This is a genomic window from Lysinibacillus sp. NPDC093216, from assembly GCF_050280325.1.
Lineage (GTDB): Bacteria > Bacillota > Bacilli > Bacillales_A > Planococcaceae > Lysinibacillus.
Map to the genome: position 1 here is coordinate 1 of NZ_JBNNVB010000009.1, position 115,343 is coordinate 115,343.

At 35.1% G+C, this 115,343-nt stretch carries 125 protein-coding genes, 8 pseudogenes and 3 riboswitches; of the genes and pseudogenes, 36 read left to right on the forward strand and 97 right to left on the reverse strand.

Annotation, left to right across the window (positions count from 1 at the left end):
* Positions 1-390: 390 nt before the first annotated feature.
* Complete coding sequence (locus ACQKOG_RS11940; protein WP_402873773.1) at positions 391-924, forward strand: hypothetical protein; 534 nt, start codon at positions 391-393, stop codon at positions 922-924.
* A gap of 520 nt (positions 925-1,444) precedes the next feature.
* Here the strand turns inward: ACQKOG_RS11940 and ACQKOG_RS11945 are convergent.
* Positions 1,445-2,227, reverse strand: coding sequence for a hypothetical protein (locus ACQKOG_RS11945; protein WP_402873776.1), 783 nt, complete (start codon positions 2,225-2,227; stop codon positions 1,445-1,447).
* Between the two features lie 393 nt (positions 2,228-2,620).
* Between ACQKOG_RS11945 and ACQKOG_RS11950 the strand changes: the two genes are divergently transcribed.
* Positions 2,621-3,799, forward strand: coding sequence for a hypothetical protein (locus ACQKOG_RS11950; RefSeq protein ID WP_402873779.1), 1,179 nt, complete (start codon positions 2,621-2,623; stop codon positions 3,797-3,799).
* Between the two features lie 63 nt (positions 3,800-3,862).
* Here ACQKOG_RS11950 and ACQKOG_RS11955 read toward each other — a convergent pair whose 3' ends face one another.
* Positions 3,863-4,003: a hypothetical protein gene (locus tag ACQKOG_RS11955; protein WP_370078829.1), complete on the reverse strand. Its 141-nt coding sequence runs from the start codon at positions 4,001-4,003 to the stop codon at positions 3,863-3,865.
* A 427-nt stretch (positions 4,004-4,430) separates the two neighbouring features.
* Between ACQKOG_RS11955 and ACQKOG_RS11960 the strand changes: the two genes are divergently transcribed.
* Positions 4,431-4,880: an NUDIX hydrolase gene (locus ACQKOG_RS11960; protein ID WP_370078831.1), complete on the forward strand. Its 450-nt coding sequence runs from the start codon at positions 4,431-4,433 to the stop codon at positions 4,878-4,880.
* A gap of 290 nt (positions 4,881-5,170) precedes the next feature.
* Here ACQKOG_RS11960 and deoD read toward each other — a convergent pair whose 3' ends face one another.
* Both deoD and ACQKOG_RS11970 read right to left on the reverse strand, forming a co-directional pair.
* Positions 5,171-5,878, reverse strand: a complete 708-nt coding sequence (deoD, locus tag ACQKOG_RS11965) for a purine-nucleoside phosphorylase (protein WP_370078833.1) — start codon at positions 5,876-5,878, stop codon at positions 5,171-5,173.
* A 113-nt stretch (positions 5,879-5,991) separates the two neighbouring features.
* Complete coding sequence (locus tag ACQKOG_RS11970; protein WP_370078835.1) at positions 5,992-6,210, reverse strand: YozE family protein; 219 nt, start codon at positions 6,208-6,210, stop codon at positions 5,992-5,994.
* 259 nt (positions 6,211-6,469) lie between these two features.
* On the opposite strand from ACQKOG_RS11970, the gene ACQKOG_RS11975 reads away from it, so the two are divergent.
* From ACQKOG_RS11975 to ACQKOG_RS11985, 3 genes and pseudogenes are all read left to right on the forward strand, one after another.
* Positions 6,470-8,308: a methyl-accepting chemotaxis protein gene (locus ACQKOG_RS11975; RefSeq protein WP_427446609.1), complete on the forward strand. Its 1,839-nt coding sequence runs from the start codon at positions 6,470-6,472 to the stop codon at positions 8,306-8,308.
* A gap of 144 nt (positions 8,309-8,452) precedes the next feature.
* Complete coding sequence (locus ACQKOG_RS11980) at positions 8,453-8,671, forward strand: hypothetical protein (protein WP_370078839.1); 219 nt, start codon at positions 8,453-8,455, stop codon at positions 8,669-8,671.
* Positions 8,653-8,790 (forward strand): annotated as a pseudogene (locus tag ACQKOG_RS11985) (formylglycine-generating enzyme family protein); the annotation flags it as partial. The gene ACQKOG_RS11980 and the pseudogene ACQKOG_RS11985, both read left to right, overlap by 19 nt.
* 355 nt (positions 8,791-9,145) lie before the next feature.
* On the opposite strand, the gene msrB reads toward ACQKOG_RS11985, so the two are convergent.
* The 5 genes from msrB to ACQKOG_RS12010 all read right to left on the reverse strand — a co-directional run bounded on the left by msrB (position 9,146) and on the right by ACQKOG_RS12010 (position 12,647).
* On the reverse strand, positions 9,146-9,574 hold the full coding sequence (gene msrB / locus ACQKOG_RS11990) for a peptide-methionine (R)-S-oxide reductase MsrB (protein WP_427446611.1): 429 nt from the start codon (positions 9,572-9,574) through the stop codon (positions 9,146-9,148).
* Positions 9,567-10,100, reverse strand: a complete 534-nt coding sequence (gene msrA / locus ACQKOG_RS11995; protein WP_427446613.1) for a peptide-methionine (S)-S-oxide reductase MsrA — start codon at positions 10,098-10,100, stop codon at positions 9,567-9,569. The genes msrB and msrA overlap by 8 nt, the downstream gene beginning before the upstream one ends.
* Before the next feature lie 12 nt (positions 10,101-10,112).
* Complete coding sequence (locus ACQKOG_RS12000; RefSeq protein ID WP_427446615.1) at positions 10,113-10,688, reverse strand: YpmS family protein; 576 nt, start codon at positions 10,686-10,688, stop codon at positions 10,113-10,115.
* A 4-nt stretch (positions 10,689-10,692) separates the two neighbouring features.
* Positions 10,693-11,625 carry a GDSL-type esterase/lipase family protein gene (locus ACQKOG_RS12005; RefSeq protein ID WP_427446617.1) on the reverse strand — a complete coding sequence of 311 codons (933 nt, stop codon included), beginning with the start codon at positions 11,623-11,625 and terminating at the stop codon, positions 10,693-10,695.
* 179 nt (positions 11,626-11,804) lie between these two features.
* Positions 11,805-12,647, reverse strand: coding sequence for a DegV family protein (locus ACQKOG_RS12010; RefSeq protein ID WP_370078851.1), 843 nt, complete (start codon positions 12,645-12,647; stop codon positions 11,805-11,807).
* A 274-nt stretch (positions 12,648-12,921) separates the two neighbouring features.
* Here ACQKOG_RS12010 and trhA point away from each other — a divergent pair, with 274 nt between their 5' ends.
* Positions 12,922-13,557 (forward strand): PAQR family membrane homeostasis protein TrhA, encoded by a 636-nt coding sequence (trhA, locus tag ACQKOG_RS12015; protein WP_370078853.1) that lies wholly within the window; start codon positions 12,922-12,924, stop codon positions 13,555-13,557.
* A gap of 43 nt (positions 13,558-13,600) precedes the next feature.
* Here trhA and ACQKOG_RS12020 read toward each other — a convergent pair whose 3' ends face one another.
* The 3 genes from ACQKOG_RS12020 to ACQKOG_RS12030 all read right to left on the reverse strand — a co-directional run bounded on the left by ACQKOG_RS12020 (position 13,601) and on the right by ACQKOG_RS12030 (position 15,626).
* Positions 13,601-14,095: an HIT family protein gene (locus tag ACQKOG_RS12020; protein WP_370078855.1), complete on the reverse strand. Its 495-nt coding sequence runs from the start codon at positions 14,093-14,095 to the stop codon at positions 13,601-13,603.
* A 48-nt stretch (positions 14,096-14,143) separates the two neighbouring features.
* On the reverse strand, positions 14,144-14,977 hold the full coding sequence (locus tag ACQKOG_RS12025; RefSeq protein WP_427446620.1) for an alpha/beta fold hydrolase: 834 nt from the start codon (positions 14,975-14,977) through the stop codon (positions 14,144-14,146).
* Positions 14,978-15,146: 169 nt separating this feature from the next.
* Positions 15,147-15,626, reverse strand: coding sequence for a dihydrofolate reductase (locus tag ACQKOG_RS12030; protein ID WP_370078859.1), 480 nt, complete (start codon positions 15,624-15,626; stop codon positions 15,147-15,149).
* Positions 15,627-15,803: 177 nt separating this feature from the next.
* Here ACQKOG_RS12030 and ACQKOG_RS12035 point away from each other — a divergent pair, with 177 nt between their 5' ends.
* The 3 genes from ACQKOG_RS12035 to ACQKOG_RS12045 all read left to right on the forward strand — a co-directional run bounded on the left by ACQKOG_RS12035 (position 15,804) and on the right by ACQKOG_RS12045 (position 18,934).
* Positions 15,804-16,721, forward strand: coding sequence for an alpha/beta hydrolase (locus ACQKOG_RS12035; RefSeq protein ID WP_370078861.1), 918 nt, complete (start codon positions 15,804-15,806; stop codon positions 16,719-16,721).
* A gap of 63 nt (positions 16,722-16,784) precedes the next feature.
* On the forward strand, positions 16,785-17,981 hold the full coding sequence (locus ACQKOG_RS12040) for a class I SAM-dependent rRNA methyltransferase (protein ID WP_402873800.1): 1,197 nt from the start codon (positions 16,785-16,787) through the stop codon (positions 17,979-17,981).
* Between the two features lie 410 nt (positions 17,982-18,391).
* Entirely contained in the window at positions 18,392-18,934 is a 543-nt protein-coding gene (locus tag ACQKOG_RS12045; protein ID WP_370078865.1) for a GNAT family N-acetyltransferase, read from the forward strand.
* A gap of 172 nt (positions 18,935-19,106) precedes the next feature.
* Here the strand turns inward: ACQKOG_RS12045 and ACQKOG_RS12050 are convergent, their stop codons facing one another.
* The 10 genes from ACQKOG_RS12050 to ACQKOG_RS12095 all read right to left on the reverse strand — a co-directional run bounded on the left by ACQKOG_RS12050 (position 19,107) and on the right by ACQKOG_RS12095 (position 28,935).
* Positions 19,107-19,535: a DUF3888 domain-containing protein gene (locus tag ACQKOG_RS12050; protein WP_370078867.1), complete on the reverse strand. Its 429-nt coding sequence runs from the start codon at positions 19,533-19,535 to the stop codon at positions 19,107-19,109.
* A gap of 167 nt (positions 19,536-19,702) precedes the next feature.
* Complete coding sequence (locus ACQKOG_RS12055; protein WP_370078869.1) at positions 19,703-20,491, reverse strand: hypothetical protein; 789 nt, start codon at positions 20,489-20,491, stop codon at positions 19,703-19,705.
* 275 nt (positions 20,492-20,766) lie between these two features.
* Positions 20,767-22,755, reverse strand: a complete 1,989-nt coding sequence (locus tag ACQKOG_RS12060; protein ID WP_427446624.1) for a S9 family peptidase — start codon at positions 22,753-22,755, stop codon at positions 20,767-20,769.
* 180 nt (positions 22,756-22,935) lie between these two features.
* Positions 22,936-23,823, reverse strand: coding sequence for a ribokinase (gene rbsK / locus ACQKOG_RS12065; RefSeq protein ID WP_370078873.1), 888 nt, complete (start codon positions 23,821-23,823; stop codon positions 22,936-22,938).
* A gap of 18 nt (positions 23,824-23,841) precedes the next feature.
* On the reverse strand, positions 23,842-24,651 hold the full coding sequence (locus ACQKOG_RS12070) for an energy-coupling factor ABC transporter ATP-binding protein (RefSeq protein ID WP_402873807.1): 810 nt from the start codon (positions 24,649-24,651) through the stop codon (positions 23,842-23,844).
* Entirely contained in the window at positions 24,644-25,510 is an 867-nt protein-coding gene (locus ACQKOG_RS12075; protein WP_370078877.1) for an energy-coupling factor ABC transporter ATP-binding protein, read from the reverse strand. The genes ACQKOG_RS12070 and ACQKOG_RS12075 overlap by 8 nt, the downstream gene beginning before the upstream one ends.
* Positions 25,507-26,250 (reverse strand): energy-coupling factor transporter transmembrane component T family protein, encoded by a 744-nt coding sequence (locus tag ACQKOG_RS12080; RefSeq protein ID WP_370078879.1) that lies wholly within the window; start codon positions 26,248-26,250, stop codon positions 25,507-25,509. Before ACQKOG_RS12080 ends, ACQKOG_RS12075 begins: the two co-directional genes overlap by 4 nt.
* A 59-nt stretch (positions 26,251-26,309) precedes the next feature.
* Positions 26,310-26,909, reverse strand: coding sequence for an ECF transporter S component (locus ACQKOG_RS12085; protein WP_370078881.1), 600 nt, complete (start codon positions 26,907-26,909; stop codon positions 26,310-26,312).
* A 22-nt stretch (positions 26,910-26,931) separates the two neighbouring features.
* On the reverse strand, positions 26,932-27,894 hold the full coding sequence (locus ACQKOG_RS12090; protein WP_370078883.1) for a nucleoside hydrolase: 963 nt from the start codon (positions 27,892-27,894) through the stop codon (positions 26,932-26,934).
* A gap of 39 nt (positions 27,895-27,933) precedes the next feature.
* Entirely contained in the window at positions 27,934-28,935 is a 1,002-nt protein-coding gene (locus ACQKOG_RS12095) for a LacI family DNA-binding transcriptional regulator (protein WP_370078885.1), read from the reverse strand.
* Positions 28,936-29,253: 318 nt separating this feature from the next.
* Between ACQKOG_RS12095 and ACQKOG_RS12100 the strand changes: the two genes are divergently transcribed.
* On the forward strand, positions 29,254-31,194 hold the full coding sequence (locus ACQKOG_RS12100) for a GTP-binding protein (RefSeq protein WP_427446628.1): 1,941 nt from the start codon (positions 29,254-29,256) through the stop codon (positions 31,192-31,194).
* A 214-nt stretch (positions 31,195-31,408) separates the two neighbouring features.
* On the opposite strand, the gene ACQKOG_RS12105 is transcribed toward ACQKOG_RS12100, so the two are convergent.
* The gene (locus ACQKOG_RS12105) at positions 31,409-32,173 is read right to left on the reverse strand and encodes a hypothetical protein (protein ID WP_402873816.1); all 765 of its coding nucleotides are present in this window, start codon (positions 32,171-32,173) and stop codon (positions 31,409-31,411) included.
* An 87-nt stretch (positions 32,174-32,260) separates the two neighbouring features.
* Positions 32,261-32,386 (reverse strand): hypothetical protein, encoded by a 126-nt coding sequence (locus ACQKOG_RS12110; protein WP_370078891.1) that lies wholly within the window; start codon positions 32,384-32,386, stop codon positions 32,261-32,263.
* 30 nt (positions 32,387-32,416) lie between these two features.
* A riboswitch (cobalamin riboswitch) is annotated at positions 32,417-32,600 on the reverse strand.
* A gap of 500 nt (positions 32,601-33,100) precedes the next feature.
* Between ACQKOG_RS12110 and ACQKOG_RS12115 the strand changes: the two genes are divergently transcribed.
* The gene (locus ACQKOG_RS12115; RefSeq protein WP_370078893.1) at positions 33,101-33,490 is read left to right on the forward strand and encodes a spore coat protein; all 390 of its coding nucleotides are present in this window, start codon (positions 33,101-33,103) and stop codon (positions 33,488-33,490) included.
* A gap of 240 nt (positions 33,491-33,730) precedes the next feature.
* On the opposite strand, the gene ACQKOG_RS12120 is transcribed toward ACQKOG_RS12115, so the two are convergent.
* The 10 genes from ACQKOG_RS12120 to ACQKOG_RS12165 all read right to left on the reverse strand — a co-directional run bounded on the left by ACQKOG_RS12120 (position 33,731) and on the right by ACQKOG_RS12165 (position 41,782).
* Positions 33,731-33,997, reverse strand: a complete 267-nt coding sequence (locus tag ACQKOG_RS12120; protein WP_427446771.1) for a hypothetical protein — start codon at positions 33,995-33,997, stop codon at positions 33,731-33,733.
* Positions 33,998-34,953: 956 nt separating this feature from the next.
* Positions 34,954-35,628, reverse strand: a complete 675-nt coding sequence (locus ACQKOG_RS12125) for a hypothetical protein (RefSeq protein WP_370078897.1) — start codon at positions 35,626-35,628, stop codon at positions 34,954-34,956.
* A 263-nt stretch (positions 35,629-35,891) separates the two neighbouring features.
* Complete coding sequence (locus tag ACQKOG_RS12130) at positions 35,892-36,767, reverse strand: SU10 major capsid protein (RefSeq protein WP_370078899.1); 876 nt, start codon at positions 36,765-36,767, stop codon at positions 35,892-35,894.
* Between the two features lie 62 nt (positions 36,768-36,829).
* Positions 36,830-37,270: a hypothetical protein gene (locus tag ACQKOG_RS12135; RefSeq protein ID WP_370078901.1), complete on the reverse strand. Its 441-nt coding sequence runs from the start codon at positions 37,268-37,270 to the stop codon at positions 36,830-36,832.
* Between the two features lie 24 nt (positions 37,271-37,294).
* Complete coding sequence (locus ACQKOG_RS12140; RefSeq protein ID WP_427446632.1) at positions 37,295-37,573, reverse strand: hypothetical protein; 279 nt, start codon at positions 37,571-37,573, stop codon at positions 37,295-37,297.
* Between the two features lie 12 nt (positions 37,574-37,585).
* Positions 37,586-38,155: a hypothetical protein gene (locus tag ACQKOG_RS12145; protein ID WP_427446634.1), complete on the reverse strand. Its 570-nt coding sequence runs from the start codon at positions 38,153-38,155 to the stop codon at positions 37,586-37,588.
* 95 nt (positions 38,156-38,250) lie between these two features.
* Positions 38,251-38,808: a hypothetical protein gene (locus tag ACQKOG_RS12150; protein ID WP_427446636.1), complete on the reverse strand. Its 558-nt coding sequence runs from the start codon at positions 38,806-38,808 to the stop codon at positions 38,251-38,253.
* A gap of 11 nt (positions 38,809-38,819) precedes the next feature.
* The gene (locus tag ACQKOG_RS12155; protein WP_427446638.1) at positions 38,820-39,146 is read right to left on the reverse strand and encodes a hypothetical protein; all 327 of its coding nucleotides are present in this window, start codon (positions 39,144-39,146) and stop codon (positions 38,820-38,822) included.
* A gap of 800 nt (positions 39,147-39,946) precedes the next feature.
* Positions 39,947-40,858 carry a tyrosine-type recombinase/integrase gene (locus ACQKOG_RS12160; protein ID WP_427446640.1) on the reverse strand — a complete coding sequence of 304 codons (912 nt, stop codon included), beginning with the start codon at positions 40,856-40,858 and terminating at the stop codon, positions 39,947-39,949.
* Between the two features lie 112 nt (positions 40,859-40,970).
* Positions 40,971-41,154: riboswitch (cobalamin riboswitch) on the reverse strand.
* 184 nt (positions 41,155-41,338) lie between these two features.
* Positions 41,339-41,782 carry a hypothetical protein gene (locus ACQKOG_RS12165; RefSeq protein WP_427446642.1) on the reverse strand — a complete coding sequence of 148 codons (444 nt, stop codon included), beginning with the start codon at positions 41,780-41,782 and terminating at the stop codon, positions 41,339-41,341.
* Positions 41,783-41,888: 106 nt separating this feature from the next.
* Here ACQKOG_RS12165 and ACQKOG_RS12170 point away from each other — a divergent pair, with 106 nt between their 5' ends.
* Positions 41,889-42,008, forward strand: a complete 120-nt coding sequence (locus ACQKOG_RS12170) for a YjcZ family sporulation protein (protein WP_370078913.1) — start codon at positions 41,889-41,891, stop codon at positions 42,006-42,008.
* A gap of 419 nt (positions 42,009-42,427) precedes the next feature.
* On the opposite strand, the gene ACQKOG_RS12175 is transcribed toward ACQKOG_RS12170, so the two are convergent.
* From ACQKOG_RS12175 to ACQKOG_RS12185, 3 genes are all read right to left on the reverse strand, one after another.
* Positions 42,428-42,553, reverse strand: a complete 126-nt coding sequence (locus ACQKOG_RS12175) for a hypothetical protein (RefSeq protein ID WP_415732213.1) — start codon at positions 42,551-42,553, stop codon at positions 42,428-42,430.
* An 81-nt stretch (positions 42,554-42,634) separates the two neighbouring features.
* The gene (locus ACQKOG_RS12180; protein ID WP_370078916.1) at positions 42,635-43,513 is read right to left on the reverse strand and encodes a hypothetical protein; all 879 of its coding nucleotides are present in this window, start codon (positions 43,511-43,513) and stop codon (positions 42,635-42,637) included.
* A gap of 76 nt (positions 43,514-43,589) precedes the next feature.
* Positions 43,590-43,804: riboswitch (cobalamin riboswitch) on the reverse strand.
* A gap of 94 nt (positions 43,805-43,898) precedes the next feature.
* Complete coding sequence (locus ACQKOG_RS12185) at positions 43,899-45,371, reverse strand: amidase family protein (RefSeq protein ID WP_402873840.1); 1,473 nt, start codon at positions 45,369-45,371, stop codon at positions 43,899-43,901.
* Between the two features lie 201 nt (positions 45,372-45,572).
* Between ACQKOG_RS12185 and ACQKOG_RS12190 the strand changes: the two genes are divergently transcribed.
* A complete protein-coding gene (locus ACQKOG_RS12190; RefSeq protein ID WP_370078920.1) occupies positions 45,573-46,250 on the forward strand; it encodes a hypothetical protein in 678 nt (225 codons plus the stop codon).
* A 45-nt stretch (positions 46,251-46,295) separates the two neighbouring features.
* A complete protein-coding gene (locus ACQKOG_RS12195) occupies positions 46,296-46,721 on the forward strand; it encodes a DUF4181 domain-containing protein (protein WP_370078922.1) in 426 nt (141 codons plus the stop codon).
* Positions 46,722-46,839: 118 nt separating this feature from the next.
* Here the strand turns inward: ACQKOG_RS12195 and ACQKOG_RS12200 are convergent, their stop codons facing one another.
* The 8 genes from ACQKOG_RS12200 to ACQKOG_RS12235 all read right to left on the reverse strand — a co-directional run bounded on the left by ACQKOG_RS12200 (position 46,840) and on the right by ACQKOG_RS12235 (position 55,468).
* The gene (locus ACQKOG_RS12200; protein WP_370078924.1) at positions 46,840-48,090 is read right to left on the reverse strand and encodes a methyl-accepting chemotaxis protein; all 1,251 of its coding nucleotides are present in this window, start codon (positions 48,088-48,090) and stop codon (positions 46,840-46,842) included.
* Positions 48,091-48,288: 198 nt separating this feature from the next.
* Entirely contained in the window at positions 48,289-49,707 is a 1,419-nt protein-coding gene (gene aspA / locus ACQKOG_RS12205; RefSeq protein WP_370078926.1) for an aspartate ammonia-lyase, read from the reverse strand.
* Positions 49,708-50,155: 448 nt separating this feature from the next.
* Positions 50,156-50,785 (reverse strand): NAD(P)-dependent oxidoreductase, encoded by a 630-nt coding sequence (locus tag ACQKOG_RS12210; protein WP_427446648.1) that lies wholly within the window; start codon positions 50,783-50,785, stop codon positions 50,156-50,158.
* A 76-nt stretch (positions 50,786-50,861) separates the two neighbouring features.
* The gene (locus ACQKOG_RS12215; RefSeq protein ID WP_370078930.1) at positions 50,862-51,272 is read right to left on the reverse strand and encodes an Rrf2 family transcriptional regulator; all 411 of its coding nucleotides are present in this window, start codon (positions 51,270-51,272) and stop codon (positions 50,862-50,864) included.
* 113 nt (positions 51,273-51,385) lie between these two features.
* Positions 51,386-51,592 carry a thymidylate synthase gene (locus ACQKOG_RS12220; protein WP_370078932.1) on the reverse strand — a complete coding sequence of 69 codons (207 nt, stop codon included), beginning with the start codon at positions 51,590-51,592 and terminating at the stop codon, positions 51,386-51,388.
* Between the two features lie 45 nt (positions 51,593-51,637).
* Positions 51,638-51,850: a hypothetical protein gene (locus tag ACQKOG_RS12225; RefSeq protein ID WP_370078934.1), complete on the reverse strand. Its 213-nt coding sequence runs from the start codon at positions 51,848-51,850 to the stop codon at positions 51,638-51,640.
* 1,646 nt (positions 51,851-53,496) lie between these two features.
* Positions 53,497-54,474, reverse strand: a complete 978-nt coding sequence (locus tag ACQKOG_RS12230) for a thymidylate synthase (RefSeq protein ID WP_370078943.1) — start codon at positions 54,472-54,474, stop codon at positions 53,497-53,499.
* A 73-nt stretch (positions 54,475-54,547) separates the two neighbouring features.
* The gene (locus ACQKOG_RS12235) at positions 54,548-55,468 is read right to left on the reverse strand and encodes a hypothetical protein (protein ID WP_370078945.1); all 921 of its coding nucleotides are present in this window, start codon (positions 55,466-55,468) and stop codon (positions 54,548-54,550) included.
* Between the two features lie 208 nt (positions 55,469-55,676).
* On the opposite strand from ACQKOG_RS12235, the gene ACQKOG_RS12240 reads away from it, so the two are divergent.
* From ACQKOG_RS12240 to ACQKOG_RS12250, 3 genes are all read left to right on the forward strand, one after another.
* The gene (locus ACQKOG_RS12240; RefSeq protein WP_370078947.1) at positions 55,677-57,869 is read left to right on the forward strand and encodes an ATP-binding protein; all 2,193 of its coding nucleotides are present in this window, start codon (positions 55,677-55,679) and stop codon (positions 57,867-57,869) included.
* Positions 57,862-58,488, forward strand: coding sequence for a response regulator (locus tag ACQKOG_RS12245; protein WP_370078949.1), 627 nt, complete (start codon positions 57,862-57,864; stop codon positions 58,486-58,488). Before ACQKOG_RS12240 ends, ACQKOG_RS12245 begins: the two co-directional genes overlap by 8 nt.
* Before the next feature lie 218 nt (positions 58,489-58,706).
* On the forward strand, positions 58,707-58,907 hold the full coding sequence (locus ACQKOG_RS12250; protein ID WP_053592785.1) for a cold-shock protein: 201 nt from the start codon (positions 58,707-58,709) through the stop codon (positions 58,905-58,907).
* Between the two features lie 88 nt (positions 58,908-58,995).
* Here ACQKOG_RS12250 and ccsB read toward each other — a convergent pair whose 3' ends face one another.
* The gene (gene ccsB / locus ACQKOG_RS12255; protein ID WP_402873860.1) at positions 58,996-60,165 is read right to left on the reverse strand and encodes a c-type cytochrome biogenesis protein CcsB; all 1,170 of its coding nucleotides are present in this window, start codon (positions 60,163-60,165) and stop codon (positions 58,996-58,998) included.
* 322 nt (positions 60,166-60,487) lie between these two features.
* Here ccsB and ACQKOG_RS12260 point away from each other — a divergent pair, with 322 nt between their 5' ends.
* Positions 60,488-61,225 (forward strand): class I SAM-dependent methyltransferase, encoded by a 738-nt coding sequence (locus tag ACQKOG_RS12260; RefSeq protein WP_370078953.1) that lies wholly within the window; start codon positions 60,488-60,490, stop codon positions 61,223-61,225.
* 53 nt (positions 61,226-61,278) lie between these two features.
* Here the strand turns inward: ACQKOG_RS12260 and ACQKOG_RS12265 are convergent, their stop codons facing one another.
* Complete coding sequence (locus ACQKOG_RS12265) at positions 61,279-61,677, reverse strand: GNAT family N-acetyltransferase (RefSeq protein WP_370078955.1); 399 nt, start codon at positions 61,675-61,677, stop codon at positions 61,279-61,281.
* A gap of 85 nt (positions 61,678-61,762) precedes the next feature.
* Complete coding sequence (locus ACQKOG_RS12270) at positions 61,763-62,257, reverse strand: GNAT family N-acetyltransferase (protein WP_370078957.1); 495 nt, start codon at positions 62,255-62,257, stop codon at positions 61,763-61,765.
* Between the two features lie 146 nt (positions 62,258-62,403).
* Between ACQKOG_RS12270 and ACQKOG_RS12275 the strand changes: the two genes are divergently transcribed.
* Positions 62,404-62,994 carry a hypothetical protein gene (locus ACQKOG_RS12275; protein WP_370078959.1) on the forward strand — a complete coding sequence of 197 codons (591 nt, stop codon included), beginning with the start codon at positions 62,404-62,406 and terminating at the stop codon, positions 62,992-62,994.
* Between the two features lie 417 nt (positions 62,995-63,411).
* Positions 63,412-63,966: a GNAT family N-acetyltransferase gene (locus tag ACQKOG_RS12280; RefSeq protein WP_370078961.1), complete on the forward strand. Its 555-nt coding sequence runs from the start codon at positions 63,412-63,414 to the stop codon at positions 63,964-63,966.
* Positions 63,967-64,047: 81 nt separating this feature from the next.
* Here ACQKOG_RS12280 and ACQKOG_RS12285 read toward each other — a convergent pair whose 3' ends face one another.
* The gene (locus tag ACQKOG_RS12285) at positions 64,048-64,602 is read right to left on the reverse strand and encodes a histidine phosphatase family protein (protein WP_427446654.1); all 555 of its coding nucleotides are present in this window, start codon (positions 64,600-64,602) and stop codon (positions 64,048-64,050) included.
* An 11-nt stretch (positions 64,603-64,613) separates the two neighbouring features.
* The gene (locus tag ACQKOG_RS12290; RefSeq protein WP_370078965.1) at positions 64,614-65,246 is read right to left on the reverse strand and encodes a hypothetical protein; all 633 of its coding nucleotides are present in this window, start codon (positions 65,244-65,246) and stop codon (positions 64,614-64,616) included.
* Positions 65,247-65,798: 552 nt separating this feature from the next.
* On the opposite strand from ACQKOG_RS12290, the gene ACQKOG_RS12295 reads away from it, so the two are divergent.
* Both ACQKOG_RS12295 and ACQKOG_RS12300 read left to right on the forward strand, forming a co-directional pair.
* On the forward strand, positions 65,799-65,939 hold the full coding sequence (locus ACQKOG_RS12295) for an aspartyl-phosphate phosphatase Spo0E family protein (protein ID WP_198516187.1): 141 nt from the start codon (positions 65,799-65,801) through the stop codon (positions 65,937-65,939).
* Between the two features lie 147 nt (positions 65,940-66,086).
* Entirely contained in the window at positions 66,087-66,551 is a 465-nt protein-coding gene (locus ACQKOG_RS12300; RefSeq protein WP_427446656.1) for a hypothetical protein, read from the forward strand.
* A 208-nt stretch (positions 66,552-66,759) separates the two neighbouring features.
* Here the strand turns inward: ACQKOG_RS12300 and thrS are convergent, their stop codons facing one another.
* The 7 genes and pseudogenes from thrS to ACQKOG_RS12335 all read right to left on the reverse strand — a co-directional run bounded on the left by thrS (position 66,760) and on the right by ACQKOG_RS12335 (position 72,945).
* The gene (gene thrS / locus ACQKOG_RS12305) at positions 66,760-68,676 is read right to left on the reverse strand and encodes a threonine--tRNA ligase (protein ID WP_427446658.1); all 1,917 of its coding nucleotides are present in this window, start codon (positions 68,674-68,676) and stop codon (positions 66,760-66,762) included.
* A gap of 456 nt (positions 68,677-69,132) precedes the next feature.
* Positions 69,133-69,492 (reverse strand): hypothetical protein, encoded by a 360-nt coding sequence (locus ACQKOG_RS12310; RefSeq protein ID WP_402873875.1) that lies wholly within the window; start codon positions 69,490-69,492, stop codon positions 69,133-69,135.
* Positions 69,493-69,613: 121 nt separating this feature from the next.
* On the reverse strand, positions 69,614-70,399 hold the full coding sequence (locus ACQKOG_RS12315) for a lipid II flippase Amj family protein (RefSeq protein WP_370079138.1): 786 nt from the start codon (positions 70,397-70,399) through the stop codon (positions 69,614-69,616).
* Between the two features lie 62 nt (positions 70,400-70,461).
* A complete protein-coding gene (locus ACQKOG_RS12320; protein WP_427446660.1) occupies positions 70,462-71,082 on the reverse strand; it encodes a hypothetical protein in 621 nt (206 codons plus the stop codon).
* A 252-nt stretch (positions 71,083-71,334) separates the two neighbouring features.
* Positions 71,335-71,913, reverse strand: a complete 579-nt coding sequence (locus tag ACQKOG_RS12325; RefSeq protein WP_370078975.1) for a group-specific protein — start codon at positions 71,911-71,913, stop codon at positions 71,335-71,337.
* A 264-nt stretch (positions 71,914-72,177) separates the two neighbouring features.
* Positions 72,178-72,424: pseudogene (locus tag ACQKOG_RS12330) on the reverse strand (hypothetical protein); the annotation flags it as partial.
* Positions 72,425-72,447: 23 nt separating this feature from the next.
* Positions 72,448-72,945 carry a hypothetical protein gene (locus ACQKOG_RS12335; RefSeq protein ID WP_402873882.1) on the reverse strand — a complete coding sequence of 166 codons (498 nt, stop codon included), beginning with the start codon at positions 72,943-72,945 and terminating at the stop codon, positions 72,448-72,450.
* Between the two features lie 339 nt (positions 72,946-73,284).
* Here ACQKOG_RS12335 and ACQKOG_RS12340 point away from each other — a divergent pair, with 339 nt between their 5' ends.
* On the forward strand, positions 73,285-73,632 hold the full coding sequence (locus ACQKOG_RS12340; RefSeq protein ID WP_402873885.1) for a hypothetical protein: 348 nt from the start codon (positions 73,285-73,287) through the stop codon (positions 73,630-73,632).
* 145 nt (positions 73,633-73,777) lie between these two features.
* On the opposite strand, the gene ACQKOG_RS12345 is transcribed toward ACQKOG_RS12340, so the two are convergent.
* The 8 genes and pseudogenes from ACQKOG_RS12345 to ACQKOG_RS12380 form a co-directional block, all read right to left on the reverse strand.
* Positions 73,778-74,242 (reverse strand): hypothetical protein, encoded by a 465-nt coding sequence (locus ACQKOG_RS12345; protein ID WP_370078981.1) that lies wholly within the window; start codon positions 74,240-74,242, stop codon positions 73,778-73,780.
* A 300-nt stretch (positions 74,243-74,542) separates the two neighbouring features.
* On the reverse strand, positions 74,543-75,025 hold the full coding sequence (locus ACQKOG_RS12350) for a GNAT family N-acetyltransferase (protein WP_370078983.1): 483 nt from the start codon (positions 75,023-75,025) through the stop codon (positions 74,543-74,545).
* Positions 75,026-75,036: 11 nt separating this feature from the next.
* Positions 75,037-75,384, reverse strand: a complete 348-nt coding sequence (locus tag ACQKOG_RS12355; RefSeq protein ID WP_323657388.1) for a DUF3147 family protein — start codon at positions 75,382-75,384, stop codon at positions 75,037-75,039.
* The gene (locus ACQKOG_RS12360) at positions 75,384-75,782 is read right to left on the reverse strand and encodes a MarR family winged helix-turn-helix transcriptional regulator (protein WP_370078985.1); all 399 of its coding nucleotides are present in this window, start codon (positions 75,780-75,782) and stop codon (positions 75,384-75,386) included. The genes ACQKOG_RS12355 and ACQKOG_RS12360 overlap by 1 nt, the downstream gene beginning before the upstream one ends.
* 725 nt (positions 75,783-76,507) lie before the next feature.
* Positions 76,508-76,636: pseudogene (locus ACQKOG_RS12365) on the reverse strand (IS1595 family transposase); the annotation flags it as partial.
* Positions 76,637-76,848: 212 nt separating this feature from the next.
* A complete protein-coding gene (locus ACQKOG_RS12370; protein ID WP_370078987.1) occupies positions 76,849-77,820 on the reverse strand; it encodes an HD domain-containing protein in 972 nt (323 codons plus the stop codon).
* Positions 77,821-77,832: 12 nt separating this feature from the next.
* On the reverse strand, positions 77,833-78,468 hold the full coding sequence (locus ACQKOG_RS12375; RefSeq protein ID WP_427446665.1) for a class I SAM-dependent methyltransferase: 636 nt from the start codon (positions 78,466-78,468) through the stop codon (positions 77,833-77,835).
* A 62-nt stretch (positions 78,469-78,530) separates the two neighbouring features.
* Positions 78,531-80,324 carry a S9 family peptidase gene (locus ACQKOG_RS12380; protein ID WP_402873615.1) on the reverse strand — a complete coding sequence of 598 codons (1,794 nt, stop codon included), beginning with the start codon at positions 80,322-80,324 and terminating at the stop codon, positions 78,531-78,533.
* Between the two features lie 463 nt (positions 80,325-80,787).
* Here ACQKOG_RS12380 and ACQKOG_RS12385 point away from each other — a divergent pair, with 463 nt between their 5' ends.
* Complete coding sequence (locus tag ACQKOG_RS12385; RefSeq protein ID WP_370078993.1) at positions 80,788-81,438, forward strand: FusB/FusC family EF-G-binding protein; 651 nt, start codon at positions 80,788-80,790, stop codon at positions 81,436-81,438.
* Between the two features lie 141 nt (positions 81,439-81,579).
* Here ACQKOG_RS12385 and ACQKOG_RS12390 read toward each other — a convergent pair whose 3' ends face one another.
* From ACQKOG_RS12390 to ACQKOG_RS12410, 5 genes are all read right to left on the reverse strand, one after another.
* A complete protein-coding gene (locus tag ACQKOG_RS12390) occupies positions 81,580-82,851 on the reverse strand; it encodes an oligosaccharide repeat unit polymerase (protein ID WP_427446667.1) in 1,272 nt (423 codons plus the stop codon).
* 276 nt (positions 82,852-83,127) lie between these two features.
* On the reverse strand, positions 83,128-83,628 hold the full coding sequence (locus tag ACQKOG_RS12395) for a hypothetical protein (RefSeq protein ID WP_370078997.1): 501 nt from the start codon (positions 83,626-83,628) through the stop codon (positions 83,128-83,130).
* Positions 83,629-84,187: 559 nt separating this feature from the next.
* Positions 84,188-84,979, reverse strand: coding sequence for a helix-turn-helix domain-containing protein (locus ACQKOG_RS12400; RefSeq protein WP_427446669.1), 792 nt, complete (start codon positions 84,977-84,979; stop codon positions 84,188-84,190).
* A 258-nt stretch (positions 84,980-85,237) separates the two neighbouring features.
* On the reverse strand, positions 85,238-85,498 hold the full coding sequence (locus tag ACQKOG_RS12405; protein ID WP_370079001.1) for a YfzA family protein: 261 nt from the start codon (positions 85,496-85,498) through the stop codon (positions 85,238-85,240).
* A gap of 62 nt (positions 85,499-85,560) precedes the next feature.
* The gene (locus tag ACQKOG_RS12410) at positions 85,561-86,055 is read right to left on the reverse strand and encodes a small multi-drug export protein (protein WP_370079003.1); all 495 of its coding nucleotides are present in this window, start codon (positions 86,053-86,055) and stop codon (positions 85,561-85,563) included.
* 834 nt (positions 86,056-86,889) lie between these two features.
* On the opposite strand from ACQKOG_RS12410, the pseudogene ACQKOG_RS12415 reads away from it, so the two are divergent.
* Positions 86,890-86,992, forward strand: a pseudogene (locus ACQKOG_RS12415) (ATP-binding protein); the annotation flags it as partial.
* A 181-nt stretch (positions 86,993-87,173) separates the two neighbouring features.
* Here the strand turns inward: ACQKOG_RS12415 and ACQKOG_RS12420 are convergent.
* The 7 genes and pseudogenes from ACQKOG_RS12420 to ACQKOG_RS12450 form a co-directional block, all read right to left on the reverse strand.
* Positions 87,174-87,770 (reverse strand): YpjP family protein, encoded by a 597-nt coding sequence (locus tag ACQKOG_RS12420; protein ID WP_370079005.1) that lies wholly within the window; start codon positions 87,768-87,770, stop codon positions 87,174-87,176.
* A gap of 520 nt (positions 87,771-88,290) precedes the next feature.
* Entirely contained in the window at positions 88,291-88,950 is a 660-nt protein-coding gene (locus tag ACQKOG_RS12425) for an AroM family protein (RefSeq protein ID WP_370079007.1), read from the reverse strand.
* 932 nt (positions 88,951-89,882) lie between these two features.
* On the reverse strand, positions 89,883-90,644 hold the full coding sequence (locus ACQKOG_RS12430) for an ANT(4')-I family aminoglycoside nucleotidyltransferase (protein WP_427446672.1): 762 nt from the start codon (positions 90,642-90,644) through the stop codon (positions 89,883-89,885).
* A gap of 153 nt (positions 90,645-90,797) precedes the next feature.
* Complete coding sequence (locus tag ACQKOG_RS12435; RefSeq protein ID WP_427446674.1) at positions 90,798-91,085, reverse strand: hypothetical protein; 288 nt, start codon at positions 91,083-91,085, stop codon at positions 90,798-90,800.
* An 83-nt stretch (positions 91,086-91,168) separates the two neighbouring features.
* Positions 91,169-91,992, reverse strand: a pseudogene (locus tag ACQKOG_RS12440) (TIGR02452 family protein).
* A 191-nt stretch (positions 91,993-92,183) separates the two neighbouring features.
* Positions 92,184-92,975 carry a class I SAM-dependent methyltransferase gene (locus ACQKOG_RS12445; RefSeq protein ID WP_427446676.1) on the reverse strand — a complete coding sequence of 264 codons (792 nt, stop codon included), beginning with the start codon at positions 92,973-92,975 and terminating at the stop codon, positions 92,184-92,186.
* The gene (locus tag ACQKOG_RS12450; RefSeq protein ID WP_427446678.1) at positions 92,963-93,394 is read right to left on the reverse strand and encodes a BrxA/BrxB family bacilliredoxin; all 432 of its coding nucleotides are present in this window, start codon (positions 93,392-93,394) and stop codon (positions 92,963-92,965) included. The genes ACQKOG_RS12445 and ACQKOG_RS12450 overlap by 13 nt, the downstream gene beginning before the upstream one ends.
* A gap of 312 nt (positions 93,395-93,706) precedes the next feature.
* Between ACQKOG_RS12450 and ACQKOG_RS12455 the strand changes: the two genes are divergently transcribed.
* Positions 93,707-94,453, forward strand: a complete 747-nt coding sequence (locus ACQKOG_RS12455) for a 3'-5' exonuclease (RefSeq protein WP_427446679.1) — start codon at positions 93,707-93,709, stop codon at positions 94,451-94,453.
* A gap of 252 nt (positions 94,454-94,705) precedes the next feature.
* Here the strand turns inward: ACQKOG_RS12455 and ACQKOG_RS12460 are convergent, their stop codons facing one another.
* From ACQKOG_RS12460 to ACQKOG_RS12490, 7 genes are all read right to left on the reverse strand, one after another.
* Positions 94,706-94,885, reverse strand: a complete 180-nt coding sequence (locus ACQKOG_RS12460) for a hypothetical protein (RefSeq protein ID WP_427446681.1) — start codon at positions 94,883-94,885, stop codon at positions 94,706-94,708.
* Positions 94,886-94,898: 13 nt separating this feature from the next.
* Entirely contained in the window at positions 94,899-95,198 is a 300-nt protein-coding gene (locus ACQKOG_RS12465; RefSeq protein WP_427446683.1) for a hypothetical protein, read from the reverse strand.
* A 79-nt stretch (positions 95,199-95,277) separates the two neighbouring features.
* Complete coding sequence (locus tag ACQKOG_RS12470; protein ID WP_427446685.1) at positions 95,278-95,496, reverse strand: CD1375 family protein; 219 nt, start codon at positions 95,494-95,496, stop codon at positions 95,278-95,280.
* Between the two features lie 246 nt (positions 95,497-95,742).
* On the reverse strand, positions 95,743-95,898 hold the full coding sequence (locus tag ACQKOG_RS12475) for a hypothetical protein (RefSeq protein ID WP_427446687.1): 156 nt from the start codon (positions 95,896-95,898) through the stop codon (positions 95,743-95,745).
* 147 nt (positions 95,899-96,045) lie between these two features.
* Complete coding sequence (locus ACQKOG_RS12480; protein ID WP_427446689.1) at positions 96,046-96,744, reverse strand: hypothetical protein; 699 nt, start codon at positions 96,742-96,744, stop codon at positions 96,046-96,048.
* A gap of 233 nt (positions 96,745-96,977) precedes the next feature.
* On the reverse strand, positions 96,978-97,361 hold the full coding sequence (locus ACQKOG_RS12485) for a hypothetical protein (RefSeq protein ID WP_427446691.1): 384 nt from the start codon (positions 97,359-97,361) through the stop codon (positions 96,978-96,980).
* Positions 97,358-97,450, reverse strand: a complete 93-nt coding sequence (locus ACQKOG_RS12490) for an XtrA/YqaO family protein (protein ID WP_427446774.1) — start codon at positions 97,448-97,450, stop codon at positions 97,358-97,360. The genes ACQKOG_RS12485 and ACQKOG_RS12490 overlap by 4 nt, the downstream gene beginning before the upstream one ends.
* A 519-nt stretch (positions 97,451-97,969) precedes the next feature.
* On the opposite strand from ACQKOG_RS12490, the pseudogene ACQKOG_RS12495 reads away from it, so the two are divergent.
* A pseudogene (locus tag ACQKOG_RS12495) lies at positions 97,970-98,792 on the forward strand (IS110 family transposase); the annotation flags it as partial.
* A 123-nt stretch (positions 98,793-98,915) separates the two neighbouring features.
* Here ACQKOG_RS12495 and ACQKOG_RS12500 read toward each other — a convergent pair.
* A complete protein-coding gene (locus tag ACQKOG_RS12500) occupies positions 98,916-99,047 on the reverse strand; it encodes a hypothetical protein (RefSeq protein WP_427446692.1) in 132 nt (43 codons plus the stop codon).
* Positions 99,048-99,124: 77 nt separating this feature from the next.
* Here ACQKOG_RS12500 and ACQKOG_RS12505 point away from each other — a divergent pair, with 77 nt between their 5' ends.
* Positions 99,125-99,655, forward strand: a complete 531-nt coding sequence (locus ACQKOG_RS12505; protein WP_427446694.1) for a hypothetical protein — start codon at positions 99,125-99,127, stop codon at positions 99,653-99,655.
* 158 nt (positions 99,656-99,813) lie between these two features.
* Here the strand turns inward: ACQKOG_RS12505 and ACQKOG_RS12510 are convergent, their stop codons facing one another.
* Entirely contained in the window at positions 99,814-100,083 is a 270-nt protein-coding gene (locus tag ACQKOG_RS12510) for a helix-turn-helix domain-containing protein (protein ID WP_427446696.1), read from the reverse strand.
* Positions 100,084-100,159: 76 nt separating this feature from the next.
* On the opposite strand from ACQKOG_RS12510, the gene ACQKOG_RS12515 reads away from it, so the two are divergent.
* Positions 100,160-100,465, forward strand: coding sequence for a helix-turn-helix domain-containing protein (locus tag ACQKOG_RS12515; protein WP_427446698.1), 306 nt, complete (start codon positions 100,160-100,162; stop codon positions 100,463-100,465).
* 56 nt (positions 100,466-100,521) lie between these two features.
* Here ACQKOG_RS12515 and ACQKOG_RS12520 read toward each other — a convergent pair whose 3' ends face one another.
* Genes ACQKOG_RS12520 through ACQKOG_RS12530 form a run of 3 tightly spaced genes read right to left on the reverse strand, consistent with a single transcriptional unit; the run spans position 100,522 to position 103,464 of the window.
* A complete protein-coding gene (locus ACQKOG_RS12520; protein ID WP_427446700.1) occupies positions 100,522-102,258 on the reverse strand; it encodes a DUF2326 domain-containing protein in 1,737 nt (578 codons plus the stop codon).
* A complete protein-coding gene (locus ACQKOG_RS12525; RefSeq protein WP_427446702.1) occupies positions 102,249-102,479 on the reverse strand; it encodes an ABC-three component system middle component 6 in 231 nt (76 codons plus the stop codon). Before ACQKOG_RS12525 ends, ACQKOG_RS12520 begins: the two co-directional genes overlap by 10 nt.
* A complete protein-coding gene (locus ACQKOG_RS12530) occupies positions 102,466-103,464 on the reverse strand; it encodes an ABC-three component system protein (RefSeq protein ID WP_427446704.1) in 999 nt (332 codons plus the stop codon). The genes ACQKOG_RS12525 and ACQKOG_RS12530 overlap by 14 nt, the downstream gene beginning before the upstream one ends.
* A gap of 150 nt (positions 103,465-103,614) precedes the next feature.
* On the opposite strand from ACQKOG_RS12530, the gene ACQKOG_RS12535 reads away from it, so the two are divergent.
* The 4 genes from ACQKOG_RS12535 to ACQKOG_RS12550 all read left to right on the forward strand — a co-directional run bounded on the left by ACQKOG_RS12535 (position 103,615) and on the right by ACQKOG_RS12550 (position 105,702).
* Positions 103,615-104,085 carry an ImmA/IrrE family metallo-endopeptidase gene (locus tag ACQKOG_RS12535; RefSeq protein WP_427446706.1) on the forward strand — a complete coding sequence of 157 codons (471 nt, stop codon included), beginning with the start codon at positions 103,615-103,617 and terminating at the stop codon, positions 104,083-104,085.
* A 98-nt stretch (positions 104,086-104,183) separates the two neighbouring features.
* The gene (locus ACQKOG_RS12540; RefSeq protein WP_427446708.1) at positions 104,184-104,555 is read left to right on the forward strand and encodes a helix-turn-helix domain-containing protein; all 372 of its coding nucleotides are present in this window, start codon (positions 104,184-104,186) and stop codon (positions 104,553-104,555) included.
* On the forward strand, positions 104,555-105,361 hold the full coding sequence (locus ACQKOG_RS12545; RefSeq protein WP_427446710.1) for a hypothetical protein: 807 nt from the start codon (positions 104,555-104,557) through the stop codon (positions 105,359-105,361). Before ACQKOG_RS12540 ends, ACQKOG_RS12545 begins: the two co-directional genes overlap by 1 nt.
* A complete protein-coding gene (locus ACQKOG_RS12550; RefSeq protein ID WP_427446712.1) occupies positions 105,328-105,702 on the forward strand; it encodes a tyrosine-type recombinase/integrase in 375 nt (124 codons plus the stop codon). The genes ACQKOG_RS12545 and ACQKOG_RS12550 overlap by 34 nt, the downstream gene beginning before the upstream one ends.
* A 62-nt stretch (positions 105,703-105,764) precedes the next feature.
* Here the strand turns inward: ACQKOG_RS12550 and ACQKOG_RS12555 are convergent, their stop codons facing one another.
* From ACQKOG_RS12555 to ACQKOG_RS12590, 8 genes and pseudogenes are all read right to left on the reverse strand, one after another.
* On the reverse strand, positions 105,765-106,715 hold the full coding sequence (locus ACQKOG_RS12555) for a hypothetical protein (RefSeq protein WP_427446714.1): 951 nt from the start codon (positions 106,713-106,715) through the stop codon (positions 105,765-105,767).
* Positions 106,716-107,142: 427 nt separating this feature from the next.
* A pseudogene (locus tag ACQKOG_RS12560) lies at positions 107,143-107,918 on the reverse strand (transposase); the annotation flags it as partial.
* A gap of 163 nt (positions 107,919-108,081) precedes the next feature.
* Entirely contained in the window at positions 108,082-108,264 is a 183-nt protein-coding gene (locus ACQKOG_RS12565) for a hypothetical protein (RefSeq protein ID WP_427446716.1), read from the reverse strand.
* Positions 108,265-108,440: 176 nt separating this feature from the next.
* Entirely contained in the window at positions 108,441-109,187 is a 747-nt protein-coding gene (locus ACQKOG_RS12570; RefSeq protein WP_427446718.1) for a hypothetical protein, read from the reverse strand.
* Positions 109,188-109,763: 576 nt separating this feature from the next.
* The gene (locus tag ACQKOG_RS12575) at positions 109,764-111,266 is read right to left on the reverse strand and encodes a competence protein CoiA (protein ID WP_427446720.1); all 1,503 of its coding nucleotides are present in this window, start codon (positions 111,264-111,266) and stop codon (positions 109,764-109,766) included.
* Positions 111,267-111,384: 118 nt separating this feature from the next.
* Complete coding sequence (locus ACQKOG_RS12580; protein WP_427446722.1) at positions 111,385-111,780, reverse strand: hypothetical protein; 396 nt, start codon at positions 111,778-111,780, stop codon at positions 111,385-111,387.
* Positions 111,781-111,893: 113 nt separating this feature from the next.
* Positions 111,894-112,172: a hypothetical protein gene (locus ACQKOG_RS12585; RefSeq protein ID WP_427446724.1), complete on the reverse strand. Its 279-nt coding sequence runs from the start codon at positions 112,170-112,172 to the stop codon at positions 111,894-111,896.
* Between the two features lie 967 nt (positions 112,173-113,139).
* On the reverse strand, positions 113,140-113,313 hold the full coding sequence (locus ACQKOG_RS12590; RefSeq protein ID WP_427446726.1) for a hypothetical protein: 174 nt from the start codon (positions 113,311-113,313) through the stop codon (positions 113,140-113,142).
* A 612-nt stretch (positions 113,314-113,925) separates the two neighbouring features.
* Here ACQKOG_RS12590 and ACQKOG_RS12595 point away from each other — a divergent pair.
* Together ACQKOG_RS12595 and ACQKOG_RS12600 are read left to right on the forward strand one after the other, a co-directional pair.
* A complete protein-coding gene (locus ACQKOG_RS12595; RefSeq protein WP_427446728.1) occupies positions 113,926-114,162 on the forward strand; it encodes a hypothetical protein in 237 nt (78 codons plus the stop codon).
* A 147-nt stretch (positions 114,163-114,309) separates the two neighbouring features.
* Positions 114,310-114,777: pseudogene (locus tag ACQKOG_RS12600) on the forward strand (stress protein); the annotation flags it as partial.
* Positions 114,778-115,343 lie beyond the last annotated feature (566 nt).

Sequence of the window (115,343 nt, forward strand, 5' to 3'; positions counted from 1 at the left end):
GTACACAGGACATGGCAACACCATCTGTGGAGAGCTTTGTAACGCTTCTCTTAAGTACATAAGAACCCCACTGCTTTAGCTGTGGGAGTAGTCAGAAACCCTTGATACCTTTATTGAATTGTTGCCTCATATCGTTGAATTATCCGAACTAACATAGAAAATCACTGGTAGACAAAAGCTTGATATATCAGTATTTAATTGTCTACAAACTTTTAGCCAGTTAAATTGGTCGTTTGTTTAGCAATAAAGATCCCTCCATCTTAGAGCGGTCTTTTTCACTAATTCTAAGTAACTTTAAACATACTTTTTTGTTTGTTACCCTCCTATTTACACCTGTAACTATCTACAAATGCTCGGCATATAATAAAAAAACTATTTGGAGGTATTTTAATGTATTATGGATTAAGCGGTTATCATCCAAATTTATATCAAATTTTAGAGGGCTGGACTGGAGAACCAAAAAATACTGTTTATTTGTTAATAAATAAATATGGTTTACCAAATGAAGCAAGTTCTAGAAGAATCATCTGGTATAACAATGGTCCTTGGAAACGTACGATTGTTCATCTTGATATAGTACCTCATAACACTCCTACTCCCCATCTTGATTATTTGGAACAAACAATAGATTATAAAGTGCCTGTTCATTTTTTTGATAATTTAGCACGGTTTGATGGTAGCTTATATCCGGACCGAACGGCTGGTGAAGCTACGGCAAAATGCGATCAAGAAGCAGCGAATTTTATGGCTTTAAACTTAATGAACGACATCGTTACCGGAAAGCGGTCCGTAGAAGACGCTCGTCATGCTGCAACCGAAATCGAAAAAGCTTTCCGATTAAAAGGTCAATTTTCACCATATACCACAGGATTTCTATTCTCCAAACAATTTAATACCGCTGATCCCGATGTAAGCTCTTTTTAAGCAAGCCTAACAGCCGGGTGTTTACGTTATTACATTCCTATTGTTTACCTAGACTACCACTTCAATTCAGATTATTTTTATCTTTAAGCACAGCACATTATAGATTTTTTAGAAGCATCTTCAGAATTTTATATAATTCCGCTTTATTTTAAATAATTAAGACCACCCAGGTAGTGACCCCTTAAAGTTATAGTTTATTTAGGTAAGCTCAAGACATCGACAAACAACCGTATAATAAGCCCCCTTATCAAATAAATAAGAGGGCTTTATATAATGCATAGTCCTTCACCTATCTCCAACAGACTTTAATAAATTTACTGGAAAATAGCTAACTTTCGAATCCGATTCATTCTTTACATAAAGATCAGTTCCTAACGATGAAAAAGCACTTTCCTTTGAATACATTCTGTTATCATCAGCTAGAACGTATCCTTCTATTAGACTAAGTTACACTCGTGTATCCTCTGTTAGCTCAGAACGCAAGTACAATTTCTCTTTTTAAGGTTTGATTCCTAGTTCCTTACTTGCCATTCACTGGTTTCAGTAGATTTGCTGGAATGTAATTGAAATAATATTTATCGAGACCCACCTCTACAAAACCATCGATCTCAATCCCTGATAACTGGAAGATAGTTCCCTTCACCATTTTTGTATGACTAGGAGCCCCCTTCATCGGAGCACTTAAAAGTTCTGTATCTTCTGTTAATACATAAGAACCTTTATTTATCTTTTCGAAAATACGAACATCAGTACCATCAATAATGGCTGTTTTAATTACAGGCCCTCCTTCAATATCTCCAGCACAATAATGGTAATTTAATTTGCCTTTCTCCATAGAAACTAAACTTGATTTTGGACCAGTACAAACCTCATCTCGTTTTCCGACTATTAAAGGTTGACCATATGCGATGTCTTGATATTGGTAAGGAATTTTCACACCCTGATGATTAATCATGACGTAGACTGGATTGTTATAGAAAGATGTACGAATATCGATTGGTACTTCGTTGAACACTACCAAATCAGTCGCTTGTACGCGATATTGCCCCATCTGGTAGAATGTTTTGCCATCATACTTTTCAATATCATACGTTCTAAGGAAGTTATTTCGCTTAACCACTAGCGAATCAAACGTACCATCTGGATTTTTCTTATATACCTTGATGTCTTTTTTAAAGGTCATTTTTCCTGTTTGCCCTTTTACAACTTCTGCTCCATCATACATCACTTTCGCTTCTGATTTTGTTGGATATGTTACTGCTAATACTAATGTGGCTAGTAACATAATAAAAAGCTTTTTCACTATTCTCCCCCTACTCAGCTTTATTTTAGAAAACATAATTTCTTAGTATTATATACTAATAATCCATTATTCTGCTAATAAAAATATAATGATGTAAAATATCCAACAAAAGTAGAGTGTTTTTCTATTAAAAATTTCACCCATCTACCATTCTACTCAATACTCTAAATTTTATGGTCTACTACTTATTGGTTGTGGAAGGCCATCATGCTCATTTAACCAATTATAGAAAGGCACAGGACGTTCACTATATTATCTAACAAAAAACACCCGCCAAGGAGTGATCTTTTCACCCATTCTCCATTTTATTTTTTAAAACAACGAACTTTTTTATATGGTAAATCGTCCAATTATTAGTAAAAACTAATTTTAAAAATACAAGGAGAAATACAAATGAAAAATACGATTAAAAAAACTTGGATGATTGCTTCAGCACTTACAATAGGAATGGCTGTTCTGACACCACTTCAAGCAGGAGCTGCATCTGTAGAAACAACAGATAATAGTAGTATTAATGTTCAACTTGAACAAAAAATTACAGGAACTATTAAAAACATCTACGATAATGGAATGAAACTCAAAGGAAAAGATGGTAAAAATTATTTTATCAGTTTCCACAAATTTTCTGATGAACAAATAGAAAAAATGAAATTAGTAGAAGGACAAGAGGTCTCTATAGAAGGTTATACTGCTGAGAGTTTTTCCGACTTCTTCACGTTTGAAGTATTTAAAAAAGGCATACCTGAAGAGATAACAAAAGAAGATCTAACAAAATTAGAAAAATTGTTTAATGAAATGAAACACGTACAAAATGAAATTAAAAAAGGAGTGGAAAAACTAACAGATGAAGAGATAGAAAAGAAACGTGAGGAACTACAAAAAATTCACGAAGAAATGCATCAAATCACAAAGCCGTATATATTAGCTAATTGGCAACCTCAGTCATTTGAAGAATATATGGAAGACTACGGATTTAATAGGAAAAATATTATTATTAAAGAAAACGATAACGTACAGCTCAAAGCTATTTATGAAGAATGGATAAAGCTTAAAAAAAGTGGTGATGAGGAAAAAGCTAACAAAAAATATGAAGAGTTTTATAAAATCCTTGAACCTTATTTTGATGCGCTAAATGCACCAGAAACATTTGAAGAATTTATGGATAGCTTAAAGAAAGTCACGGAATTTTTTGATATCCCCGCTGAAACTTTAGCCAAACTAAAAACTCTTCATGGGGATTTACAAAAAGCATTAGAAGAAAAAAATGATGAGTTGTATGATAAGTTACACGAAGAATTCAATGAACTCCTTAATCAGTTCGAAAAGCCTCAAACATTTGAAGAATTCATGGCTAACTTTGAATTCAAAGTTAGTGAAGCAGATAGCAAGAAATTAAAACAACTTTATGAAGAATACGAAGCACTTGATAAAAAGAGAGAACAAGAAAAAAGCGAAGAAACATGGGAAGCTTTTTACAATATTTTAGCCCCATATATTAAAGCAAATGAAGAAATTCTTATCTCTGCTTCTAAAATAACGATAAACGGCCAAGACTATCTTTCACAACATTAACCAGTAAAAATTCGGGGTTATCCTAAAAATTATTAAACAATGTTTTAGGGATTAACCCCTTTCTTATCTCCGGACAATATACCCTATTACACGAGGCACTATTACGGCGTTCTTCTTATCAACAGTTTTATTAACATCTTTGGAAGGTGTTTTAATTGGTTGTTTTATAAAATCATACATATTCATTTGTTTTTGTTCTTCCATATCTTATATTCCCCTCTCTACTATTCCAGTCAATTTTCTAAGTTTGGTCTGCTATTTATTTGTGTACGATCATCACGTTTATTAAGCCAGTTATAAAACGGTACTGGTAGTTCTCTACTCACTGTTTCTTCTCTTCTATATATGATGATTTATTCGATTTATTACTCAAACGCTCTACAGCTTTACTATATGCCCATACAAATACAGCTCTTAATGTGCTTGTAACTGTTAGTACACCATCTTTTATATCAATTGTGATTTTGAATAGTCAGTTTAGAGAAAATAACTTTTGAACAATTTACTGAACGTTGGATGAACATGTATGTTACCATTTCTCTTCCAACTATAACTTTGCTATGTTATGATACTTTACAGATAAAATTTTCCATTTAAAAGAACAGAAATATGGTTAAATGTAGGTGGAAACATGAATTATATAAAATCTTTACGCCAATATGTTGGAACAAGTCCTATTATTGCACCAGGATCAGCAATCATTGTTTTAAACGGAAAGAATGAAATACTATTGCAATTACGTTCAGATACAGATGATTGGGGGCTTCCAGGCGGCGGAATGGAAATAGGAGATAGTTTTGAAGAAACTGCACAAAAGGAGTTGTATGAGGAAACAGGATTAATTGCACAAGAATTGAAATTGGTTGGATTAGCTTCAGGGAAAGAGTTATATTACAAATTTCCACATGGGGATGAAATTTATAACGCGACGGCAATTTTTAAAGCAACTGCGGTTAAAGGCATTATTAAGCAAAATGAGGAGAGTAAAGATTTAAAATATTTCCCTTTAGAAAAGCTTCCAAATTTAAATTATACAACATTAAAATTACTAGAAAAGGTTGGTTATATTTCAACTGATTAGATACGGCGGGCAACATTTCGTTATCCAAAACAAAAAGCTAACCATCAATCTGTGCTTGTGCATAAAATTACACACAAGCCCTTTTGTTATGCTTCCTCAACCACTTTTAAGCCCTCCTTCATCACTTTGATGACCAACAGATTCAAGTAAGTGTACTTTTAGAAGATTCTGTATTAAATTAAAAAGCCCATTAGGCTCTGAGTTATTCAGTCACCTAACAGGCAATTTATTTATAACTTTAAATGTTAGTCCCTTTGAAATTTATTCTAAACTTCAAAACCTAGATCAGACTATTCTTGAATTGCTGCTTCTAAAGCTACAACGATCATATCGTTGAATGTAGTTTGACGTTCTTCTGATGTTGTTACTTCACCAGTTAGAATGTGGTCACTTACTGTTAAGATAGAAAGTGCTTTACGGCCGTGTTTTGCAGCTAATGTGTAAAGTGCTGCTGATTCCATTTCTACAGCAAGGACGCCATATTGAGCTAATTTTTCGTTTTGATTTTCATCAGAATAGAACATATCCGCTGTAAAGATATTACCCACTTGTAAGTTTAAACCAGCTTCTTTACCTGCATTGTATGCTTTTAATAGTAAATCAAAGTCTGAAATCGGTGCGAAGTCGATAGCTCCGTTCCAAATGATTTGGTTCATACGTGTATCAGATGTTGCTGCTTGCGCTAAAATTACGTCACGAACTTTTACATCTTTTTGAATTGCACCACAAGTACCTACGCGGATTAATTTTTGTACATCATATTCTTGCATTAATTCTGTAGCGTAAATCGAGATTGAAGGCACACCCATACCAGTACCTTGTACAGAAATACGTTTACCTTTATACGTACCTGTATAACCAAACATATTACGAACTTCGTTATAACAAGTAACATCTTCTAAAAACGTTTCAGCAATATACTTTGCACGTAATGGATCTCCTGGAAGTAAAATTGTGTCAGCGATTTCGCCTTTTTTTGCATTAATATGAATACTCATACTGCAATCCCTCTTTTCTGTCAGTTATCACTATAAATAATACTGTGTTTCTCATATTTTCGCAACGCTAGACGTCTAGCAACTTAAATTAAATTATATTATTTTAACTTATATTATGCATGATCTACGTATAATGCCCACAACTCGTCAAATACTTCTGTTTTTAAGTTGTCAGTGGCGTAGGATTCAATGTACGAAGAAAGCTCATCAAATTCTGAGCTCTGCTTCGGAAAATTATGCTCATTAAACACTTCCTCTGCAAATCGCACCTTCGGATCTGACCAATCTCCACCTCTAAATGTCAGTACATATAAATAAAAGCTCTTTTTCATACTAGAAATCCCCTCTTTACTCTTCTGCTTTCCGCTAGTTTATCAAAAAATATCTTCTTCGTCACAAAAATATCTATTAAGCATTTTCTCCTATTCACACTAACAGTACTATTCTCTCAAAATCTTTGGACTTTCGTCACAGAAAAATAATATGTATTTTTTATCTGAAAAATGAAAATTTTTAGAAAAAAGGATAGAAATACCTAGTAAAATAAGGTAAAATTTAAACCAAATATTCAAAAATAGGAAGGTGATGGCGATGAAAAACTCTCATAAATCCTGGATTTCCGTACAGAAACGCCCGTCTCTCTTTAAAACTAGCTTTTTAAAAAAGAAAGTAAGTAATTTGGAAGAAGATAGTCGTAATCTCCCTCCCACTAAAGAAAAACGACAACGTTTTTACCATTTAATACGAGGCAAAGTCCTTATTATTTTTTCTCTCCTTATTGTTATAAATGGCACAATGGGTTTATTATCGTATATCAATATTCAGAATCTGCAAAGACAAATGAAGGACTTTACTGAGAAGAACGTCCAGGAACAATTAACTGTCAACCAACTTGCTTATGAAATTTCGAGGCTCACCAATTTAGAACAAGCTTATTTAATTACCGGGGACGGGAATTATGCTACTTCTTATAAAATGAAAATTGATACGATCGATAAAAAAATGAAAGCCTTAGAAGAGCAGTTTACAGCAAGAGAGTTAGAGTTAAGTCATATACAGGCGATCAATCAATATTATGAAAATTACCTTGAATATTCTAAAAAGGTCATGACAATGCGTGATGAACTTGGTCTTGAACAAGCTCGTAAACTTATGATGGGCGGTACTGGAGAAACGATGAAGAATTATATTGATAAAAATATCGAATCCATTAATGCGGTTATGGATGATGCTAATAAAGCAAAATTAGATAAGCTTAATAAGCAAGTTACACTATCTATTACTTCTTTCTTCTTCATTTCACTACTTGGGTTTATTGCAATTATTATTTTTGGTTATATGTTATTTAAATCATTAAGAAACAATACACAGGCCATTAACCATTCCATTCTCGATATTGCACAGGCTGGTGGCGATTTAACAAGGCGTGTTAAAGTTCGTAATCATGACGAATTCTCAACTATTGCTGCTTCAACCAATACTCTTATTGAATCGATATCTAATTTGATTAAACGTGTCAGTAATCTGGCGGACCATGTTTCAAGCAGTAGCCAAGAGCTAATGTCTTTAGCCGATGAAAATGCCCGCACTATACAGAATATTGCTGATGCTACAGCTGATATCGCAAGTGATAGTGAGAATACCATTTTTAGTATGACTAGCGCACAACAAAAAATGAGTGATCTTGAGCATTCTGTGCACCATTTAAATGAGCAAGCAAATGCTGTTCAGCGTGCATCCTTAGCTATGCAGCAAGCCGCTGATGAAGGTAGTCGCTCCGTTCAACAATCTTCATTAGTCATGCAAGCTATAGAAGAAACGATGGCCACAACGACTACCACAGTCGAAGCACTCGGTCGAAAATCCGCCGACATAACATCAATTATCGGGACGATTACTGCTATTTCTGAGCAAACGAATTTACTCGCCTTAAATGCAGCGATTGAGGCAGCACGCGCCGGTGAGCACGGACGAGGCTTTGCGGTTGTCGCTGATGAAGTTCGAAAGCTAGCCGTGCAATCACAAAATGCCGCAAAAGAAGTAACATCCATTGTAACGTCCATTCAAGACGAAGTAACATCCATCATCTCTCAAAACCACGAGGGTGTATCTTCCGTTATTCGCGGCGTTGAAGTAACGAATGAAACAAATCAATCTTTAGCCAATATTTTGACGCACACTCAAGAAACGACGACAATTATCGCGACTATGGTAGAGAAAATTGCCTTAACACTTGATTATAGCAATGCTGTAGCGAATGATTTTGTCCATGTGAATGCCTATGCAGAACAATCAGCTGCCAACACAGTCACTTCTGCCGCTGCAGCCACTCAAGGATCTGCTTCCATGCAGGAAATCAATGCCTCTGCCACAGAGCTTGCTCAACAAGCAGATAGTCTGCGTAATCTTGTTAGTGAATTTAAAGTTTAAAATATCTCAGAATCGCTATTATTATAGTTTTAAAAAATCGTTTGAAAGATGTTCATTTTTAATGAAGCAGATACATGATCTAGCGCCGAATATTAATGGAGATCGTAGTGTCTAAAAACAGTAGGTTAAAATTTGGAGAGGACAATGTTAACGAATTTAAATCCTTACTTAAAAGAATTAATGGTGTATATTCCTGAAGGAGAAATTCGCCTACGAGATTTTCGAAACGAACAAAAATGGATTAGTTCAAACTATAAATTTGGAATGCCGGGGAAAAGGAAAAATTTAAAGGAAGTTAATTGGAACGTTGAGATACAGCCATTAACATATACGTTGAAGAGACATTTGGCCATTACAGAATAATCCGAGGCGGTAGTTGGGCTGAAGAAGAACGTGGTTGTGGAGCTACCTGTCGCCGTAAGAGTATACCTGATTTCTTTTTTGATGATATCGGATTTAGAATTGCTCGTTCCATCATTTAATAGCTCTAAACAATTATGACGTTCTATCCGGCGATTCGACGGGCTCTCCGTCGCTTTGTCGGTTCTAACGGCGATTCGATGTCTTTTTCCGTCACTTCGAAGGGGCTTCCCGTCACTTGATTGGTCTTCCGTCGTTTCGATGGCTCTTTCCGTCGCTTGATTGCTCTTCCGTCGTTCCGATGACTCTTTCCGTCGCTTGATTAGTCTTCCGTCGTTCCGATGACTCCTTCCGTCGCTTCGATGGCTCTTTCCGTCTCTTCGACGTTTCTTTCTGTCTCTTCGATGGTTCTTTCCGTCGCTACATTTTAAAACCATAAAAAACTCCTAGCACGATCTATCCTGCTAGGAGTTGCTGTTATTTAAATAATGAAAGATACTCTGCGTAGCCTTCTTTTTCTAAATCTTCTTTTGGTACAAAGCGGAGTGCTGCGGAGTTAATACAATAGCGTAAGCCTCCAAGTTCACTTGGTCCATCTGGGAAGACATGTCCTAAGTGGGAATCAACTTCTTTGCTACGAACCTCTACGCGACGCATCCCATGAGATGTATCGAAATGCTCTGCTACTTCTTCCTTTTCAATTGGCTTTGCAAATGCTGGCCAACCACAGCCTGAATCGAATTTATCTAATGAGCTAAATAACGGCTTCCCTGAAACGATATCTACATAAATACCCTCTTCAAAGTGCTTATCAAATTCATTGCGGAACGGTGGCTCTGTTCCATTTTCCTGTGTCACATAATATTGCATGTCCGTTAACTCTTTTAAACGTTGTTCTTTATTCATTTTTCAGCCCCCAGTTTGTCTCCTGAAATGCTTTACGACCAGACCCGACAGCATAGCGCTCGTAGTGCATTGGATTTTTCTTATAATAATATTGATGATAGTCTTCAGCTGGATAAAACGAACTTGCCGGTAAAATTTTCACTGCAATTGGCTTATCGAATTTACCAGATGCCTGTAAATCTGCCTTAGCACGTTCAGCTAAATCACGCTGCTCATCATTGTGGTAAAAAATCGCCGTTGTGTAGGACTCCCCACGATCATAAAATTGTCCTCCAGCATCTGTTGGATCAATTAGTGTCCAAAATGTCGCGAGTAATTGCTCGTAAGAATATAACTCATCAACAAACGTTATTTGAACCGCTTCAACATGCCCTGTCGTTTCAGAGCATACTTGTTCATATGTTGGATTGACAACATGTCCACCCGTATAGCCGGAAATTACCGATTCAATGCCAGGTGTTTCGTCAAAGGGCTTGACCATACACCAAAAACAACCACCTGCAAACGTTGCAAATCGCTTTGCCATTTATCTCACTCCTTATTCACCAGGTACAATAATTTCCAGTAGAATCTTATCCTTTGGTAAGTCTAATTCCTTTGCTTTAATACGAGATCCAGAAGCAATGTTAATGCGCGATAAATCAATATAGATTTCTGCCTTATTAGGATCGATTGAAATCCAAGAAGGGAATTCCACCGTGTCTCGCATCATTTTCATCGTTGTCTCAGGTGGAATATTTAACAGCCCCACATTCATTCCTGTCTGTTTTAAAATGATATTCCCTTTCTCATCCACTATCGGATCAAAGTTCATTGAAATAGGAATTTCAGTGTAGAACACCTTTAATGTACTTTTTAATTGAATATCCTCACCAATCGTAAAGTCCAACGGTAATGGTGACCCCGCATCTTTTAAATACTTCTTCGATATAGATTCTAATTCCTTCGTTGTTGTTTGGACAACGAGTACATTTCCTTTTACTTCACTTTCACCTTTTGAACTCTCTGCTAAATTTACTCCGTCTACTGGTCTAGTTGCTAAAAAAACGACGAGGAGGATTGCAAAAAGCACTGTGCCCGCTAAAGCAAAAAATGCGAATTTCCATTTATTCATTTCGTCACTCCTCGAAGCCTATTTCCTTGTTAATCTTTTGTTCCATGTTACATTTCTCCATTGCTTTTTTAATTCGCTCTGTCATTTTGTCATAGCCTTTTGCATTTGGGTGGAAGAAATCCGTATGATACACGAGCTCTTTATTTGAATCAAACAAGTCCTCCACTGATATATAGCACGCATTAGTATCTTTCTTTGCTATGTCTTCAATGACTTTATTCCACTCTGTAATAATCGTATCAAATTCATTCGCTTCATTTGTGACGATTGAGAATGGATTATAAGAACCGATAAGTAATAAAGGCACTGTTGGATTTTTTTCTCGTATGCCTTCAACAATTTTACTATAACGTTTCTTATATGCCTTCAATTCCTTATCAAAAGCATCTCGTTTCAAATTAAACAGATCTTGCCTGACAATCTTCATGACATCATTTCCACCCATTGTAATTGAAATGAGCTGTGCTTTTTGCAACTCTTCATCATAATGCCCTTTTTCCACTAATTTTAATAGCTGATCACTACGTCTTCCTCTTTTTCCTCGATTATCGACTTCAACATCAGAAATCGAAGGCCAAGCTACCAATGAATCTGCTAATCTTCCAACAAAACCGTCTTTATTATACTCATCACCAACACCGGCCGTTAAAGAATCGCCGAGTGCTAGGTACTGTAGTTGCTTTGCGCTTTTATCATCAATTTTCCGTAAATCCTCTGGTGATGGTTCAAAAAAATGTTCAAAAATTTGCGTCAATACATTCTTTGAGGTTTTTTCCTCATTTTCTGTTTGTTGCTCATCCTGTTTCATATCTTGCTCCGTCCCTGCGTGCTCCCCTTCTGGTTCTGCTTGCGGATTCGGTTCATCTATTGATATTGCACAACCACTTAGTACTAAGACGGTCAAACATGACAAAACTATCATTCGCCAAATGCTCATTTGACCACCTTCCATCATTTGCTTACTTCTATTATAGAATAGTTCATGCTGCAATGAAAAGTGACTATACCTAGGTATTGAGTAAAAAAGTGTGTTTACAACGGTTTTTCGTATAAATGGCATGACACTTTTCAACAATAAAAAGCCACTACAATTATTTATGTAGTAGCCCTCTTAAATTATTCTGCAAAATAAATAAAACCGATGGCACCTGGGCCAGTGTGTGTCGAGATGATTGGTGAAGTAAAGTTAATTTCTACTTCATTAAAACCTGTGCCCTCGATTAATTCTTTTAAAGGTCCACCCATTGTTGTCATACCCTCAGCGTGAGAAATCCCAACTGTTTTTACTGTTTTACCAGCAGTGTCAGCTTGGAATTGTTTAAATAAGTAGTTCACAACCTGTTTATGGCTACGTACTTTGGATACGGGATTATATGCGCCACCTTCTAAGTTTGCAATTACTTTTATGTTCAGCAAAGAACCGATAAAACCAGTTCCTTTCCCAATTCGTCCGCCTTTAATTAAATTTTCAAGTGTATCGACAATAACATATAAATACGTATTTTCGCGCACTTTCTCAAGACGTTTAATAATTTCCTCGACAGTAGCACCTGCATCGCGCATTTTAATAGCCTCTCGAATTTGAATAGCTAGACCTGTGGTAATAAAACGTGAATCGATCACAGTTACATCGGAGTCTGACATTTGCGCTGCCTGACGAGCTGATTCCACTGTTCCGCTCATACTACCTGTCATATGAATGGAAATAATTTGATCTCCGTCTTTACCAAGCTCATCGTATAATTCTTTAAATTTTCCCGGCGCAGGCTGAGAGCTTTTCGGTAAGTTTTTAGCATTTTTCATTAAACTTAAAAAAGGTTGTGGCTCTAAATCAATACCATCTATATAAGTTTTATCATCAATTTGAATCGTTAAAGGCACAATATGTATACCGTGCTGCGCTATTTCTTCTTTTGTTAAATCACAAGTTGAGTCCGTTACTATATGAATTCGTCCCACTTCGACACATCCTTTTACTTCATTAAAATTTATTATATAGACTAATGAATCATTATGTAAACATGACATTTGTCATTAGGTTTCATTCATTTCAGTCCATTTTTAAACCGATACCTTGGATACTATAGCGCTTTGTTGCATCCTTGTCTAACAAAGTCCCTCTAGCACAGAAACATTTATATGACACTTTTGATGTCGAAAACATGACAAATGTAAATACCAGGATGAAAATTATCGGGGTATAGTAAATGTATACACGAAAGGAGTGTTCGAAATGATTGATTCTTTTGACTATAAAACATGGAAGGAAGAATTGTGGAATGCCATTACACATGGCATTGGATTTATCGCAAGTATTCCAGCACTAGTTGTTCTTATTTTAGCAGCTGTACAAACCGGTAGTGCACTCCAAATTACAACGTTTGCTATTTTTGGTGTCTCTGTGATCGTTTTATTTTTAATGTCAACACTGCTACATAGTATGCCAGAAAAATACAAGCACTTTTTCGCTATTCTTGACCATTCTTCTATTTATATTTTAATTGCAGGAACGTATACACCTTTCCTTTTAATTTCAATTGGTGGCACGCTAGGTATTACTTTATTATGTATAATTTGGTCACTGGCCATACTAGGCGTTATTTTTAAATGTTTTTTTATTAATCGATTTGAGAAGCTTTCTTTAATTTTTTACATCGCTATGGGCTGGTTAATTATTTTTGCCATCAAGCCTATTTATCTTTTCTTAGGTTTTCATGGTTTTGCTTTACTGTTAGCAGGTGGGCTTTTCTATACGATTGGTGCTATCTTTTACGCCTGGCGTTCACTTCCATATAACCATACGATTTGGCATCTATTTGTGTTAGCTGGTTGTGCCTCGATGTATGCTTGTGTTTATTTTTACTTATAAATATAAAAAATCGCTCTCTTATGCAAAGGAGCGATTTTTTTGTTTATAGGGTACTAACTTTTAATTGCCTCGTTAATGCGTTTATTGCATGCATCACTTCTAGTTTATTTACTTCATTATTCATTTTATTTCTCGCATGAAGTAGAACCGGTCTAATCGATTCTACGGAACGTCCAAATTCGTTCATCCATTCATAGCGAGGCACCATCCACGTATGAAAATGATGTGTCGTATCTTCATTATAAAAATAATAAACGTACTCTATACCTAATACATCCCTTTGAGCCTTTCTGATTTTTGATAAGAGGTTTATATAATCTATTTTTTCCTCATCGTTTAGCTCATCAAAGCATTTTATATGGCGCTTGGAAGCTAAAATGATTAGTCCCTTTATCGGATAAGCAACATCTTGATGGGCATGAAAATAGTCTGTTTCAATGACCACACCTCCATCAGGTTTAATGAGCCCACTCGTTATTGCACAGCTCAAACATTCAACTTCTACTGTTTCTCCATTTGATAAGGTTATTTTTCTCATAGATGTTCCCCTTTTGTTTGATTCTAATTTTGGAATTAACAACTCCCATTATAAGGTTAATTGGACAAATTCTTCAAAAGCTTCCTCTTCCTCGATAAACGGGTTATGATTAGATTGTTCAAAAATCGTTAATGTTGCATTAGGAATTAAATCGGCAATTTCAATACCGAATTCAATAGGGCATTGTGCGTCATGTCTACCTGCAAACACATAGGTTGGTATATGTATTGATTTCAATTGTTCTCGAATATCAAAGCTTTTTACTTCTACTTTTCTAAAATAATCAAGATTTTTTCCTATTGTGCGACCACTATTTGGACGAGTTATTGCTACTTTTAATTTTTCCTCAGAATGATATGACATTAAAGCCCATTCATAGCTTAACTTCTGACGCTCTTCTCGAACTGTATCCGGATTATTCAGTAAATCCATTATTTCAATTATGCGATTGAAATGTTTATTTTCAGCGCAATAGATACTATTTGGGTGACTTCCGTATTCTTTGCTTGCTGCTGTACATCCAGCTACTATTTTTGTTAAAGAGTGTGGTGAATCTATTGCATATTGAAGTGCAAGCATTCCACCTGTTGAATGACCTGCAAAAGCCCATTCTTTAAGCTTTAATGCTTCTCGAATCGCCTCTAAATCTTTTACAATTTCTGTGAAGCTTAATTGCTCATCAACCTCTATATCTGCTGAATTCCCAGCACCTCTAACATTGATTAAGTACACTTTGTATTGTTCGGTAAAAGGATTCGCAAATAAATGACCTCGTTCATCAAAGCCCATGTAAAGATGTGTAATACCTAATGGTTCACCTTCTCCACGTACAAAGTATTCAAATCGTCCTCTGCTTGTTTCGATAAAGTATTGTTTCCACATTGTCAATGACTCCTCTCAAAAAAAATAATAATGTCTGCACTCATCAGGCCTTAAGATGGATATAGTATTTATTAATTCTACAAATATTCCCAAATACCTTTAACAATGTTTTTAATAACGCCAAATAAGCACAGTCATTCATCACCGTGCTTATTAGTTGCTATTTTATTTAGTTCTTACGTTCAAAAATCTCATATTGGAATGTGTAACCCTCTGGTGCTGTTTCTGGCTCCACTGAGGATACTTGTACAAAATCCTGCTCATAATTCGGGAAGTATGTATCCCCATTAAACGAATGATTGATTTTTGTAATGTACAAGCGATCTGCGATATCCATGGATAAGCGGAAAATTTGCTCGCCGCCAATAATCATAATTTCCGGGACATCCCCAGCAAGGGCGAGGGCATCCTCTAAGCTTGTCACCACTTCAATCCCATCCGCTTGATAGTTTTCATCACGCGTAATTACAATATTACGTCGACCAGGAAGCGGTCTACCGATGGATTCGAATGTTTTACGCCCCATAATCATTGGCTTCCCCATCGTTTTCTCCTTAAAATATTTTAAATCCCCAGGCAAATGCCATGGCATGCCATTTTCATAGCCAATCACATAATTAGTATCATGTGCCACAATTAAAGAAATCATATTGTCACGTACCTCCAAATACTTTCGTCCATTATATTATAAACATAATTTTACTTTACAATCAGATTATTTCTGCTTAGAAAGTAAATTATTTTCTATTCCGATATTAAATCCTAGTAATTTTATATGAATAGTTTATAATGAGATGTACAAAAGAAATTTAAAGGATTGATGAAGATGACAAAATTAAGAGACGAAGCAGTCCGTTATATAAAAGTAAGTGATTCTTCTAAACAATATTATGATTTAACACCACATGAAGCGAGAGCCGTTCGAATAGTGCCAAAATGGACATCACCTCATAGCCCACAGCTTGCGGCTATCGAAAATAAAAAAATATCAGTTCGAGATGGCGCACAAATTAATGTGCGCATTTATAGACCTGTTTTAAACAAAAAACTTCCAGTCATTGTTTATTATCATGGAGGCGGTTGGGTATTTGGAAATTGTGACTCTACGGATGCAGGCTGTCAACTATTAGCAGCAAAAGCGCAAGCAATCGTTGTATCGGTTGATTATCGTCTAGCACCAGAATATCCATTCCCTACACCGCTCTACGATGCCTATGACAGTTTCATGTGGGTTTACGAAAACATCGAAAGTTTCGGTGGAGATCGAGTAAATCTTACTGTTGCTGGTGATAGCGCAGGCGGAAATTTAGCAACAGTTGTTGCCTACTTAGCTGCAACATTAAATGGACCAGCGATTAAAGCGCAGGCACTTATTTATCCTGTAGTTAATGTAGATTTTACAACAGCTTCTTACAATGCTTACGGAGAACACTTTGGCTTAGACAAACAAGGAATGCAGTGGTTTGCAGGTCATTATACAGATAAAGAAAACTATATGGATCCACTTGTATCCCCACTTCAGATTGACGACTTAAGTGTTTTACCGAAAACGATCATTATAGCTGCAGAGGCGGATGTCCTTTACGATGAAGGTATTGCATACGCACAAAAGCTTACAGATGCCGGAGTGACTGTTGAGCATGTAAATATGCCTGGTTTAATCCATAGTTACTTTAGTAAAATGAATTTTTTCGAACAAGCAACGATTGAAACAGCTGAAAAAATTGCTAATTTCGTAAAATAAGTTTGTCTATCAGCATAAAATAATGCGATAATAGAGCAAAATGTTTTTTTAAAGGATGACAACATGACACAAACTATTGCTTTACAAATTAACAATCCATTTTCTAATCAATTAAAAAAAGGCTATCCTCTCATTTCAAAAGATGCAGTTGATGCACGTCATCTTCCAAATGAGGAAGGTGCAATACTGAGACTCACGGATATTCATAACCGTTTTATTGGCACAGGATACTACGGCTTACAAAACAAAGGTATTGGTTGGGTGCTAACAACCGATGCTAACGAAAAAATAGACAAAGCCTTTTTTATGAAAAAATTAAAAAAAGCCCTACAAAATCGTGAAGCATTTTTCAACAATCCTCACACAACAGCCTTTCGAATCTTTAATGGTGAAGGTGATGGTATCGGCGGTTTAACCATCGACTTTTTCGAATCTTATTATATGGTGAGCTGGTATAGCGCAGGCATTTATTCATTTAAAGAAATGGTATATGAAGCACTTGCAGAGACAGTAGATTACAAAGCCATTTATGAGAAAAAACGTTTCGATACGAAAGGACAGTATATGGAACAGGACGATTTCGTCATGGGAACACCTGGTGAATTTCCGATTATCGTAACGGAAAATAGTATGAAATACGCTGTCAATTTAAACGATGGAGCCATGACAGGTATTTTCCTTGACCAACGAGATGTAAGACTTGCCATTCGTGAACGTTATTCAGACGGTCAAAATGTGCTAAATACGTTCTCCTATACGGGGGCATTTTCTGTTGCAGCGGCACTTGGTGGAGCAATAAAAACAACTAGTGTAGATGTTGCGAAGCGTAGTTTGGCCAAAACAATTGAGCAATTTAGTGTTAATAGCGTCGACTACGAATCACAAGATATTAAAGTAATGGATGTCTTCAACTACTTTAAATATGCTCAGCGCCATAATTTAAAATTTGACCTTGTCGTTTTAGATCCACCTAGCTTTGCACGTACGAAAGAAAGAACATTCTCAACAGCGAAAGACTATCCTAAATTACTCGTAGATACAATCGCCATTACGGAGAAAAACGGTGTCATTGTTGCTTCCACGAACAATTCAAGCTTTGGTATGAAAAAATTCAAGAGCTTTATTGACCAAGCATTTAAAACAACTAAAACAGCCTATAAAATTGTTGAAGAATACAACTTACCAAAGGATTTCCGCGCCTCACGTGAATATCCAGAATTTAATTACTTAAAGGTTGTTTTTATTAAAAAACTTAACTAATGAACCTAGACAGAATCACTTCCTGGTGATTCTGTCTTTTTGTTTGGGAGAAATATTTAGATTCCCCCTATTTATATTGTTAGAATTTTCCATTTACTATATAATAGATTCATCTCATTCCAAAATTTAGGATGACATTTTTTATTGTTTGCCTTTGCCATGTAAATGAGTTGAATGAAGCGCAGCCGCTCATCTGACGCCCCAGGAAGCTTTTCCCTGTGCGAAACAACAAATGTTTTCTGTAGCGAAAGCAAAGCGGCAGCTACAAAGCGCCCAGTCGTAACGGAATTCACCCAAAGTCGTGGATAGAGCACCAAAAGTCGTGGATCGAACACTCAAATTCAAATAGAACCCCACGCTTTGGTGATATGTCACGTAATTTATAAAATATCGATAGAGGAGATGATTGAATGGGATATGTTCATGAAAAATTAATGATTACTACAGAAAGACTCGTTCTTAGATTATTTCAAACATCCGATGCAGAAACGGTTGCAAAGCTTTGCAATAACTATAATATTTATAAAAGTACCATGTACCTACCTTATCCATATAGTTTAAATGATGCATTATCATGGATGGAACATCATTACGATCATTTTATGGAGGATATTTCGTACGAGTTTGCTGTTACAGATAAGGAAACTGGTGAATTATTTGGAGCCATTGCATTATCGAATAATAAACATTTTAATCAAGGTGAAATAGCCTATTGGATTGGCGAGGAATATTGGGGAAAAGGCTATGCCACGGAGGCAGCACAATCGATTGTACAATTTGCTTTTGAAGAAAAGAAACTGCACAAAGTGTTTGCCCGATATTTTTCAACAAACCCTGCTTCAGGAAAAGTAATGGAGAAGATTGGCATGAAACAAGAAGGAATTTTAAAGGATCATATCATGAAAGATGGTAAATATGAGGATTTGGTGTATTATGGAATAATTAATGATTAGACCAGTTTCTCAAAAGGTGTTTTCGACCTTGTAGTTCCTTAGTGACAATAAAGTAACTCTTATTGGACTAGCTGCCAAAAAAGCCGAAGATATTGACTAGATTATTTTAAGGTTAAGTATAAAAAAATTCCGAAATTAGGGACCAAATTCAAATTTTAAACATTACAATCATTTATTTTTTCTTTATGATATTTTGCAAATGCGGTGGAAGTTCAAAAGTTTCCATGTGTTTAAATTCTTTAAGCTTGGCTTCATTTGGAGTTATAGAAAACGTTAGCTGGTCTCTTCCAACTGGGTTATGTGCACCCAAAACTGGAGTGACTTCAAGGGTTACTGAAAACATAAAACTTGTTCCTATTCTTTCCAAATCCAAAATTTTTATTTGATATGGATACACCAAAGGACTCTCTGTAAGATAATCCGAATAGTAATTAGAAACTGCTTCTTGGATTTTGGGTAATAGTAGTGAAAAAAACGAGTCCATTACTATTTCTTCTTTTGACCCTTTAGCTGGCTGATAATAATCTGATTCAGCATAAGTTAATGTTGTTGAAAATAGAAATAACAGTAAAAAACAAGGAACTAGAATAATTTTTTTCATACTTGCACCTCCTTTTTAATGTGTACTTTGTTCGTAAAAGAGTTTTCAAGCTAATGGGGTTATTGTTCAATTAGAGCAATCACTTTTTGTGCTGACAGTGCTGGTTAGTTGAAGAAGAATGATTATATAAAATAACAGATATTCAACTTACTTAATAAGGCAAAGGTTCACTCTTTTTTAGATTTTTCACGTTCATTTAATTTTTGTTTTTGTTTTAACCAAAAATCGGGTGGTTGATAACTAATTAAAGAATAATCAAGTTCAGCCCCATTCGTTGCTAACTGAATTAACAAAAACTTCTCCTTATTACTCGGGTGTATATCTGCTGTTTTAATACTTATAACCTCTACTCCTGTTCGTTTAGGTGTTCCAACAACAACAACTTGATTTCCTTTTGTATAAACATCTGTAATATTTGTTTGAAACACAACTATATACAGGTCAAGGTCTGCTTCATTTGCATCAGTTGGAAAAATAATACCTACTTCCTGTTGAAAATTAAATTCAGCAGATAACCCAATGGCATAAAAAGGGAATATACGGTGGAGAGCATAGTGTATTCGAGAAGGAATATAACTCCATCTCCCACCCGCATATGTGCTATGCCATTGTTCTTTAAATAGTGGTCTAATATAGTTCGGTTCGCTTTTTATTACTTTGAACGGAATTTTCGCTCCTTCTTTTTCCACTTCTGAAATGGGGATGTCATCGGTAGGAAATTGCACCTCTGTTACTTTTTCAAAAGGGAAAGGTGAGTCAAGAATAGTGGTAGGTTCAGGTGGTTCGAGTCTATCTAAACGTTGTTCCAATTCCTGAATTCGTTTATGTTCACTTTTGTCACTATTCGATTGCGAGAAGGATAACTCCAAAGATTTTGCATTTATGGACTTACTGTAAACAAATAAGCTTAAAATAATCAAAAAACAGATAATATAACCAATCTTTGTTTTTAACATATTCTAATCACCTCACCATATTTTCTGCTTTTACGAGTGAGCTATGCATAAGATTAGTTATTAAATGCGTTAATTGCATAAGAATTAAACAACCTTAAAGGGTCTGACTACAACAAAATGTAACAAGGCTCTCCTATTTTTATAGCAAAATTAAATAACTTTATTATCACTTTACATCTATGTTGATTATTACAAAGCATTCTCTCTCTCAAAATTACTATAAAATAAAGGTGGCCAAAGAAGTATCTTCACTTCTTTTGCCACCTATATTTATTTTATAGATATTTCACAAACCAATCCCTAATATATTCTAGTCTATTGATTCTTAACGTTGGTTTTCCGCTCCTAGAAAGTTCGTGATTGGATTCTGGGAAGCGAACAAATTTAGTTTCTTTTTTACGATGTTTCAAGGCAATAAATAATTGCTCTGCTTGTTCAATCGGACAGCGATAGTCTTTTTCGCTGTGTAAAATTAACAGTGGCGTCTCCACATTGTCCACATATTTAAGTGGCGAATGGTTCCATAGCTTCTCTATATCGTCTAGTCCCGCTTGGATTTGCCAGTCATTAAAGTAATAGCCGATATCACTTACACCGTAAAAGCTAATCCAGTTAGAAATACAACGTTGCGTAACAGCTGCTTTAAAGCGATTTGTATGTCCGACAATCCAGTTTGTCATGAAGCCCCCATAGCTCCCACCTGTAACACCGAGACGGTTTTTGTCAATGAAATCATAATGCTCCAATGCATAATCAACAGCAGCCATAAGATCATTATAATCATTGCCTCCATAATCACCACGGACTGCATCAACAAATTTTTGACCATATCCATGGCTTCCGCGAGGATTCGTAAAGAGAACCGCATAACCTTGTGCGGCAAGGATTTGGAATTCGTTAAAATATGAGTTGGCATACATAGCGTGTGGTCCACCATGGATTTCAAGAATAAGTGGATATTTCTCCCCTTCTTCATAGCCAATAGGCTTCATCATCCAACCGTTTACTTTCCAGCCATCTGCCCCTTCATATTCAACTGCTTCTGGAACAGATAATTCTCTCGACTTTAAAAAGTCTTCATTAACGTTAGTAAGCTGTTCCTTTTCACCAGTATTTAAATTCACGTAAAATAGATCGCCAGGATTTGTAGTATTGCTGATTGAGACTACCGCTTTATCATTTTTTTGATCAAGTGAAAAACCATATACATATTGATCATCATTAATCGCTGGATATAATTCTCCAGATAGATTGCCAAAATAAATAGCAGTATTTCCGTGATCTGTCACTTGGAAGTAAAAGCTTTTATTATCCTCCAACCATTGTACACGTGGAGCAACGACACCTTGTAGGAAATCACCGACTACAAAATCACCAACTGGCGCGTCAAATTCACTCGTTACACATGTCGTATTGTTATTTTCTAAATCATGAATCCATAATTTTGCTTGTGTCGCATTTTCAAATTCTCGTTCGCTGCCAACATAAGCTACGTAGCGGCTATTTGGAGACCATGAAGTTTGGTAAAACATCCCTGTTCCTTCCGTTAGCTTGCGACCATGTTTTGTCTCTAAATCCAATAAGTAAATATCACTTAAGAATGAAAAATCTAGATCCTCTGATAAGTCTGCTGTGTAAGAAAGATATTTTCCGTTTGGAGACCATGTACCAAGTTGTAAATTATGTTTACCTTCCGTAACTAGCTCTAATTCTCCAGATTCAAGATTGACGATGGCAATTTGAGAAAATTGTTCCATATCAATAAAACCGGCTGAATCTGATTTATATTTCATCTTTTCTATTTCAAGTGGTTTTAGTTCTTTGTCATCTTTCTTATCATTATCAGCTTTATCATAAATACTTTCATTTTCACCTAGCTTTACTGAGAATGCAATATTCTTACCACACGGAGACCATACAGGCGATGTCGCACCGTTTTTACAATTAGTAACTTGTTTCGCTTCCCCACCTGCTTTAGAAAGCACAAAAATTTGTGGCTTACCATGTCTCGTTGATACAAATGCGATTTTACTGCCATCTGGAGACCAAACTGGTGAATTCGTTTTATCTTCTCCAAATGTCCATTGTTGTGGCTTTTTTTCATGCAAGTTTATGTAAAATAAATTAGATACGTAGTCCTTTTTCTTCTCATCAATATGCGTCTCTACATACACAACTTCTGTTCCGTCAGGTGATACTTGTGGATCTGCCACTGATTTTAATTGATATAGATTTTCTGGTTTTATCCCTTGTTTCAATGTCATATTTTATTTCCCCTTTGTGTTGAAATTTCATTACTTAGTACAATATTTCGACACCCTAAGTATTATTCCTCCTTTTAAGAAGAATTTGTTTTTTTACCTAGCGAAGATTTTACAATAGCAAGAATACATCTAAAAAAACGTAGCTGCTTCGCAATAATTACGAAGAGCTACGGATAGAATTTATTTCAAGACTGATTGTAGGATAAGAGGCTGTGCGCCCATTTGAGTAACGACATATGCCGCAACTTTCGTGGCAAAATCGATCGAACTTCGAAGCGAATCACCCCTGCATAGTCCTACTGCTAAAGCTCCATTAAATGCATCTCCCGCACCAGTTGTATCGATCGTGTCAACGCTCAACGCTTGAACCCAGCCACTTTCTACATGGTTTATATAAAAAGAACCTTTAGATCCAAGTGTAACGATTACTGTTCCGACTCCTTTATCTAGCAATAACTTACATGCAGAGCGAATATCTTCTTCCGTTGTCGTTTCAATACCCGTCAACTGCGCAAGTTCTGTTTCATTCGGTGTTAATAATGTAATGTTCTTCAATAAAGAATCTGGTAATTTTTGAGATGGAGCTGGATTAAGGATTACGATTTTCCCATGTTGAGATGCGATTTCCACTGCCTTTTCAACTGCATCAAGCGGTATTTCAAGCTGAAGAAGGAGTACCTTACTTGAAGAAATGATAGTAGCTTCCTGTTCAATTTGTTTAGGAGTAACTAAAAAGTTTGCACCAGGAAACAAAACAATCGCATTACCACCGGCATCTGTCACTTGGATCATCGCTTGCCCAGTAGCTCCTTCCTTTTGAACGGAATCAATATAAACGCCTCTATCTTTTAAATTGTTTATCGCTTGTTCCCCGAAATCATCTTTTCCTACTTTCCCAATAAAATGAACATTTGCTCCTAGCTGGCTTGCTGTTACTGCTTGGTTTGCACCTTTTCCACCGAAATGAACACTATGAGACGCACTGTGAAGTGTTTCACCTTTATTTACAATGTAGGGAACACGATAGACAAGATCTATATTAATGCTTCCGACTAATGAAATATCCATGCCAGCTATCATCCTTTCTTAAAATCTCTTTTTCTTTAATACGGATAATAATTGACCTTTTGTCATGATTCCTTTCTCCAAACCCAATATGTTGGCCATTTTAGCAACTGCAGGTGGCTTTAGCATACTTTCTTCTAATATCGCATGATTATAAAAAATATGTTCCGAAACATCATCTGCAATAATCCTACGATTTGCCATTACTACAATTCGAGAGAAATAATTCGTGACAAATTCCATATCGTGTGTAATCGCAATAACAGTCTTTCCCTTTCTCTCCAATTCGTCTAAGAGCACACTTAATAAATCTAATCCGACACGATCCTGTCCAGCTGTCGGCTCATCTAAAATAATCACATCGGAATCCATTGCTAAAACCGAAGCAATTGTAACAAATTTACGTACAGAATATGGGAGATTATAAGGATTTTCTTGCGAAACATTACTAATTCCGCATAATTCCATAGCCCAATCCGTTAGCATTGCTACACGTTCTGGATCAAAGCCCATATTTTTAGGTCCAAACTGTACTTCTAATTCTACATTATTGTGGAAAATTTGATCGTCCGGGTTTTGAAATACATAACCAACCTTTCGAGATACTTGAGCTGTCGTATAATCTTTTGTATTCCAATCCGCAACATATACCTCACCTTCAGTTGGCTTTAAGAGGCCGTTCATCAATTTTACTGCGGTTGTTTTTCCGGCCCCGTTTTGTCCAATAATCGCTAGACGTTGACCAGCCGGAACCGTAAGTGTCAAATTTTCTAATGCTTTTGTTCCATCGGGATAAGCGAAACTAACGTTTTTCAGTTGAAGTTCAGTCATAAGCACTCTCCCCTACACTTGCCCAACTTATGCTTTCAGGTAATTCCTCATCGCGAATTGGAACATATTTTAAATGAACTCCGTCTTTTTGTAAATTTAGAGCGACCTCGGTTACATGAGGATATTGAATGTTATATTCCCCATATCGTGGGTCCGCAAAAACTCCTCGAGTCGGACCTTGTAATACTATTTCTCCATTATTGAGGACAATTAGATTGTCCGCATATTCAGCAATTAAGTCCATTTTATGTTCTACTAGGATAATAGTTTTTCCCTGTTCTTTCATGAGACGAATGATATCAAATACATGCTCTGTTCCAATTGGATCTAACTGAGATGTTGGCTCGTCAATGACAAGAATATCGGGATTCATGACGATGATCGAAGCAAGTGCAACACGTTGACGTTGACCACCTGAAAGTCCCATTGGATGCTTTCCTCGTAAATGTTCGATTTTTATAAGCTTTAATATTTCATTTACTCTGTCAATAATTTCATTTTCTTCTACACCTAAATTTTCGAGACCAAACGCTACTTCGTCAAAGACAGTATCTTTTACACCTGATACTTGGATGAAAGGGTTTTGAAAGACATATCCAATTTTTCCTCCTAATTGTCCTAATTGATATTCTACTATTCTTTTATCATCGACAATAACGTCCCCTTCAAGGTCTCCTTTATAAAAGTGTGGAATGAATCCTCGTATGATATTACATAGGGTCGTTTTACCGGAGCCATTATTGCCAATAATGGCTGTAAATTTCCCCTTTTCAATTTTAAAAGACGCATTTTTTATGTTCCAATCATCACTAACTGGATATCGATATGAGACATTTTTCATTTCAATGATAAAATTCATGTGAGGACCCTCCAGAACACCAAACCTACTAAAATGATCATGTAGACGAATGGCAAAATTCGATCAGCTGTACTTTTTGTTAGCTTATGCAAGCTAGTCTTCTTTGTTGGAGCAGAAAAAGCTCTCGACTCTAAAGTAATTGCTCGTTCTTCAGTACTTGATATAGATGATAATATGAGAGGAGTTAAGGTTGGGATAAATGCTTTCGCTCTCGTTAACAATGATCCTTCCGTTTCTACCCCACGTGTTTTTTGGGCATCCATAATTGTGTTCGCATGGCGTCGCATTTCAGGAATAATTTGCAATGTTGATAAAACTACATAAGCTCCCATTGGAGGGAGGCCTGCATCTTCTAGCGATTTTACGAAGTCACGAACATCTGTCAAACGGAAAAATAATATAAAGGCAGAACCCATCGCCAGAATGCGAGACGTAAGCGTTAATCCATAATCCAAACCTTCCTCAGTCCACTTAAATATTCCCCATTGTCCCATCACATGATCACCTGGATAGAACAAGAGCTGCATGAAGAAAATGATGATTAGTAAAAATAACAAAGCCTTCATGACAGTACCCAAAAATTCTTTCACAATGCCTGCAGCGGCAGCTATAAGAAGTAAAATTGGGAAAACTAGAAATGAGAATATAAACTCGGGAATAATAAGAACGGCAGCTGATACAAGTAATGCAAAGAAGAATTTAGTCATTGGATGCAACCGCTGAATGAAATTTTTCTGCACGACGAACCCTCCTCAAAAAAAGTAGATCTTTCCGCTCAGGCAGAACGGAAAGAGTTCAATTATCGGTCTTCACGTTTCATATACAGAGTCCCATAATTCATTTTTGATAAATAACGATCAGACATTTTTCTTACAATAAAGTAAACGATTAGAGCCGATACAACTTTGTCCGCAATTTCAAAGATAAAGGATGAAGCGAATACGGCACTCCAAATTTTTTGTCCTGAAGCAAGGAATGTAGCTGTAAGAATAGATCCTGTACCTCCAGTAGCTCCTCCAAAAACTAACACCGTAATTGGAGCAGATACAATAACAGCAATAAAAGTAATCACAATACCGGAAATAATCGTTTTAGGAATATTTTTAAACATTCCTCCTTTAGACAAGTATCCTACCCCTATTCCAATCGCCACAGATGTAATGGCATATGGAAAATACGTAGGATTAAAAATACCATTTATAAGGTTTGTAATTAATCCAGCAAGTAATGCAACCCAAGGACCAGCAACGACCCCGATTAATATGGTTCCAATCGTATCAAGAAAAATAGGGAGCCTTAAAACGTTAGCAATTTGAAAACCGACAATATTCACTGCTACACCAATAGGAATAAGAAGCATAGACATCATATTAAAGTCATCTTTAAAACTACGTTTCATCTTGGTTTCCCACCTTTTTTAATTATTGACTGATTTGACGGCCCATTTTTGCAACCGCTTCCATAAATTGATTAACAAAGGCTTCACGATTGACCGAGTGCAATACTTTTACATTACGAGGTTTTCCGGAACGGTGCATATAATCTACAACGGTCGCACCAGCAGTGTGGCGCCCTTCTGTCTCAACCGCTACAAAGCAATCTTCTCCTTCAAAAAGTTCTGGCGTGACAACATATGACACAGCACATAGATCATGCAAACGAAACCCATTTTCGAAATCAGTTTCTTGGAAATCATTATTTTTTGCATTTTGTATATAGAAGCGAAGCATTGCGCCAATTTTTTGTGATAAATCTGTCCCCATACTTTCAATTTGATGTAACTCTTCCATATTGACATACGCTTTATGAGTAACATCAAGTCCGCTCATGATAATAGGAATTCCTGAACGATAAACGATATCGGCTGCATGTGGATCAACATATACATTAAATTCTGCAAAAGGACTCATATTGCCAGCTATAGCTGCACCACCCATATACGAAATATAGCTGATTTTTTCTTTTACTTCTGGATGAGCAAGCAGCAATGCTCCGATATTTGTAAGTGGTCCAGTTGCGATTAAAACAATCGGTTCCTCACTTTCAGTTAAAACATCTATTAAAGCATTTATGGCTGTTCTATCACTTTCGAGTAAATCCGGCTTCGGTAAAATGACTTCTCCTAACCCACTTTCCCCATGAACATCATCAGCAACCTCCAATTCACGGAAGAAAGGATGATCAAACCCCCTTGCGATTTCAATATTTTGTTTCATGTAGCTTGTGAATGCTCTAGCATTGTAGACCGTTTTATCTTGCGTTTGATTTCCTGGTTCCGTTGTAATTAATTTTATATCCAGATCATCTCGGGAAAAGGCTAATAATAACGCCATAACATCGTCAATTCCTGGGTCACAATCAATAATCACTGGTATTTTTTTCATCAATTTCACTCCTCTAGTTCATCTACATTTCTTGATGTTTTATGGTGCTGTAGTGCTTTCACGTACTACCAGAGTCGGGTTAAACATAACAGATTGCGTTTCGTTATTTTCAAGTTTTTGTATTAATAGCTTTACTGCCTCCCTCCCCATAAGATAAGTATCCTGACGAATTGTAGTAAGCTTTGGCATTAATGCAGATACTAACGGAATGTCGTCAAAGCCTATGATGGATAAATCCTTTGGTATATGAATTCCAAGCTCGTGAGCCATTCGGTAAATACCGAATGCCATTACATCATTAAAGGCAAATATAGCCGTCACTTCTTTTTTCCTCAGGAGATCTTTGGACTTTTGGTATGCCTTTTCCATCTGAAAATCCCCTTCAATAATATGTGATGGTAAAAGTTCAACGCCTGATTCAGACAGCGCTCTTTTGAAACCTGCTAAACGTTCATTAGACAAAGAAAGAGAGCTTGGTCCAATCATGCATGCTATCTTCCTATGACCGAGTTCTACTAAATGTATTCCTGCTAAATATCCACCTTTATCATTATCTATATAGACACTGGAATGTTTTTTTTCATTCTTTCCTCTATCAACGAGAACAAAAGGAATCTTTGCACGTGATAATTGCTCTTCATCCGATGGCTCCAAATAATCTTTTGCCGAAAAAATGATACCATCTACCTGCTGTTCCTCTAATAATCGTAAGTATCGCTTTTCTTTATCAGATTGATCATCAGAATTACAGATGATTAAGCTATATTCTCTTTCATTCGCTTCATCTTCCACCCCCCGACATAATTCAGGAAAATATGGATTAGAAATATTCGGAATGATTAATCCGAATATCTTCGATCGCTTCGTAACTAGACCACGAGCAAATTGGTTTGGCTGGAAATCTACCTCTTCCATTACCTTAAGTACCTTTTCACGTGTCTTTAGGGACATTCCCTCCTCTTTTTCATTCAACACTCGCGAAACAGTGGTAATGGAAACACCCGCTTTTTTCGCAATATCTTTAATGGTCCATCGTTTCATAATCTTCACCTACCATTACTATAAGATCACACTTTAAGAAAACGTTTTACGAAAACGTTTTCTTAATTACCATATCACGGCATAGATTTATTGTCATTATTTTTTCAGAAAAATCAGAAAATTATAGTTTCAGTGGCATCTTTATGGACTCCCCATTTACAGTTGCTGCACAGCATCGAATTTGCACCCATACGTCGTATTTAATTTTGTTGCAAATAATATTGATAGCCTAGTACATAAACACTTTATTCGAAATATTTTTCTACCCAATTCTGTTACAATATTGATATACGAATTAATAGAAACGAGGATTTTTTTATGCATGTAACAATCGGGGTACTCGCTCACGTGGATGCAGGAAAAACAACATTTTCTGAGCAGTTACTTTTTCATACAAACAGTATTCAAGCACGTGGACGAGTGGATCACCAGGATACATTTCTAGATAATCATGAGCTGGAGCGTCAGCGAGGCATTACGATTTTTGCAGAGCAAGGTCGCATGACGATTGGGAATGATACATATACGTTAATCGATACACCCGGACACGTAGATTTCTCTCCAGAGATGGAACGTGCCATTCGGGTTATGGATTATGCCATAATTATTGTTAGTGCGGTTGAAGGACTCCAAGGTCATACGGAAACAGTGTGGCAACTTTTACGCCAATATCACGTCCCAACCTTTTTCTTTATTAACAAAATTGATCGTGAAGGGGCAAATGTTGAGGCCGTTATGACAAAGCTTCAAAAGGAGTGTTCTGAGGATGTATTATTCGTAGATGAACCGCTCCGTTCGGATTATGTTTCAACTCACGTGATGGAGTGGCTTGCTGAACGTGATGAGCAGCTTCTCGATGCTTTTCTTAATGAGACTTTAGATAGCTCTAACTGCCTTACTCATTTACAAACGATGGTTAAACAGGAAAAGGCCTTCCTATGTTTTTCTGGCTCTGCTTTAAAAGATATTGGAATAAAGGAATTCTTAGCACAGCTCCCTCTACTTACAAAAACACATTTTAATAACAATGCTCCGTTCCAAGGTGAAGTTTTTAAAATTCGTCATGATGGGCATCAACGTTTAACTTTTATTAAGGCATTGCAAGGGACGTTACATGTGCGTGATGAAATTTCTTTTGGAGATGAAACCGAGAAAGTGACTGAGATTCGGCTAAACAATGGCAGCCGTTATGTAACAGCACAAGAGGTCGAGGCTGGAGAGATTTTCGCAGTAAAAGGGATTAGCGAAGCAAACATCGGCGATATCATTGGTTATTCAGGTAACCCGCAGCCCTATGAGTTAGTACCGACTTTGCAGGCAAAAGTACAATATGAAGGCGATCAGCATATAAAGGAAGTTCTAAAAATTTTCCGCACACTTGAAGCAGAAGAACCATCATTACATATGCTATGGCATGAAAAATTCCAAGAAATTCATGTACATATTATGGGTGTCATCCAACTCGAGGTTCTTATCGATGTGCTTAACAAACGCTTCTCACTAGACATTTCATTTAGCGAACCACAGATTTTATATATGGAAACGACTGCAACAACCGTGACCGGCTATGGTCATTTTGAACCTTTAAAGCATTATGCAGAAGTACATTTATTGATGGAGCCAAATACCCGCGGTACTGGCAACACATTTGTTAATGCATGTCATGCGGATGATTTATCGGTTGGGCACCAACGACTCATTGAAAAACATCTATTCGAGCGCGATCATCATGGGCTATTAACAGGATTCCCCGTGACAGATATTCGCTTCACTCTCTTAACAGGACGCGCCCATATTAAACATACAGATGGTGGCGATTTCCGAGAAGCAACATTCCGTGCATTACGGCAAGGGCTGGAGCAAGCAGAAAATGTATTACTGGAGCCGTATTACCGCTTTAAACTTAAAGCTCCAAGTGATTTTATTGGCCGCATGATGACCGATATTCAACAAGCTGCTGGTACATTTGATGCGCCAATCTTAACTGAACATGATGCGATTATAACTGGTCGTGCCCCTGTCGCAACATTCATGAGCTACAGCACAACCTTTGCCGCCTACACTAATGGTAAAGGCGTACTTTCTCTACAATTTGATGGCTATGATGTGTGTCACAATACAGAAGACATTATTGCACAAATTGGCTACGATAAAAACGCCGACCCCGAATATACATCTTCTAGTATTTTTTGTGCAAAAGGCAAGGGTTACTCCGTCCCATGGCATGAGGCAGAGGCGGCGATGCATTGTATTGACTGAAATCATAAAAACAGGACATGATTTGTTAGAATCATTGTCCTGTTTTTTTATGTTTCTTGGGGATTTACTATACTATTGCGGGGATTTGACTTCCTTCAGCGGGTATTCTACTCCCTTTCGCGAGTATTTACTCTCCTTCCGCTAGTATTCTTGCTCCGCGCGGGTATTTGCTCTCCTTCCGCGAGTATCCATCTTCACCCAGCACGAATTTAATTCACAAAGCTTGTACTGTTTTCTGCGCTGGCTTGACAATGTGATATGAAGGGTCCACAACAATGTAGCTATGGGAATTAGAAAAATCAATTAAAACCTTGCCAGGTCGACTTTTCAAAAGTTGTAAATTATCAATTAATTCCAGCAATAGTTCATGACCGTTACCACGTGGGTGCCAGTTTAAATGATATTCATTTAGTTCTTTCACAGCTTTTAAAAATTGATGATACTCGCGCTCTACAAAATTAATCAGTTGTTTGTTTTTATGAGCTACCTGTGATAAATCCTCTAAATATGTTTCATAAAAGCGCATTACTATCGAGCACAATAAATCATTGACCCGGGCAGCACTTAATATTGGATTAGGAGCATGGGAAAGTCGCTCTAAATTTGGTTTTGCACGAGTCGAGTCAATGCGTGTAATTAAATGATAATGCTCATCATTCACCTCATAGACAATTGGATTTGTCGGCATATACATCATAAAACTATTTGTTTTTGTTTTAAGCTGATCTGTTATATTCGCCTTTGCAAAAAGGTGCCCATTAAAACTTTCATTTTGTATCCAAATAATATCTTTGTTATATAAAATTTGCTCAAATAATCGTTCATTACTAATTAGTTTGCTAGCTATTAATTGATCAACAAGTGATTCTATAACCATTCTTGTTGTAGCTTTTTTAGTAACTTCAGTGCGGGGCTGCTTACAAATTTTCATATCTAAATATTGTGATTCCTGTGCTGTACATACATGAATATTCGTCATATGTGTATCCTCTTTTCGTACATATTTTCAAAACGGAAGTCATCAGTAAAAAAAGGATTTCCCATTAACGCGAGGAAATCCTTCATTCTATCTTTTTCGTTCATCATATAATGTCAAACAATGCCCAAATATGAAAGAATTAGCTCGATGTCTAATACCTTCTTTTCTAGGCGTTTGACGTACAGTGACGAACAGAGCATTCTGTTTTGTCAACATGCCACCTCCTATTCCTCGTAGGGTTATGGTGTGTACTCATAATAGGCAGGTATCCTGACTCATGATCATCGCTACTTTTCTCCTTCCCGTCGTTAAACAGTGGTCTATGAAAAGTCGCTCACATTTACAGTTGCGGGACAGTGTCGGATTTGCACCGACTTCCCTTTTGGCGTTATCAAGAGATAAACGCACCTATTATTTATTAATATTAAATTGTAATTTAACACACTAATTCATGTAGAGTAGATATTCCTTTTGTATTTCTGGTTTAAATTGTAATATGTATTCTAGTATTTGTCAAAAGACAAAAAGGGCTATCCCAAATTAATGAGATAACCCTATTAATTATTCTAATTTTCCCGAACATGACCGCTGTAAAATGTTTCGGTTAGGTAGTTTTTTTTGTAAGGCAAAAATTAACCCTTGTGTGAATCTGCGTATGCAAATTGGATACGGAGGTTATCTATGCATAAACCATAGCATTACACTCCGAATCTTGTTACTAAGGGTCACTCCTATCCCAAGTGACCCTTTTTATAGTTTCTTTACTTAAAAGTACCCTATAGGATTGACTTCGGTCTAGAAACAACATGTCTAATTATACGTATTGAAAAAATAATATTTACTATATCTTCACTCCACCTTCCTTTTTGTCCAAACAACTATATTCGATATGAATAAAATGTTGTTAGAAGAGGAGGTGAATATAAAATGGCATCATTTGAAATTGGAGCAAGAAGTCTTTTCAACTTTCGAAACGAACGCTTTTTCCTATTAGTTGAAGATGAAATTACAATTCCAGCCCAAGGTGTAGAGATTGACCCAGTTAATATCTATGAGATTGACCAACAAACTTTCAACTTTATCAGAGATGAAGGAGATACACCTGTGATTCGACCAGTTATTAAACTTCCAACTGTACCACCTGGATTTAAATTAGAACGAAAATGTATTTTTACAGTAGATAATGCATACTACGTAATTTATGATTTAGAAAATGGAACAGATAACAATGTTTTATTAAGAATCGGTGCAGCATTATTTAACTCCTTGAGAAATGCTGGTGTTCGTGAATGTGTTCCTCAAGATTTCATTAATTAATAAAATATCCAACCTTTAATAAAATTATTATTCATCATATTTAAATTAATGTTCAGCAAGATTCCTCCTTCCTTGCTGAACATTTTCTTTAAGATATTCATTAAATAATAGTTATGAAATTTATAGTTTCACTTTGGTATTTCTGTTTAAAGTCACCTTCTACTTTTTCTTGTTCAACTAAACTGCTCCGCTGAAGAGCAACAGTCTTTACGAAAACACCCAAAATAAAAAAAGGGCTACTTAGCGCCCTTCTCTTTGTAATCTTTCTGCTTCTTTGTATAGGTCATGTTTAAACTCTGCTTCTTTCATATCTCGCTTGTATTGCTCCCAATCTTCTACCTCGTGTTTATTACTCTGATTGCGGTAACATCTTTCCTGCTCTAACAGCCCATCTCCGGATGATTCCATACAATTACTCACTTTAATATACTGTTTTGCTGTAAAGTAACTTATAAAGATAACACCTATTAGACAAATAATAATATTTACTTTCATTTTATTAGACACTTTCAATTTCTCCACACCTTTCTCCATAATCCATTATATATGGAAACATAAACCTATACTAGTGGAGAATAACCATATCTAAACACCTGATAAGTAGAGTACATTTTCTACTATTTTTTACGTAATTGCATGAGTACTTCCGTCCACTCTATACATTGTATATAGTGCCTTTTCGCTCTCGTCTACTGTAAGGAACCACATTTCACGACTAATATTGCTAGTCGTCAAAAATTGTTTCTCGAATCTGACCCTTATAATGTAAGGATGAGGTAGTCGTCTTATTATGACGAGTGGTAATACATTCGTCTACGTCTACATTTTTAATCATTCTACTTGCATTCATATAGTCCATCTTCTGTAAGGAAATTCTTCGGACGATTATCACCGCTTATTAAGCGGAGACCTTTTTCTTCTTCATCTACTGAGTTTAACATCTTACTTACATTTGACCTGCACTAAGGATTGTTGAGTTCATCTTTTCGTCAGCATCTACATTTCACGATTTTGACCTGAGTGCGATAGTATCGCCTTCAATGCGTAAGGATTGTTTACGCATGATTCATATCTGGTGTCTTTAATTTAGATACCCTTGTAAGGTGGTCGTGATTTGCTACTACCTTTCCCCACTTGTGGAGACCTCATGCATACAATGTTTGCATCAGATAAGGCACCTAAACATTGTTTAGGTCTGAGGTAAGGATTGTTTCCCTCAGTTAGTCGTGGAAGTTTTCCTAATCTGTCGGGAAAATTATTCCTATCTGCATGTACTATTAGTACGTTCAGCCACCGACCAATTATGGCGGTCAGGTATTCTGATTAACATTTAATAAGTAGAGAGTCCGAAATAGTCCAATTTTTTCGCGTGTGTGTAATCAAAATAGGTAATTTGACGATTTTTTTAATTGGGGTAATTGCTCAACAACCGCTTCTAGTTTGGGATTTCACTACGAATATAATTATCTGTCCTTTGGGAATCCATTAGGCGCACTCGAATCTTTTACGGAAACATTCAAGAGTCCATTCTTAAGCCGTCTCGCCTCTATTACTTTGAACCAGTGACCATTAACACGTATCTCTGTATTTGTCGTATAGATTTCCACATTCTCTTTTATATCCCTAATTCTAAATTCATATCTATAATCGAATAAGTTAATTGCTTGGTTTGAATCGACACTGATATTAGTTTCCTTGCGCTGTACTGCATACTCTAACCGCTTCAATTTCCATTCTTCCTTATAGATAGGACGGTCTAAGTCATCCCTACCTGTTTCCTTTTTCTCTAATAACCAATACTCTAGCGGAGCATTACAATACTCAGCAGTTGATTTGTATTTGCTATGACGTTTGTTAGGGTTAATAGGACTGTTACAATCGCTCATAGTGACATGATTATCATAACATTTTCTGTCACCATGCAACGCTAAATCAACAGCGATATGCTTACGTATATCTCTATTAATCATATAGAATCCCTCTCTAGTTACATAGCAATTTTGCTCATACCCGAATACTTGGTTGAGTATAGATATACTTGCTTGTGAGTCGAGGTCATCAGTTCCTACTACGAAGTAACCTTCTTGTTTTTCTTTACTCCATCTTGGAAACTGGTTGTATAAAGTTGTGTCCATCATATTAATTGAGTTCCTCTTTCTTCTATTATTTGTTTAGGATGTATTGTCTATATTTCTGTAGTTTGATTGTGTCTAGTGCTACCTTTTCATTTTCATGTAATGATAGTAGTGAAATTGAGCAACCTATATACTCCGACAATTCCTTAAGCGTGATTTTCTTTTTACGTCTCATAATTAGTAGTTCCATGTAGAGGTATCCTTTCACTCAAATATTTGAATCAAAAAATAAAAGTAAGAGAGGGATAAACCCCCTCATACCTTAGTTATTCTTGAATTGCTTCCTCAGTTAGTAATACAAGAGCATCTGGAGAACCTACACGTAATGTAGTTTCAGCGATTACCATTGCTTTGTTAGAGTCACCTGTTTTAGCAAGTGCCTCAACTTGTGCTTCACGTAATGGAGCCAGTGAAATGTAAGAATCGTTGAATAGAATCGCTTCTTGCTTACCTACGTCACGAGAAACCATGATGTTAACATTGCCGTAGTTAGTTACGTATACAGACACTAGAGAACCGAAAGTAGTTTCTTTTTGTATGTAAGTTGTAACGCCTGCTAATGCATCGTCAAGCATTTCTTTATAAGCAGGAGATGCTAATAGATAGAACTCTCCACCGTTAACGCCTGCTGTGAATAATTTCTCCATACCCTCTTTGATTAATTTAGTAGGATTGTTTGTGTAAGTAATCTTGTTACCTGCTTCAATCCAATTAATTAAACCTTTCATTTTACGAGGGTTACCAGTCGAGCCATCGTCAAAGATACCTTTGATTAATACGCGCTCAATTTCTAACTTCATTTCTAGTAAACGGTCTTGAATTTCCTCAGTGAAGCGACCATTTTTCATAGCGTCCGCTGTACCAGAGATAGCAACCGCACGAGCAAAGATTTGTTGAACATTGCTTAATGTACGACGGCGAGATTCTTGGAACTTAGTAATGTCCGCCCCTTCTAATAGGTCAAAATCTGTATCTGCTGATAACTTTTTCTCTAACCATTGGAATAGTGTAGAAGACGCATTCTCGAAGTTACCTTTACTCATTAATAGAGTTGTAAGTGGCGTTTGTTGTGGTGCTAATACTGCTAATTCTGCTGATACGCTAATAGTTTCTACTGCTTGGAAATCATTACTTTTAAACATAAATGTATTTCTCCTTTGGGCATAATAGCCATTATATTTGTGTGATTATATTTAACTAGTTCTTATTTGCCGAACCAGTTTTTAAACTTGTGACCAATCGAAGTTTGAACGTCACCTTTTGATAATGCCTCTTGTACAGCGTCAACCGCTTCACCATTCATTGCTAATGGCTTATATGAGTGTTTAGCAAGTAATGCGTCAACAACCGACTGTAGATAATCTAACTTGTCAGTACCTTCTAACTCGCCTAAACGGTTAATATCTGCGAATACTTCTAGACCACGCTCTTTTAACTGAGCATCGAATAGTTGTTTTTCTAACTGTGCCTTAATTTGTGCAATTTCCTGCTTCTGAGTTTCTAGGTCATTATCTAGTCCCTCTTGTGCCTTCGCTTGCTCTTCTAAATTCTCAGCAACATTTTCCTCAACAGGTTCATTAGTCGCCTGCTCTGGTGTTTGTTCACCTTCTGTATTTACTACTTCTAACTCTTCTTGGTTTTCCATAGGATAGATTCCCCTTTCGTATAGTTAAACAAATGCTACTTCTACAAATTGTCTACACAGCACTGGTAAGTTCTCATACATCCCTTTGAACTCAAAAATGTAATTGTCCCTACTACTATGCGTGTAGTCGTAAAAGTAAATATTGTCTTCTTGCTTAATCCCAGATGACTCGATTGTGACAATCACATTCTCACGTTCATCATATATAGTTAAAGATATATTCATTGGCTTGATTGTATTGCCTTTGTAATCTCTAAACTCAACTATTAATCTCGCTGTATCATTTCTGAAAACTCTCGACATACTATCAACTCCTTACAATATTCTATAGATACTAGATTGTGTTGTTCTGCACTCGATATTTGAGCGACCTGTTATAATACCCGTATAAGCATAAACAGGCACGTTACCCAATGAAGGATAGACAACATTACTGAGTAGCGTTACACGTCCTAAGTCAATTGGAAACGACCTTAAAACATTTCTCAGCAACTTATAGTTCGTTGTCGCTTTACCTAACTTGAAAGTAGAGTTAACCTTCTTCAATCTAACTTTATACGTATTAACTGTGACGATAGTTTTCTTAGCAGTAACGAACATTCTAGTAGAATAATGTAGTGAATCCTTTGTAACTGCTTTCCTTGCTGTTACAGTTTTAGATATTGCCTTTCCTCTACCTCTAGTAGCGGATACAGTACCTTTTTTCGCTTTGATAGTGCCTCTAACAGTAATCTGTTTACCAGTGTCACCGCTAAAGTTTTTTAACGTTGGATACTGTCCAGAACTGTGATTCCAATCAGTTGATAAAGGTATCTGGTTTGGGTCTTTTAACTGTGCATCTGTAACATAAGTAGCACACCCTTTTGAATGGTCAAATTGTGGCAAATCCTTATCAAGTACATAAACCTTGTAGAAGAATAGCGAACCATCTGGAATATGACCGAATATACCGTCTGACTTAACGCCTGCTGATTGTCCTGTTAAACACCATCTGAGAAAGAATAACCTGCTACAGCAGTATTGACAGATGAGAAGAAGCCAGTATTACCAGTACCGCCTTTAACTGTTACATTAATCATCCTAATGTTCTTAACCTTGAATGTTCCTGTAAGATTACGAACTATAGAAGCAATAGGAGTATTCTCTCCAACGTCTACAGAGCAGTTAACAAATTCTACGTTTTCTAGTGTGGCACTTCTTACATCGCCAACAATAGCAACGGCACGAGATGTAGCACCAGTAGCAGTTGATAGATTGATATCTTGAAAACTGATATTCTTTAATACTGCGTTAGGATACAAATGAGGCACCATACCAACATTACTAAGATGTTGATAGTTGACGTTCTTAACGGTGTATCCATTACCATTAATAGAACCAGTAAATTGTCTTGTGATATTGAACGATGACAAATCGTAGCCAGTGAAATCTATATCATTACCTAACTTAAAATGCTTATCCAGTTGTAGGAATATCTCCTTGTAATCATCTGGAGTAGAAATGATATATGGGTCTTGTAAAGTTCCTTGACCTAACATCTAACCACCCCTTACACAGAAGGAATGATTAGTTCAATTTCAATAGTTAATGTGTCGTTATTGTTCTCATAAGTGAATACTGCAAACGTAACTTCTGCAATAACATCTGTAGAAGTACCAGTTTTGTAAATCTTGAATCGGTCTACTTTCTTACCAGTTAGTGAACCGTCTGTATTGTCTGCTAAGACCTTATATTTAACCTTTCCGCCTTCAACAGTGATATCAACATTTGTATATCGTTTAACTTCTGCTGTAGCGTTAGCGATTGCAACCGCTTTATAGGTATTCTTCATGTACTCTCGTAAATCACCGTATGCATAACTTGTAATTTCAGCCATTAAAAACACTCCATTTCATTTTTATATTGGTGGTATGTATATATTTTGTATTACGTTTATATGTATTAGAAAAAGGAGCCAGTGTGACAAGCACTAGCCCCTTAAGAGGAACCTATAATATGACAACCAATCATATCCTAAAGACACACTTACAACCACGAAAGTATGCCTTATCGGTCTCACAACCGACCGTACTAGAAAACTAGGAGAAATAAACTAGTACGAGGAGAAATTATTATGAAAATAAAAACAATCAGACATTACTATCAGTGTATAACTAGGGGTTTATTGGCACATAAACATATACACTGAATTGCACATCCGATTAATAATCGGGTTCCCTTATTGCAGATTTACACCCCTTAGAGCCACAAGGGATGCGAGCATTTTAAAAAAAGTACCGTCTCAACCCTTGGTATGACTGAGGTCTGTAGAATCCGAAAGCGTAACAATTTGAATAGGTAGCCAGTGGGAAACTAAAACATGGCAAGCAATAACAACACACTGTAACTCTTCCTATAGCCGAAGATAGGAACCCAGTAGTATCAACGGTTCATCAACACTATTGCGACAATTTCGAGTCAAAAACTACCATTCAAATATTTGAGTGGGTATCAAAAAAATACCTTCTACTATATAAGGCGTTGGGAAGCCAAAAAGTTGACCTGTTTTGACAACTTATTTTTAACCATCTACTACCATAGGGAGCAACCTTTATATAATGTATGGCTTTCATACCACAATTTTTAAACATAAAAATTTAGACACAAATAAAGGAGGTAGCGTTATGCTACCCCCTTCTATATTTCTATGTTATTCAATGGATTGTATTTCTCGTTTTGTTCCTGTAAAGCCATTCCCCACATTGAGGTATACTTTTCGGTCATGCTGATATTAGTATGACGCAAAATGCGTTGCAAACTAAATGGGTCGCCTCCCGCAAGAAGATAACGCTGTGCAAATGTATGTCTAAATGTGTGCGCTGATAATCTCACGTCTTTAAATCCTAGCGCACTTTGTAAACCCTTGAAGATACCTTTACATGCTTCATATGACAATTGAACTCCAGACCTGTCTACGAATATATACTCTATATTAGAATTAAAATATTTCTCTTGGTACTTCTTCCAATCCATTAATTCTTCATACACTTTTTTAGACAATGGCACTGTTTCACTCTTTCGACCTTTCCCAAATACTGTGATATAACTATTAGTTACATCAGACCACCGAAGTCCCTGCATCTCTCCCAAGCGTATACCTGTCCCTAGCAAGAGTTTGATGGCACAGGTATTCCTCACACTTGTAAATTCGTGGTCTTTACGTTTTATACGTCTCAAGTATCGGAGCATCATACGAATATGGAAATCATTAAAAACTTCTATACGTTCATCTGTCTGTTGTTTCTTTAGTTTGAGGCATGGATTGTGTTCTATAAATTCATTTTCCATAAGATGATTAAAGAATGCTCTTAGATGTTTAATTTTGTTATTGATTGTATTTGAACCATTACCTAGTTCATTTTTACAATATGATAAATATAATCGTAGTGTATTCGTAGAGACCTCTTCTATATCTTGAATGTTATTCTCCCTCAACCATTCTAACCATCCCTTAAAGAAACTTCTGTAATTGGTGATAGTGTGTTTACTAACATTCATCAATTCTCTTTCATCCATAAAATCTTGTACAGCAAATTTAACTAATGTCATAGCGATTCCTCCTAAAGTGGAATCTACTACTACATATTCCTTAGAGTGCTTCAAACCCTTGATATATCTGACTTACACAATCAGTAACTTAGGTGATTCCTCGTAGGGTTATGGTGTGTACTCATAATAGGCAGGTATCCTGACTCATGATCATCGCTACTTTTCTCCTTCCCGTCGTTAAACAGTGGTCTATGAAAAGTCGCTCACATTTACAGTTGCGGGACAGTGTCGGATTTGCACCGACTTCCCTTTTAAGTAAATTGCACGCAATTTACACCTATTAATCTACGCTATTCAGTTGTCAAAGGAATCTAGTATTCCTATTAGATTATTAAAATACTCCACATTCCTGTTGAATTATTAAAATTAATTGTAAAGGTGTGTGGATTGAAAGTCAATTAATGTTAGTTTAAAAGTAAATTTTTCTTTTTTCTTCATATTTTTGCAAATAAAAAAAGAGGGAGATTATCCCCTCTATAGTCAGTATGTTTCCATTCTCCGAACACCAGCCATATTACCTTGACCACGTTTATATGATTTAGACGGTATAATTGCTGAAATTCTCATATTAACATCACCTTTTAATAATTCTTGATATACGTCTTTAAATGTATCTCTACTGAAATATAAATACCACGAATCTGAATATCCTCTGTCAATAGGTGTTAATTCTCCGCAAAAGAAATCCTTTTCATTAGTGTATCCGTAATTATAATAACTACATAACTTAGCAGTTCCATTTAAGTAGAAATCTTTATCTAAATTATTTGCTAAATCATATTGAACTTCTTTACCTGTTAAGTCAAGCAAATACCTATCAATAAATTTCTCATCTTCACTTGGTTCGACATATTCAGTAGCATACTGCTTGCCAGGTTCAACATCTATTATTTTTTCTTGATAGTGTATACCTATTTTTAACATATTTATTTTTAAACATTTTTCTAACGCATCCTAAGATAAATACCGCAATCCCTTTTGAAAACTATACATATTATAGATTATAGATTATAGAAAGGAGGGATATTGTATGGAATACTGCGGAGAATTTCGCGAAGAGCGTCGCGAACGAAACCCATTCGCTTTTGTCGTTGTTCTGTTCATTCTTCTAATTATTGTCGGCGCTACTTTCATGAATAGAGGTTATTAATACCCTATATCTCCTAAAATGCTCATAACTATTGTAAGGTAATACTAATTTAACCTTACACCTCCAAATCTTTACTAAGGGTCACTATCCTCCGGGTGATCCTTTTAAATTCTCCTCTTTCAATTTCATACTCAACCGCCTAAGGCATAATAAAAAGCCACACCTTGTTAGATGTGACCTTTATGTATTTATAATTATATGCGAATATATACCTTACCATCTAAATCTACAGTCACTGATGTAATATTTAACGATTTTCCGTCTACAAATATATTCCTTGTTTGAATGATTTATTGAATTGTTTCATACGGTAATTAATATTCTTTACTATTATAGACTAATATATGTTCCATCTAGTCACCTCCCATATACCAATAATTGTAATACATTACACTTAACTAATCAGTAATAGGATTTTGCTATACATACCACTTATTCGCCTTCATTCCCTGTACGGATAATGCTCCTGCAATAACTAGATTATCGTGATTTTTTTCTGTATTTCCTCGCTTATTACCTAACTTTCCATGTGTCTCTTCAAACATTTGCATCTGCTGTAAAGTCTGAATAACATAATATATTCCAGTTCTTATTAGTTTTTAACTCGGATTGTAGATACTCTTTTATTATTTCGTTATCCTCTTTCTCATTTTCACAGGTGTTAGGTGCTCCCACTCTTTATATAGTTGCTTTTTCGAAAGTATCTTCCAAGGATTAAACATCGTTTGTCCATGCTTATTAAAATATAGTTCTTCACCAATATGATAAGCTGCATGTTGAATAATACCATTTTCATCCTTCCAAATCACAATGTCGCCTTGTTGTATCCCTTCACCTAGGACCTCTTCATAGTTATACTGACTTAATTTTTCAAGAAATGTTTTTTGATATATCCATTCATAAATAAACCACTTTTGTTTCCCTTTTGAAATTGCAAACAAAACCGCTGCTAAACAATTTGCACCTTGACGATGCCCAAAAGTATTAGCAAATTGCTGTAGAAAACTAGGTAATGATTTTGGAGGTTCCTCACATTCTCCCTTATCCCACCATTCATAAACCATTGTTGTAAGTAACTGTTCTTTAAATGATTCGTCAAGACCTTCCCACATTGAACGCTGTATGATAACGTGCCCATTCTGTACATAACTCGAAGGTACTTTTTCTATCTCCTTTATAAATTTAACGGGGAGTACAAGCCCTCTTTCACATTGCACTTGAAAACTTAAAATCAATTGTTGGTCCTCTTTCGATTTGCTCTCAATCCATTCTTTTTCAGCAATAATTACATATTGTGCGTTCTTTATATTCCAGTATTCATAACTATTAACATAATTTAAATGCTGATATGTGCTGTGAGTATAAAACTCATCTATGGGCATTAACAATACATCTGTAAAGTCAATTTCATTAAGATGTTCTTCTGATAGAAAAAATAAATCTCTTTCAGGGACATAACTTTTCATCCATGACAGTAAGACTTTTTTTGTCGGTTTAATTATCATTATGTATTTCCCCCAACTTGAATTTTTTGGTTATTGTTTGAATAACTCTACTTGAACTTCTTCTATAACATGCCAAGGCCATTCAGAATCACTGGCTTTTGGGTCACTCACTTTCAACGCAAAAAAAGAACGACCAACAAACGAATTGAAACGTTGTTGATCGAGTTTATTAAAAGAATGAAACGTTTTTTATACTTTATGAATTTACAGGTGCGGGACAGTGTCGGATTTGCACCGACTTCCCTTTTCAGTAAATTGCACGCAATTTACACCTATTACTCTACGCTATTCAGTTGTCAAGAAACTGGAAAATACTAGATTTCTTTCCGTTAATAGTAAAGTACAGTATTTTTAAAGTCAATTGAGGCAATTAGATATTTTAAAACTACTCACTCAACTTCGGTGCTTTTCGTAGTTTAGTTGCTTGTTCGAATGAAAATGCAAGTTTTATTAGAACATCTTCACTAAATGCAGTTCCTGCGAATGTTATGCCAAACGGTCTCCCAGTTTTCATATACCCTGCTGGGACGGCAATAGACGGATAACCAGCTTTTGCACTAATTGTCGAACCTATATATGATGGAAAGATAATCGCATCCAATTCATATTTTTTTAATGTATAATCGATTCCTTGTTCTTGAGAAAAATACAAATCCTCTAGTTTTGCATTTAAATAGTCAGAGTCTCTTAATGTGTTCGATAGTTTCTCTCTCAATTCCAATTTATCCTGACCATATTTTAACGACTTTCCTTTTGAACGTTTATTAAATTGAATTAACTCAGAGATAGAATGCACAGGCATGTGGGAAGGTAGATTTACAAGGAAATTATTTAAACTATGCTTTAATTCGTATTGTGGTACTCCCCATTTCCAGTCTCTATGAAAAGAAGGGATTTCGATGCCTTCAATAATATCGGCTCCTTGATCTCTTAAAACCTGAATTGCATTATTAAAAAGTGTTTCATCATATTCCTCTGAGTCATAATAAGCTTTTGAGGCATTATTATAAACACCAATTCTAGCGCCATTTAATCCTGTGGCCTCTAAAAAAGGGGTGTAATCCTTATATAACCTTCTTTCACTTTTATATGTAGCGACGTCGTCTTGATCTACTCCTGTTAACACGCCCAATAAAATAGCTGCATCTGTTACTGTTCTAGCCATTGGCCCTGCTGTGTCTTGAGAGTATGTAAACGGAATAATGCCCTGTCGACTAATGAGCCCAACAGTCGGTTTTATGCCAACTACTGAATTTGTAATAGCTGGACTTAAAATCGAGGCGTCTGTCTCAGTTCCAATTGATAAAACTGAAAAGTTCGATGCAACTGCTACCGCTGACCCTGAGCTAGATCCTCCCACATAAAGTTCTGGATCGCCATAAGGATTTAGTGTTTGGCCACCTCGAGAACTATAACCCGCCCACATCGTACTCGACATAGCGTTTGCTAATTCAGTCATATTTGCTTTCCCTAAAATAACAGCCCCTGCTTCACGAAGCTTTTTTACTAGAAATGCATCCTGCTTAGCTAAATAATTTTCCAATGCTATTACGCCTGCACTAGTGTGCATAAAATCTTTCGTTTCGATATTATCTTTTAAAACTACCGGAATTCCGTGTAAAGGCCCTCTAGCCCCTTTTGTTAGTCTTTCCTCATCTAATGCTTCAGCAATAAATATCGCTTCAGGATTAATTTCAAGCATAGAATTAATTTTCTGTCCGCCTTGATCATACTTAGCAATTCTGTGCAAATAATACATAGTTAATTCTTTTGATGTTATATCACCTTGTACCATAGCTGTTTGAATATCGATTACTGACAATTCTTCTTTAAGAAAACTATTAAAATTTATACCCATTTTCAAATCCCCCTCTTTCAATATTATACCAAAAAGGGAAACTTGTGCTTAAATTGTTTTTTTAACTATTGAAATTTCAAAGTTCATTCCCTCAGGCTCGTTACTTCATATATTTTCTGCCCCAATATTTGTAAATGTGTTATAGTTTAAATAAATAACTAATTATTCTGTTATTTAATTCGTTTTTGTGAGGTGAAGATATTGAAAAAATATATATTTGCAGGAGCTTTACTGGGAATTTTCTTTTTAACAGGGTGTGTAAATGAAAAAACAGAAAATGTAAAATCATCCAAACCATCGACCGATGAACAAACAGTAGAAAAAGAAAAAATCGTAGCTCCAACTCCTTTAAATTTAACGCAGGAACAAAAAGAAAAGTATTACGAGGAATATATTTCTCTTGTAGAGAAAGTGAACGAAGAATATCATGAAAACTTTGAAATAGAACCTATATCAAATTTTACTGATGAATACTGGGTTGAGGTTACTGATTTTAAAAAGATGTTAAAAGAAAGGGTAGATGCTTCATTTATCGTGTTAAAAAATAATGATGCGTTTGCTCCAACTTCAGTACCGAAAACAGTGGAAATACATACAGTTTCAAAGGTAGCGATTATTAGTTTTGAAGGCTCTTTTGATACACAGTTAAATTCAAATACAACTGAAAGTAGGCAGTTGTTTTCAGCTATGAACTCTCTATCTTCGAAAATTGAAAATGGTAGTGGTAACTGGATCCAAAAAGGATACAAATATACAATTGACGATGATGGTCGCTCTTATATCATTACTGTTGGTGGAAAATACTCTGAAAGTGGTGTTTCTTCTTCTCATTTAATTGATGTAGAATTTTATTGCAATAAGAATGGTGGTATTTTATGACCGACAATATTTAAGAAAAGAGCTTGCCTACGAGGTGATTGAAAATTGATTAATATCGAATTTGGAACATTTATACTTTTTCTAATTACGCTTGTTTTAGTAATTAGTATTTTTGGATTTGCCATTAGAAAGCTGTTAGGTGTTGAAAGAAAGAAATGGTTTTCTTATAATCACATTAACGAAAGACATAAAAAACTAGATTGGTCTGTACGAATAATATTTATGAGTTTATTTTTAATTAGTTCGTATTATATGATTGGCAACGATACACTTGGAATTCCTTGGTATTTCGAAACATGGTTTATCTTAATTGTCTTTTTTATAACATCTGAAATACTACGAGCATTTATGGAATGGAAATACGCTGAAAATAAAAGAGATTTTGTTGCTACTATCGCAGAAATGGTGTTAATGATTAGCATAGGATTTTTGACGATAACAACCGATTTTTTTGGCTTATTTAATATTTAATTTCGAAGCTATTTAAACCGATTAATTAATACACTTGATATAAAATAAAAAAGGCTATTTCGCAGAAAATCTATTCCTGTAAAATAGCCTTTTTAAATGAATACTATATTTCTTGCAATTATTGTCCACTAAATCTCTGTGTCAGCTTTTGTAAATTTTCAGCTTGTACACATAAATCTTGTGATACTACCATGTTGACCGCTTGCATGGAGGCACTTTGCTCATCTACTGACTGCAGAATGACCTCTGTATAATTAGACAAACTGTCCATTCCACTTGCGATTGTCGATACTAAGTTTGTAACCTCATTCGCGCTACTTGAAAGCTCTTCTGCTGTTGCGGAAATATCCTCAAGTTGGTTCGTCATTTTGCTAACATGCTGAGAAATCGTACCGAATGACTTTGTAGCCTCATCAATAACATAGACGCCCTGTTGAACGTTTTTAAAGTCCTCTTCGACAGAGGTAGCTACTTGTTTTGTATCACTTTCAATGCCAACTACCAGCTCGACAATTTGAATAGCCGAATGCTTAGATTGCTCTGCCAATTTTCGAACTTCCTCTGCGACTACGGCAAAGCCTTTTCCATGCTCTCCAGCACGCGCCGCTTCAATCGCTGCATTTAATGCAAGCAAATTCGTTTGATCTGTAATAGCCGTAATCATGTCTGTCATAGATTTGATATCTGTCATTTTTCCAGATAATTGCTGCATTAATTCACTTGTTTTTTCAGTAGAAGTTGAAATGAATTCCATCTGATTTTTAGCCACGTGTAAAATTTCTGCACCGTTGCCTGCAATGCCATTTGCTTCTTTTGCATGATCAAATACATCTTGCGTTGCCACGGTAATACGTTCAATGCCATCAGCAGTTTCCTGCATAGCAATAGCACTTTCATTTGCAGATTGTGCTGCTTTCTTAAGGCCATCAGTCGTATTCTCCATTTGTGAATCAACTTCGTTCACTGCATCTGTAATTTCATTTGTACTTGCTGATAGCTCCTCTATGCTCGCAGATAAATCTGAAGAACTACTTGCAATATTTTGTGTCATCGTATGTAATTGTTCCTTCATCTTTAAAAACGCTTTAGCTAAGTCTGATATCTCATCATTGGAATTAATTTCAATCGGAGCAGTACTTAAATTTCCACCAGCAATTGCTTGTGCAGATTCTGATAATTGTTTAATAGGCTTAATAATTTTAAATTTTACATAGAAAATACACGATAATGTCATCGTAATTCCTATTACTGTTAATAAAGTGGATAGCCATTTTAATGAAGTTAAATTTGCTAGGTCTACAATTAATATAACACCCATGAGAACATTTAAAGTAGAAAAGCAAATTATACTTTTTTTCCGTAAGCTCATACTAAATTCCTCCAACTATAATATTATTCCAACGTAGTTATTATAGTTTAATTCTCCTGAAATTCATAGAAAAAAGTCCAACTTTTGTAAGAGGAATGATATATAAAAGAGAAAGTACTTTCGTAGTATCCAAAATACATGGAGATGTGCTCTAAAAGTAAAAGCACTTTGCTTTAGACAAAGTGCTTTCATCATAAATTATTTTAATTTCATAATACTTGATCCGGCAATACCAGGATGTGTCATCTCATATGGATCTAGAATTAAATCTAATTGTTCTTTTGTTAGGACGCCTTCTTCAATGCAAAGCTCACGAATTGAACGACCAGATAAAATTGCTTCACGCGCAATTCGTGCAGCTACCTCATAGCCAATATGCGGGTTCACTGCTGTTAACACACCAACGCTTTTTTCCACATATTCTTTCATGCGATCTTCGTTTGCTTCAATATCCTTCAAGCAATTTTGTGTAAATGCTCGGAACACGTTATTCATAATGCTAATCGATTGAATTAAATTAAAGACAAGCACAGGCTCCATAACGTTTAATTCTAATTGTCCTGCTTCAGATGCTAAAGAAATCGTATGGTCATTACCAATTACTTGGAATGCCACTTGATTAAGAACCTCTGGCATAACAGGATTTACTTTCCCTGGCATAATAGAAGATCCAGGTTGACGAGCTGGTAAAATGATTTCCCCTAATCCAGCACGTGGTCCAGATGCCATTAAGCGAAGGTCATTAGCGATTTTCGACATATTAATCATACAGATTTTTAGTGCGCCTGATACTTCTGTATAAGCATCCGTATTTTGTGTTGCATCCACAAGGTGTGTAGCGCCTTTAAGCGGCAATCCTGAAATTTCAGCAAGATGAACATCAACTGATTGAATATAGTCAGGGAATGCATTTAATCCTGTACCAACAGCTGTTGCTCCCATATTTACATCATATAAATTTGGGCGAGTTTGGCGAATGCGCGCAATATCACGAGTGATCACACGGCAATATGCTTCGAATTCTTGCCCTAATCGAATCGGTACAGCGTCTTGTAAATGCGTACGACCCATTTTAATAACATGCGCAAATTGCTCTGCTTTTTGGTGGAACACTGCTTGCATGTTTTCCATTGTAAGAAGTAATTCATCTATCAAATTCAACACAGCGATATGAATAGCTGTTGGGAAAGCATCGTTTGTTGATTGTGACATATTAACATGGCTGTTTGGGCTAATTGTTTTGTAGTCCCCTTTTTCTTTGCCCAAAATCTCTAAGGCACGGTTAGCAATAACCTCGTTGGCATTCATATTAATAGATGTGCCAGCACCGCCTTGGATTGGGTCAACGATAAATTCAGCATCCCACTCGCCGTCAATAACTTCTTGTGCAGCCTCGACAATTGCATCTCCGATTTCTGTTGAAAGTAGGTGTACCTCCATATTACTCATAGCAGCTGCTTTTTTTACAATACCCATTGCTTTAATAAGAGCAGAGTGAATTGTATATCCTGTAATCGGGAAGTTTTCAGTTGCACGAAGCGTTTGAATCCCGTAATAAGCATTGCTTGGTAATGCACGTTCACCTAAAAAGTCTTTTTCTATACGTTGTGTGGACATAATTGTCGTCTCCTTTTATGTAATCCTCACACTTGATAGTAGCTAATTAATGCAGTATTGTAAACAGTCATTTTTCTGTAAAATGAAAAATCCCATGAAAAGATATTATTATTCCCTAAAAACCGAGCGCTACTTTGAAACTATTAAGACATATAAGATTACACACTTTTTACTTTGGTTAGCAGTTTTTCTCGTTTTTAAACAATTATGCCTCAGCATAATTGCGTACGGATTCGGCTTTTGGCTTGCTCAAAGAACTATTTTTCGATTCATAACAAGTCGGTTCATAATTATTAATCTTCACCAATCAGGCTATTCCAATGCAAGATAAATATTCCCATTCGTTCATTTAGCACAATAAAAAAGCTGAACTAATTGTTTGTGTTAGTTCAGCTAAATATAAACTATTTTAATGTGTACTATTCCAGGAACACTGGTGTTAATTCTTTTATTTATTAGAAGAAACTGTAAAACGACTGTTAACATGCTTTGGATTTTCAATTTCATCTAATACCGCAACGGCATAATCTGCATAGCTAACATAACTTTCACCAGCAGCATTTACTAATAAATGATCTTCTCCAGCAGTATAGCTACCTGTACGTGGACCTTCTGGATCAAAGAAAGCAGATGGGCTTAAAAATGTCCACGTAATAGTTGATCGTTGTAAGTCATGTAGATTTTCACCTTGGTTTTTAGCTGTCGCATAAAACATTTCAGGAAAATCTGGTGTATCCATTACGCGTACAGTTTTCTCTGGGTCTACAAACAGACTACCCGCACCACCGACAACAAATAATTTTGTATCAATACCAGTGAAAATATCGATTAAATGACGGCCAGCTTTCACATGTAATTCCTCCTGACCAAAAGGAGCCCCAAATGCATTTACGACTACGTCAAAGCCTTTCACATCTTCTTGAGCTAATTCAAATACAGCCTTTTCAATTACTGGAATATTTGCTGTTATTTTCGAGGCTGAACGCACAATCGCAGTTACATCATGGCCACGTTGTAGTGCCTCCTCTACAATTTTTTGTCCCGCTTTCCCTGTTGCACCAATTACCGCAATTTTCATATTTATAATTCCTCCTATTTTCCATTTGTAACTACTTTAGTTACAGGTTAGATACAAAAGACCGACTTCGTTGTTGTTAACGAAGTTGATCTAGCACATCCTGCAAAGTTTGTGCTTGTAGTTGTTCTTCCATTGCATCCCAAACAGATGTATAAACACCTTCCAATGTCCGTTGGATTTTTCGACCAACCGCACATGCTGGATTTGGCTCATCATGAATCGCAAAAAGCTGCTCTGGCCCATCAATCGCATGATAAATGGCTAATAGCGTTAAATCTTTTGGCTCCACTAATAGATCATACCCTGCAATTCCTGGTCGTGACGTAAGCAAGCCCGCTTTTTTAAGTACCCCAATCATTCGTCGCACGACAACTGGATTTGTATTCACACTACCTGCGATGAAATCAGACGTCAGCTGGCTTTTATCAGATGTTGTTGCAATGAGCGAAAGTATATGGATCGCTACCGAATATCGACTGTTCACCATATGTATCACCACCTGTTGTAACTATTATAGTTACAGGTTTAAATAAAAACAAGCAAATTGCTCTATTTGCACCTGTATTTATTTTATTCCGTTATCAAAGTATTATACGATAATTATAATTTCTTTACGTAAATAACTAATTCTTGTCGTAGTTCCCCATCTTCCTCATAAAAGTCTAAGTTATGAAATTCATACTTAAAATGGCCAACTGGAAACGTCACACTTTCTCCTTGTGCCGCAGCCAATATGCCTGCCACATCATGTGACACCATTTGCAAAAGCTCTGTACCCAAAACCGAATCTACAAAAATCACGTTCATAATAAAACACCTCCTCAGCTATTATAGCTCAGAAGGCGCTTACATTTATAGTCTTTCTTTATAACGTTTCAGACGAATATCCTCAACGACTTGCATCATTTTATGTATTTGCTCCTGTGTTAATTTTGTAGAGATGTGCGCTAGCTCATGTTGATGAATAAATTCCTCTTGTTGTTGAGGAGTACTGGTCAGCAATTTCGTCCTTAAACGTTGCTCACACCCTCTTCCGTCTATTTGAAAAATCAACGATCTCCTCACATCATTCACCTCTAAATTTTTATTAGGACTTCCATATTAAAACTTATATCGGAAAAATTTTCATGTATTTAAATATCCTTCATATAAAGCGCTAGGGGATTTAGCTCTAAATAAATCAAGCTCTCTCTTTTGGCGGTAGTATCCAGCTATTTGATCGGTTCTATTCGTCGGTTCGGCCTTTTATCCGTCGCTTGATTGGTTCTTTCCGTCGGTTCGCGTCCGCTATCCGTCGCTTGGACTATTCTTTCCGTCACTTTGGCCATTCTTTCCGTCGCTCTGATCTCTTTTCGTCACTTTGACGGTTCTTTCCGTCGCTCTGATCTCTTTTCGTCACTTTGACGGTTCTTTCCGTCGCTTCGACCCTTCTTTCCGTCGCTCTGCCGGTTCTATCCGTCGCTTCGACCCTTCTATCCGTCGCTCTGTATTCTTTCCGTCACTTTGGCCATTCTATCCACGATTTTGCCGGTTCTATCCACGACTTCGGCTCTTCTATCCACGATTCTGCCGGTTCTATCCACAAATTCGACTCTTCTATCCGTCGCTCTGTATTCTTTCCGTCACTTCGACTCTTCTATCCGTCGTTCTGACTGTTCTTTCCGTCACTTTTGCCTCCGCTTTCCGTCGCTCTGATCTCTTTTCGTCACTTTGCCTCTGCTTTCCGTCGCTTTGACGATTCTTTCCGTCGCTTCGACCCTTCTATCCGTCGCTCTGCCGGTTCTTTCCGTCACTTCGACTCTTCTATCCGTCGCTCTGACTGTTCTTTCCGTCACTTTGGCCATTCTTTCCGTCGCTCTGATCTCTTTCCGTCACTTTGACGGTTCTATCCACGAATTCGGCTCTTCTATCCATCACATTGGCCTTTTATCTGTCGCTCTGTATTCTTTCCGTCACTTCGACTCTTCTATCCGTCGCTCTGTATTCTTTCCGTCACTTCGACTCTTCTATCCGTCGTTCTGACTGTTCTTTCCGTCACTTTTGCCTCCGCTTTCCGTCGCTCTGATCTCTTTTCGTCACTTTGCCTCTGCTTTCCGTCGCTTTGACGATTCTTTCCGTCGCTTCGACCCTTCTATCCGTCGCTCTGCCGGTTCTTTCCGTCACTTCGACTCTTCTATCCGTCGCTCTGACTGTTCTTTCCGTCACTTTGGCCATTCTATCCACGATTTTGCCGGTTCTATCCACGAATTCGGTTCTTCTATCCACGATTCTGCCAGTTCTATCCACGAATTCGACTCTTCTATCCGTCGCTCTGTATTCTTTCCGTCGCTTTGCGTCCGCTATCCGTCACTTGGACTGTTCTTTCCGTCACTTTGGTCATTCTTTCCGTCGCTTCGACCCTTCTATCCGTCGCTCTGATCTCTTTCCGTCACTTTGCCTCCGCTATCCGTCACTTGGACTGTTCTTTCCGTCGCTTTGGCCATTCTATCCGTCGCTCTGATCTCTTTCCATCACTTTGCCTCCGCTATCCGTCACTTTGGCCATTCTATCCCTCGCTCTGAAATCTTCCCCTCGCATTGCCTCAAATTTCCATCGCTCTGACTTCTATCCCTCGCTCCGCCAGTTCTTTCCGTCGTCCCAACTCTTCTACTCGACGCTTCGCAGTTAGTTCGCTTTAAAAAAACAGCAACCAAAACGGCTGCTGCTTCAGTTTAAACGGCAATTGGAGCTTTAATTGTTGGGTGTGGATCATAGCCCTCAATCGAAAGATCTTCGAGTTCTATGTCAAAGATTGACGTTTTATTTGGATTAATTTTTAAGGTTGGTAGGTCCTTAGGCTCGCGTGAAAGCTGTTCTTTTACTTGCTCCACGTGATTTAAATATATATGAGCATCCCCAATGCTGTGAATAAATTCGCCAACTTCTAAACCACATTCATGTGCAATTAAATGTGTCAGTAATGCATATGAGGCAATATTAAATGGACAGCCTAATAATGTATCTAGGCTTCTTTGCATTAGCTGACAGCTTAATTTTCCATTTGCGACATAAAATTGGAACATCACGTGACAAGGAGGTAATGCAGCTTTACTGCCTTTTGCTCCTGCATTGATAACATCCTCTGGATTCCATGCATTGACAATAATGCGTCGTGAATCTGGATTGTGTTTAATTTGATCGATTACATCTTGCAATTGATCGATGCTTTCCCCTGTTGATGTTGTCCAATTACGCCATTGCTTGCCATAAACATTACCTAGCTCGCCGTATTTACGTGCAAATTCATCGTCTGTTAAAATACGCTCACAAAATGAAGCTAACTCTTTTTTGTAGTCAGCATTGAAAGACTCGTCCACTAAGCAACGACGGCCAAAGTCTGTCATATCAGGACCTGAATATTCATCAGACTCGACCCATTTTTTAAAAGCCCATTCATCCCATATATGATTATTATTTTGCAGTAAATAACGAATATTTGTGTCCCCTTTAATGAACCAAAGTAGCTCACTTGCTACAAGTTTAAATGGTACACGTTTAGTCGTTAAAAGAGGAAAGCCCTTGCTTAAATCAAATCGCATTTGATAGCCAAATACACTATATGTACCCGTACCTGTACGATCTTCTCTTTTCACGCCATTCTCTAGTATATGTTGTAGTAAATTTAAGTACGCGATTTCTGGATGCGCCATGTTAATCAACAGCTCCTTCAAGTATGCTGTTGACCATTATAACATCTAGGACGTCCAAAAATAAAAACAATATTTACATTTCTGAGCCAAAAAAATTGTTTTCTAGCTCTTTTGAGATTTCACTCTCAATTGTGAAAAAAAACGTTGGTAACAAAATAATATTAAATAAAATAGGAACGATAATCAGTAAAAGATCCATCCCTGGGGAAAAATAGACACTAAAAGCAGTCAGTAACCCTGATATGACTAAAAATAAAATTTGGACACCGATAATCATTAACGGAATGATTTGGTACATATAGTTAAGCTTTCGGAACTGATGCATGTTTTCTGGATCTTCTATAATTCTCTTTTTTAAGCGCCTTGATAAAACTATACAGGCGATAAGCTGTGCAATAATAAAGCTTAAATAAATAACACTATGTAAAACCATTTGCCCTTTCATAACCGTGCCATTAAAATGTCCTACCCGCTGCTGTAGTAGCTTGTTAACCGCTCCCTCATAAACATATTCCTGCTTACTAAAATATGTGGGCGGTTCCACAAAGCCGAGCGTTGCCCAATCCTTTGAGTTGGTTTCCCAGTCGATTAATTTGCTTGCCAAAATACGCAGTTGAATAGCATCATTTTCACCAAACATTCCTACTAAAAAAGTATATGGTATCGCTACCTTCATTTGCCCATTTTGCTTTTCATTAATTAAATCTTTAATGGGAAAAGTATACGTAACATCTGTCTGGTGAGCTTCATAACGAGCGTCCCCGATCTTCCAATGACTTTCTAAGGAAGATTCAATATTATTCTTCATTTCAGGATACGGCGTATCATTATGTAAATGCTTAGGAATCTTATAGACAAAACGATTGTCACCCCCAATAATGCAAATATCAACTTTCACCGCATCATTCTCAAAGTTCTTAGCGATTATTGTACTCGGGTACGACATTATGACGACTAGAAAAAAAAGGATTAGTGGCAATCCTTTCTTTTTCACGCAACGATCCCCCTTTTCGACACATATGCTAGATTTACACTATCATAGGCAATACCGAAAAAACCACTTCGTTTTTCCGAAAAAGCAATAGTGGTTTTCCGAAACACCTTATTTCGGTATTCCAAAATTACTAAAAATTATGGATAATAAATAGGTAATTAAGATTGAAATGGGGCAATATTATCATGCAAATATTTGAGAGAAAACGATGAGTAAATGGACATATAGTATTTTCATAACCTACCTACTCCTCGGTATTTATGTGCTCGTAGTGGCAATGCGAATCCCTTTAATTGGTATTTTAGTGGACACAACTAGTCAAAAACCGGTCATAACTGAGTTCTATTACTCAATATGGGCCGAGCAAAATAACATTGAAAAAGGCGATCTTTTACTGACAATCGATGGCAAGCCTGCAGAAAATGTTCGTTCTATCCAACTCAATTCTTTCGTTAGAGGTGCTAAAGAACTGACGTTTATGAAACCTAATGGTGATGTTCATACTGTTAAAGTTAAGCATAAAGATATTCCGGAAGAATTTTATTTACAAATTATTTTTCCGCTGTTTTATTTTGTCCTATCCTTTGTAGTTGCCATCTATTTATGGCAAAGAAATAAAGATAATCAACTAACTAGTTTACTAACATTATTTTTATTAACTTGTTCTTTGACTTATATAAGTTGTGGAGCCTCAAGTAGAGGAAATTTAATTGGAGAAGCAGTAATAGGTATTGGTATCGTTTTATGCATGTTACTTTTTATTCACTTTTTACAATTTTATTTCCGATACCTCCATCTAAAATGGTCGTACCTCAATACCAAATGGCTTTATTTATTACTACTACTTATACCTTGCTGTAATTTCATAATGAGAGTTAAGTCTGATTTTAGGGTAATAACAGCATTAATTTATTTAGGCATATTTGCTGTACTTGTTCTCTATGCCATCTATATTTTACTAATGAGTTATTTACGAACTAAACTGGCAAAAATCCGTCTGATCTCCATTGCATTTATTACGCCTTTTTTGCCGTTTTTACTATGTTTCGTTATACCCGTAATTTTAGGTCAGAACCCTATTTTTCATGGTGAGGTAGCTGCATTATTTTTATTGTTTATTCCTTTTTCTTTTATTTTCATTCAAGTGAACGAACGATTATTCGATATTGAATATCAATTATCTCGTTTGCGCTATTATTCAACACTTGCTTTTTTTAGTGCATTAATCTTAACTACAGGTATTACCATATTATTTATTGATACATTATCGATTATTCAAATTACGAGCGTCTTTATACTTATATTCCTCGTTATTATTGCTAGCTTTTATATAAAAGAGCAGCTTGATTTTAAGTATCGAAAAATTATTTTTTCATCTTCTGGCAATTATGTACATAATTTATATGCTGCCGTTAATCGAATGGGTAAAGCAAAAGATCAGCAAGAATTGCTGGATCAATTTAAATATGAGATAACAGAAAAGCTTGGTACTACAGCTTTTACGATTACAACTATAACGGAAGATACGCCATTCACTCGCGGTGAAGTCAACTTTGGGAATAACATGACTCACCTGTTATTACATGATACAGGTGAAGAGAAAATCATGTTAAACATTCAACATGCATTACAAAAAGAAGAGCTTCTTTGGTTAGAGTTACTTGCCCTCTATGTTTCAATGTTTATTGATAATTTAAAGCTCATAGAAGATTTAGTATGTGAAATAAGGCTTATGAAGGATCACAATGATACACAGCTTCCTTGGCTCGATAAATTATTATGGAATATCATTGAAAAGGAAAAAAGTATTTTAGCGCAGGAATTACATGACACTATATTACAGGAACAACTTCATTTAGCGAGAGAGTTAGATGTACTTGCTAGCTCACCTAATATAAAAAAAGATAAGGTATTAGATATTCGAGAGCAATTGCTAAATGCATCGAAGGATTTACGTGAGTATTGTGAAAATCTAAGCCCCCCATTGCTTGACACATTTGGGCTTCAAATCGCCTTAAAAAAACTGATTCAAAAGGTGAAAATACGTGCCGACTTTTTATTAAACGCCCAAATAGAACGCGTCCAATTTCAGGATGCAACCTTACATTTAGTCGTCTATCGCCTTGTGCAGGAGCTTTTAAATAATGCCATTAAGCATGCCGAGGCCACTGAAGTTTCGCTAAAACTACAAGTGATCGATTGCGGTTTTATCCTACAATACGAAGATAATGGTATTGGCTGCGATATTGAAGATTTAATGCAATCTTCAGCTTCAATGGGTATTAACGGTATTCGAGAACGAGTCCGTGCTTTTAATGGAGACATCACGATAACCTCCAATCATAATGAAGGAATGCAAATATTTATTCAAATACAAGAGGACGTGGAATCATATGATTAATATTCTTATTGTAGATGACCATCCTGTCGTTTTAGATGGTACAAAAACATTATTACAGGATTTAATAAATGTTCATATCGACACAGAGCAGGATAGTGCCGCTGTTCTGTCTAGAATGGATGCTCAAGCTTTTCAATTATTTTTAATCGATATAAATATGAAGCCAATCAATGGCATCCAGCTTTCAGAAATGATTAAGAAAAAGCAACCAGAAGCACTGATTTTACTCTACACTGGCTATGAGCTTTCCGATTATTACGAATTACTTATTGAAAAAAAGGTCGATGGACTATTATCAAAGCTTGCCACGAAACAGCAAGTTATTCAAACCATTGAAGCCGCACTAAGAGGTGAGATCTTGCTAGCAGCTGATTTTTTAGATTTTGTACAGCAGCGCATCAATTTACCAAATATGCAGCAAGAGATTTTACTAAGTGACAAGGAACAAGAAATATTACAGCTTGTCGCACAAGGTTGTACGAATAAAGCAATTGCTTCAGCCATTGGGGTCACACAGCGCACTGTAGAAAATTATTTATCCAAACTTTTTGTCAAACTAAAGGTAGAATCTCGTGCAGAGGCTGTAATCGTCGCAAAAGAGAAGGCATGGATCAACTAATTATCGTTAAATTACGTTAATGTAAATTTTATATTACTAAAATCGGAATATACTGGATAAATGTCTGGAACTGTTATATAATCAAAACAATAATTACATTACTTCATCTTAACCGCTAAAATCACGTATTCAAAAGTAATACGAGCTTTTGAATATGTGATTTTTTTGCAAGTTATCGAAGCAATATGATTGTTTAATTTTTTTGGGAGGTTGTTCACATGACACAAGGTACAGTAAAATGGTTTAACGCAGAAAAAGGTTTTGGTTTTATCGAGGTAGAAGGTGGAAATGATGTATTTGTACATTTCTCTGCTATTCAATCAGATGGCTTTAAAACTTTAGAAGAAGGCCAAAAAGTTGAGTTCGGCGTAGAAGAAGGTAATCGCGGACCTCAGGCTACTAATGTTGTAAAGCTTTAATTTATAGCTTTAGCATGTAGAGTGCAAAATTCAAGAGACATCCAATTATGGATGTCTCTTTTTTAGTTAACTATATTCAACTTAGCCCCTATGCGTAAGAATGTAACCCTGCAATGACTAAATTTACAAATACTTGATTAAACACGATAATGCCAAATCCAATAATCGCTAACCAAGCTGTCTTTTCCCCTTCCCAGCCTTTAGAAAGTCGGAAATGAAGGAAAGCGGCATAAAATAAAAATGTGATAAGTGCCCACACTTCCTTAGGATCCCAACCCCAATACCTACTCCAAGCAATCTGAGCCCAAATCATGGCAAACAAAAGCCCACCTAAAGCAAACAATGGGAAACCTATAACAACTGCTCGATATGTAATTTCATCCATTAATGCTGGTTGTACACGGTTTGTTAATGGCTTTAATAAAACAATTAATCGTCTTCTCGTAATAAGTACAATCACCCCATATAAAATTGTTCCAACGATAAATGACCATACAATAGAATTCAATTTCTTCGCATCTAACTTATTAGTAATCTGCAAAGCGCCAACCTGATCCCCACTAGTTGTAACTGCATCTTTATTGACAATCAGCGGTGTCATCGTATAAACGGCAGTTTCTTTCTTCTCTAGCTTATTTTCAAATTGAACCTCGATTTTATCTCCTGCTAAATTAAAATAAGTGCCCACCCCGATAAAGCCAATCACGACAATTAAACAATACATAACAAATTCCAAGGCAACTGTACTCATCGAAAATTTAGAAACATCTAATGTTCTTAATAAATAAATAATACCCGTTGCGAACGAAATCGATAAAATAGCACTTGAAAATGCAACTGTCATCACATGAATCGTTAACCAATTGCTTTGCAGTGATGGAACAAGTGGTGAAACCGTTTTTGTAAAAACGCTTCCATAACCGAGAATAATTAATGACACAGGGATGGTAAACAAACCTACCACAATTTGCTTATATAAGAAATGAATGATCAAATAGCTACCAGTAAGCATGATGCCAAAGAACGTCATAAACTCATACATATTACTTACAGGTGCATGATCAACAGCAATCCACCTTAATATGAAATACACTAGCTGTAAAGCAAAAGCAATATATGTAAGTAGAAGCCCCACTTTTCCAAACATCTTTCCTTTTGATTTCACGGCAAGCCCAATCGGTATAATGGCGATCAGTAGTAAAATAAATGCCAAGAACAATGAATTACTACTTAAACTTAATAATGATTCTTTACTCAATGTAACATCCTCCAATGTATTTTTTGGGAAACCGCATAATTACTCCCAATAAAAATAACGTCATTCATTAAAATAAGTGCCATCATTTACCTCTAGATAATTTTATTTTTTTGAATTGTTACAATTTTATGGCGTAAAAACGTCCTCATGTCAAAAAACCATCTATACAATTTATATAGATGGGGATTTACAAAAGTTGGCATGCCTCTATCTACATATTACTAAAAATTGAAATAAAAGTCTATTTCTTTTAAGGTGGCTATGTGACAATAAATATGCGCAAATGTTACATAACGTTATGTAAGACAAGTGGAGGTTTACTATGAAACAAAATATTTATGACCATGCGGAATTTTTCCGTCAATATAAAAAGTTACGTCAAGCACCATACAACTTCAATAATTTACTTGAACAGCCAGCGTTAAAATCCTTACTTCCTAATTTAACTAATTTACAAATGCTTGATATCGGCTGTGGAATGGGAGAATTCGCGTACTATTGTATAGAGAACAATGCACAACATGTAACGGCTATTGATGTTTCAAAAAATATGCTGGCAATTGCTCAACATGAACATGCCCATCCGAATATAGACTATTATTTGCAAGCAATAGAAGATTATCATGCAGAACCTAATAGCTTTGACTGTATAACAAGCTCCCTTTCCTTGCATTATATAAAGGATTTTAGTGCAGTGGTTGGTAAAATTGCGAGCATGCTTCGCCCGGGTAGCGTTTTTGTTTTTTCTGTAGAGCATCCGATTGTTACAGCCCGTAAAACAATGGAGGATAATTGGCTTTATGATGACAGCGGGAATAGGAGCCATTACGCAATTGACAATTACCATGATGAGGGTCTGCGTGAGCAAACTTGGCTTGTAGATGGTGTTGTTAAGTATCATCGTAGCATCACTACAATCATCAATACATTAATCGAACATGACTTAACAATAGAAAAAATGCTAGAGCCTCTTCCTGATTCAGAAGCCAGTCAAAAACTGCCTTCCTTAGAAAAAGAGTATCGTCGCCCTTCCTTTTTATTAATACGCGCAAGAAAATAACCTTTCATAATTGCAAGTCTCGTAGCAGTACCCTACTGCCCGAGACTTGCTTTCTACTGCTTTAATTTCACATAAATAATTTCTGGATCGCCTTCGTCTAAGTTTTCAATATACCCACTTTTTATAAATCCCGCCGTTTCAAATACTTTATGCATACTAGTATTTGATTGGTTAGTAGAAGAAAAGATTTTTGGAGTGGTAGACTTCTCTACATAAAAATCTAATAATGCTGTGGCAATGCCCTTTCTTCTTTCAGATGGCTTAACAATAACTAATGAAATGAAGCTATTGTCAAAAAAGTCATTCGTAAAAATAAGAAAGCCAGCAATCGCTTTTCCACTTTGTTGAATGATACAACGCTTCTCGTTAATTGCAGTACGCAAATATTCCTTTCTCGAAAAATCTCCAATTACTTCTTGATCAATCCCACATATTTCATCGAAATGGTCCATACGCGCTTCCACCAATTCTGTTCACCTCATTCTTTTATAGCTAAATTAGTTGTACGAAGAAAAGATTTTCTAAAATACACCATTTCTAATCTAGTTTTTCTCCTTTAATTTTACCCATGTAATAACTCATCACTTTAATCTCACCTCTGAACCCTTTTGCCAGCCTTCCTTCATCGACAAAACCGCATTTTTTATAAAGTGACTGCGCGGCAGTATTCGGTTGATTTACCCCTAACACAAGCTCATTGATATTTGGAAAATGCTGCAAAACAAAGTCCGGCAAAATCTGTAATGCCGCTTTTGCATAACCTTTCCCTTGTTCATAAAAGTCTGTCGAAAAGGCGCGGATTAAAATTGCGTGTTCATTTGAGGAATATGGCTTGACACCATCATTTTCATGTAACACAAAGAAGGTTACGAGCTTGTCTTCATCTAATACAAGAATGGCATGACGATTTTTATCCTGCTTCACAAGTTCAATGCTCTCTTTCGGAGACATCGTATAGCGAAGCTGCTCCTCTGTGATTGTGTATCGTTCAATTAAGTGATCATCATTTTCTTCGTAAAATTTTAATCTCATCGAAGCTCTCCTTTTCAACTTTAGTCCTCGTAATCTACCTAGATTGGTCTTGGCCCAGTTGAATCTCTTGATAATATATTGAATAAATGACAAATATAATGTATTCTAACATGATTTAGAAATTTATTGTGGAGTAGGTGTAAATTTTGGAATTACTAAAGAGAGCACAAGAGCGAAAAGAAACTGCCTCGCTCATTCTAAAAGAATTGGCACTACTAGAAAAATGGAATACAATTGGTCAAGCTTATGTTGTCGGCGCTACAGCGTATGATTTACTAGTGGATCAAGATATCGATATCGAAACATTTTGTGTTCGCCCGAATGTAGCGGAAGCCATGTCGATATTAGCGGACTTAACTGGCAATCCGAAGGTTTTAGAATTAAAGTATCGTAATTATTTGGAAACACCATTTAATGGTTACTATTTTAAAATACAATATGAGCATGCCCCATTAGAAATTTGGAATATTGATATGTGGCTGTTTTCCGAAACAGGAAAAGGTCCTCTATCAAGGGATTTAGTATCGTTAATGAACGACTCCTTAACAATAGAGAGTCGAAAGTATATTTTAAATATAAAAGAAGAACTGCTAAAGAAATCCATGGTACTTCCTTCGATTTATGTATATGAAGCAGTGTTAGATTACGATATTCGGCGCATAGACGATTTTCTAAATTGGATGGAGAAACAAAATGTAGATAGCCAAACCAATTGGCGTCCTTCAAGAAAGTTATAATTTATATAGTTTCATCACTAAAAGTTAGAGATGACATTTGTTAAAAAGTATTTCTTGTATATAAGTTGATTAAAGTGGAGACTGTGCGACTCCTTGGGGATCAGCGTCACAGATGTGACCGTGGAGCGAAGCGTCAGCGACCACCCTACGTTATTGTGATGAATTCATTTTTGTATGAATACTTTGAAGATTTATCGGAACAATTTCAGAAAGCGCTCAGTCAGAACGGAAATCAACTCACTTTATGGAGTTTGAAATATTTGTTTCTACTAATTACCAAAAATGCTACTATAATGATATCTAAACTAAAGGAGTTGGGCATATGAGCGCAGAGATTGCAGTAGATGTTTGTTTATACAACAAATAATCCAAGGGATGTAAACTCTAACTGCAGCCCTTGAACAAGGGAGAAAACAAATGGAAAATTATTTTAAAGAATTTCTTACTGGACAATCTATTACTTTACAGCAAATGACTTCTTCCGACTTAGAAGCATTTGTAAAAATCGAAAGTGAAAAGAATACGTTGTTACTTGCCAATGACGATATTCCCTTTCCAAACACCTTTGAGGATCATGCTTCATTCTTTCAAAGTATTAGTGGAAAAAAAGAGGAATTTATCTTCGGTATATTCGAAAAGTCGTCTAATGAGCTTATCGGCTCCTGTGGCGTCTATGGAATCAACTGGAAAAATAGTACTTGCTTTGTAGGTATCTCAATTGGCGAACAATGGCACGGCAAAGGGCTTGGCACCGATGCCATGAAAACTCTTATTCATTTTATTTTTAATTATATTTCCATTAATAAAATTAAGCTTCAGGTTTTTAGCTTTAATAAAGGCGCTATTCGTTCCTACGAAAAGTGTGGCTTTACAAAAGAAGGTTCTCTACGAAATGAGATTTTCCGCTTCGGTCAATTTCATGATGTAGTTTTATTTGGTCTATTACGAGAAGATTGGAATCAAATTGGATAAGTAATTTTCCGCAGGTGGTAGAAATACTTCTGACTTCTCGATAAAATGAACCAAGGGGCCGTCAATAGACAGCCCCTTCCCCTATTCTTCCCAAATTCTTCGAACATCACTTAACACAAAATGCTGAAATGTTAATTGATACACATCAGGCATTGAAAGTTTTTTCCAAAACGAGTAGTCACATTGCGCATCAAAATACTGCATCATCAAGACCATAATATTGCCATGTGTACCAATCACTATATTGTCATTTGGATGTGCAAGTATAATTTTTTGTAAGCTGGTAATAGCTCGTTCCTTTGCGGTTTCATTAGATTCTCCACCATCAAATGCGAAATTCGGGTGACTCCATACTTGATGAATGGCAGCGTCAAAATCAAGTATATTTCCATTAGATAATATTCTTTCTTTAAAGGAATCCATCGTTTTTATCTGTAATTTATGTTCTTGTGCGATGCCCTCCACCGTCTGAACGGCTCTTTTATATGGACTTGAATATATCGTATGGATATTTTTATTTTCAAATAATCTAGTAACACGATCCCTATCCTCAAACCCTTTACTAGAAAGTGGGCGATTGTACTCATCAGCGCTATAATGAGAATGCGCGTGTCTTACAAAATATATGACAGTCATTATAGTTCCCTCTATTTTTCTTCAGATTTTGCCTTCTTTTCTTTCATATAATTGTATAGATCAACCTTCCACATACTATCTTCTCTTAATAAGGCATATGTCTTGAGGTAGTGCGAGCTTCCGAAAATTATCTCTAATTGAACAATTGCTATACTTTCGGTACTAGAATCTTTATTCAAAGAAATACTATCGTAGTATCTGTACATTAAATAATTTTGTATATCCTCATCTAATAAATAATCTATATACTCTGCTATAAAAGTTTCTTTATCTGGAAGTTCATTGTTATTGTAGGTAATTGCATAGAGTTTATCGAAATTATGCTCAAATATTAAATTCATCATAATTAACACCATTTCCTCTGGTGTAAAAGTCTTTAGACTATTAATATTCCCTTTTTTCAAGAAATCTTCATATAAAGCTCTTTTTTCCTCTGACAATTTCTCTAAATATGTAAAATCATAATGCTTATCGATAGTTGGAGGCGTTTGTTTTGATTCTTCCACGTGTTGAATGGAATGGTTAGTAACCACTGTTGATTCTGAAGATTCTCCTTCTTTTGTTTTCACTTCTGAAGATGCTAATAATATTAAACTAGTAACAATCATAATGCTTATTAAAGGCAACCTTAACTTCAACACCATAACCTCCCCCTATCATATCAATTATGCAAACTCTATTTACCCATCATTCCGTTTATTTCGAAAATTCTCAACATTATGAACCAACATGAAATCTCCTCAATAACAAACAACAAAGAAGTTTATTTGATAAATTGTGACAAGATACGAAGACCATTAAAATTACAGTAGATTTCGACATTAGTTTTTTATAGTAAAAAAGGAGTAAAACTATTAAATATCACTCTTTGCCCGTTCTTATATTTGGCCAAAAAAAAACCCTAATATTCTAATGTAGAGGGTGATAAAACACATAATTCATACAATAAAAGGATATTTAAATAGGCTGAAATACCCTGTGTTAAAATTTCTTATTTTCCCATTATATAATTATGATTATATTTTTCTATGACTAAATTACGAATTTCTCAACCTATACACAATGTGACATATTTTTCGTTTTAGGTGAGATACAATGAAAAAGTTGAATCGAGGTCAATGTATTTCAAGAATATGAAGAAAAAATTTTAGGGGGAAAAGATTTTGGTTAAGATATCGTTTAAACAATTCTTGAAGATGGAGATTGAAAATAAAAGGAAAGATATGTATAAAAAGGCTATGGATTTAGGTTTCACCCATCCTAGCGTGGTAGATTGTAGTCAAGAATTAGATGTCCTACTAAATAAATATTCAAAAGCGATCAATAAAGCCAGCTGAAACGATTTCCGATGATTCGACTAGTTTTACCCTGTATTAGGTTCCGATTATAGAATAGATAGCAAATTCCTATTGATGTTGTAAAGATACGTATAAATAACATAAAAATGGGATATCTTCTTTATGACAGGAAAAGGAGGCCTAAAAATGCAGGTATTTTTTTTATCATTGGTCGTTTCGAGCTTTTTACTACAGCAGCCTCAAGATTCAGTAGAAAATACAGCACCTATTCTTTGCATATCTTCTGGAACAACATCTTATAAATATCCTAATAATCAATATCAGACATTTCGTACTGAGAATGATTTTTATCATCAAATAGACAAGACAATCTATGAGGAGTATAACGATGCTACCTTAAACATTCGTAAAAAAATAGCCTTTAAGGACGTACCTAAGGCTGAGGAGACATTTCATCTAAAAACTAATTTTATACGTGAAAAAATAGACCTCACTCAACATACTTTTATTCATCCCAATCGACAAGTATATTTTTTAGCATCCTTTAAGCAAAATAATCAGGAGACTTATTATAAATACCTGGTCATTGACGCTGAGACCCAAACTATCCTTTTAGGAAATAGTAATTATCAAAGTGATTCCATCAATTAAATCTATTTTGTTTGTTGTTTAGTTTATTGTATGCTTGAAAATTTGATAATAGTAGCAAAATCGATGAAAAAATCAATATTTTCCAGTAAATTTAGAAAAACATATATTACAACATACATTTCATGGCTGTTATTAGCTCGACTCGAGGGAGTAGTGACTTACCTCTGGAGTCGAGCTATATTAATATAAGGAATGGTTTAATCCCCTTTTAAGATAAGGTTTTTTGCTGTATTTCTTGCTTTAGTTCCTCTATAAACTGTTGCAATGGTTTTTCAATTAATGCTTGCTGACCATATTTACGAACAGTGACATGTTGATGATCCATTTCTTTATCACCAAGCACTAAAATATACGGTATTTTTTTCATTTGAGCTTCACGAATTTTTTTACCAAGCTTTTCTTGCCGATTGTCAATACTTACACGGATTTGTTCCTTTTGTAAAGCATCCACTACTTGCTGAACATAATCTTGATGTGTATCTGCTACCCCGATTACTTTTACTTGTTGAGGTGCAAGCCACGTTGGGAACGCCCCTCCGAAATGCTCAATTAATATGCCTAAGAAGCGATCAATTGAACCGAATACCGCTCGATGAATAACGACAGGTCTTACTTTTTCATTCTGTTCATTGATATATGTTAAATCGAATTTCTCAGGTAGTTGGAAATCGAGTTGCACCGTTGCACATTGATGACTGCGATGTATGGCATCTTTAATATGAATATCAATTTTTGGTCCATAAAACGCTCCGTCGCCTTCATTAATTGTAAAAGGAAAACCTTGATTAGTTAGTACGTTTTCTAATGCAGCTTCCGCTTCATTCCAAAGATCAATTTCGCCCATATAATCAGCTGGACGTGTTGATAATTCAATATCGTATTGGAAGTCAAAAATCTTGTATACCTCATCAATAATTTTCAGTGCAAGTGCAATTTCATCTTCAATTTGCTGTGGCGTAGCAAAAATATGTGCATCATCCTGACAAAAAGTACGAACTCGTAAAAGGCCATTTAATGCACCACTAAATTCATGTCGATGAACTTGACCAAATTCAGCCATACGAATCGGTAGCTCTCTATACGAATGTAAATCATTTTTAAAAATTAGCATATGTCCAGGGCAATTCATCGGCTTTAATGCGAAGCTTTGGTCATCTACTTGTGTAAAGTACATATTGTCTTTATAGTGATCCCAATGTCCGGATTGCTCCCATAGTCGCTGGTTCATCATCAATGGTGTCCGTACTTCTTGATAATCAAATTTTGCTTGTACATGACGTAAATAAGATTCCAATTCGTTACGAATAATTTGACCATTTGCTAAATAAAATGGCATCCCTGGTGCTTCCTCTGAAAACATAAATAAATCTAGTTCTTTTCCTAGCTTTCGATGATTGCGCTTTTCCGCTTCTTCTAAGAAAACAAAGTGTTCCTCAAGCTCTTTTTTTGAGGCAAACGCTACACCGTATATACGCTGAAGCATTTGATTATTGCTATCACCACGCCAGTAAGCTCCAGACACATTCATTAATTTAAAATGTTGTAATTTACCTGTAGAAGGTACATGAGGTCCACGACATAGATCATAAAAATCTCCTTGTTCATAAACCGTCACAACTTCATGTTCTGGAATATCTTCTAATAACTCTAGCTTTAGCGCATCATGAGCAAATAGCTGTTGTGCCTCTGCTCTTGTTACTTCTTTACGCTGTATTTGTATATTTTCTTGCATAATTTGCTTCATCATTTTTTCAATTTGTTGCAAATCACTTGGCGCAAAGGAATGCTCAATGTCGATATCATAATAAAAACCATTCTCTATCACTGGGCCAATCCCAAATCGAGCATCAAGGTATAAACGCTTAATTGCTTGAGCTAGTAAATGAGCTGTTGAATGACGAATTACTTGAATTCCTTCTTTTGAGCTAGCATCATAAAGGGAAATTTGTGTATCCTCCAAAATCGGGCGCGTCAAATCAATGATGGTTCCGTTGACACTCCCTACGATTGCTTTTTTACGTAAAGCGGGACTAATCGCTTGTGCAATGTCGGTTAGTGTAACACCTTTTGAAAATGCTTGTTGTTTCCCATCTGGAAATTGAATGTTAATTAATTGATTTGACATGTTCTCTACTCCTTTATTTTAAAATAAAAAAACACATATTCGCCCCATAAAGGGACGAGCATGTGTTGATTACCCGTGGTTCCACCCAAATTCCCACTAGATGCACTAGTGGCTCATTGAAATGCAGTAACGTTGCAAGTACGGTGCAAGTTTCCAAGCACTGCTCAAAGGTAGTAAGTTTTGCTAGCTGCATTAGGAAGCTTTCAGCCAAGGCCTCCCTCTCTATGAATCGTTCTTCAAAACTCGTGTCCTTCTCATCGCCAATTTCATTGCTTTGTGAAATTGTTATCTACTATAACGAATGCTCCAATACTTGTCAATGTCCGAAAATTCGTTTTTATGAAACAATTTAAGGTGTTTTTATTGCAAATGCATAGCAGGAAAGTAGCGATGTCGATCACTGAATTTTTTGAGCGAAGGTGTCTGGGCACTCCTATGCTCATGTCTTCATCTATTTCAGCTATTTCGCACTTCTAAAGTCTCATTGTGAGACTGCCATTGTATTTGAATGATTGGGGCAGCATCCTTTTTAAAAATTTTCGCACTTTCTTTTTTCTTTAAGGCAAATTGTTTATCTATATTCACTCGGGCGTCATCAATAGTTAGTGATTCTTTAGACCCTTCAATCGTTATTTGTAAATCACCCAAGTCTTTACCTTCACCAAGATAGAAAAGCCGCAAGCCCTCCTCCATATTACTATGATATACGGCCTTCCAGTGCTCACTTTTCGCTATGTAATGGACCTCCTCTTGTTGATTCGTACTACAAGCAACTAACACAAACATCATTAAAATTAGGAAGCATATTTTTTTCATTAGAAATCGATTTTCCTTTCTTTGAAAGTTATCATATTAATATCAACTTCAATCTATCCTTCTTAATTCCTAAAGAAACCTGTTATTTGGCTGGAATAGTTATCATCAATGTATATCCCCCTTACATGAATTGTGTAAACCATGCAATATATTTTGCTCCTGGTATAAATAATAGTTGTGCCAAAAATGTGCCTAGCAGTCTTGATCCCATCATCATCACAGAAGCTCGTTTAAGGCTTAAGTAGCTGCCTCTTTGATTGATAACATCATCTGCTAGAATGGAAATTTTAGGGTCAATAAATATAATTAGTAACATCGTCGCTACACCATTAATAAGCCCTGATGACATCACAGCAGTATTCGATCTTTCAGGAACTAATAAAGAGGCGTAAAGTGCAGACAGTACACCAATGGTATAGATGGCCGTTATAACGACATTTACGATAAATAATTTTAGAGGAATATCACGCAAGCTAATCCCCTTTAAGTATGAAAAGCTTGGCAAATGAATATGTTTTATTCCCCTTTTGATATACTCAATACTAAAACCTTTTTTGAATAATGCTGGGATCGAGCCTCTTTCCTCAGACAAATGAATAATAGCCCTTGAAAATATCGCTACAAAAGTCGGCAATAGTAGAATGCCTACCAATGTACCTAGTGAAGCGGCGCCAATAAGTATGCGGAATTGCTGTTCCACAAATGGCAATGTGTTTTCCTTTGGTGCTGTGTCAGTTAGACTTCCTGTAAAAGGCTGCTGCATCATATTTGCTAGCCTTGAAAACATGACCATGACATTAAACAGTGATAGTGCAGAAGCTAATAATTTTACACGTGCACCCGATAATCGAACTGCATACGCAAGTGTCTCTATCGAATGAATGATGAGAATAAACAAACCAATCATTATTAATTTATCTGTCAAAATATCCAAAATCTATTACCTTCTTTTCGGTTGATGATTGGTCGTCACTCTTGTATGATTTTTAGTAATCGTTTGATCCAATCTCGTACATATACTTCCCATTCTTCACGAGGAATTGTCGCTGATAGAGAAAGCGATTGCAATTTTTCTGGCATCATATGCATTTTACTTCTTAGTAGGACATTATCTTCTGACTCCTCGTCGATAAAAAGTAAATATTCCCCTTCAACAGGCTCTCTGTAAACCTTCAAGGACTCTCTAGTTCGATATACCTTTGTGGAATATAGTTTACCATCAATTTTAACTTCATAATGTCCTCGACTCCTATGTTGAATTCGGACATGCGTACCATCTAAGCGTTGGATAGTCGCTTCAAACTCTAAAAGCTGCTCATCATCCATCTGAATTCCAAAAATCCAATGATTCCTATGGGGACTTTTCACATCTGCATCATATGTATCATACCTTATATTAAATTTATTTGAGTCATCGCAGCTTTCCTCTGTTAGATATGTTGCAATAAGTTCATCTAAGGCTTGTTCATCTAACTGATTGCCATAGGTTAAGATGGCGATGTACTTTTGAACCACAGCAGCATATTTGTATAATTCCTCTTCATTGTCTATCTCCCAAGGTTTTTCCTTATAGTATAGTAACGAATACAACAAAGACACTCCTTCCTTTTAATATTCTACGAAATCCAATTGAATAGGTTCCATTATTTCCCTACCAAACAAAAAAGCTATTCATTAGGTACTTTCCTCCTAACGAATAGCTTTTTTAAAGCAAAAAGTTCGATTTAATCTACAAAACGTGTAGAATAAATTCTGTCTTTTTGGTTTTTATATTTCGTGATTCAAAATGTAACTTAGAACCCGTTAGTTCAACAAGGTCGCTAATTTATCTAAACGCCGATATTAAATCAATTTTGTTTGAACTGGAGCAACACTCCAATTAATCATATTTACACCTTTAATATTAATGTATCCTAAACTCAAAATATGTGGAATATGTGCGAACATCCCAAAGTTAACACCTTTTTTATGTTCTTCTGTGAAGTAGGCAAATGTGTCTGATGGTAAAGCCGAACATTCTGGATATGAAATGATATCAATGATTTGTATTTCTTCACAAGGTATATCCGAAGCTGGGCCCATATAATTCTCTTTATTATAGAAATACACAGCATTTTTATTTTTGACCAATCTTTCTGTTGGTATTTCATAAAACATCAAATCTTTTTTAATACTTACTCCAAGAGAATGTAAAGCTTCGTAAACATAGTAAGGATGAAGAGGTAGTAAAAAAATCACATCATTCCATAAGCAATTTAATTTGGGGATGCTTTTCAATAATAAGCTCGGCCTTTCTGGATGGTTAAAATACTTTTTTGAGTAGGCCTTATAAAGTTCAGGATGTATCAATTTTATCTCGTTAAGAGAAATAAGATCCTCCCCCGTCATTTTTTTTGGCACCATATGATATAGGTAATCCATCATATTTCCTCCTCATCAAAGTTTAATTCTTTAAAGGATGATTTCTTCATTATCCTTTCATTCCTTTTCATCACTCTATATTACCTAGAAAATAAGGTGAAAAACAGAATGGTGATTTGTGGAATAATTTGTTATAATGAATTAACATAGAAACAAGAAACGCTAGAGAATGTAATTCTTCTCTAGCAGTTTTGTGTTGTTCTTAAACTTTCTAGTTCAACTAATTTGCTCCATTATTTGAATAACAGTAAACCATTGGGTCCTTTAAAAAGCATCTGATAAATGGTGCGCTTTATCTTTTCTTAATGCTTCAACTGTGAAATATATAGATTTTTTGACTAGCGGAAATAAGCATTTGCTCTACCCGATTTTCAAATGCCAAGTTTTTATGTAACTCAAGCCAACGATATCAGTAGAGGTAACTATCCGAATAATACGTACCTACGCCTTGAAATCGTTCCATCCATCCTTTCAAACGGCGATGGAAGTTATTAACGTGTTGTATGTGGATTATCTTGTTGATTTTCATTAAGATTAAAAGTCATTATTCCAGCTAGTTGAATCAGATAGCTGATAGGTCACCATATTGGCGGTTACTGCAAGAATCACACCTGCTCTGAATTTATCTATAGAAATAGGATCCTCTAATACTAGTACAACATACCCCTCACCCCGTCCCAGAGGATCTGTAGCATTTGTAGCGTTGATTTCGAAGGTTGTATACGTTTTCTCATTTGTAGCAGGGAGTATTCTTTCGTCCTGATAGACTCCATATTCCTTTAAATTATAGCAAACAGGCATCCATCCTTTTGACCAATCAATACTGCCCATTATTTCTTTTTTACGTTGTGCCAGTGTGCCAATTGAAAATGTAAAATATATCTTCATAATAACTTGATTTAATTCGTTTTTCCCTTCACATACAGCTGTTACTTCCAGCTTAATATCCCCCTCCGAATGCTTCCGAATAACCACTAAAGTCACAGTGAAAATACAGATAACAAGTACTATGCCGATGACGACAAACCCCATTTAGTCCCTCCTAACATTTCAACGAATGTTACTATTAGATTACCATGTTTTAGGAGAGATAGTATTTTTTCATCAAACAATCTTATGAAATGACACGGGCATAAATGATAAGACATAAAACGAGTCTATAGCTAAGGTTTAACGGGCAATGGACTACCCCATCAAAGTTTATGGATGTAATGACGTTAGTTGGGAGGTAAACTGCACATAACAGCCCGACCCTTTTCTTATTTACGCTTTTTCTTCGGATTTCCAATTTCTTAACCCCAATATTTCCCGCTTACTTTGGTAATAATTCTCAACTATACTAAAGAGAATTCGTTTTAAGGAGCTTTATTTATGAAAACATCTATACCATGTCCAGATTGTCAAAAAGCAATAACGCTTGAAGACTTTGAGGATTTTTCATCACCATTTACCATGAAATGTCCACACTGCCACGTCAAATTAGAAGAGACAAAAGTAACCCCATTTCTATTAATTGGTACAATTGCAATCATTCCTTTATTTATTTTCTTAACAGAAACATTAAGATCTTTACTATCAGGCATAATCCCTGTTATCGAAAAAATCCCTTCCTTTATCGTATTCCTTGGACTGTTATATCCGTTATATGGTTTTTATGAGCGATTTAATGGACTTGTTATGTTTAATAAGGGCAATTTACAAATAAAAAAAAGAAAATGATAAGGTTGAGACAAAACTGGTCTAAGCCTTAAAAAGCGCGAGAAATCAATTTTAGAAACGTTGATTTCTCGCGCTTTTCTGATTTAAGATGCATGCAGCCTAATCAACTTTGAAAAAGAAAACCCCCATTGATAATAGCTTCCCTTTATTTAGTAGCTTGTAACTCAGCTGTTAAAGTAAATGGCATATTTAAATAATCGTACTTAATTGTTATTTTTTTAATATTAGGTGCCTCAACTTTCACTGCATAATGCTGTGGCTGCTTTCCGATGGCCTTACGATCTATGTATTGACTTGGAAAAATATTTACTTGTCTTAATTTATGATATGTAATATTCGGATTACCTACTAGCTTCGTTTCTGCTTCAAACGGTTCCGACTTACTCACGACAAGCTCAACATTTTCAGGCACTTTATCATTGATGAGTATTTGTTGAAGCTTGATGTCACGTAGTCCTTTATTCTCTATTTCTACGATTTTTATAGTTGAATCTTCTGTAGAATTCGTATAGCTGTTCATGACAAGTGGTGGATTGCTTTTTAAATAAATGATGAAGGCTCCTCCCACCACTAGAACACTAAATAATAAAACAAATAGTAATTTTTTCATTTCATTCCTCACTTTCTTACTACCCATAAGTATAGCGAGAAATCGCAGGTGATGAAACCTCGAAAATAAACAGTGATTCTTTCCGTCGCTCCTGAGGGTCTATCCACGATTTTGCATGTTCTATCCATCATTCCGGAGACTCTATCCACGACTTTGGACGTTCTATCCATCATCCCGAAGACTCTATCCACGATTTTGGACGTTCTATCCGTTGCTTCAAGTTCTAGTGAGGGTTTTTTACGCCAATTTACTTCTTTGCGCTACGTTACCCTTTAATACAAATAAAAACAACCTGACTCATTATAAGTCAGATTGCTTTGCTAATCTTATTTCATCACGTATCGGAATCCCTTCATTGCCGATTAAAGGAATTTCAGGTTTATATGCTCTTGCCTGATCTACTGCGTTTTGTAAGATTTCGATTAAGCAATAACCTCGCTTTTGATAAAATTTTAACGCATGTAAATTATCATTTGTCGTAATGAGGGTAATCATTGTACAGCCTTGTTCGGATGCATGTTGTTCAACAACTTGTACAAGCAATGAACCAATCCCCTTCCCCTCCACAATACTATCAAGGGAAATAATTTCACATTCTTTATCACGAATGATATACGTCACGAGACCTAACATCATGTTTTGTTTATCTACATAGGCGAAGCCATCTAATTGACTACAGTCATATATCCCACTGGAAATGACCATTTCTGTACTTCCCCAATGCTCTTTAAAAAACTGTAACACATCATTTTGATGTAATTGCTGAATTGGAATTACTGTCATCTACTATTCTCCTAAATTGAAAAATTAAATACACTAGCAATGGCTTTTTGAACACCTAGAAAAACTGCCCATGAAGCAATTCCTAGTCCAATGGCAAACACGATATGGATCGATGATTTCATCGCCATATAAATAACAAACAGCATAAACATTGTAGCTGGTAATCCAACAATTACACCAACCGTAAAGCGCTGAATATGTTCACTCGGCTCACTTTGCACAGTAAGCCAGATGATACTTAAAATACTGACAAGTGGTAGAGCTGCAATAATGCCGCCATAGGAAGGAAATCTTCTAGCAACCTCTGTAACAATACCGATAACGGCCGCCGAGCAAAGGATTTTTACTAATGTGTACATTATTTAGACACCTCGCTTAATAGACGAAATGCCTGTAAAATTGTTTGTTGTTGTTCTTCTGAAAGCTGGCTTAGCGCATGTTGCAGTTTTTCATCATCTAATTCAGTGTTTTTCTTTAAGACGTGAAACCCTTCTGCTGTAAGATGTAGATGTACTTTGCGTTGATCTTCGATAGATCGCTCCTTTTTCACCCAGCCATTACGCTCTAGCTTTTTTATATGCTCAGACGCTGTGTTTTGAGAAATATTCAATAACTCAGCAATATCACGTACAGTTACTTCATCTTCCTTTTGAATCATCTGTAAAATTCGCACGCTTTGATGCGAAATTGACTCTTCATGCGTTGTATGTAGATGGTAATAAATTGTTGTAAAATAGTTATTTAATTCTTTAATCATAATTTTGCCCCTTTAAATATATCGTCAAAATCGATTATATCGTAGTTTGCGATATATTTAAAGAGATGTCTAAAATTTTATATTTTCAGTTTTTTCAATGTATAAAAAATTTGGTAACCATCCGAAGGTAATCCAGCATAAGGCTTTAACCATTTTGGATAGATGATCGGAATAGCTGTAAAAAGAAAAAGGGATCCATTCATATAAAAAAATCCATTAAGAAAATTTCGAAGTGCTTCGTTAGTGAACGTATTCATAGCAATATAAGATAGGACAGCTAGACAAAGAGATATAACGGGACCCCCGAGGGAAAAAAATATTGTCTGAACTCGTGTTAAAGAGCTCTTCTTTTCTAAAAGCTTTGTTGTTTTATTGTGATAGAAAAGCTTATGATATACTAAAATATATAGAAAAATAATCAGAAAACAACAAAGGGTGGTATTTTATGTTAATTATGTTCTTAATTGTTATACCTTTATTAGGTGTTTTATGGTTTGTAAACTTCACTACTTTTCTAAAGAACTTAAAAAATGATAAAAGCACTCATAACCAAACAGTGTTAGGGATTGCCTTAACATTTGTTTTTATCTTTTCTCTAATGTATTGCTATATCGGAACACACTAAATTCCTTAGAAATGTATTTCTGATGAGTCTTTTGACGTTTTTTTCTTTCAGCTATTCCCCTTAAAGAATTGACAGTTATGTTATTCAATTTTTGACACGCTTAAACAAGCATTTGCTCCACTCGTTTTTCAAATGCAACGTTCTTTCCTAAAGCAAGCCAACGAAACCAATATAAGTAGTTATCCAGATATTTAGTGGCTACTCCTTGAAAATGGACCATCCAAGCCTTCTTCAAAATAACATTGCCATAGTATCCCCACCGAATATGAAGTGGTATACCGACTACATAAAAAAGAATACAAGAAATAAAAAACACATGTATCAACCCTTTCAAACTTAGCCGAAACACCCCATTTTTGGGGTGTTTACATAAAGCAAAGGAGCTGTCTACTGACAACCCCTTCCTTGTTCTACCGAAAAAGTTTTAATTTATCGATATACTCATAGAATTTTCACAAACACACCCTGTAGAAATTTTTCTTCAGCAGCTACATTCATTTTTCTAACATCTTCAGATAATTCGCTTGCCCTTCTTAATCGATTCTCAAGGTAAAGCAAAGGATCAATAAGTCTAGTTTTATTCTTTTGATGAATATCAAATTCTGTTTGATCCACGCTCACTTTTACATTAGAATGAAGCTGTTTTAATAGGCTCTGCACTTGCCTATCATTTGAAGATTTCATCAGTACAATTAGTTCTTCATCTTCCTTAAGAAAATCAGCGAGCGTAATAATCTTTTTATCCAATGCTAACTTTAGCGTTTGTGAAAGTTTATGATAGGCATAAATATTTAACGGATCCATAAAGAAATCAAGTACTTCTTGATAATATGTTTTCACAAACCATTCTGCACTTTCAATACTTTTCAGACACATCTTCCCTTGATGAATCATAATATCATTTAAAAATATTTTTATTTCTTCTAGTGAGGCTCGCCCATATGTGTACATATCTCTTAAAGTATTATCTACTCGATCTGCACATAAATCAGGAGCTGGTTGTTCAAGTAAATTCCATGTCGCAGTATTACTAAATAGATGTTCATAATCAAAGTTATACTTTTTAAGAATAAGAGGAATTTCAGAATTCATCATCACATTCATAAATATTTCTTCATGATAATCTTCAGCTTTATTTTCAAGGACGAAATCAATGACATGCGAAAAAGCTGTATGTGAAACATCGTGCAATAATCCTGCAATCTGCTCCTCTAAAGAGCCTCCAAGCTGTTTAATTAACAGCATGACACCAATCGAATGCTCATAACGTGTTACATTCCATCGGCTATTTACAAGATAACTTGCCCCACCTTGATGAATCCCCTTCAATCTTTGTACCGGTCTACTCAAAAGAAGTTCCGCTAACACATCATCTATCTCAAATTCACCATATAAATAATCAGAAATAATCATGTAAGCTTCTTCCTATGCAAAATTCGAAAGTACAAAAATCCCACCACAATGCGAGATTGGATGAAATTCTAATTGGCATACGCCTTTTAACAAGGCGCTAATTTCCTCATGGACAAAATAAAATTCATCATCATCCCAATAATCAATACTGTCTTGTCGACATTTTTCAAGCTGCGCTCTAGTTTCAAACGCAATATCACCGATAAAAATTTTGCCTGCAGGCGTAAGTTGCTGCAATAATGCTGTAATGTATTGCACCTTCATTTCATCGGTAAAATGATGCAGCGCATAGGTGCTAATAATGGCATCATATTTTTGATGAAGAAACTCTACTGGCAGCCCTTTTGACAAATCCCACTCCATTAAGTTTGCATCAGGCATTTTTTCTTTGGCGATTTCGATCATTTTCGAGGAAAAATCGAGTCCATTGATAAAATGGCCATTGTCATAAAGTTTTGCCGTTAACACCCCTGTGCCAAATCCAATGTCTAATACAGTTGATTTTGGAATGGACATGACCTCGTTAAATATCGTATTTAATACTGCTTTATATCCCGCAAATGGATACTGATTGCTTTCTTCACTTAGCTGAACCGTTTTATCGTAACCATCAGCCCATAAATCAAATCCTTGTTGATTTAGTAGCATAATCGTCCTCCTATGTTTTCCATCGATTACTAGTCTGATAAATGAATAATCATAGCCCTCGTTTATAAATTGATATGTGTATTAAAAAATTCGAATATTTTCTCATACACGTAAATTTCATTCGCCTTTTTCGTGAATCCATGTCCCTCATCCTCTAGCACAATATATTCCACTTCTCGCCCCTTGTCCTTTAAAGCAGCAACGATTTGGTCAGATTCCTTTTGCACAACACGTGGATCGTTCGCCCCTTGAATGACTAACATAGGTTTCGTCATACCATCTAAATACGTAATTGGTGAATCGACTGTTAATCTTTCTTTATCCTTCTCTGGATCTCCTATCCATTGCTTCATATATGGCGCCCAAAAATCCGGAACAGACTCAATAAATGAAAACAAATTACTTGGACCAAAAATATCGACAACTGCTTTAAAGTAATCTGCATGGCGACCATGTAATAACAGTGCCATATAGCCACCATAGCTACCACCTGAAAGCAGCATTTTATCACGATCCGCATAGCCCTTCTCAATAAGCCAATCAACCCCAGTAATATTATCAAGACGTGGACCATGACCCCAATCGCCCTCAACCATTTTCATAAAGTCTAGACCGTAGTTCGATGAGCCTCTAAAGTTTGGTGCAAAAATAGTGTATCCCTGGGTCACAAGGAATTGGAACATCGGTCGAAATGATTTGCGTTCAATTGATTGCGGACCACCGTGTGGCCATAAAATAACATGGCCATTCGAATTTTCTTCCTTCGCCTTGAACAAGAGTGCCTCAATTTCCAAACCATCAAACGATGGATAACGTAGCACTTCGGGTTCCACCAAATCCTCGTCCCGAACACCCGGTACTCTATAGTGAGTTAACTCCAACCACGAGCTTCCCATTTCCTTTGAAACAAAAATATTATTTGGCTTCGTAGCCGATTTTCCAAGCAAATATAAATGTCCGCTTGGCATAATAACCATTTTCTCAATAATATCAACAGGTGTTTCTAGTTTTTCATTTTTCCCATCTGCCACTGTATAACGATAAAGCCGATCCTCTACACCATAGGAACCAACTAAATAAAGTGCATGCTCTTCTTTCGAATAATGAATACTTGTAAAGTTTTCTTTTACTAATTGAAGCAACTTTATAAATTGTTTCGACTGAATATCAAATTTTGCTAAGTAGCTAAAATCTTCATCGTAATCTGTTAAAAAATAAATTTCCATTTCAGAAGTATACACAACATCGGAAACTGTATGTTGCTTATCCGTTAATGGCGTGAGCAATATTTCCTCACCATCAATTTGTACATATGCTAAGGAATGCGTATTACCAAACTGTTTAATATAAACAAATGATTTTTCCTCTGGGCTAACTGTAGCGATAAAAGTAGGTGCATTACTACCCTCAATAAGTAACTTTTCCTCTTCACTCTCAATGTCATAAACTAAACTATTTAAATACGTCGAATTTCCAGCTGTAGTTGAGTAATAAAGATGTCTACCATCCTCAGTCAAATGTGCGTAGAAATGACGCTCTCCCTCTTTATAGCGAATTGGTACTAGGCTTCCTCCCTCAGGTGAGATTGCGTAAATTTGACTATTTTCATCGCCATCTTTATCAAATCCTGCTAAAAGGAATTCACCTGTTTTCGAATATTTAATAAAATTCGAAGTTTGATTATTAAAAGTCATTTGATAAGGAAATTTTTTCTCTAAATCCATTCCCCATAGATTAAAATATCCATTAAAATTCGTACTTAGTACCATCTGCTTTTCATCAGGACTAATCGCAAAATCACTTACCGTTAAATTTTGCAAAAAATGCTTTGTGTTCATCTTTTCAAACTGAATCATAGACGTTCCTCTTTTCTTAAAAATTTTCTCTGGTAACAGTACTTTTAAAAAAGGGTTCCATCCCTTTTCCTGTGATAACGTCTTCAAGGCCAAATCGGCTTATCAGATGCCCCCAGGAAGCTTTGCTCTGCGCGAAAGCGAAGCGTCAGCGACAAAGCACCCCGTCGAAATGGAAACCAACCCCATGTCATGATGAAAATCCCAATAAATACAATTATACCATTTATTTTAATATAAAAATCTGAATATTGTAACTTTATTTATTTCCTAAAAAATGTTATGATAAAGATAGTTTTCTTTTCAAGGAGGAATCGAAATGGACGCATTCTTTTGTAATGCTTGCTCTAGACCAAACACTTTACAGGTCAAAGAGGTCTAGAAAAGTTAACGCAAATAACATAATTGAATGATCTCTTTAGGCCATAAATTTTATGAAAAGCCTACAATACAGGAGTGAATTCAAATGGAAAAACCAACAATTCAGCCGTTTTTAACGGTGGCAAACTATCATTTACTTGAACAGCAAATGAATAAAATCATACGAACACTTGCAACGACGAAAGATAAGGACGTCATCCTTGCCGTACACGGTATCATTGAAAACGAGATCACAGCAAAATTAGCGTTGTCCGCTGAGGAAGCTGAGCTAATTGAACAGCTTTTCGAAGTGACAAATCGTGCACAGGGTGATGAGTATATTGAACGATTAAAACCATACGTCATCCCTTTCAAAGCAGTCACTGCCAACACACTGAAGAGCCTTTTTAAAAAGGAAAAAAAGCTAAAACTACCGAAGCTTGAAGAAATGGATTTTCAGGAGATTTGTTATTTAGCATGGGATGATCCTGGAACACATCGAAAATATGTCTTGCTGGAACAAGATGAAAAGTTCAAATCGATTAAAGGCACATTCTCCAATGATACTATTCGTGGAATATGTGCAATATGTAACCGCCATTCCGATGTAGGCCTATTTACTACATCTGTAAAAGGGCAAATCGTTGGAACGTTCACGAATTATAGTAATTACATTTGCGCAGACAGCCAAACATGCAATCGACATGTAACGGATATCGAAAAAACAAGGGAATTTTTCGAGCGCATCACTCAATAAAGTGAAACATTATTATTCAGTGGGGTTTTATCATCCCCACTGATTTTTATTTTTCACCAATCTCACTGAATGTACAGTTATAGAGGAATAAAAAGAAGCCTTCTCCATTGCGGGGAAGGCTCTATAAATAGTTTTTATTAATTAATAACGAAGCTGATTTTGATCCACTTTTATAATCGACGAAGCAATGATGACAAAGCCAAGCATTAAAACAAAGATTAAATCGAGTAAACCTGTATGCATAGACACCGTAAATACCGTAATAGTAAATGCATAGGCGACAGAATGGAAACTACGAATGCCCTCCTGTTTCACTTTATTATAAAGAAGTGAAATTAAAGCACCATATAAAAAGAAGCCAATTGCTACTAATAAATAGCCCCCATCTAAAAATAATTGACCGATAAAAGTTGGTGTAGTTGTACGATTTCCACGGGTAATGACCTTACCCTTCTCCACACTTATGGAATTGACAACTTCAGTTACCACCATACGAGGTGAAATTTGTTTACCAGGTAATATCGTACTAAAGATACCTTTATGGACTTCACCGTTTAAATAACCGTTTTCCTGCGTATACTCAATAATTGTACTTAACACAATATGCCCTGTTACACTTTCTTCATTTAATGCACGCACCCATAACGGCGTTTGATTTACCTTTTGTTCAGCCGTTAACAGTTGGTCTCTTGCCTCTTCCGTTAGCTCCACATCAGGCTGGTCTCGGTTATTAAATTCTAATGACCGATCCTCCGTTAACACACGAATAAAACTAAACGTAGAGAAAGCTACACCAATAACTAACAGCGTTGTTAAAAACCACGTTAATTTCACTCGTTTTACTACGTAGTGGACAATGATGATCCCTGTAAATAGGATAATAATTAATGGCGTTCGATAGGCAACTAACACAAATAAAAAAATGATAAATACATAGATAGGACCGTAGATAAACCCTTTCTTCCACGTCATATGCTTTTCTAAAATCATTTTATAGGATAGCAGCAATAAAACTCCAAACCATAGTAATTGACTAAAGAAGTTCAGCTTTGGATTTAGGTTTCGGCGATTTGACTCATCCGAAATACCAAGTCCGCCTCCAAAAACCATCCATATGTACGAACATAAACCAAGTAACGTAAGAAACACGATAAAATGAATCACATATTTGCCTAAAAACGACAGACCAAATGAAGGAATTGTCCATTTCATCTTGTCTATAACGTAAACACCTATGTAATAACAAATAACTGCTAAAATAACTGTTGGCCAAATGGAAACATGTATATTGAACATTTCAAACCTATGCCAATCAAACATGCTCGTAAAGAAATATAGCAGTAAAATAAATGGTAAAAAGAAATACGGCGAAAACGTATCGATTTTATTTAATTTTCTAAAAAATTGTTTCATGTCCTTTCACACCCCAAAACACTTTCTCCCCCATACTTTATATTAATTTCCAATTATGTAAAACAACAATAGTATATCATACCAATGGATTTTTTTGCATATCTACTTACTATTTTTGTTAGTAAATTTAAACATTTAAAGCCTAGTAAGTATTATCTGTCTTTGTTCGGGATACGCATGCCGAGTGCACGAAAAAATTCTATAGCTATCAATATCCAAAACGAAAACGAGTACGGCGCTTTTGTGCTTCCTGTACTCGTTTTAAGGTTTTATAATTTAATTTCCGAGAAGCATAACCTTCATATCACCGTAATGGAATACCATGGAAGGATCTGCAACAGCAAGACCAGGATTTGTAGGACTAGAAAGGCCTGATCCACCAACCACTTCGATTTCAAGTCTTCCACGTAACGGGCGTTCTCCTACTAAATAATCGCCTGTAGATTTAACATGAAGAATTCCATTTACAAGAGAACTAATATCAAACTCCAATCGAGTACAACTCCTTGGAGGTATAACAGTTGACGGAAGACCTTCTAAAAAAGGTTTTTCATTCTCATTCGTTATAAAAGGAAGTGATATTCCTTCCATTGAAAGCTGTAAAGAAGGGCAATATTCAATCACAACATCAGCCTCTAGTGGTTTGCTTGTAGGGTTTTTTATAAGAATCACAAGTCGATTATTAGGCTGTCCAACCGCAGCATCCAATGGAACAAGAAATGGTCCTGTAGTAATTGTATACTTTCTATTTTGACATGTTGATGTTTGATTTGACAAAGATTCACCTCCTAATAAAAAGATATTACTTTCTGTATATCTTATTAAAATCCAAAAACAATTGTATAGACGGTTGTAGAAAGAATCCTACTTTATTTTTAATTGTAAATGTAGTGGCTGGGAGCTAATTTCTCAAATTTACCTATTGAAACAATTCAATTCATTTAAACAAAACTATTAAAAAGATGGAGTACACGCATCTTTTTTAATACATGAAATCGAAAAATAATGAAATTTTAATGTTGGGTGCATTTTGGGGTACATGTTTTTTCTTCGCTACCATTAGAACAATCTGCTACAAACGGTGATTTATCAATGTTTTCCAACAAAAAAACACTCGTATTTTAAACGAGTGTTTCGACTAGGATAACCATTTCGGTGGTGTATTTTCTCCCAAATAAATTTGCTGTGATAGATACTCTATCTAATCTTGCCTATAGACATTGATAATTCAATGCACAAAGATAACTATCATAATTTCAAACTATGCAAAGCATAAAACAACTTTAATCATGGGCTGTAAAATGTATATGTTTTGATCAATTTCATCTGTATTAGTTTAAAAATTATCAAACTTTTTTCTCACTTTCTTTCGAAACATAAAGCCAAATCGATTAGTATATACTTCATTCCTGGCAAGAAGTTTATATGCATCTAGGATATTGGACATATGGGTATAAATGTAGATACCGACTGCAATCAGCCCAATACAAATCGGATAATAAGGTGTCAGAAAACCAGCGGAAATAAATTTTTTCCTTTCTAATCCAATTGGTAAGAACCCCACTACAAATAATCCGAATCCTGCTATCATAATAATTGAGTATTTTCTCTTCATACTTTTATATCTAATGTTTAGCTCTTGGAGATATTTTTCATCAAACAATAAAGGTTCTTGTTTAAGCACTTTATATTTATCTTCTTCAAAAAAAGATGTTGACGCAAGTAAGCCTATTCCTATGGTTGCAAGAATAATCGTTGGTACTAAATAAGTTGATGGGTCTTGTTTAAAAATAAAATAAGGGATCAAGGATAAAGCAATAAAAAATAAACCCATTGAGAAATATTTAGCTGATTTACGAACAGAGAGTAAAAAACCTTCTGCCATTTCTTTGCTAACATAATATCCTGACTCTTTATCATTGCTTGGTTCGACAGAGTCCTTTAACAGATAATCCATAGAAACACCAAATATATTTCCAATCATAAGAAGTCTTTCAGTTTCAGGATACCCTTGACCATTCTCCCACTTGCTAACGGCTTGTCTCGTCGTGTTTAATTTTTCAGCTAAAGCTTCTTGAGAAAGCCCATTTTCCTTTCTCAAATTAAAAAGTTTTTCACCAAATGTCACTTGCTTTGAACCCCTTCCATTAGTAAAAAGTGATAAAAATACCGCTACCTTCATACAGCTAAACGTTTAGTTAGTAATAATACTTCAACAAATGTTACACAGGGAATATATATCACATCTAGCGGGTTATCTTTTAAAAAGTAGTGGATAATGAATATTTATCCAATTTACGAACTTTCACATTCCATTTTATTCCTATACATCACGATAACACGGGTATCTATTTGTTTCAATTCATTCGATTAGAATTGAAAGATATCATTTACCAGTTACCACTTTAGATATATCATATAAAGCAGCAACTATTATTTGGAGTGCAGCGAAGATTGCAACTATATTGAAAAAGGGATTTTCATAAAAACTTAACCTCTCGGTAAAAAATTCAGTCTGTAATATCCTATTTCCAAAATCACCGAAATTAACATTAGTAACTACAAATGTACCATCCAAAGTTGAAAAGATGAGGTTAAGAATTAAGAAGCCTCCAAGATTAATTATCCATTTTTTTATTAAACTCATCTTGTTATTATCCTCTCTTAATAATCTTGATTAATTTCAAATGTAGTAAACGACTCAAAATATTATTTCATTAAATCATAGTTTAAATAGCATCCTAATACTCCACCGAGGATTCCCCAAAAACCTATACTAACGGAATGCCAGAAGATAACTCTTCTTTTATTTGTTCCTGCAGCTAATGAAGTGAAAGCAGCAATATGGGCGGAAGCGACTAATGGAGCAATAAGTGCAAGTCCTGGAACTCCATATTTATCGTACCTTTCTCTCGCTTTCGTTGCGCGATTATGAATAAATCCTTTTTTTATTGAATTACGATTACGAATTTTTATAAACAAAGCATTAAAGGGTAAAATAACGAACAAGATTGAAATCCAGTTTCCTATCATACTAATAATTACTGCAAAAATAATCGGGATCCCGATGAGAGAACCGACTACAGCCCCACCAGGAGATTCTACGAACGGAATGAAAGATATAAAAAAAACGCCCAAATACTGTAAAAATAAATCTAATTCAGATAATTGACCAACAAACTCTTGTACCATTTGACGAAACATGTAATACTCTCCTTCTTTAAAGAACATTCCTTTTTACTTTTCCAAGGCGTGTTCACTATTTTTTTCTAAATCGAGACATGCCATATATAACAGCAACAAAGACAAAGCCTACAAATACGAATATATTTGTTATTGGCTCATTAACTCTTGGGATTGAGTCCTGAAAAATCTTTTAAAAAATTAATACCACTATTGTGAAAATAATTCCGATAATTGTTTCATTGTTTCTCCTCTCTAATTACTTTCAATAATGCACTGTTTTTTAATTTCGATTAAACATGAATCTCCTTTCTTAAATACTATCTAAATCTTAGAAAAACATTGCTCTTACTTCTACAATGTTGCAGTTGCACTTTGTCAACTTACGGTTGCAATCATGTTAAACGGTGTATTTTGTATAGAAATTCCCCACCGAACCTTAAAAACATAACTCAACGAGAAATTATTATCTGTTTAAACCGTTATTAAGTTTCTATAAACTTAGCTATTTATCAATATGAATTTATTAACACACTTTTTATCACCATTAATGCAGTTATTGAAGATGAAATACTTCATCGAAAAAAATTAAGAGGTGTAAGTTTACCTTCTCTTGGAACAAATAAGCTGGGTTATTAGTACTCATCGATCCAACAAAGCACAATGTTACATTATGCGGAAGAATATGAGGATGAGAAGTACTATTCCTTTCTACTTTTGCTTTCTTATACTGGAATGCGAAAATGTGATGCGTTAGACCTCAATGGGGAGACCTTGACTTTAAAGAAAAGTTACTAGCGTTCGGGGAAAAATTAAAAAATGTGGATTATATGTTGAATAACAAATATTGTCCCATCAAAACTGTTTTTTCAGCTCATTGATGCCCGGTTATGAGAAACGTAGCACGATTTTCACAACGAATGTGAACTTCAAATCATGGGATGAAATTTTCCCTGATTGGTCATCTTCGTGCATATATGATGATATGCCCTTGGAATTTGGAGCACTTGCTTTTCTTCTCCCTCCCCTACCCAGATAATGTGTAAATATAATAACTCAACAAATCGGTATAAATGTTGATATATCCATGTTTTCAAACAAAAAAACACTCGTATTTTAAACGAGTGTTTCGTGATTTTTTAGGATAACCATTTTGGAGGTGTGTTTTTCTCCCAGTAAATATCTCCTAAATTGTTATGTGCCATAAAGTCGTCCTCGGCACTATGGTAGTGGAAGTTGTAATAATAGCCTTCCTGTGGTCTTTTTTCTGTGCGGACATGGAAGCGAATTAAATCCATGCCTGTTTCATTGCTACTAATATTGAAAATTTTTTCGCCATAGTTGCCACTTGGCTTTTCAGAAATTGTTAACGATGCTAATGATGAATCGTCTAAGCTTGCTACTGTCATCGCAATAGCTTCCTCCATTTTCGGGAAGATAATGGAGTCAAATTCATTGCTAATTTTTGGGCCGATTTTTGTGCCGAATTTTTTATAGGATTGCTCTTTCGCAGCGTCAACGAGCAATGAGCCATAGTCGACTGGTTCTTCTTGTATTTCTGTTTCTATCGGAAGAGCAGCCGCTTCTGCAGTGCTTGTCCCAGGTGATGGTCCGATAGAAGCACGATTTGATGGATTTTGATCAAATGCTTCCCATATCTCATGTGTTGGCGTAATTAATCCAAAAGTTAAAAACGCAACCATAATGACGATACTTTTTTGAACCCATTTCTTCATTAATTAACACCTTCTCTTTATGTACAAATTGGTAATTCTATTACTTATATATACGCATAAGCCTATAAAAGGTTTCATATTTCTATAATTCATTGTACAATATTTATGTATAAAGTAAAAACTTCACATCCTGTGAAAACGTTTGTATGACCATCATCCTGTTGCCCCAAACTAATCGGGCATTTATTAACAGTATGCTGGTTAAATGTGTCGTTTTTTTAAAAGGAGGTACAGAACATGGAAATCGCAATGGGTATTGGTCTTTTAATAATGTTAGGTTACTTATCATCTTTATGCTTCACGAACTAATACAATTCCTTTTTACAAAGAAAGTCCGCGAGCTTGCGGACTTTTCTACTTTTATAGCCAATTCTTCCGCTCACAGTCCTGAACTTTTTGAGCTACTTGCGAATCTTCCCCCAGACCTCCTCTCTGATCATTAAGTTTCGACAAAATAAAAAAGACTGTAGAGTAAATTTATCTATAACATCTACAGTCTGGAACGTTCTTTTTAGTCTTGTTATAAGTATTCAAGTACCATTCTTGCTACTAAAGTACGTGGCAAAATTGTAAAAATACCACTCTCTGTTCTAACAAACTGCCTATGCTCATCATTGTATCCCATACAATCTAAAATAATTAAATCCACCCGGTAATCTTTAAGATAACGAGCTGCTTCTTTAAAGTTTCCATAATCATATGGTGAGGCAACAGCAACTGTGATATCATCCGAAACCTCTTGCCACTTTTTAAGCTTACTTCTCCTCTGTTCATCTAATGGGATAATTAAACCTATCTTCGGTTTTTCGGCCATTGCACTAACAGCTTGGGTTACGATTCGATTTGGATAAAAAACGGGCTTTCCACATGTTAAAGTCGGCAAATCATCTGTGCTTAATACGACGACCATATCAACCGCTTGTTCCAACTTCGTTAATTCATTTTGTAATAATGGTAGCAGTTTTCTTCTGCTCATGATTATCGATCTACCATCACGCAATCGCGAAGCACATATATTCTTTTCGTTTCTCGCAATAACTGATAGTAATTGTGCTTCATTTAAGGAATCCAATGCTCCTCTTTCAACAATTTCTATATCTTTATGAAATATTTCTTTAAATGTTGGTGTAATGTCTGAACGAGGTGATTGTCCGATAGTCAAAAAACCGACTTTATTCATTCATAGTCACCCCTACTTTTGGTTGATCTAATACATCTAAAATCAATAATATCTGCTTTACCGCCATATCTATTCCTCCACAATTTTTCTCTATACTTTTGGCACGACAGCTTTTAGCTAGTATCATTTCTGTAATAAAAGTAGAAATATTCAGAAAACAAAAGGTTCAGTAAGGCTATTTTGCACTTTGATCAATTGATATCTTCTAATTCAATTCATGTCACTTTACTACTTTCCATAACATCCCATATCCAGACGGCTTCGCTTTTGAACATGGTATTAACTTGTTACCAACGAATACGACAGTCGGTAGCGATTTCGTTTTCAACATTTGCACTATAGTAATATTGTAAATAACTTACAAATTTTATATAGGTATTTTTAAGTTAAAATATTAATTAACATTGTTACATAAGTTCATATATATTGAAATATTCATCTGAAAAAATAATCAAAAAGAACTATATAGAATGTAACCGTTGGGAATTCATTATATAAAAAAGAGTAGACAAAGTTCGGTCTACTATCAGATGGCTCTTCTATATGTCTTTTCGATGGTTCTTTTCGTCGCTTCAGCTTTTCTATCCGCAAATTAGACAAGGGGCAGCCTCGCTTTTGCGAAACCACCCCTTTAGTATTTAATAGGTAACATTTTTCGTAAATTGTAAAGTCTCAACCCAATCATCTGGGGAATATTATCTTGAAACGTAAATGTTTCATCACCGCGGTAAAATTCCACTGTGTGCTTTCTAACTTAAGCAACGCAAACCCAACCTTCTTTTGCGTCCTTGCAGCCCTATAGCATGCGCCAGTGTGAATAAGTATCTACAAAAACAAAAAGCAGAATTCCAGATTACGTAAATATGCCACCTAAAATAGCACGATTCATATTATATCATAGAGTTTTTAAAAAGTAAACAGTTCATTTTAAGTTACAAAGGTATAACAGTTGAACATTCAATTTGATACCCATGTTGAGAAGACCATTTTAGTAATGAATCCCAATAGTTCTCGCAGATCGCAATAATATGTTGTGGATTCGAGAGATTCCCAGACATCACCAATTCGCATAGAACCTCAAACCCTTCAGGCTTATCTGTTAACGACAATGCTTCAGGTAATACTTGTGCAGAAGTTGTGAAAACTTGTTTATTGTGTAATCCCAAAATCATTGCACCAGCAGTTGCAATTTCCATCGCCAAAATCGGTAAAAATGTATGAGGACCATTCATTTCAATATTTCTCAATTTACCGATATACTCGTACATTTCTTCTATTAACGTTCGACAGATAGCTTCTTTAAATATTGAACGAGCTACTGAGTTGGCTTTTGTTTTTAGTTCATGGAAAAAATCTTCCGGGTCATACACAGGTAGAATGTCGAAAAATTGCCCATGTGTCAATGGCCAATCTTCCTCAACTGTAATTGCCTCTTCCATAATATCTTCTGCACTTTCAAAGTTCACTTCTGCCTTCCAATCACCAGCTGTCCATTCATAGTTAAAACTCTCATCTAAAGAGTTTAAAATACATTTAATTTCTATATCTGAAAATAGTCCATCACTTTTTCGCGCTAACGAACCGTAAATTCCTATAGCTTGAACCTGTGAACCATATCTTTCTAAAACTTGGTTAGCAATTGAATAAGCAATTTCCATTTTTTCTTCTCTCGTTACTTTTTTCGGACCAATCATATTTGTCTCTCCTTGTTAATTATTTAAATGAGATTATAATTGGCCGCGGAGGACCACGAGCTTAACGAGGAATTTTGTCTGCCATCATGTGCAAAATCTCCTTTCCTAAATTAACATTCTGCTTTCTTTTTTCCAACAAATCAGAAATTTTTTCTATATCCATTTCAAACATAACCGAGTCATGTAATAGAGGTGCAAAATAATAAGTAACTTTTTCTTACCCATAGTAAAAAATAAATTATCTTCACTTATACTGTCATAAGCCGTATTAGCATCATAAGCTCTATGTATGCGAGAACCAGTAATTGGCTCTGTCATGCTGTATCCTGAACCGCTAATCAGAACAACGTTTTCATCTTGATCCCATCCACACGCAATTACACCAGATGCAGGGATTACTGTTTCATGACCCCACGGACTAGAGGGTTTCGTAAGTTCCATTGACTGTGCCTTTTTTAATAAATCAAGTTCAAATAATGTTCTTATTTTTTTCAGATCGCCACATCTTTCTCTTGCTTATTAAATTATTCTACTATATTAGTAAACGCACTAATGCAGTTGAGATTTTTAGAGGTGTCTAATACGGCAAACCTAATCTCTGTGAACAATTGTCCAAAGCCTTCATCCTCTAAAAGCTCACGCCACCATGCAGCAATTTTTTGTGGATCATTTCGAAAGACACCACAGCCATATGCTCCTAAAATTAAATGCTTGTCTCCTTTATATGCGAATAACGCTAATGCCAATCGCATTCGATCTTTCATTACACGTTCTGCTTCCTGACTATCTTCTCCCTTCGCAAAGCCTGTCCGTAGTCCACAGCAGGTAAAGTTAGCACCGAGGCTGTCACTGGCTGTTTCATCAGAGCAAAGCGCTCATCACGGAAAAAGACTACATCTGGAGAGTAAATTGCATAATTCGTATACATCATCGATCGATTCGAACGATTTGCCTTATAATAGCCCTCGTTACAAAGCTGCGTTTTATATAACCCACTGGAAGCTGCCAAACTTTCCTCCTGAGCCATAGCCCCCTTTAAAAATCCACCACCAGGATTTTTTGCACTCGCAAAGTTTAACACCCCAATTTTCTCTTTTCCTGTTTCAGCAAAGTCAATAATTGCTTTTAAAGTTGCTTCATTTCCCAAGGAATATACAGGTTGTTGTTGCAGTTTAGGAAGATTAAGATATTCTTTGACAATGTCTTTCCCCTGTTTCGGGTCAATCAACTCACTATTCTTCTCCGAAAATTTTTGTGCTTCCGCAAAATCTATTTGCTCATTGCCATATTTATAATAGCCTTGCTCCTGAATTCGCAATGTCTCCTGAGCTATTTCTTTTCGATTCATTGTTGTTCTCCTTTTTATAGAAAATTCATTTGTCTTGGAATCAATTCTATTCTTCTCTTTAAAAAGGAATAGATATCACTCTAATTAATTAATTATCCAACACTGTTTTATATTACCATATTTTGAATTTTAGATAAAAAAATAGAGGCCCGTTCACAATGAACAAACCTCTTGAAAACACAATATTTACTTCATTCAACATCCAGAACACCATAATGAAACTTCGCTGTTGTTCTTGTTAATTGTCTAAATTGATATTTGGTAAACCATTCTGAGCGGAAATGAGCCTTTAACACTACCCGTTTTCTCGCCACTCGTTTCGCCTCACTTACCCATTCATCCGTTAATGTCACATGTTCCCCAGCTAAGCGTAATGCTTCAAAATTATTGGCTTCTTCAATAATCTCTTCAAACATCGGATCCATATATACGACATCAAAAGTATTGTCCGGTAAAGTTTTTAAATAGTTAACTGCTTCAGCCTGCACCACTTCAATTTGGCGCATACATACAGTTAATGGCAACTCAGTCGTATCGTAAGATTGCATTCCTTGCTCAACAATAAAGGCCACATTAGGATTCGCTTCTAGCCCAACGACTCTCCCCGCTTCGCCAACTGTATAAGCCGCCAGCATAGCATCCGCAGCAAGCCCCAATGTACAATCAAGCACTGAATCTCCTTTTTCAAGCTGTGCCGCTTCTAAAAAAGGCTCCGCTTCCCCACGAGCTACACGCTTTAAGCGAAACGCTGCAGAATTTGGATGGAAGAAAAATGGCTCATTGGCACCAAAAGAATAATACTCAAACCGATTTTTCCCAGCAACGATCACATGCGCATGCAATTCCTGAGAAATCTTCCGAACAGAACGCTTTTTTCTTGGCTCAAACGAAGCACCTAAATGTTCACACGCAAAAGCAGCGAGCGCCAACGATAAATCGTCTGGTCTGCCCGCTGTTGTAACAATGGTTTTTACTTCTCGCATGTTTGCTCTAGAACACCTGTTAAATGTGTAACGATTTGCTCCACTGGGAACCCTTCAATTTGTTCACGTGGAATAAAGTATGCCAATTGCCCATCCTTTAAAATTGCCATTGATGGTGAACTTGGTGGCACATCCTCAAAAAAGCTACGCATTGCAGCAGTCGCTTCGGGATCCTGACCCGCAAAAACAGTCACAAGATTATCAGGCTTTACCGCCTCCACTGCCTCACGAGCAGCCGGACGCGCCAACCCAGCCGCACAACCACAAACCGAGTTAATCACTACCAACGAAGTCCCCTTCGTCTCCGCCATAAACTCATTCACCGCATCAGCCGTCGTAAGCTCCGTAAATCCAGCCCCCACTAACTCCTCACGCATCGGTTTCACTACCTGTTTCATATATTCATCGTAAGCGTTCATGCTTTTACCCTCTTTCATATGTATTCGCAATGGTTATTATAGCAAGGTTTCTCACGAATGTACAAAGACTTGCCTTTTGCCTGATTTCATGGGTTTTCGGGGGAAATGTGACTTTTTCGTGATTTTGGTGACTTTTTTGTGTAACAGAGGTTCGTGTGGTTAATGCTCGTTACACACCTAAAAAATGGGTTTTAATTTGTACTAACAATTTAGCAGGTACTAATTTAATAGGTATTAATTACAGTTGTCTGTTTTTTTATGTACTTTTATTCCTTTATTACCTAAAATGTAATATAAGAGGAGGTTGTTAAAATGAATTGGTTAAAAAAATTATTTTCTAAAAAACAACCAATTATTAATAAATCTGTTGAAAAACAAGAACCTATAGAGGAACTTAAAGTACAGGAAGAAAATGAACTTGGTCCTATAAAACTAAAAATGAATGAGCCTTCCACACTTACATTAAGGGCTGAATTTAATGAGCCAAAACGTATAAATGATAGTAAAGAATACTTAAAGTACACGAAGACAAGAAAATTCGTTGTTGATTTTACAGTACTTGATTTTGAAACTACTGGGCTTGATCCAGAGGAAAATTCTATTATTCAAATAGCAGCAGTTAAATATCGCAACTTTGAAAAGGTAGATGAATTTTTTACTTACATAAATCCGATTGAGAATATACCAGCAAAGATAACGCGTATCACTGGAATAACAAATGAAGATGTTGAGGATGCACCTTATATATTCGATAAAATGTATGAATTAGTGGAGTTTTTAGAAGGTGAAACAATTGTAGCTCACAATGCTCCTTTTGATATGAAATTTTTACTTACAAATATTAATAATATGAAAAAATTATCTTATGTAAAATATCGAGTTATTGACACGTTATCACTTTCTCGTAAATATATTGACTTTACGAAAAATCACAAATTGGCTACATTGAAAAGTTTCTTAAAATTGAATCATTTAAAATCACACGATGCACTACACGATTGCTATGTAACTGCTGAATTGTATAAATATTGTTATGAAGAAAACTTAGTTAAAAATTAGGTCACTTAAAAGAGTAGCTTTTTATTTGCAACTAAAAAATGCCCAGGCTCAAAATTAATTGAGTACCTGGTTTTTTCAATTATTTAGTTGTACCTCGAATTGCACCATAACTTAATTTACCTGCTATAATAACACGCTCAGCAATCTGTTTAGCTTCAGGCAAGGTGTTACTCCATCCACTGATATAACGCCATCCGTTTTTATCTGAATTTGTCTTTTCCACAATTATTATTATCTATGGAAGGCAAAATTTTATAAATTTTTAATGTTTTTAACTCTATAATCTTTTAGATGCTTTTTAATTAAATCAATCAATCCTGTATATAAATCAGCTAATTCTTCTGAATTTTCATCACTTACATCACTGTTAAAATTACATATTTCGATTAATTCATCTATTTCAATAACTTTATCTGCAACGTCTTGATGCACTAGATGAAATTTTTCATATAATAATGGTTCTTATTTTTTCCGAGTATTCATCTAATATAAATTCAGTAAGTAAGCCAGAATTCTCTTCAATAATATATGAAGAGCCATGCTTTTCTAATACCTTATTATAATTTTTCAAAGTTTCGCTTACTTGTTTCTCATGATCTTTATTTTTTTCATATTCTAATTGTGATGTAATAGTATTTTTTTGAGATTTACTTGTAATAAAGCCGCCAATAATTGCACCTCCTATTGTACTAAGCGGCACCATTATATTTGTAAAATTTTTATCAATAAAGTTCCAAAAATCCATATAACCAACCCTTTCAATATACCAATATCATTCATAAAAGATTATTAATTATCTACATTTTTTGGTAATAAAAATAACACTAAACTTCTGCTTGCGTTTTCTTCGATTGCTCTTTAATTGGTTTACCATCTCCATTAAGCCCTAACATTCCTAAGTTTGCTAACACAGCTTCTTTATATCGTACTGGCACTCGATTAATAGTCGCTAATCCATTCATAATTAAAATTGTATAACCTTCTATATTTCTGCACTCCTCCATAAACGTTAATTTTAATCTTGCTATAAATAACTTAATCATTGCTTGTTTCTTTCAATTACGCTACTTCTTCACGCAAAGCAAGTATTTCTTCATACAATGATAAATTGACATCTAGTATCGTTAAATTTTGTTGCTCGATGATGGATTCTAATTGCCCTACTTTTTGTATCGAAGACTCTTGCTGTTCAATTGGGTCTATAGTGAGGGCTCAGGTAAGACTGGTGATGACATCGTACGTACTTCCTAGTCCTACATCTTTGTCATGGATTAGAATCATATTATCGGCTACCGCTTATACTTTTTTATTACACGGATATATTCTGGATCACGTATTGGTTGTACAAAATTCATATACTTTTCTTCCTTTCTTTTGTTTTTAAAATCTACTTCCAGAGAAATAAAAAGAGGACAACAAGTGACAACAGCGTTTGCTACTATCAAGTGTTGTCCTCCAGTGAGCTGGTAGAACTTAATTAATCAATATTAAAATTATATCAAATTTCTATGTAAAAAAAATTAGCATACAATCACAATACATATCTAACATTAACATTAAATCTTACTTTTCCAATTAATATAATTTAGAACTTAACTCTTGGATTTTTCAGATTCCATATTTTTTATAATTATATTTAATACGTTTAATAACAATTTAGCCCTTCTTTTAGGCTTTATAAACATATTATAGAAAATCGAAATAAATGTAATAGAAATAAAAAAGTAAAGTATTATAAAAATGATATTTATAATTGTATAATCATTTATTTCAAATTTTAAATTTGAAATAGAAATATTTTTAAAAATTAACGGGAGAATAGCTAAAAATGCGGCACTTACAGTAATTTTGCTAATAGAACCTTTTAGATATTCACTAAAATTATTCTTTAATCCAGCTTGAACAAAATCCCTTAATACATAGTAGTCTGTTAAATCATTTCCCATTTTATTTACAATCACTTCCTTTACCCTCTTCATAGTATCGATTGAATCTGTTTTTTCAAATTCCTCACCAATTAAATCGAACAGAATTAGATCAGTATCAATTTCCTCACCTAACCATGTAAACATGCTATAATGCATCTTTCTATTTTTGACTTTATAGAGTCTGTTTTCTATCTCATTTTTATTAAATTTATTCCTCATCCAAACAAGTACTATTAGGGTATAGTAAAAAATTATAAAACTTGCAATCAATGTTCCTAAAAATTCATCAATCATCCCACATCCAACTACTACAAGCAAAGATAAAATAATCTTCATTATTATCATAAATATCTTTTTTATCAAAACTTTTCACCCCCTTTGGTAAGAGTATTTAGCACCACGATTCAAATACCAATATCCACAAAAAGAAGTGGACAACAGTTTCAAACAATGTTGCATGTTACTGTTTGTAGAAGATTATCGTGATTATTTTTTTATGAATGTATTATAGAATTTTATAATTTCAATCATTCTATTATATTTATTTATATTGCGGACATATTTTGTTTCTTTAATAATCGCGTAACCAGGAATGACTATAATTGACACAGATAATAAAATTTGTACCAAAATAAGAGCAATCCCCCCAAATGTTCTTTTAAATTCAAAATATCTACTACTGGAACAATTCCAACGATAAATGCAATAAATATTGCCATTACAGAAATAAGACGATTCCAACCGCCTTGATAAATTTCTCTATCTTCACGTAATAGAAACAAAATATATTCTAATTCTTCTTTGTCATACTTTTTAGATAGTCTATCAAAATAAAACTTGTATAAGTCTTTGTCTCGAATCTTTATTTTACGACCGTATAATTTTTTCCTTAAAAGTATGTTTTCATCAAAAAATTCTTTTGAAATTTTATCTATACCCTTTTCCAACAAATAATAATAATCTTTCTTATCAGGACTCAAAACTCCTCACCCTCATCCCATTTCACACGTTTTACCTGACCTTGATGTGTAACTATCTTTGTTTCTGCAAACGCAGGAAGCTCAGCTATTTTTTGCTTTTCTTTGTGACAAAATTATTACACAATTATCAGGTAATTCCATTGTATCAACCCTAAGAATCCCGTCAATAGTCACATCTAATTTTTTTCATACGCACAATAGCTTCCCCTCGTATAATAGTAGTAAGAGCTCTTTCCGATAGAATCAGTTGATCCGGACAGCTGGGGATCTGTCGGATTTCCTATAGGAGATAGTTGCCTTTTGGCTCCCTCACTCTTTTTATGTTTTACCTGTTTGACCCTGGTTCGCGCGAGGGACCAAAAGGAAACTTCTATCATTTCAATCATTCAAAATAGTATAGCTAACAGGTGCTTACCTGCTTATTTGTGTTATCCAATTTTATATCGTTTAGGCGAAGGATGGGGGAGGCTCCATTTTAGTACTTCGTCTTTTTTTTATTTCAACTTTATTTCACTCAGACTGTGCCCATGAGACAATGGAACGGACAAGGTTGACGCAGGAAATAGCTATTCCCCCTTGCGGGCACTTTTTGTGTACTGCTTAAATAACGCTTTAAAAAAGGCTACGATACGTTACCGAAAAACGATCGAATTGATGCCTGGGTTATTGCGGATCATTTACGCTTTGGACGCTTGCCATATGATATGCAAGAAACCCTTCAACACGAGGCGCTTCGCCGTTTAACACGTACACGTTTTCACATGATGCATGAAATTGCGCGTAATAAAACGTACATGTTGAATCAACTGTTTTTAAAATTTAGTGGCTTACGCCAAGATAACCCGTTCTCTAATACATTTGGTACGACAAGTTTAGCCGTCATTGAAGAGCTCGACCCTGAAATGATTGCGGAAATGCCACTAGAAGAGCTAGTAGAGTTCTTACAAGAAAAGGGCAAGAATCGTTTTGCGGAATTCGCCATATGGAAGCCCAAGTCAAGCGCTTAGATAAGAAATCGAGCGCATGATGAAAGGATTCACCCAAACATTAACATCGGTAAAAGGCATAGGCCCCGTGTACGCAGCGGGATTACTCTCTGAAATTGGTGACATTAAGCGTTTTGATGATCATCACGCTTTAGCGAAATACGCAGGACTTGTATGGTCACAATATCAATCAGGTGAGTATGAATCAGAAAACACCCATCGTGTGCGAACCGGGAATAAGTATTTACGCTACTATCTCGTTCAAGCCGCTGATGCCATACGAAAACATGACACTGAATATAAAGCCTTTTATCAAAAGAAATTTAATGAAGTTACGAAAAATCAACACAAACGTGCTCTCGTCTTAACCGCTAGAAAACTTGTACGCCTCGTGCATTCGCTACTACGCACGAATCAGCTGTACATACCAAACGAAAGGAGATAGTAAATTTACCCATTCTCTTTCTTTCAAACTTTTAAATCGACTTCCATTTACGCCCTTTTTTGCGCGAAAAATGCGAGGTTTATTTGAGTGTGCTTAAAAACAGTTTTTTAGATGCTTGGTAGCTTAAGAATTTCCAATTCCGATGTTTTTTATGGTTGACATATCACCACTGGGCTTTACATGTCGAAATTCATCTGAAGGAAAAGGTTTTTTCTGTTTTTTCTTACGTTTTGGTTTTGTCATAATCCATCCCATATTTCTCACCTCCTTCAAATGTTTAGTAGGATTTACCACTACCTTTGTCGAATAATGACAACAAAGGAGGTGATACAATGCATACCGTTCAACAATTACAAGCTGCGGATTATTTTTTAAAAATTGTCCTGGAAGAAAAAAATGATTATAAAGAGCTCAGAAATCTAAAATTCATCATCGAATTAAACAATTCTCTTTGGTACGGTGACTTTGTAAATTTCAAAGAGGATTATGTCTTTCAATATGAGCTTGATATCCAAAACCCGCGTCCAATGACTTACGAAATCGGCAACTCAACTTTCATCAGTAAAATTTGGGCTAAATATAATGCGAATCCATTTATTTCTAATCTGTTACTAAAACATAAATGCTTAGAATTACTCTATTCGGAAATTTTTGAAATTGTTAAAAAAGCCGATATCCAACCAACAGACTCTAAAATCTACCCGTACCTACTGAATGCCAAATCATTAGACGGTAAATTGGAGCTACCATTTATCAACATTGGTGATGAAAAAGTAAAAGTCATTTCACTTATTGAAGTACCTAAACTAAAGATTACTACAACCTCATTCGCTCTGAACGATAATCTAGATCTAAGCGAATGAATCCTAGCATGGCGTATGCATCTGTGTACGTTATGTCCGATTCCTTGAAAAGGTCAATGACCTTATCAGAAATTTGCTGTACTTCCTCCAACTCACGCACACGCCATTCACCGCTAATAAGCATTTTCCAAATTTGCAACATTCGGCAGAAACTTTTTTTATAAATACTCCTTAACTGTTTGCTCCCTAATCCTAACACCTCCCAAAATTGCTGTTTCAGTAATTATTTTGACAAAAAAATTTTCAGTACTACATTTTAATACTTTGGCTAACAAAGGAAGTTGCTCCGCTTTAAATGAATATGTTCCATTTTCATATTTCATATAAGTAAATGCATTCTTCATTTCCATAGCTTCCGCAGCTTCTTGGAGTGTCATTTCTAGTTCTTGTCTTCGTTGCTTAACATACTCCAAATTAAAGACTTTCAATATAATTCACCTCACTCAAAATTTCTATTTCAGAAATTTCTTTATTTCCAAAATGGAAACCTGATATATTTAACTTATGAACTCACTGAAAGCGGTGAAAACATGGAAAAAAATAATCTCATTGCGAGAAAGACGAGGATGGACTCAAAGAGAATTAGCAATTCGCGTTAATTTAAATGTTAGTGTTATGAATCGAATTGAATCTAATGAGAGACCCGTTAAAGATAGTGAGCTACTTAATTTAGCAAATGTATTAGAAGTAAGCACCGACTACATTCTAGGACGCACAGACACCCCTGCACTCACAGCACAAGAAAAAGACGAAGAAGCCGTACGTAAACTTCGCAACATCTGGGAAATCATAAAAAACGAAAAAAAATAGGACATGCTGTAATGGCATGTCCTATTTTTATATTAATATTTATTAAATTATTAATTTTAATTGTCCTCGATCTTAAATAACTTTTGTTCTTGTGACAATTTCAAAACTATAAAGTTATCCGTATTTAGTTCTGAAGGAACCTTATCACTTAAAATTGAAATAATGACTTGAATGTTTTTATCTTTAATAAAATTATTAAGATTAATTAGCTGATTGCCATGCATTAACTCTTTTTTATCATTTAAAATAAAATGTAAAGCAGGTATATTTTCAGAATCTGCGAATTGAATATACGCTAAGTCAAAACATAATATTTCCCCTTGTTTCTTTCCTGAACTTGTATTGGCGTTAAAAGAATAAAAAACATATACGTCTCGCTTAGATTTTTGATGTTCTTTTATCTCATAAGTAATAGCATAAGTTTCACCATAGAGTTCATTAGCCACTTCAGCGAAAAATTTGTTAAATTTTTTCAATTGAGTTTTTATTTTTTCTTGGTATTCTTCACCAAATTGTTTTACATCAACAATTTTAAGTTCATTTTCCAATTCTTCTATGACTTCATCAACAAGAGTTATTTGACTTATCAATTTTTCTATCTCGCCCTTTTTTTGGTATGCATTGTTCGATTGTTTTATCAATTCTTCTATATCTTTAAAAGTATCGCCCTTTGTAACCTTAGTGGCTAACTCTTTTTCTACCTTCAATTCAGATTCCAAAGTACTTTCTAATGTTTGTATTTGCGAATCTATTTCTGGAATTTCATCACTAATAAATCTTATTTTTTCTACAATCATTTTATTGTGATATTCTACTAATTCTTCAAAAGTTTTTTGAATATTATCCATATTTTGAGATGCTTGTTGATAAATATGCTTCAACTGCATTAAATCAATACTTGCACTTTGTTTTTGTAGCTCATCCGTAGCTTCTACAATTATATTTTTCCTTAGAGATAATCTAGATATTTCTGAGCTGATTTGAGTTACTCTATATTTTACTTCATTTAAAAGTTTTAAATCTTCTTCATAATTTTCATTTATATTTAATAGTTTTATTTTTTTTTCATACTTATTAACTTCATCCACTATTAATGATAACTTCAACTCTAAAGCCGTCTTATCCAAAGGTTTTTCAAGTCTTGATTTATATTGTTTTTCTGTCGCAATCTTACTTATAATTGGTGCTCTACTTGTTTGGTCAACCCCAAATAAATACAAGTACAGCGCCTCATATTCTGGTAAAGAGTTAAATGAAGAAAGTACCTTTAAAGTATTACTTATTCTCTGATCAGAGTAACGTATACTATGAGCTATTATTTCTCTAAGCGTAGGCTTTTTCTCTCCCCTTTTTCCAATAATTAGATTTTCTAGTTTATCTATAAAATCTTGTCCTGAATTTCCTATATAATTTTCGCCATTAATTTTCATTATTTTTTTATTTCTTTGCAAGAAATTCCTTTGGATAACTAGTTCTTGACTATCTTCATCTTCTAGATCTTCCTTCAAAATAAGCGTTATTAATACTTCATTCATTTGTAAAAAATTTTTTACATACTCGATTTCTTTATTATTTTCACTATCTATATATATATCTCTTGCATCATTACCCAAGCAAAAATCTATTAATTTTAACACAGTAGTTTTACCAACATTATTCCCTGTAGCAGTAGTTTTAGTTTCGCTAGAAAAATTAATCGGTGTTTCATCTAAAATCAAATTTAACCCTTTATGAAAATTAATATCTCTTATTGTTTTATATCGGTCTTCTATTTTTAATTTTTTTATGAACATAAATGAACACAACCCTCGTTATCAATTTTAGCTAAATTTGCAATATACAACCAATCTAAACAAAGAACAAATACAGGAAATGTCATTTCTTTATCTTTTTTCACATTATTATACAACTGAATCATATCTAAACCTTGATCATGATTTTGCAAATTCTTTAATACAATAGCACCATTAAAATAAATACTATCTAAAGGATTGAGATTTTTAGGTAGTAACATATGTATATCCCTCCGGATTTTCAAAAATTTCACAGCGGATAAAAGCATCTACTACAATAATAGACACACAGAGATCTAATTCTTCATCCGGCATTTCTATATAGTTTTCGCTACTTAAAATTTGAGTTTTAACTCTACTAATTACTCCTAAAAAAATATCACTACTTTTATATTTCGAATCAGGAGCATCAACATTTTTTATTAATTCTTTATCATAAAAGTCGCCAAGTTTTTGGAAAACTGACATACTTTTATTGACCCCGAGAAGGTCAAATTCTCGATATATTGTTTCAAGCTTAGAATAGTATACCTTATATTTATTTATCCTTCTTTTCATAAGTTCTAGATCATTATGATTTATTTTTTTATTTATATTAAATTCATGTAAATTTTGAGGTTGATTAGGAATGCTCCAATCCCTCTCAGTTAAAATATTTATTAGCATAGTTAAATTTGAAATTATTTTTAATGAATCATATACCGTCCTTAGCTCTAAATCCACGAACTCCTTTATTTCTACTAACCTTTCAATTTCCAAATCCATTAATTTCCTTGCAATAAAATCTCGATCTAGAAAATCCTCTTTGGGATTAAATTTTATATTATTAGGGTTATCAAATTTATTATTTTTCAAACTCGAAGAAGGCTTTTTTATAAATAGAAAACGGAGTTTAAAATCACGCTCTTTATATTCTTTTAATATAGATTTTTCTAAAGTTGAATTTACTTTTTCTTTCGTACAAGAGGAAGTCACCTGAATAATTACTTTATTTTCTTCATCGATTAAATCAATAGCTTCAATATTCTGTGACAAATTATTCGCATTTATCAAATTTAAATTTAATAACTTATTCAGAAAGTCTCGGAAAAAAGGTTCTGCATGAATATTAAAATGTAAAAGATTCAATGTTCCATTTGTTTCGATTTTCAGAAAAAGTACTGTAATCCTTTCCATAATATCATCAAAGTGTTTGCTTCTATTCACAATAATAACTCCCTTATATACATAAATTTCTCTATATTATATCTTATTGGAAGTGTTATTACTATATACCTATTTAATATAAGTTAATTATATCACAGAATTGTATAAGAACACCAGTTCTAATTCGTTGAATATTGGAGATGTTCTCTTATGAATTATAAAACACTCACAGAAAATTTTATTAAAGAGTTATACACTAGAATCAGTGTTATAACACCTCAGCAGCTCGATTTTCAAATGATTGCAATGCAGCTTGGAATACAAGTATTTTACTGGCCGGATAAAAACCAAGCCCTCTTTTTGAAAAATCAGGCATACATATTTATAAATGAAGAACTGACAAATCAGCAACAATGGCAAGATTTTTGCCATGAGTTAGCGCATGTACTTTTACATAGTGGACATCAAGGGCGTACGTTTCCCCTATTCCGTGAGTATCAAGAGAATAAGGCAAACAACTTCATGTATCATGCCTGTGTTCCCTCCTTCATGTTAGAAGAACTGGAACAATTAGATGCGAGCAGCCTCACTGTCCAACATGTGCAACAACTATTTAATGTCGAATACGATTTTGCTGTAAAACGATTGGAACAATACATAAGCAACAAGCAATTATTCTGAATTGGAATAGCCTATGGGATGCAGCTGTTTTATATTCATGAAAAGATAGACATGCACATAAATAGGCATTCAAAACTGATGAAATGAAGGTGAAGAATTTGAGCTTAGGTGAGTTATTGAAGGAGCTTCGTGGTGACGAGGGCTTACGTAATGCAGCGAAACGTATGGAAATCACGTATTCTTACTTGGCCATGTTAGAAAAAGGCACTGATCGGCGCACAGGTAAACCGTTAAAGCCAACACCTGAAACGCTACAGCAAATCGCCAGTGCTTATAAATATGATTACATGAAGCTGATTGAGGCTGCGGGCTATTTGCTTGATCCGGCTTACAACCCTGCATTAAAAGAGCCGTTTGCACATAACTCCTCTTTACAGCAATGGTATAAGTCTTTACCTGACCGTAACGAAAAGGACGTTGAGAAACTAAAAACGATTTGGGAAGTAATTCATGAAAGTGGTGACAACTAATGCATTTCGTACAGATCAATAAGACGACATGGCGTTGTACCGGTGAAGGACCACGTAATCCAGCCACTGGCAAACGACGCCAAATTACTCGTCGTGGGAAAAGTAAAGGCGATGCAAGGGAAAAAGTTGAGAGAGCCATCGCTGAGCTAAAAAAAGCATATACCTTTGATACGAAGGTGACATTCGAAGAGTTTAGCCAAGATTGGCTGAAGCTCTATCGCATGAAGGGCAACAAGGAAACGACCAACGAGCATCGTGCCTACTGCATTTCTCTACTGAATCGCTACTTAGCGAAAAAGAAAATGACCGCCATCACGACCATTGAAATACAAGGCACCCTCAATCACCTATTTGAAAATGGCACAGCCTATTACACGCTGCGGGGCACACACAATGCGGCGAAGATGATGTTTGCCTATGCGAAGGAAATTGGCTTAATTGAGATGAACCCTGTTGAAGTTTCATTTGTACCGAAAAAAAAGCTGACGTTAGAGGATGTTAGTAATGAGGAAACAGCAAAGCTCTATTTAGAAACCAACGAATTGAAGGAATTCTTAAGTTACGTGGACAAGCACCGCAACATTATGTACCGCACCCTCATTTACACTATCGCCTTCACAGGCATACGTCCAGGTGAAGCGATTGCCCTGAAATTTTGGGACATCGATTTAGACAAAAAAATCATTAACATTAACAAAACGGTCTATGCGAAAAAAAGCATTCGTGGCGACTTCGAGCTCACACACCAAAAACCTTTGGCAGCGTCCGCTCCGTGGATATTGACGATATTGTGGTGGAGAAATTGAAGCAGCTCTACCAATGGCCTGAGGATCGTGAATGGATCAAATCCGACTTTGTATTCGGTGATAAGGAAGGCATCCCCCCTACCGTCAAGATGCTCAACCAAACCGTCCGACGACTCGTCGCCCTTACCGACATCAACAAACAATTCCGCACCTACATCCTCCGCCACACACATATAAGTTTGTTGGCCGAGGCTGGTGTCGATTTGAATTTTATCATGAATCGAGTTGGCCATAAAAACTCTGAGACAACTACGAAAATTTATTTACATGTTACTTCTGGAATGAGAGCAGTTGCTACCGAAAAAATGCATGCTAAGTTTACGGAGTTGTTATGGGGATAAAGTTAGAAAGGAGATACCATAAATCATTTAATTGTAACCCCTATACAACCTTTAATAAATTATCAAAAATATGGTAAAGCCCACGAATCTGAAACCCCATCAGCTTGCATTGTAGTTTTTATAGAATATTTATTTATTGGTATAATTTTCTGTGAGTAATTTGCGTAAGCTTTACTCCTAAAATCAATTGATTCTTTTAAATCTATTTGAGGAATTTCTTTTTGATATTCATCTGGAAAATAGTTATTAGGAATTGTTGAACACATGTTACTCAATTTTAAAAGACTATCATTATCTGAACCATTCTCTCTATTCAATTTAATAATTTTCCCATAGTGAGATGAGATTAACTTATTAATATATTTTACAACAATAGAGTTGACAATGATAAAATCAATAAATCTTATTTTTATATCACGATTATATGAAATCGCAGTATATTTTTCTCCAAATAGGGGATGTATATTGATATCAGGTACAATAGTACCCTCTGAATTAACACCTTCTACATAGAACCCTTTAATTGTTCCCCTTATTGTCTTAGCTTCGATATGACAATACCTAGCCTGATCATGTTTAACTCTATTTATGATTGATGCCACTGGTTCTCTAAAAGGTGCTATTTCAGACTTAAAATTTAAAATTATTTTTTTTGTGGATGTATCAATATTCATTAACCATTTATCATTAAAAATTATATTTTTCTTCACTTTTTCTTTTGGAAAAAAGCATTTCATTATTGAATAAACATCGTCATAAAATGCCATTAGGGAATCCAACAACTCAATATGTTTTTCCGACAGTTTCTCTATATTAACTTTGGCATCATTTAGAGATTCTAAAAGTGTATCAAAGGCATTATAGACCCTTAAAGTAGAAACATTATAAATTCCCAGAGGTAACCTCTTATTATGTTCTTTATTAAATAGAATATCCTCCGGAATATTTTTTAATATATAATACAAATCCGGATTAAAGTTACCCTTTGAATCTTTTTCAATATTAATATTCACAAAACTACCCCTTCCTAAAAAAAGAATAATTGTTTATTTTTGGTGACTTTTTTTAAAACCATCCCCTCAATTACTCTATACAATCATTAATATATCAAGGTTTCCACAAAAAATGAACGCTTATATTCATCGTAAGCATTCAAGCAAGGTTTTTCGTTGTATAATGATTCGATTTCACCGTTATTCACTTGCTTTCGAAATTTTGGTAAATATCTTTAAAAAATTGAAACCTTTTCCGACAACAATTAACACAGTATCTACTAAAAATAATGAAACTAATGTTTACCAAGTTTACATCGAAACCGTCGGTCCTACGATGGAAGAAATCAATAGTTTCGGTGTTCAATGGGATGAAATGCGACGGCAATCTAAAATTATAAAAATAAATAAATGTCGCATCCGGGTCTGTTTTCGAATAACTATTTCATTCGTCAAAGATTTCGAAGTCTCTTTGATATTTTAGTTTGCGTTCAATATAGTCGATTAATTTTTTGCGAGCTTGCTTTGGGAATTTCCGTTCAATCTTAAAGCCTTTCGCTCTGCTACATCCGATGAGTCCTCAATTTTCCGATCATAATTAGAAATCAATTCATCTACTTTTCCGACCATTTGAGCGAGGTCTTCCAATGCTAATTCCTTTTCATTTTCCCGTTCAATTTCTGGCAAGATTTCTTTTTCAGGCAGCTCATCGAAGAGCTGGTTTGACTTTTCAATTAGTCCGTTATGATATTTCTCAATCGACTTTTTCCACACGAATGTAAATTTGTTCGCATTCGCTACAATCTTTGTTCCATCAATAAAAATAGCTTCCTGTTCAATTAATTCTTCCTGTACCAGCTGGCAGCGGAATTGAACGAAGCAGTGACGAATCAACTCTTTCACCTCTGGTTGGACACGGAATCGGTTGATTGTGCGGTAGGTTGGTTCATACCCTTGGGCTAGCCACATCCGAAGACTATCTTTTAAAAGTACTTCAATTTTGCGCCCTGAGAAGACAGATTGCGTGTAGGCACATAAGATATTTTTAAGCATCATGCGTGGATGGTAGGCAGGACAGCCCTCATTTCGAAGGAATGATTCAAACGCTTCGGGCGGGATACTTTCGACTAGATGGTGGACATGGAAGACAATATCATTTTTTTGTAACTTCACTTCTAAATCTAAAGGCAAAACTAATTGATTCATGTTATAATCTTTAAACATAAGGATTCTTCTTTCTGTATAATTTTGTTGTGGTGACTTAATTTTATCAGAAGTGGTCCTTATTTTTTTATGAAAAAAATTAAAGCTGGTGTTATTTTACTGATCGTAAAATTTCACTGGCTTTTTAGTTTAGAGATGGGTTTTGTCCCAGCCTCTTGAAAGATTAGTTGTAAAAATTAATTATTATAAGGAATTCGTCAGGACTCATACAAACTATTTGGTGAACCTCAATTTCTTTTACATTATTATTATTAAGTTTACAATTTATAAAAGCTTCTTCAACAAGAGTTTTAAGTGATTTACCATTACCTAAACTAACTTCTTCTAAATACTGTCCTTTTTTCATTATCATCACCTCCAATCCAATAATAAACCAGTAGGTGAAATATATGTAATAACTTTTTGCTCTCAAAAATAAGTACCGTTGCCTTAGCAGCTAAAGGAGAGGTAACTGCTCGATACTCACTTTTCATGGCAAAAGAAAAACATCCCGAGGGATGTAAATTTTTTACTATATTGATTTTAAGATTTTCTATACTCATTTTGATTAATACTGCTAATAATAGATTTATACTGTTCACTATAAAACTTCAATATGTCATCATATGCATCAAATTCTTCAATTAGGTTTTCTATTTCATCAGAATGATTTATACATTCTTTGATATCATTACATGCATTGATATTAGAAGAAATTTGAATATATTTTTCTACCAATTCAATACTTCTTTTGATAAATATTTTTAATGCTAAGTCATCATGAAATGTATTCTTATGTAAAAGTACTCTATTTAGTTGATCAGAAAAAACCTTTCTTTTATTGTTAAATTTATACAGATTTTCTCTAACACTATCTGATTTTGTATGTGTCTCTATAAATCTTTCTTTCGAAACAGCATATTCCACCAATATATTATGTAAGTCTACCCATTTTCTATTCAAATCCAAAATAGATTCAATAACTTCTTCGGTTTTCTTCATCTCTATTTCCAAATACATTAAATCTCTTTTTCTTTTATCCTCATTTATCATACTTTTTTTAGCAACCTCAGTTTCATGATTAATTATGAAATATGTAGTTGCAATTACTCCCAATGTCCCAATAGTTCCTCCTAAGTAACTCCCCCAGAATCCTAACCAACCGTCTACATTGCCTTTCGAATACGAAAACCAAGGTAAATACATAAAGATTGAAATCAATATAGGAATAGAAAAGATTGTTAAAAAAATCATTATAGGATACTTTTTAAAAAATTTAATTATTATCATAAGTCACCTCATCTTAATCATAAGGTGAATAATAATATTTTGGAACAATTTTCTACAAATTTTACTTTCAAAACCACACCAAACTCGGCCTTTTCACCTCGTAAGATTTTGGCTGTTTGATGTGGTTTTCAAAGCATAAACAAAGCCCCCCATTCTATGATGAAGGCTTTGTTACTGTGGTAAATCTTCTTTTGTCGAGTTAGCTCATTTCTCACACACGTTGAGCCGGACATGTTTTGTAAGGAAGAAAAGTGTTTTAGTTTTATAGTGCATTTCCGTGGACTTAATGCTTGTAGTAAGTTGACTGAATTATGAAAAATGGACAAAGTTCACATAAAAACGACTCCTTCCTTCAGCAATTTTTAGCCATTTATATTTTCTCTTAAAAAATATGGGGCGTAGGTCGTTCATCGGTCAGTCGGTCTGTCCTGGTAATTTATTTTTTTATAAATACCAAGTGCGGAAAACCTTACCGCGCCGTCCTACTTCCGATTTTATAATATTATTTTTATCTTACCTAATATTGAAAGTTTCGCGATTTCAGAAAGTTTGGTAACTTTGGACAATGAAATAGGTTTATTCTTTGTTATTTTTAATAAGCATCTTATATTCTTGGTTCGCATTTTCTGCCCTTTCATAATGTTCATCGTCTCTTAAACTATATACTGAGTGGAAAAATGCTACATAACTATTAATCTTAAAATTATTGAGTAATGGTATTGTTCTTATTAGGACAGGAAATGGTTCATAAAACTTATCAGTGCAACGGTGTTTTAAAATACCTACTTCCTCTAATAAATTCAAATAAAATTCTAGGCATTCCTTTACTTCTCTTTGGTACTGATTTTCAATGTTAAAAATATTAGTTTTAGTCATTTTAAAATAAAGATTGTTTATGGTTAGACTTTTATTTTGATAATGTGACAAAATTTGATCTATTATCCATAATTGCCATAAAGTAAATGGAGTATTAATTTTTTTGCTATTAGGTAATTTCACTTTACATATACCAGGAAAATTAACTGTTGTTATATTGTGTTTACGAATTAGAACTTCAAAAGACCGTTTTTCTATATCAGTCATACGATACATTTCATTTTGTAAAGAAAAAGTATTAAGATATTTTTTATACAGTAAACATTCATCACCAGATTTTACAACTGTTTGAATATTATTAATATATATGTTTCTATTTTTTTGTTGTTCTTCTAGTTCTTTTCTTTTTCTTTCTCTTTCCTTTTGTTTGGCTGCCCTTAAGTTTCGTTTTTCAGCATTGCTTATATCCCTTAATGCTAATAGTTCTTTTGCCCAATTACTCCTATTCAACTTTCTTAATTTTTGATTACGATGATATTTTTCACAGTTGATTTTATAAGGTGCAATAGAAAAATCCATATAACAAAAGTCAAGCATTTCACTGACTGATTTTTGTTCAATATCAAATTCAAACTCTGTTCTATCAGATGTTTTACCTTCAATTATCCTTTGCCCTACCCAACGTAATTCTTTAGTGTTGTAGTCCAATAATAAAATTTCTTGATGTTCTTTATGTAAAATTTCCAAAATAGCATTTCTAGGTATAATCATTGTTTTTGAATAACTAGTATAAAAATTTTCTCCAAATATCCATATGTCTTGAATTCCACAATCTTTATATTTTTTGTGCCTATCTAAAAAAGTAATCACAGGTATAACAGAGCATTGTAATTCAAACACTATTTTATCACCATTGGGTAACATCAAAAAAACGTCCGCAATTTGATTTGTTTCTGCAATTCTATACTCTAATTCTACTTGGTAATTTGGATATTTTTGTTTTAACCAATTATATACATGAAGTTTATTAGTTACATGCTCATAAGTTTCACCAGTACCGTGAGTACATGAACTTCCTGGTTTATGACGAAAATGAGCTCTTTGGCGACCCTTCACTCCAAGGGTTTCCTTTCCTGCGTGGTATACTGGATGATTACATACTGGGCATATCAACTTATTCTCAGAAGTAATTTTTTTAGCAAAAAGGTAGTTAATTTCATTTGCATAATATCTTTGTTTATCATGGTCTTGAGCTACTAACATAAAATACATAACCTCCTAACTGAAAAAACGTGTAATCCTTACTAGATTACACGTTACGAGAGAATATCAAAAGTACTTATGGTATATTTTTTCATTTTCATCAAAAATGATTATTAATTCAAATCATTTGCTTCAGAATATTTTCTTTAATGTTTTGAATTTGTGTATGAGTTAACCTCATTTTCTTTCCAATCCATCGCATAGAATGACCAACTAACATCCAGTTAAGCACTTGCATTTCTCTCTCTCCAGTAACTCGATCTAATAGCATTTGAACCTCCAATAGCTTCCTCTCATACTCTGCTACACGCTTAATGTTTTTAGAACGTCTAATAACCTCTTGCATAATTGGATCGCCTACACTACCTACTGCTTTGGATAATGCAGCTTCTGTTTTTGCCCCAACGACCATTTCAGCACACATTTCCTTAATGGCGTTAACCATCCAGTGGTAGTCTGTAATTATTGCATCTAATGCATTAAGTGTAAAATTTAATGTTCTTTCTTTTAACATGGGTTTGTCCTCCTAGGTTGCGGTATAATTACTTATCTGACTAGCCTAAATAGAAGGGTATAAACCAATTCGGAGCTGTAGCGTGTGATGATGCTGCGGCTTTTTTGAATTAACTATTTAAAACGTCGTAGTTGTGGAAATTTCGTTCCAATTCGGTACTCGTAATATTTTCTAACTGCATTTTGATAATTCCCCCTTTGTTCATTCATTTCATTTTGAATCCTTAACAAAAGGTCATAAGTTAATTGATCGTCTTTAACAACGTCATCTAAATCCACTTTCAAATCTCGTTCAACTTTGCTAGCTTTTGCAATCCTAGATTTAACTGCTTTGGTTTTGCTAGTAATTGAAGATTGTTGAGACAAAAATTTTTCAAATCCTGTAATATTCATACAAACACCTCCTTTTATAAAATTATCATAAAAGAGTGCAGCTGTATCATAGTATTCAATTATCATAGATTAGCTAACAACCAAATGCAATATTCGAAATATTCAGGTAATAAACTGTAGTTGTCCTGTTTTATCAGCAATATTCGAAGGTATTTAAATGAACTCTTTTGCACTTATCGCCTTTTTTTTGATTGTTTATCATTCGCCATTGCTGTCTCAGCTGATGCTAAGATTAAAAAGTTAGAAAAACGTATCGAAGAACTTGAAAGAAATAAGTAATTACTTGAATACATAATGGGATTATAGAGCGATTTAATCGCTCTATTTTTGTTTAGTTCACATATTTTCCAGTTGTAGCTTTGTAAAAAAGAAGGATTGTTCTTCTATGATAAAGCCTAGAGATGATTCCCCATTGGATATTTATGTTAAAATGGATTTGAAGATTGTGAAGAAATCTACAGCAGTTTAGCTAAACAAGATATATAAAAAGATAGAAAATTAAAGGAGCGTGGTTCAAATTATAACTTCATTATCCGCTGTTCTTATAATTTTTTTATAATGGCTTTCGTTCTTACTTTTAAACGTTCTTGGTCACTTACTTTTGTGATATGGGGCATGTACTTAGCGATATTTTTTACGCCTATATTCACAGTTGCTGGTTCATTCATTTATGCAGACATAAAAAAAGACGGATTTGAAGTAATAGGATTTCTGACTTTATTCGTGCCACTTGAAATAATTGCAATCCTTATATTTATTGTTGGCTGTATAGTAAGTAAAAAAAGAAATAAAATGAAAATCCATCTAATGTTCCATTATAAATTGAATTACTTAATTAAACGGTCGATTTAATTGAATAAGGCTCATTTAATTGATCAAACTTCATTTTAATCAATCTTTTTTTAAATGGTGTTTTTACATTTTTTACCATCACCGCTACACATTTTCTTTCTAATACGCTGTGTGATTAATCTTCTTGCACTATCGCCATTACTTTTTCGGTTCCAACCTTGTTTAGATTGAAATAAGCAGCATTAACTTTTTTGTTATCACAATGATTGGATAGAAACTCGATTAAAGCCTGCTCAAATGCCTTATCATCTGTTCTAATAACAAAGGTGTTTTCTAATTTAACTTGCATCTCTTTCAACCTCCTGTACAAAATCTTTCAAAGAGCGGATACAAATAATATATTTCACCTTTATTCAGGTGCTGTATGCAACGTACTTACATCAATTACACCTCCACATGAAAACTCAGGATCAAAAATTGTCATTTTCATCTTTAAAAATTCTGCATCATCCGCTTCATGCTTCGATCTTTTCTTACATTGATGCCCCATACCATTGTCAATTGATATTTTTTCTTTAGCTAATACCCTTTTGAGGTTGTTTTAGTCGTTAATTGCCTTTAAATAGTTTTCAATCATTTGTAGATAAATCTTACTCAATTTGAGATTTCCTAACACTGAGAAATCTCGCCGTAATGATTGTATTGCCAAATCCAATATAACAAATTTGTGTATAAGGCTTCGTTGTTCCGATTTAATCACCCTACTCACTCTCCAATCAAGAACACTCGATACACAAACGTGTATTTGCGTTTTAACAAGTAAAATAAAAGAATATTTTTTCTTTAAAGTTAGCAATGAATTATTCATTTTTTGCTTGTAACATGTGCATTAAATTTTAAATTAAGCGAAATAGGAATATAATGGATTTCAGAAAAGAATAAAATAATGGAGGAAAGATAAGTGGAATTAAATGGCTTAGATATACTATATACGATAGAGAGTGAAGTTGTAAAAGTTCGTAAGAAAAGTTTAAAGCCAAAAGTAATCTATATATCGAAAGAATGGTATGAAACATTAATAATGGAATACTCTGAATCGATCCGAAATTATAATATTAATATACCTATAGATTATCAAGGAATTCCGGTAAAAAGAAATTATAAATGCATTACAAAAAATATTGAAATCGATTATTAAAAATGATATTTGATTTCAAAATTAAAAAGAGTGTGTTGTACAATTTAGCAGTTACTAATTTAATAGGTATTAATTACAGTTTTCTATTTGTCTATGTACTTTTTCCTCCAAATTTCCTAGAATGGTAATATAAAGGGAGGATTTTTAATGAAGAAAAAACTAATTTTTAGTGCAGCATTAGTATTAAGCTTAGGATTAACTGGATGCGGAAACGATTCATCAAAGGACGATAAGCCAAAAGAGAATGGTGCTAAAACTGAAGAACATCAAAAAGTACTAGCTAAAACAACAGATGATGTAATTAAACATTTTAAAGATGATGGTTTAGAACTAGGAGAAGCTTCAGACTTACCAAAAGATGAATTTGGTAATATCCGAAAAGAAGGTAAAAGAATTTTTATCCCTTCTCTCGGTGATAATTCAGGTGGTCGAATATTTTTATTCGATAATGAAGAAAATCTAAAAAAAGCAAAGAGTTATTATGATGAATTAGGAAATTCAAGTCCTATGTTTTATTCTCACACTCATCAAAGTGGAAAATTTTTATTACAAATGAATGGTGATATGGAAGATAATGAATTTGCTAAGTATGCATCTTCCCTAGAAAAAGCTGTAACAGGTTCGACTGACATTAAAATAGAAGAAAGCAAATCCAATAAAGTAGATAATTTAACAGAAGCGAATGTTGGTGATGTAGTGAAAGATGATTTTGCAGGTACATATACAATCACGGATTTATATGAAGCACCAACTGAAAAATACAAAAGTGCTGATGTTGAATTTTCAATTGATGGTATGAAAACAGCTAAACTTGTTGCGCGTGATCCAAAAATGATTGAAACAGAAGCTGAAACAAATGTACTTATCCTATCTATAACGGGAGAAAATTTATCTGATGACACTTTAAGTTTTTATCCAAATTCAGCGAAAATGACCACTGATACAAAACGTCAAATCAATTCTATTGTTGAAATTTCTCATTTTGAGTCCGAATTTATTGGCAAAGTAATACAAAAAGGTGAAGTTATATTTGATTTAGGAAAAGAAGGTTTAGAAGGTGTTAAAGAATTAAAATTTGTTTTTGATAGTGCTTCAAAAGATAACAGATTTATTGGCGAAAAAGTAACAGTAGTTGTGCCAGTAAATAAAAAATAGTCACTCAATTCTATTTCACCCCAAAA

Coding starts and splice junctions, on each gene's coding strand:
- ACQKOG_RS11940 (WP_402873773.1), top strand. CDS start 391: ATGTATTATGGATTAAGCGGTTATCATCCAAATTTATATCAAATTTTA.
- ACQKOG_RS11950 (WP_402873779.1), top strand. CDS start 2,621: ATGAAAAATACGATTAAAAAAACTTGGATGATTGCTTCAGCACTTACA.
- ACQKOG_RS11955 (WP_370078829.1), bottom strand. CDS start 4,003: ATGGAAGAACAAAAACAAATGAATATGTATGATTTTATAAAACAACCA.
- ACQKOG_RS11960 (WP_370078831.1), top strand. CDS start 4,431: ATGAATTATATAAAATCTTTACGCCAATATGTTGGAACAAGTCCTATT.
- deoD (WP_370078833.1), bottom strand. CDS start 5,878: ATGAGTATTCATATTAATGCAAAAAAAGGCGAAATCGCTGACACAATT.
- ACQKOG_RS11970 (WP_370078835.1), bottom strand. CDS start 6,210: ATGAAAAAGAGCTTTTATTTATATGTACTGACATTTAGAGGTGGAGAT.
- ACQKOG_RS11975 (WP_427446609.1), top strand. CDS start 6,470: ATGAAAAACTCTCATAAATCCTGGATTTCCGTACAGAAACGCCCGTCT.
- ACQKOG_RS11980 (WP_370078839.1), top strand. CDS start 8,453: ATGTTAACGAATTTAAATCCTTACTTAAAAGAATTAATGGTGTATATT.
- msrB (WP_427446611.1), bottom strand. CDS start 9,574: ATGAATAAAGAACAACGTTTAAAAGAGTTAACGGACATGCAATATTAT.
- msrA (WP_427446613.1), bottom strand. CDS start 10,100: ATGGCAAAGCGATTTGCAACGTTTGCAGGTGGTTGTTTTTGGTGTATG.
- ACQKOG_RS12000 (WP_427446615.1), bottom strand. CDS start 10,688: ATGAATAAATGGAAATTCGCATTTTTTGCTTTAGCGGGCACAGTGCTT.
- ACQKOG_RS12005 (WP_427446617.1), bottom strand. CDS start 11,625: ATGAGCATTTGGCGAATGATAGTTTTGTCATGTTTGACCGTCTTAGTA.
- trhA (WP_370078853.1), top strand. CDS start 12,922: ATGATTGATTCTTTTGACTATAAAACATGGAAGGAAGAATTGTGGAAT.
- ACQKOG_RS12020 (WP_370078855.1), bottom strand. CDS start 14,095: ATGAGAAAAATAACCTTATCAAATGGAGAAACAGTAGAAGTTGAATGT.
- ACQKOG_RS12025 (WP_427446620.1), bottom strand. CDS start 14,977: ATGTGGAAACAATACTTTATCGAAACAAGCAGAGGACGATTTGAATAC.
- ACQKOG_RS12030 (WP_370078859.1), bottom strand. CDS start 15,626: ATGATTTCTTTAATTGTGGCACATGATACTAATTATGTGATTGGCTAT.
- ACQKOG_RS12035 (WP_370078861.1), top strand. CDS start 15,804: ATGACAAAATTAAGAGACGAAGCAGTCCGTTATATAAAAGTAAGTGAT.
- ACQKOG_RS12040 (WP_402873800.1), top strand. CDS start 16,785: ATGACACAAACTATTGCTTTACAAATTAACAATCCATTTTCTAATCAA.
- ACQKOG_RS12045 (WP_370078865.1), top strand. CDS start 18,392: ATGGGATATGTTCATGAAAAATTAATGATTACTACAGAAAGACTCGTT.
- ACQKOG_RS12050 (WP_370078867.1), bottom strand. CDS start 19,535: ATGAAAAAAATTATTCTAGTTCCTTGTTTTTTACTGTTATTTCTATTT.
- ACQKOG_RS12055 (WP_370078869.1), bottom strand. CDS start 20,491: ATGTTAAAAACAAAGATTGGTTATATTATCTGTTTTTTGATTATTTTA.
- ACQKOG_RS12060 (WP_427446624.1), bottom strand. CDS start 22,755: ATGACATTGAAACAAGGGATAAAACCAGAAAATCTATATCAATTAAAA.
- rbsK (WP_370078873.1), bottom strand. CDS start 23,823: ATGGATATTTCATTAGTCGGAAGCATTAATATAGATCTTGTCTATCGT.
- ACQKOG_RS12070 (WP_402873807.1), bottom strand. CDS start 24,651: ATGACTGAACTTCAACTGAAAAACGTTAGTTTCGCTTATCCCGATGGA.
- ACQKOG_RS12075 (WP_370078877.1), bottom strand. CDS start 25,510: ATGAATTTTATCATTGAAATGAAAAATGTCTCATATCGATATCCAGTT.
- ACQKOG_RS12085 (WP_370078881.1), bottom strand. CDS start 26,909: ATGAAACGTAGTTTTAAAGATGACTTTAATATGATGTCTATGCTTCTT.
- ACQKOG_RS12090 (WP_370078883.1), bottom strand. CDS start 27,894: ATGAAAAAAATACCAGTGATTATTGATTGTGACCCAGGAATTGACGAT.
- ACQKOG_RS12095 (WP_370078885.1), bottom strand. CDS start 28,935: ATGAAACGATGGACCATTAAAGATATTGCGAAAAAAGCGGGTGTTTCC.
- ACQKOG_RS12100 (WP_427446628.1), top strand. CDS start 29,254: ATGCATGTAACAATCGGGGTACTCGCTCACGTGGATGCAGGAAAAACA.
- ACQKOG_RS12105 (WP_402873816.1), bottom strand. CDS start 32,173: ATGACGAATATTCATGTATGTACAGCACAGGAATCACAATATTTAGAT.
- ACQKOG_RS12115 (WP_370078893.1), top strand. CDS start 33,101: ATGGCATCATTTGAAATTGGAGCAAGAAGTCTTTTCAACTTTCGAAAC.
- ACQKOG_RS12125 (WP_370078897.1), bottom strand. CDS start 35,628: ATGATGGACACAACTTTATACAACCAGTTTCCAAGATGGAGTAAAGAA.
- ACQKOG_RS12130 (WP_370078899.1), bottom strand. CDS start 36,767: ATGTTTAAAAGTAATGATTTCCAAGCAGTAGAAACTATTAGCGTATCA.
- ACQKOG_RS12135 (WP_370078901.1), bottom strand. CDS start 37,270: ATGGAAAACCAAGAAGAGTTAGAAGTAGTAAATACAGAAGGTGAACAA.
- ACQKOG_RS12140 (WP_427446632.1), bottom strand. CDS start 37,573: ATGTCGAGAGTTTTCAGAAATGATACAGCGAGATTAATAGTTGAGTTT.
- ACQKOG_RS12150 (WP_427446636.1), bottom strand. CDS start 38,808: ATGTTAGGTCAAGGAACTTTACAAGACCCATATATCATTTCTACTCCA.
- ACQKOG_RS12155 (WP_427446638.1), bottom strand. CDS start 39,146: ATGGCTGAAATTACAAGTTATGCATACGGTGATTTACGAGAGTACATG.
- ACQKOG_RS12160 (WP_427446640.1), bottom strand. CDS start 40,858: ATGACATTAGTTAAATTTGCTGTACAAGATTTTATGGATGAAAGAGAA.
- ACQKOG_RS12165 (WP_427446642.1), bottom strand. CDS start 41,782: ATGTTAAAAATAGGTATACACTATCAAGAAAAAATAATAGATGTTGAA.
- ACQKOG_RS12170 (WP_370078913.1), top strand. CDS start 41,889: ATGGAATACTGCGGAGAATTTCGCGAAGAGCGTCGCGAACGAAACCCA.
- ACQKOG_RS12175 (WP_415732213.1), bottom strand. CDS start 42,553: ATGTTTGAAGAGACACATGGAAAGTTAGGTAATAAGCGAGGAAATACA.
- ACQKOG_RS12180 (WP_370078916.1), bottom strand. CDS start 43,513: ATGATAATTAAACCGACAAAAAAAGTCTTACTGTCATGGATGAAAAGT.
- ACQKOG_RS12185 (WP_402873840.1), bottom strand. CDS start 45,371: ATGGGTATAAATTTTAATAGTTTTCTTAAAGAAGAATTGTCAGTAATC.
- ACQKOG_RS12200 (WP_370078924.1), bottom strand. CDS start 48,090: ATGAGCTTACGGAAAAAAAGTATAATTTGCTTTTCTACTTTAAATGTT.
- aspA (WP_370078926.1), bottom strand. CDS start 49,707: ATGTCCACACAACGTATAGAAAAAGACTTTTTAGGTGAACGTGCATTA.
- ACQKOG_RS12210 (WP_427446648.1), bottom strand. CDS start 50,785: ATGAAAATTGCGGTAATTGGTGCAACAGGGAAAGCGGGACAAAAAATT.
- ACQKOG_RS12215 (WP_370078930.1), bottom strand. CDS start 51,272: ATGGTGAACAGTCGATATTCGGTAGCGATCCATATACTTTCGCTCATT.
- ACQKOG_RS12220 (WP_370078932.1), bottom strand. CDS start 51,592: ATGAACGTGATTTTTGTAGATTCGGTTTTGGGTACAGAGCTTTTGCAA.
- ACQKOG_RS12230 (WP_370078943.1), bottom strand. CDS start 54,474: ATGGCGCATCCAGAAATCGCGTACTTAAATTTACTACAACATATACTA.
- ACQKOG_RS12240 (WP_370078947.1), top strand. CDS start 55,677: ATGAGTAAATGGACATATAGTATTTTCATAACCTACCTACTCCTCGGT.
- ACQKOG_RS12245 (WP_370078949.1), top strand. CDS start 57,862: ATGATTAATATTCTTATTGTAGATGACCATCCTGTCGTTTTAGATGGT.
- ACQKOG_RS12250 (WP_053592785.1), top strand. CDS start 58,707: ATGACACAAGGTACAGTAAAATGGTTTAACGCAGAAAAAGGTTTTGGT.
- ACQKOG_RS12260 (WP_370078953.1), top strand. CDS start 60,488: ATGAAACAAAATATTTATGACCATGCGGAATTTTTCCGTCAATATAAA.
- ACQKOG_RS12265 (WP_370078955.1), bottom strand. CDS start 61,677: ATGGACCATTTCGATGAAATATGTGGGATTGATCAAGAAGTAATTGGA.
- ACQKOG_RS12270 (WP_370078957.1), bottom strand. CDS start 62,257: ATGAGATTAAAATTTTACGAAGAAAATGATGATCACTTAATTGAACGA.
- ACQKOG_RS12280 (WP_370078961.1), top strand. CDS start 63,412: ATGGAAAATTATTTTAAAGAATTTCTTACTGGACAATCTATTACTTTA.
- ACQKOG_RS12285 (WP_427446654.1), bottom strand. CDS start 64,602: ATGACTGTCATATATTTTGTAAGACACGCGCATTCTCATTATAGCGCT.
- ACQKOG_RS12290 (WP_370078965.1), bottom strand. CDS start 65,246: ATGGTGTTGAAGTTAAGGTTGCCTTTAATAAGCATTATGATTGTTACT.
- ACQKOG_RS12295 (WP_198516187.1), top strand. CDS start 65,799: ATGGAGATTGAAAATAAAAGGAAAGATATGTATAAAAAGGCTATGGAT.
- ACQKOG_RS12300 (WP_427446656.1), top strand. CDS start 66,087: ATGCAGGTATTTTTTTTATCATTGGTCGTTTCGAGCTTTTTACTACAG.
- thrS (WP_427446658.1), bottom strand. CDS start 68,676: ATGTCAAATCAATTAATTAACATTCAATTTCCAGATGGGAAACAACAA.
- ACQKOG_RS12310 (WP_402873875.1), bottom strand. CDS start 69,492: ATGAAAAAAATATGCTTCCTAATTTTAATGATGTTTGTGTTAGTTGCT.
- ACQKOG_RS12315 (WP_370079138.1), bottom strand. CDS start 70,399: ATGATTGGTTTGTTTATTCTCATCATTCATTCGATAGAGACACTTGCG.
- ACQKOG_RS12325 (WP_370078975.1), bottom strand. CDS start 71,913: ATGGATTACCTATATCATATGGTGCCAAAAAAAATGACGGGGGAGGAT.
- ACQKOG_RS12335 (WP_402873882.1), bottom strand. CDS start 72,945: ATGGGGTTTGTCGTCATCGGCATAGTACTTGTTATCTGTATTTTCACT.
- ACQKOG_RS12340 (WP_402873885.1), top strand. CDS start 73,285: ATGAAAACATCTATACCATGTCCAGATTGTCAAAAAGCAATAACGCTT.
- ACQKOG_RS12345 (WP_370078981.1), bottom strand. CDS start 74,242: ATGAAAAAATTACTATTTGTTTTATTATTTAGTGTTCTAGTGGTGGGA.
- ACQKOG_RS12350 (WP_370078983.1), bottom strand. CDS start 75,025: ATGACAGTAATTCCAATTCAGCAATTACATCAAAATGATGTGTTACAG.
- ACQKOG_RS12355 (WP_323657388.1), bottom strand. CDS start 75,384: ATGTACACATTAGTAAAAATCCTTTGCTCGGCGGCCGTTATCGGTATT.
- ACQKOG_RS12360 (WP_370078985.1), bottom strand. CDS start 75,782: ATGATTAAAGAATTAAATAACTATTTTACAACAATTTATTACCATCTA.
- ACQKOG_RS12370 (WP_370078987.1), bottom strand. CDS start 77,820: ATGATTATTTCTGATTATTTATATGGTGAATTTGAGATAGATGATGTG.
- ACQKOG_RS12375 (WP_427446665.1), bottom strand. CDS start 78,468: ATGCTACTAAATCAACAAGGATTTGATTTATGGGCTGATGGTTACGAT.
- ACQKOG_RS12380 (WP_402873615.1), bottom strand. CDS start 80,324: ATGATTCAGTTTGAAAAGATGAACACAAAGCATTTTTTGCAAAATTTA.
- ACQKOG_RS12385 (WP_370078993.1), top strand. CDS start 80,788: ATGGAAAAACCAACAATTCAGCCGTTTTTAACGGTGGCAAACTATCAT.
- ACQKOG_RS12390 (WP_427446667.1), bottom strand. CDS start 82,851: ATGAAACAATTTTTTAGAAAATTAAATAAAATCGATACGTTTTCGCCG.
- ACQKOG_RS12405 (WP_370079001.1), bottom strand. CDS start 85,498: ATGAGTTTAATAAAAAAATGGATAATTAATCTTGGAGGCTTCTTAATT.
- ACQKOG_RS12410 (WP_370079003.1), bottom strand. CDS start 86,055: ATGTTTCGTCAAATGGTACAAGAGTTTGTTGGTCAATTATCTGAATTA.
- ACQKOG_RS12420 (WP_370079005.1), bottom strand. CDS start 87,770: ATGAAGAAATGGGTTCAAAAAAGTATCGTCATTATGGTTGCGTTTTTA.
- ACQKOG_RS12425 (WP_370079007.1), bottom strand. CDS start 88,950: ATGAATAAAGTCGGTTTTTTGACTATCGGACAATCACCTCGTTCAGAC.
- ACQKOG_RS12430 (WP_427446672.1), bottom strand. CDS start 90,644: ATGATTGGTCCGAAAAAAGTAACGAGAGAAGAAAAAATGGAAATTGCT.
- ACQKOG_RS12435 (WP_427446674.1), bottom strand. CDS start 91,085: ATGGAACTTACGAAACCCTCTAGTCCGTGGGGTCATGAAACAGTAATC.
- ACQKOG_RS12445 (WP_427446676.1), bottom strand. CDS start 92,975: ATGCGAGAAGTAAAAACCATTGTTACAACAGCGGGCAGACCAGACGAT.
- ACQKOG_RS12450 (WP_427446678.1), bottom strand. CDS start 93,394: ATGAACGCTTACGATGAATATATGAAACAGGTAGTGAAACCGATGCGT.
- ACQKOG_RS12455 (WP_427446679.1), top strand. CDS start 93,707: ATGAATTGGTTAAAAAAATTATTTTCTAAAAAACAACCAATTATTAAT.
- ACQKOG_RS12465 (WP_427446683.1), bottom strand. CDS start 95,198: ATGGATTTTTGGAACTTTATTGATAAAAATTTTACAAATATAATGGTG.
- ACQKOG_RS12470 (WP_427446685.1), bottom strand. CDS start 95,496: ATGATTAAGTTATTTATAGCAAGATTAAAATTAACGTTTATGGAGGAG.
- ACQKOG_RS12500 (WP_427446692.1), bottom strand. CDS start 99,047: ATGGGATGGATTATGACAAAACCAAAACGTAAGAAAAAACAGAAAAAA.
- ACQKOG_RS12505 (WP_427446694.1), top strand. CDS start 99,125: ATGCATACCGTTCAACAATTACAAGCTGCGGATTATTTTTTAAAAATT.
- ACQKOG_RS12515 (WP_427446698.1), top strand. CDS start 100,160: ATGAACTCACTGAAAGCGGTGAAAACATGGAAAAAAATAATCTCATTG.
- ACQKOG_RS12520 (WP_427446700.1), bottom strand. CDS start 102,258: ATGTTCATAAAAAAATTAAAAATAGAAGACCGATATAAAACAATAAGA.
- ACQKOG_RS12525 (WP_427446702.1), bottom strand. CDS start 102,479: ATGTTACTACCTAAAAATCTCAATCCTTTAGATAGTATTTATTTTAAT.
- ACQKOG_RS12535 (WP_427446706.1), top strand. CDS start 103,615: ATGAATTATAAAACACTCACAGAAAATTTTATTAAAGAGTTATACACT.
- ACQKOG_RS12545 (WP_427446710.1), top strand. CDS start 104,555: ATGCATTTCGTACAGATCAATAAGACGACATGGCGTTGTACCGGTGAA.
- ACQKOG_RS12565 (WP_427446716.1), bottom strand. CDS start 108,264: ATGAAAAAAGGACAGTATTTAGAAGAAGTTAGTTTAGGTAATGGTAAA.
- ACQKOG_RS12570 (WP_427446718.1), bottom strand. CDS start 109,187: ATGATAATAATTAAATTTTTTAAAAAGTATCCTATAATGATTTTTTTA.
- ACQKOG_RS12575 (WP_427446720.1), bottom strand. CDS start 111,266: ATGTTAGTAGCTCAAGACCATGATAAACAAAGATATTATGCAAATGAA.
- ACQKOG_RS12580 (WP_427446722.1), bottom strand. CDS start 111,780: ATGTTAAAAGAAAGAACATTAAATTTTACACTTAATGCATTAGATGCA.
- ACQKOG_RS12585 (WP_427446724.1), bottom strand. CDS start 112,172: ATGAATATTACAGGATTTGAAAAATTTTTGTCTCAACAATCTTCAATT.
- ACQKOG_RS12590 (WP_427446726.1), bottom strand. CDS start 113,313: ATGCAAGTTAAATTAGAAAACACCTTTGTTATTAGAACAGATGATAAG.